This is a genomic window from Thiomicrorhabdus sp. ZW0627 (assembly GCF_029767005.1).
GTDB lineage: Bacteria > Pseudomonadota > Gammaproteobacteria > Thiomicrospirales > Thiomicrospiraceae > Thiomicrorhabdus.
Map to the genome: position 1 here is coordinate 1 of NZ_JARUQR010000003.1, position 115,343 is coordinate 115,343.

The window sequence follows — 115,343 nt, forward strand, 5'->3', positions numbered from 1 at the left end:
GCCTTCGACTACTGTCGCGTCTCCGCTGATCGAGACCAGTGCATTCACGGGCGGGGTTGCTGTGACCGTAGTTTCTGCCAACGGCGTTAGTGGATCAAAACCTCTCGCTGGGATAGTCGGGTTAATACCTGTGCTGTCAAAACCACTGGTAACGTCACCTGTTGCACCTAATCGTTCTACAAGGTTCTCACCACCGGCATTGGCACTTGAACCAGCACCCGCTTCACCGGCTGCCGTTTCTTCCAAATTATCCAGATCAACATTGCCGTCTAGAATCGCCTGCTGAAGTGCTGCAACATCTACTGAATTTTCAGTTGATGCATCTGACGTCATTCCAACAACATCATCATCCAACAACATTTCAGTATCGCGACCTAAGGTCAGCAGTTCACCATTATTTAAATCAATCGTAATGCCACCTGAAACTGAAGTTAAAATGACTTCACCGGTAAAAATTTGATCTCCTGATGCAAGCAAACGGATTTCACCCGTATTCGGATTGATGGCTTGAACAACTCCCGTTACAGCACTAACCTTCCCAGCAACAACTGACATACGATTTCTCCAATCAAATATGGTAAATAATCAAAACTCACCCGATGGGGTGAATTAATTACATTGCAACCCATATTATTAGTGTGGGAAACGGATATCTATTGTCCTTACGTACAGTATTGTTATTTTTTTTAAAAAAAACCTAAAAACTAAGTAAAAATTCATATAAACAAGGGGTTATATAAATAAAAAAGGCGCTTAACCAAGCGCCTTTTAACTTTTATACCTAAGATATTTTGATTAAGAATCTTGTTGATAATCGATTTTCATATCGTCGATATCCGTTTCATCCAACGTTTCATCTTGGATATAAACGGTCGTAATGGTTCCGCCAGCATCCGATTCACCATTGGAATCAATTAGGATTTGGGTATCATCCACCTGACCATCGTTATCACTGTCAACAGCTGTAAATTCAAGATATTCACTCAAGGTGTTCGCAGCTACCTGTTCCGCTGTATCTTCAATTACATCGCTAACCTCCAGCGTATCGTTGGCAATGTCGTAGTTCTCGATCGTTGCCGTACTGCCAGGCTCTCCCATGTCAAAGACATCATGACTGTTATCGTCACCAACATAAGCAAAACTGGTTCCGTCTTCACCGCCATAGAGATTGACCGTAAAGATTCCGCTGTCGTAATCTCCATCCACATCCTCTACGGTATAACCTATCGGCATGGAAACATCTTCATCAACTGAAACCGTGGTAATGGCATCAAAGTCTAATTGATAAGAACCCTCGCTTGAACCAAATACAACTTTATCGATATAAACTGCATCCGGAATATCGGAAGAAAGTATCTCGAATGTAACCGCACCCGAGTCACTGCCATCGATAGTCAAGCCTTCCAGCTGAACATCATTGCCATCGGCATCTTTACCATAAATACTATAGGTTGCCGTTTCATCCGTATCAAATGCACTTAAGGTAACCAACATGCCTTGCACACCGGAAGCCACAAAGTCATAGGTGATTTCGTTGGAACCTGTACCTTCGGTGAAGGTACCGCTATCTTGTGAGAAATCGATAGTTAAAGTTTCTCCAGAATCGATAAAGGTATTACCAACCCCCATGGTGCTATTATTGGTGTTGACAGTATTCTTGCTACCAATACCGGTTGCTTCGGCAGTCGCAACTAAATTGCCATCCAGATCAAGCAATGCAAAGCCATAACTACCTCCGACAGAGGTATTACCTGCACTGACATTACCAAAATCGATGTTTTCAATCGTTTCACCAGCAATAAGATCCTGGAACTGCTTGAATACGAATTGAGGAGCGTCTTCTGTCCCTTCATTCAAGTCTACGGACAGCTCAAACACACGAGTAATATCCTCTCCCGAACCTATTTCACCGACAACCATTCCGTCAATCACGTAGACTGAAACCAATTCTCCACCCGAATACAGGTCAGGAACGTTGGTTAAATCCCAAGATAATGTGTTTGGACCTTCTTCGGACAATGTCACCGGCATCGCTGCCACAATCCAGTCATCTATCAGGTTATCGGTATGCAACGTAACGTTTTCCACATCAGGGATATCATTCACTGGTGTGACATTGATATTGACCGTCGCGGTTTCCGTTACTCCACCTGAGGTAACCGTGTAAGTGAAGCTGTCACTTCCGTAGTAGTCCGCATCAGGCGTATACGTGACCGTACCATTCGGGTTCAGTACCACAGTACCGTGCGTAGCATCCGTTGTTGAAGTCACTTCCGCTGCCACGTTCTCAAAGCTGTCGTTATTCAACACGTTAATGATTATTGGGGTGTCTTCGTCCACCTCAACGCTGTCACCAACAATATCCACAACTGGTGTCACGGTGAAGTTCACGTCTTGGCTGACGCTCAAGCCACCTTCGTCCGTCGCGGTGAAGGTAAGCACCTCACTACCATTCCAGTCGGCCACGGCCTGACTGATGGTGGCAATACCGTTAATAATCGAGACACCGATGTTGCTGTTGCCCGATACACTGTAGGTAAGGTTGCTGTCAGACGTCTCGATGTCGGCGAAGGCCGTATTCAGGTCAATCTGGTAGCTGACGAAGTCTTCCGGCAATACCTGATCCGCAATCTCTGACTCAATCGTTGGTGGATCGTTCACTGGGGTAACATCAATGTTAACCGTCGCGGTTTCCGTTACTCCACCTGAGGTAACCGTGTAAGTGAAGCTGTCACTTCCGTAGTAGTCCGCATCAGGCGTATACGTGACCGTACCATTCGGGTTCAGTACCACAGTACCGTGTGTAGCATCCGTTGTTGAAGTCACTTCCGCTGCCACGTTCTCAAAGCTGTCGTTGTTCAACATGTTGATGATGGTTGGGGTGTCTTCAACCACATCAACGCTGTCGCCGACAATGTCGACCACCGGTGATACAGTGAAGTTCACGTCTTGACTGACGCTCAAGCCACCTTCGTCCGTCGCGGTGAAGGTCAACGTCTCACTACCATTCCAGTCGGCCACAGCCTGACTGATCGTGGCAATGCCGTTCACAATCGATACGCCGATGTTGCTGTTGCCTACAACACTGTAGCTGAGGTTGCTGTCAGACGTCTCGATGTCGGCGAAGGCCGCATTCAAGTCGATCTGGTAGCTGACGAAGTCTTCTGGCAATACCTGATCTTCAATCTCTGATTCAATCGTTGGTGGATCGTTCACTGGCGTGACGTCGATATTGACCGTCGCGGTCTCGGTTACACCGCCTGAAGTCACGGTGTAGGTGAAGCTGTCACTTCCGTTGTAATTCGGATCTGGATCATAGGTGATCGTGCCGTTTTGATTGATGGTTATCGAACCGTGCGTTGGATCGGTTGTTGAGGTGATAACCGGCGTACCTTCAAAAGTATCGTTATCAAGTACATTGATAATGGTCGTGGTATCTTCAGCGACTTCGACACTATCATCGGCAATATCGACGATCGGCGCGACAGTTACACTCACTGTCGTGGTATCGGTACCACCATTGCCGTCCACCATCGTATAACTGAAGCTGTCATGACCGTTATAATCCGCAATCGGTGTATAGGTCACCGTTCCGTCCGGATTAATCACAACCACACCATTTTCAGGCTGAGTGACGCTTTGAACGCTCAAAGTATCGCCGTCTAAATCCGTATCGTTGGCAAGCACATCAATCACCTGGCTGGAATCTTCGTCCAACGTAGCGATATCGGCAACTGCGACCGGTTCATCGTTTTGCGGATTGATGGTCAAAGTTACCAATGCCGTATCGGTACCGCCATTACCGTCTTCCACCACATAGGTGAAGCTGTCGGTACCATTGTAGTTAGCGATAGGCGTATAAGTAACCGTGCCATCGGGATTGATCACAACCGAACCATTTTCCGGCTGGGTAACACTCTGAACACTCAAGGTATCACCATCCAAATCGGTGTCGTTGGAAAGTACATCGATGACTTTACTTGAATCCTCGTCCAAACTAGCCACGTCATCGACAGCAACCGGAGGATCGTTTTGAGGATTGACGGTGACGCTAACCAAGGCGGTGTCCGTTCCGCCGTTACCGTCTTCAATTGTGTAAGTGAAGCTATCCGAACCGTTATAGTCCTGGAACGGAGTGTAGGTCACCGTGCCATCCGGATTGATTACAACCGAACCATTTTCCGGCTGTGTCACAGCGACAACGGTTAAAGTATCGCCATCCAAATCCGTATCGTTGGCCAACACATCAATCACCTGACTGGCATCTTCGTTCAAGGCTGCGATATCGTCTGCGGCAACCGGTGGCTCATTGACTGCAACACCTTCAACAAAAGTTCTATCGGCCGTCGAAGTACTGATACCTGTGGTATCAAATCCGCTGGTTACCTCTCCAACTGAACCCAATCTTTCTACAAGGTTCTCACCCCCTGCATTGGCGCTTGAACTCGCGGCAATATCACCTGCTGCCGGTTCTTCCAGGTTTTCTAGGTCAACATTCCCTGCCAGAATCGCTTCTCGCAACGCTTCGGCATCCGCGACATCCGCCGGCGCGATGGAAGAACCTAATACGTCTTCATCCAGAACCATGTCCGTATCACGGCCAAGTGTTAACACTTCTCCGTTATTCAGATCAATCGTGGCTTGTCCATCCAATGAGGTTTGAATCACTTCATCCGCAAAAACCTCATCTCCTAATAGTAATATGCGGATCTCTCCTGTCTGTGGATTGATCGCTTGAACCGTTCCGCTTACCGCGGCGACTTTTCCTGCTTGAATAGACATGATACTTCTCCTTCCTTGCAAAAGACGTACCCAGAAAATTGAATACCCTTACAGTTATAGTACTCTTTTTGAGCGCATATACCATTACCCCGACGTACAACATAAAAAAATTCTATAAAACAAGAAGATAGTGCACTATAATAAAGCTAACCAATTCCCTTAAAAGAAACCAAGGTATTTAATTATGAGTACGTTAAATCCCGTTTTATCCTCGACATCTTTAAGCGCTCAAACGCAAGTCAGTTCTTCGGTTACCCAGGAGAACATGAAGATGAACGATCAGACAAAAGCGAGTGCAAGTGCCTCAGGAAACACAACGGTAACGCTTTCGGAACAAGCACTTAAAATGAGTCGGGAAGATCAAAAACTTTCGGCAACCCAAACAGTAAGGGAATCGGAGTCGACTGAGAACGAAACAATGGAAACCAAGCAAACGGATGCCGGCCTGACCTATGCCAACAGCCAGAACAGCCAAAGCAATCGCTCAACGGACTCTGATGAAGCGATGGAAGCCCCTTCAAGCCAGTCATAAAATGAATTTGTGAAACCGGATAAAATAAGTGGTTAAAAGGAAAAAACTGAACAGGCCTGTTCAAATCCCAAAACTCACCGGTTTCACAGGGTAAAAACCTTCCCATCAATAACGCTTAGCGCTTAATTATTAATTTTTTTTATTGCGCCATTAATAATTCATTATTCCTCAATATTTCTTCAATTATTACCGATTGATTCCCAAGCTTCGCAACGTTAAACTAATCTCAACTTAAATAAATTGTTTTATTCAAGTTGGACTTAAATCCCTTTTAAGTCATATTCGGGTTGTTCATTGTCAAATAACCCGAATAGCTCCTCAGACATTCAGCACGGTACGGCCAATACCGTGCTTTTTTTTTGTCTAAAAAAAGTATTAGAATAATTCCACCTTCACTTTGTCCGGTCTGAACTCACTACCCTTGGAGACAGCATGTCAGAACAAAAACAACGCACATACAAACACGGCCATGGCAGCGATGCTCAGCATAAGCAGGATCAAGCTCTATTCAGTGAACTTCTGGAAAAACACACCCAACTTAAACGCCACACCGTCAAATTGGAAAACGGTATTCGCAGTACCACAACCGCTTCCAATGCAGAACTGGGAAAAGTCATACAACAACACGTCGAAGGGATGGAAAAACGTTTCGGAATGGGTCGTGCAATCCGATCATGGGATCCACTGTTTGCAGCGCTGTTTGAGTACAAGGACCAGATCAAAATGGAATACCGTAACGTCGAAAACGGTGTTGAAGCGACCCTAACAAGTGACGATCCCAAGCTGGTCGAATTGATCCATGCGCACGATGAGACCCTTCACGGTTTCGTAGACCGAGGCTTCGAAGCCGGCGGTGAAGAGAGTCCTAAACCAAGTTGGCTGGATTGAACTCCCAGCTTGAATAAAATTGGGCCAATCCCCATACAAATGCTCAGAATTCATTCAAATACAGGAAATGACTATGATTATTATGTGCCCTAGCTGCGGCGGCCTTAACCGGGTAGCGGATGAAAAACTCAACAGCCAACCAACTTGCGGAAAATGTAAGAATCCACTGTTTTTGAATAAACCGATCGAAATGAACGGCCAACAATTCATGCGCGCCTACCAAAAAACAGATCAGCCACTGGTTGTCGATTTCTGGGCTCCCTGGTGCGGCCCGTGCAAAAGCTTTGCGCCTACTTTCAGTCAAGCAGCCGCCAATTTCGAGCCTAGAGCCCGTTTCGTGAAGATCAATACGGAAGCGGAACAACAGATCGGTGCCCAATTCGGCATCCGCTCGATTCCGACACTGGCAATCTTCAAAGGTGGTCAGGAAATTACACGCGTTTCCGGTGCGATGGATCTTGGCAACTTCAGTCGCTGGCTTGAACAATACCTCTAAACCGAACCTCAAGGAATTCAAATGGAACTGGGATCACAAGAACACAAACAAACGCTGGTCAACGGCATTCTGAAGGTCGCACTTAAAACGACTCTACTTGGCTTGATCATCGGGGTTCTGTTAATGGTGCCCAGTTTTATCCGACACAACCTGTTTTCAACAGGCCTGGCCTATGCGGGCAGCGCAGTGATTTTCGGGTCGTTGATTTGGTCCCTCTGGGTGGCCTGGCGCAAATACCAGAAAATCATCAAACCGTTTGACGAAACCTTCAACCAGCGCAGCTAATCAAACCGGTTAACCAACCGGTTTGCAGCTGGAACAATAAGATTTTAAGCCGCTTTTAATAGGGCGGTTACCTGATTAAGGGATATCTTTGGAAATAAAGGCAGCTGCTTGCTCCAATTTGTTACCGACTGCTGCAAGTCCTCCCATTCAGTTTCAGAACGGGAATGAACCCCGTCATAAAGCCAAACATTCAACTTACCGATCAGTAAATTCAACTCCTCACTGTCTCCAAACCGATTACGATACCAATCCGTAAACTGAGCCAATGACTGCACTGCCGTATTCATGCTTTCTCTAGTCTTAGAAGGACCTAGATACCAGGCCTGTTGAGATTGCCATTGCCACATGGCTTCACAAACCTGGCGGGCGTTTTCAGCCTTACCGAAGGCTCGACGCAGACGCCAGTTCAACCTCAATTGTTTGCCGAACCAAAGTAAAGTGAAAAAGATCAGTAGTAGCAATAGAAGACCCAACCACTGGACCGCCCATACGATCCAGGTAGGCACCGCCAAACCGGATTGCGGTTCAATCGTCTTGGTATGCAGCTTATGGTCATTCGGGTCGAAATAGCGTACCTGCAATTCCGGCAGGCTGAACAGTCCGGAAGCCAGAATCCGGTAGGGCACACTAACCGTCACTTCGCTGACCAGTCCCTTGTCCGTTAATTTCTGTGAGCCTTGTCGGCTTTCGGTCAGCCACTCAATCTTTGGATCGTGGCCGATTTGTGAAATCAATTGATAAGCGACATTGTTCAAAGTAGGCTGATTCATTCCCAAACCACGTAAATGCCAAACCCAATAGGCCAGGTCACCGGTTTGCTGTCCATATCCGATATTTGAAGCACTGAACTCGACCTTGCCTACCGCCTGAGTAATCGGTAAAAAACTTGGAAGCGGTGTCACTTCAAGATTGAAGGGTCGATCAAAGAAGAACCAACGTCGATTACTGGTATTCTTTACGACTACTGCCGGTGAATACATCTGCCAGCCGTCTTTCTTAGCGCTCGTAAATCCACCCTGAGAAGAATCCAGATAATAATTCGAGGCCAGCAGCACCGATTTACTCTCTTCACCTGCAACCGTTTCACGTAGAGGCTTATCCGTCACTTCAGATTGCCATCCGTCCGTTTTTCGTGCCTCAAAACTCACCAGATTGGCAGGATTATCCACCATCACTTTCGCACTCCAATTCACCTGCTGAGTCGGATACGCCTTTTCTCGCGGAGTCTTCCATTCAACCATAACGTGAGGATTCGGCTTCACCTCAATCTCGGTTTCAGGGATGTGAATCACACCCAATTTCTGGGCTTTGATTTTGAATTTTCCGGCGGTCAAAGGATACAAACGCAAGCGAATCAAACCGGATTCACCACTGATATCATAAATCGCAAAATCCTGCCTCAACGCAGCCATGTCCAATTTATGAAAATCCCTTTCAACCGTGGGGCCGGACATAGACAAGGTCACTCTTTCGCCCAGCATCAAACTGCTCGGATAGATGCGCACTTCAGGTTTTTCAGGCTGGGCAGAAACCGTGGTTGCAGCCATCATCAAACCAACGAAAAAGAGAACAGTACTGCGCAAGGTGTTGAGCCAAACCAAACGGATACCTACCATGGCTGAACCCCCGGAATTGGATGCGATTCTTCCTGAGCGGCCTGAAAACCTTCTTCACGTTCAAACAACTGTTTCAACAAAACCCCCTGCTCATCGTCGATCTGCTGCAATTGATTTTCAAAAACCTGAGCACGTTGCAAACGCTGCTGTTGCGCCAAGATCGCAGACCCGGTCGCCGTCTGGGCACGCTGGTCGGCATTCAGTTTCGCCGTGCCCGACTGGGCATCAAAACGGTAATCCGTCATCTCACCGCTCTGCGGCAAAATCACCTTGTCTTCTCCACTGGAACCCTCGATATCCTGAGCACCGAAACCGGCATTTTCGGACGACATACTCGGTTTCTGTCCCCCGTAAAACGCTCCTTCGGAATCTCTGCCCTTGCCACCGCCGTCACCTTCATCCGGCTCTCCGGTTTTACCCGCATCCTCGAACTTCTTGCGCTGTAGAGCCAAAGCCAAATTCTGCTGCGCCTTGGTGTAATCCGGACGATACAAGATCGCCTGACGATAAGCTTCGATGGTTTGCGGAAGCAGATTCGCAAGATAATAGCTGTTGCCAAGATTAAACAATGCTTTCGCTCTTGACGCATCATCCGGCGCACTCAAAGCCGCTTGTCTGAAATAAATCACCGCCGATTCCAGGTCACCCTCTTTATAGGCCGACGCACCGGCACCAAAGTAACCATCGTAACTTGTAATCCGATCATAAAGGGAAGTTGCCAATTCATACTGTTGCGCCTGAAACGCCTCATAAGCGCGTTGTTCGATGCTCTTTTGCGACGACTCCGCAGCCTGCGCTTGAGGAATTGAGGCAATCGTTGAAAAGATAACTGCCAAACCGACCATAAATACAGGCACGATACTCTTCACCACGGCCTTATTTTCATTTTCGATTGTGCCTCGCGCCAATGTCAAAGGATAGAACGCCAGCAATAATGCCAACACACCCAACACCATAAACGGCTGGGCAAAATCCTGCCAAACCTGCTCACTGCTTGGCAGACTACGGCTCTGTGCCGGCAAGGTCACTTCTTCCAACAAGCGGGACATAAACGCCTGATCAGACGAACCGTGCAAATAGACGCCGTTCAGGGTTTGTGCCCATTTTTTCAAAACCGCTTCTTCCAGACGGCTCTGCACCAACAGGCCATTCACATGCAAACGACCGCTCTTGTTCGTTTCATCCGGCAAACTACTCGGTGTCGGCTTACCGATTCCCACCCAAATGGTCTTAATATCGGTTTTACCGTTCTTGACGGACTGTGCCGCCGGCAAGTTCTGTATCGCTTCCGGTAACGTCTGCGGCTTCCAGAATGCCGGAGCGCCATTGCTCAGAACCACCATCACTTTGGCCTCACCGGCCGTCTGTTGAAGGTGGTTCAAGCCGAAAATTGTCGCCAACTCCAGCCAACTACCGCGTGTAGGCAACATGTCGGGCTCCAACAGATTCAACGAATGCTGGAACAGATCGCGATCAAAACTTAACGGACTGACCAGATGCGGCTGTCCGGCAAAACCCATCAGTGCCACACGGTCGTTGGGCTGTAGGCTTCTGACCAATGTTTCCACCAACGATTTCGCTTGCAGGAAGCGGTTAGGATAGACATCCTCAGCAGTCATAGAATGCGAAAGATCCATCATCACCAAAACATCCACACCGGCACGGCTGGTTTGATCGGGGCTTGGCTGTAGGCTTCTAGGGCCCGCCAATGCAATAATCAGGCACAACCATCCAATAGTTAGCAGTCTGCTCGGGGAAACCAGGCCTTTCAACTTACGATAACCGCCAATCAACCCCTTAATAACCGAATTAAAGCCAACAGGCCTGTTCAGATCAGATTGCATCGTCGCAGTATTTTTAACCGTCGGTTTCGCCTCCACCCACGGCCAAAGATGGGCGTCCGCATAACTTTGCTTTTGGGCTTTTACCCACCACCGTTTGAACAACCATAGAAGCAACGGCAACAATAGCGCCCACAACCATAAAGGTTCCCGCCATTGCAGACTGCCACTGAAAAGCGCCGACCAGAATGCCAACATCGTTTCCATCATCGACCTCCCCCGGTTGCCGTTTCAGTTACCGGTCTCGTCATCTGAGGAGAGAACACGATACTCAACAGCAGATAAACCAACAGGCTGGCAACACCGACAAGCAATGGCCATTGATACAAAGGAATTTTGCGGGGCGGACTCGGAGGCGCTAAAAAAGGTACGCCTTCGGTCTGATCAATCGTGTGAAGCACCTTCTGCAGATCGTCACCACTGCCGATCTGATAATACTGGCCGTTGGTTTCTGCGGCAATCCGTTTCAATGACTCCGATTCCAACGGCTGATAGATCAGTCCGGAATAAACACGCTGATCGGCTTCCTCGCCACTCGCACCCACACCGACGGTATAAATCGGCACATTCATCATTTGAGCGTAATTGATCGCTTCGTCGACGTCGATCCGGCTCCGATGAGCTTGGCCATCACTGATCAACACCACAACACGCTTCAAAGTATCTTCATCCCCTTTCTGCATGCCCTTTTCTGTCTGCTTCAACGCCAAACCCAATGCTTCACCCAAAGCCTCGTCGGTACGTCCGGCCAAATAAGGCTTCAAGCGTTTAAGATTCAATCTTGCGGCAGTTTGATCGGAACTCAGCGGCATCAACGTATAGGCCTGCTGGGCATAGATGGTCAAACCGAAACGGTTTCCGGCCAAGCCGCCAATAAACTGGTCAAGCACCGACTTCACCACATTCATACGGGTATCCGAATGGCCGTTTACCTGATAATCCGGCAGCAGGAAGGACGCCGAACTTTCGATTACGAACACAATATCACGCACCGTCTTTTCTTGAGGTAAAGGGTCGGAAGGCTGCATTTTCTGGGGCTGGGCCAATGCCACGGCCAGACTGACAATCACCAAACCGCGCAACAGTTGTAGAGCCAGCTTCAACCACGAAAACGCTGGTTTCGCTTTTGGCGAGATCTGACGGATACGGTTCTGTAAATGGATCAACGGGTGCCTGAAAACAAATTGGCGCTGCGCCTGCAACTGTTTCAAATCGTCTTCCGCCGACTGAATCGGTCCCAACGATACGAGTTGAAACAACCACAATAGCGGCCACAACAAAATCAGCCACAACCAAACCGGTGTGACAAAATTATCGACGTCCAGATAAAGCGAACCAAGCAACGAAATGATCAAAGATTCCATGCTAACGGCCCTCTTCCTGCATTTCGGACTGAGCAGGCCTGTTCAGTTTCAAAACCGAACGGTTTCGCAACAGGGTTTGCGCCTGCTGAACAAGCTCCTGGTAAGTTTCACGTGAAACATCCTGTTGCGAAAAGCCCAAATGGTTCAAGCGTTCCATAAACGCCGTCATTTCGTCAGCTTCGGCCTTAGATCGCGGCACCCGCTCCTGCAAACGTCTGGACCATCCATATAGCTGCCAAATCCGATCCTTAGCAACAGTTGATTCGCTGCCCATCAGTGTCGTCTTTTGCAGTTTCTGCAACTGCAATGACAGCTGAACCGGCGCATAAAAGCGTCGCCCCAACAGCAGCAACGCAACAATCAGCGCCAAAGCCAGCAGACTCCAGCCAAGCACGGAAATCCAGAACGCCCAATCTACACCCGGAGGCGTCGGCAGCTCAATATCCTGCAACGACAGGCCGTCAACAATCGTGTCGGACGTATTCACGCTTGATTCAGCCATTAACGCCCTCCATCTGCTCTGCCAGTTTGCTCAAAGGTTCATGTGCCAACAACGTCGTCACCACCGTACCGGATTGTTTCAATCGATTTTCCAGTGTCTGAAAATAACTTTCCGCCCAAACCCGATATTCTTCGGCCTGCTGGCGTCCCTGCAAACTGAACACTTCTGCTGTGGAAACCGACTGCAAACGCAGCCCTTCCCTACTTGGCAACTCTCGTTCCGCTACGTCTTCTATGAACACGGCTTTAACTCTCGCAAGTGCTTGCAATGCCGTCAGAATGGTCATGGTTTTCGAATCCACATCGTGAAAATCACTGATAATAATCACCCGCGAACCAGGCTGGATACGCTGAGTGACTTCCAATAGAACATCGTTAAGATTTGGTTCCTGCCTTTTCTGAGATTGAGGCGGGCAAGGCTGGGAAAAGATTTCCATTAAATGCTCGAAGGTACCACGGCCTTCGAAAGTCGGGGTCGCCTGCAAGTCTTCAGCGAGACGGGCACCCTCGACCGGAATTCCCGACTGCTGAGCCATCCAAAGATAATATCCGGCTGCACGCAAAGCCTGCTCGGCCTTGAGACGGGTTTTGGTGCCAAAACGCATACTTTGGCGCTGATCGACCAGAATGAACCAGTTCTCCTGACGCTCTTCCTGAAACAGTTTGGTGTAGGCCTGACCGGTACGCGCCATCAGGCGCCAGTTGATACGACGGATTTCATCGCCTAACTGATAAGGACGGCTCTCTTCATACTCCAGACCCGCACCCATAAAACGGCTGGTTTGCTCACCTTGCCGTAATGCCTCGCTCTGACGCGGGTTTCTGGACAGGCGAACCGCCATATGCGAAACCTCTTCCGCCAAGGCGTGAATCTGGTCGGCGGACAGCAACGGCTGCTGCACCCGCTTGCCGGCGTCGACAGACGACTCCAACTGCTTGAACAGACCCTGTAAGCCCACTTTGACTAAACGTATTACTGACATGTTTCCACGTAATCCAATCGTCAATCCGCCGCGATCAAGCGTCGGCTTCGGTTAAAGGCACTGGAACCAAATCGATGATTTTCTCGATGATCGAATCCGCCGTCCACTGCTGGGCACGCCCACTGAAGCTCACAATCAAACGGTGGCGTAATACATCCGGCAGTAACTTGATAACATCGTCCGGGGTAACGAATTCGCGATCCTGTAGCCAGGCGTAAGCACTGGCGGCATGCAACAAGGCGATCGATGCACGTGGCGACGCCCCCACATCCAACACGCCCGCCAATTCCGGATCCAATTCGCCCAGTTTTCGAGTGGCGTTGATCAACGCTACCATATACTTTTCGACCGGTTCGGACACAAATTGTTCCGCAATGGCGCGACGTGCATGTAAGACGTTTTCCGGAGTAAGGAAGGCACCCGGCTGTTCCTGGTCTTCACCAAAGTGATGAGCACGGTCACGTCGAAGGATTTCCAACTCTTCGGTTTCGTCCGGATAGTCCAACACGACATGCAGCATAAAACGGTCAAGCTGTGCTTCCGGCAACGGATAGGTACCGCTCTGTTCCAACGGGTTCTGGGTCGCCATGACCAAAAACATCTCCGGCAAAGGGCGCGTATGTCCTCCGGCGGTCACCTGCTTCTCGGCCATCGCTTCCAACAGAGCCGACTGTACTTTCGGCGGTGCGCGGTTGATTTCGTCAGCCAATACGATTTCATTGAAAATCGGTCCTTTGACGAAACTCAACTGCCCGGTGTTAACGTCCAAAACCTCGGAACCCATTACATCGCCCGGCATCAGATCCGGTGTGAACTGGATACGCTGAAAGCTAGCGTGAACGCCTTTTGACAATGCCTTAACGGCCGTGGTTTTCGCCAACCCCGGAGGTCCTTCCAACAGAATATGCCCGCCCGTCAACAAGCCTATGATCATCTTATCCAACAAGGCTTCCTGACCGACAATCACCTTTTGCAAATGTTGTTTCAGTGCGTGAAATTCTGTTTGTGTCGACATATTCAATTCCTATGCAATCCCTATCATTAGGTAATTTTTCTTAGTGCCGTATTATGGCATATTTCTTTTTAATTGTTTTCGCCCTAAATGGGGAAAAATTGCGTCAGAAGGCTTTTGCCCCACTCCGCCACTTAGCTCGTTGCCGTGCCTTGTACCACTCATGATTCAACACCAGCAGAATCGGGAAAGGCAACAGTAGCCACAAATTCTCAAGAGGCACCGTCGCGGTATTGAAGACCGTCTGCACCGCCGGCACATAAAGTACCGCCAAAATGAACAGCGCTTCCGCCGCCACCCCGAACCAAATCATCTTATTGATCGTCGTGACCTGCCAAATTCCGCCCTCCCAAGAGCGCAAAGTGAAAACGTTAGCCATCTGACAAGTAATCGCTCCCAACAGGGTCATTGTCATCGCCTGACGGTGGAATTCCGGATCGATCGATAAATCACCATAGTTCCAACCGTTGAGGAACAGGAATCCCAAAAAGGCGAACATCGCCGCCATTCCTTCAAACACGCCGTTCATGAAATAACCGCGTTTGAAAACCTCCCAGTCGAGAATCTTCTCCTTCCGGCTCATTGGCGGTCGTTGCATGATGTGCTTTTCGGGCTTCTCCGACCCCAACCCCAGACCCGGCAACTGATCCGAACCCAAATCAATCAAGAGAATCTGAATCACCGAAAGCGGCATCGGTATCTTCAAGAAAAACTGCAATACATAAGGCACGATTTCCGGCACGTTCGAACTGAGGATGTAGGTAGTCAGCTTCTTGATGTTGAAGTACACCGTACGCCCTTCCTCAACCGCCGCCACGATCGACTTAAAGTTATCGTCCAGCAGAATCATGTCGGCCGCCTCTTTGGCCACATCGGTTCCCGACCCCATCGCAATCCCGATATCCGCCTGCTTCAACGCCGGAGAGTCGTTAACACCATCTCCGGTCATCGCCACCACTTCACCATTGGCCTGCAACAGTCTGGCGATGCGCAGTTTCTGAGCTGACGCCATCCGTGCAAACAACAGGTGTTTATGCTTCAGCTTAGTTTTCAAAGCCGTATTCGACAGACTGTCCAGTTCCTGCCCGGTGATCGCTTCATCCACCCGCAAACCGATGTTTTCAGCAATCGCCTTGGCGGTCACCGGATTGTCCCCGGTGATCATCGTCACCTTGATGTGCGCCGAATAACATTCGGAAATCGCCTGCTTAATATCTTTTCTCGGCGGATCGATCATGCCGACCAAACCCAGAAAAGTCAGATCTTCTTCGCCGTCACCCGATTTCACCGCTACCGCCAGAACCCGGTACGCCTTTTCCGCCAGCATCCTGTTCCGGTTTTCGATGTCCTCCCTACGTTCATCGGTCAGCGTTTCAATGGATTCGGCCTGTATCTGGGAACACAAGGGCAACACACTTTCTAACGCCCCCTTGACGAATAGGAGGGATTCATCCCCCTGCTTCACCAGGGTCGACATCATCTTGCGCTCGGTGGAAAAGGCGTATTCCTTGACCTTTTCAAACCCGTCAAGATCGGTAATCTCTGCAACTTTTCGCGCGGCCACAAGCAAAGCCGCTTCGGTCGGATCCCCAGTCACCTTTCTTTCAACCGGATCGACCGAAGCGTGGGTGTTCACCGCCGCCACCGTCAAAAACTGCTGCAACCGTTGAGTGCTTTGCTCCGAGGCGCGTCTTTCGAAACGGCATTCGCCAGAACCGAAATAACCGCTACCAGTGATTCCGATTTCACTGCCGTCGGCCAAGTGAATCAGCTTGGCGGTGATCTCATTCTGGGTCAGGGTTCCGGTCTTATCGGTACAGATCACCGTTGCCGACCCCAATGTCTGAACCGAATTCAAATTCTTGATCAGTGCCTGGCGTTTCGCCATGCGCTGAGAGGCCAGCGACAACGATAAGGTGATTGTTGGCAACAAACCTTCCGGCACGTTCGCTACTATCAGCGACAAGGCAAAAATTGCTGAAATCAGCAGGCCTCGGTCCGAAAACCATCCGAGAAAAAAGAACACCAATCCCGCCGCCAGCGCCAACAGGGTCAGCACCGTGGTCATATGACGGATCTCTTTTTCGATCGGTGTCTGGATCGTGACCACTTCCGCCGTCATTCGGGCAATCTTACCGAATTCGGTCGCATCTCCCGTGGTCACCACCACCGCATAACCATTACCGTTGGTAATCGACGAGCCGGCGAACACCATGTTTTTTGCATCCAGCTCACGCTTGGCGTCCCCGGAATCCATCCGGCGTGCGGACGGCGTGGATTCACCGTTTAATACCGAAAGGTTCAAATAGACATCGTTGGCACTGAGAAGAATCGCGTCCGCAGCGACCTTATCCCCTTCTTCCAGCAACAGTATGTCTCCGGGAACGATCTCGCTGGCGTCCACCGTATGCACCTGACCTTCACGGATAACCTTGGCTTCGGACTTCACCAGTTTCAGCAAAGCTTCCATCGCTTTGTCGGCCTTGAACTTTTGCCAGAAGGTAAAGGTAGCGTTCAAGAAAACCGCACAGAATATTGCATAGGCCAAAATATCGTTGCCTTCACCGGGCTGAAAATGATCTGCGATCAGCGCCAGTACCGCCGCAACTTCCAACAGAATCGGGAAGAAGGAAATGTATTCCTTCAGATACTCGATCCGGTAATCCTTCTTAGCCTTCTGTTTGATCCGGTTCGGCCCAAAGGCTTCCAAACGCCGCATCACTTCCGCATGTGACAGCCCGGTCTCACTGGTTTTCAGTGATTTTAATACCGCTTCGGGCGTCTGTTGGAACAACACGACTATGCCTTCCAGGGGTAGAAGATGATGCTGTTGATCGACGATTCATCGGTCAAATGATTCAACATCCTCTGCGTATAGGCATTAGCGTCGTAGATTGCCAAATCCAGATCGTTAGCAATCAAATAATTGTTCATCTCCTCCGGGTCGACCGGTTGCAGGGTGTTAACCACTTCAACGTTCTGATTCAACATCTTGGCGATCTGAACAAACGGAGCGGCTTCGTACTTCAATCCCGATTTGGTCGAAGCCTTGAAGGCCGAACGGCTATTCTGAAGATAAAGTTTTCCGAGCGAATCGCCGTCGTTCAGCAATCCCAGCCACAAAAGGTAGGCATGAGGATTGATCGCCTTGCCGGCCGCCAACATCACCCGGTGATAAGAACGAACCTGAGGGACATTCTTCACTTTCACCACCGCAAGCGCCGTTTCCAATCCCGCCCCCACGATCTTCTCACTGAAAGAGTGGCTTTTGGAGAGCTTCCGCGTTGCGCAAAACAGAGTATCGATCGCATACAGCTGTACGAAATGTTTCAACTGCGTCAGCATGTCGCCTTGCAGGATCACGGTTTCGACCGTCACATCTACCGCATCCGCCAACTCCTTTAAGGAAGCGACCGACAAATGCAACTTTTCCACCGACTCCTCACCGTTGTCGATAAACAATAACGTCAAGGGCAACTTCACCGAGCGGGCGTAATCGATGGCATACAAACTGGCTGCTTCGGAAAGCAGGGAACCATTCACTAAAGAGACGACGCGCATAAACTTCACCCTTTCAGAAATAAGGTTAGAAGGTTTATCTTACTGCAAAAATTTCAACATCAACAGTGACATAACCATGACGAATGAAAATCCCTTCGCAACCGCCTTTTCTATACGCCTAAGACACCTTTCGTTTTTTCGGTATGACCCAATGCACCCACAAACCGGATAGCAACATCGCAATCCCCACCAGCCAGAACGCAACCTGCATGTTTCCCGACCATTGCGCCAGCACCCCCATCAATAAAGCACCGACCGCATAGCCCATATCACGCCAGAAACGATAAATTCCGATCAAACTCGCACGGTGTCTAACCACACTGAAATCCGCTACCGACGCGCCCAAATTAGGATATAACATCGCCATACCGATCCCGATGATCGCCGCCTCCAAAGTCCAAACCAGACTGCCTTGCGTCAACGGAATCGCCAACACGCCCAGACCGCACAGCCACATTCCCCAAACAATCAGACCCTTTCTTCCGATCTTGTCTGATAAAGGGCCGGTCACCAATTGAGAGGATCCCCAAACAACGGCATAGACCATAATGATGACGCTGCCTTCAACCAAAGTCAGATTCTGAGAAAGGAAATAAACCGGAAGAAAAATCCAGACTAGCGCATCGGTAAACTTTTCCACCAGGCCTGCCTGGTTCAACGCCAACAAATTTCGATCCTGCCAACTGGCCGTCTTGAACAACTGCCCAAGCGATTGATGCTCAGACGGTTCCGCGTCCTGTTGATGCAAATCTGCCCATCTCATCGTATCCTTGACGAGAAACATCGCCGACAACCAGCCTGCAAGGATGACGAAGCTACTGAATACGAAAAGGCCTTCTCGTGCGCCGTAAAGATTCACGAAATAAGCCGTAACCACCCCGGCAATCCCCACGGCAGCATAGCCTGAGAACTCGTTAAGTCCGTTGACCAGACCCTTTTGTGTAGGCCGAGCCAGATCCAACTTGCTATTCAATGCCATCGACCAGGCCAATCCCTGATTTATGCCCAGCAGAAACGTCGCCGCGATCACCCAGTTCCAATTCGGCGCATACAAAAGCATGAAAGGAATCGGAAGCGCAACCAGCCATCCTGAAATCAATACAAACTTTCGCCCATAGACTTCAGAAAACTTTCCGGCCAGCAAATTCATCACCGCCTTGACCACGCCAAACACGATCACAAACGAAGTCAGCAGAAAAAACTGCTCCCCTGCCAATCCGAATTCGGTTTCCGCCAACCCCGGTATTACCGTCCGGGTCATACCAATAGTCAGGCCGACCAGAAAGACCTGCAGCAATTGCATAAGAAACTGACTTTGATTGACGAGGATTCCATGTTGCAGCTTGGCACTGGTTGTCATTTTCGACTCTTTTTGTATGTTATTCATGCTTAAATAAACGCAACGGGAATGCCCGCTCTTTAAAAGGTGCATTCTAAAGAACTGAACAAATCTATTCAATCAATTAATTGAATAGTTGAACTACTTTCATTTATACAGGTTTTTGTCGTTATGTCTTCGGTTAAGAAACAGTTGTTTGAACAACTTGCGCAAATCGCGCAAGCGATCGCCTCACCACAAAGATTGGAATTGCTGGATTATCTGGCGCAAGCGGAGCGCAGTGTGGAGGAACTAAGCAACCTAAGCGGCTTGAGTGTCGCCAATACTTCCCGTCATCTACAGATACTGAAACAGAATGCGTTGGTCGAGGTTCGCAAAGACGGAAACAAGCGCCTATATCTATTAGCCGGAGATGACGTCGTCACCTTGGTCGCCAGCTTAAGAAACACAGCCGAGACCCATCTGGCCCAGGTGGAAAATCTAGTAGACAGCTACCTGACAAAAAAAGACCAGCTTGATCCCGTCAGTGCCGACGAACTCATGGAAATGAGCCGAAACGGCGAAATCATCGTGCTCGACGTACGCCCTGAAAAAGAGTATCAGCAAGGGCACATTCCAAGCGCCATCAATATCCCGCCCGAAGATTTAAGCAAACGCCTGGTCGAACTCGACGACAGCAAGACCATTGTCGCCTACTGCCGAGGGCCTTACTGCCTGTACTCTTTTGACGCCGTGGAAGCCTTGCAGAAAAAAGGCATCCACGCCCGCCGACTGGTTGACGGATTCCCTGAATGGAAAGCCTCGGGACGACCCGTTACCTCTGAAAACTAAGATTAAACGAACCGAATCGAACCCCCATCAACCTCCTTTATAAGCAGAGCTAAAAATACTGTTAATGAAATTGATTTGGCTCTGCTAATATAGCGGTTCGACTCGGTTAACAGTCACCTATATCCAAATTGAGGAAAGATAAAATGAAAACAAAATTCTCGATGTTCGCCCTATTCTGGCTTCTGACCGCCACCGCATTCAGCGCCTCGGCGAAAGAAGTAAAGGAAACCTACAAAAACCTGACCGTTAACGCCAATCTGGTCATGGCAGAAGGTAAGACATTAGCAGACGGCGACGTAGTACTGCTAACCCACGGAACCACGACTCATAACGGCCGTGAAACCTACCGCAGCATCCAAAAATTGCTGGCTGAACAAGGCATCAGCTCTTTAGCGCCAAACCTAAGTCTGAACGTCAACGACCGTCATGGCGAAGTCGACTGTGCGATTCCTCAAACCCACAAACACGAAGACGCGCTGGGTGAAATCGGTTTCTGGCTGGATTGGCTGAAATCGAAAGGCGCCAAATCCGTCACTTTGATGGGACACTCGCGCGGTGGGAACCAGACCGCTTGGTTCAGCGTAGAACATGATGATCCGATCATCAAGAAAGTCATCCTGATCGCACCACAGACCTGGACGAAAGAAGCCGAGTACAAAGATTACGCCAAGAAATACGATACGCCTCTGGAGCCGATTCTGAAAAAAGCGGAAAAACTGGTCAAAGAAGGCAAAGGCGACACCATGCTTGAAGACATCAACTTCATCTACTGTAAGCATACCTCTGCGTCGGCAGCGGCTTTCGTGAGCTACTACCAAGACGAACCACGCATGGACACCCCTTCTTTGTTGAAAAAAGCAGTCAAACCAACTCTGGTCATCATGGGATCAGCCGATACCGTCGTGCCTAACCTGCCTACAGAAATGGAATCGGTCAATAACGATCTGGTCCAGACTTACACTGTTGAAGACTCCGACCACTTCTTCCTGGATCTATTCAGTGAAGAGCTGGTGGAAACGGCCGTTGGATTCATCAAAGAATAAACAACTTTAAAGCATTTTCCGACACGAGTCGGCAAGTACGAAACAAAAGCCCGTAAATACGGGCTTTTTTATTGCCCAAACCTGACCCAAAATAATTCTGAACAGGCCTGTTGATTTTATCTTCCCTTTTTCTCGCCTAAATATTCATACCTAACGCCTTTATTTGAAAGCCTTTTCCCTCAAAACCCGACTTTTTCTAGACAATACGCAACTTTATCGTTAATTTAGTCTAAACAGCCAGTTTAAAAGGAATTTTCATGGAATCCATCAATCAAATCCTCTCCACCGCCAGTAGCTGGGCTTGGGGTCCGGCCATGTTGGTCCTGTTATTGGGTACGGGGGTCTACCTCACCATCCGTCTTCGTTTCCTGCCGTTGCGCAATCTGTTCTACGCATTCAGCCTTTTATGGAAAGAGCGCCACTCCAAGCAGGAAGGGGACATAAGCCCGTTCAGCGCCTTGATGACCGCCATGGCCGCCACCGTCGGAACCGGGAACATCGCCGGCGTGGCCGCAGCGATTTTCATCGGTGGGCCGGGCGCGATTTTCTGGATGTGGATTACGGCTTTGGTCGGAATGGCAACCAAATACAGTGAAGCCGTTCTGGCGGTCAAATACCGCGAAGTGGATGACGAAGGCCGACACGTCGGCGGACCGATGTATTACATCAAAAACGGCATGGGCGAAAAATGGAAACCGCTGGCATTTGCATTCGCACTGTTCGGCACTATCGCCGCCTTCGGTATCGGCAACATGGTGCAAGCCAACGCTGTCGCCGGAGCCATGGAAACCGCCTTCGGCTTCAATAACCAATACACCGGCATCGTGCTGATGATCCTTGTCGGCCTGGTGCTGTTCGGCGGCATCCAGCGCATCGCCAAAACCGCCACCGCACTGGTTCCTTTGATGGCGGTACTCTATATCGCCTTTTCACTGTTTATTCTCGGAACCCATGTCGATCAACTGCCTAGCGCGTTAGCGACCATCGTAGAAAGCGCCTTTACCGGCAGTGCCGCTGCGGGTGGTTTCGCGGGCGCAACCATCATTCTGGCGATTCAATTCGGTGTAGCACGCGGTGTATTCTCGAACGAAGCCGGTTTGGGAACCGCTCCAATCGCCCACGCGGCCGCCAAGACCAACGACCCGATCCATCAAGGTCACATCGCCATGTTGGGAACCTTCATCGACACCATCATCCTGTGTACCATGACCGCCTTGGTGATCATGGTCACCGGCGTCTGGCAGAGCGGCGAAACCGGATCGCCGTTGACCGCTCTAGCGTTCAGCACCGGACTGGATTCCGATTTCGGTTCGGTCGTGGTCGCCGTCGGTTTGGCAATCTTCGCCTTCACCACCTTGATCGGCTGGAGTTATTACGGTGAACGTTGCGCCGAATACCTGGCCGGCACCAAAATCATCACACCTTACCGCATGCTGTGGGTCGTGGCGGTGTTTGCCGGAGCGGCGTTGTCCAACTACTTCAACACCGTATTGATTCTGGCCGACGTACTCAACGCCCTAATGGCGATTCCAAACCTGATCGCCCTGCTGGTGCTTTCACCGATCATCATCAAGCTGAGTCAGGGTAAATAATTCGTTTAACGAATTAACGCCTGATAATAAAAAAGCCCGTGAAAACGGGCTTTTTTGTGCCTGAACCATTTTTAAAATGAACAGGCCTGTCGGGAAATCCAACTGTGTCAGATTGGATTACAGCTCAACGTCGTAATAGACTTTCTGAACGTCGTCCAAGTCTTCCAGGCTGTCCAGGAACTTCTCGAACATTTCCAAATCTTCACCTTCAAGCTGTTTGAACATTTGCGGGATGAACTGAATTTCGTCTACTTCAAACTCAACCCCAGGGAAAGCTTCGGTCAGAGCCTGTCTGGTTTTCGCGTACTCGGTGTTCGGAGCGAATATGCTGATTTTGCCGTCTTCGCATTCGATATCGGTCACATCCACGTCCGCCATCATCAACGCTTCCAATACCGCTTCTTCATCTTCACCCGGGAATACGAAAATCGCGCTGTGATCGAACATATGAGTCACACTTCCCTGCGTACCGATCTTGCATTTAGCCTTGGTAAAGCAGTGGCGTACGTCACCGAAAGTACGGTTCGGGTTATCGGTCAGACAGTCTATGATGACCATTGAGTTACCCGGTCCGTAACCTTCATAACGTGCCAGTGCAAAGTCTTCGCCGCCGCCGCCTTTGGCTTTTTCAATCGCTTTATCGATAACGTGAGCAGGCACCTGATCTTTTTTAGCGCGTTCAATCAAACCTGCCAAAGCCAAGTTGCTTTCGGTTTCAACACCGCCGTTTTTGGCGCACACATAAATTTCACGGCTGTATTTACTGTAAACTTTCGCCTTCTGATCAGACGTTTTAGCCATCGACTCTTTGCGGTTTTGATAGGCTCTACCCATTTCGCACTGCTCCGTTGAAAAATAATAAAACGTGAATTTTACACCATAACCCTCATTCTTGTGGAGTAGGAATCTGGTTTTAAACGAAAAACCAAACTGAACAGGCCTGTCGGAATTTATTTTTCAAACCAAGCGCTTACCGGATTCAAAGCCAATTTATAAACACGAAATCGCTAGGCAAAGCTGGGGTTAGAACTTAAAATTAAACGAATTGATTTTCATTTAGAGAACGGTCGAACACATGCTGAAATCCTTAACCCTGCTCATGATTCCCTTTTTTGCGCTGACTCATTCAATCACCGCCCACGCCAAACCGCCGGTTGAAGTCATCGCCTACCAGGTCATGCAGACCTCTCAACCGCAGGTAATCAAAGCACTCGGAAGCCTTCAGGCCAAACAGTCGATCGACATTTCAGCAAACGTCACCGAAACCATCCAAGCCATCCACTTCAAAGAGGGCCAGACGGTTCGCAAAAGTCAGTTGCTTCTGGAACTCAACAGCAATGAAGAGCTGGCTCTATTGGAAGAGGCCAAAGCTTTGGCGGAAGAAGCCAAACGTCAATACCGACGCGTTAAAGATGTGGAAGGCCGAGGCTCGGTCACCCGTTCCCTGATCGATGAAAAATATCGCGAATGGCAAACCGCCGTGGCGAAGCGCAAAGTGATCGAAGCGCAGGTGGCCGACCGCCGTATCTACGCCCCCTTTGCCGGACAACTCGGTTTCAGCCATTATGCCGTCGGCGCGCTGGTCACGCCGGGCAGTCAGATCGTTACTCTGGACGACACCAGTGAAATGAAAATCGACCTGTACATTCCGGTGAAATTTCTGAGCTACCTCAAACCGGGACAAGCCCTCACCCTGAATAGTCAGGCTTTTCCAGACCAAACCTTTACAGGCCATATCAGCGCGATTTCACCGCGTCTGGAGCAGGACGTTCGCATGGTACAGGTTCGCGCCCTGATCGATAACCCGGACAACCTCCTCAAAACCAATATGATGGTGGAGGCTCAAATCGACCTACCACCTAAAACCCTTTTGCAGGCGCCCAATACTGCGATTCTGATGCTTGGCGACAACGAATTCGCCTATCGTCTCAAGCCTGCTAAAGACGGGCTGTACAAAGCTGAAAAAGTGGCGATTGAAACCGGCGAGATCGGCGATGCCCTGACGGAAATCCTTTCCGGATTGAACGCAAACGATCTGGTCGTCAGCCAAGGCGTGATGCGCGTCAACACTAAGGTTCCGGTCAAAATCAAAGCCATGCAAAACGGCACCGACCAAGAGAAGCTGTTACAGTCTGACACGACTTCCACGAAGCAAGGGCAATAAATATGTGGCTTTCTGATACCTCGGTCAAACGCCCGATACTGGCAACGGTCGCCTCACTGTTACTGCTCGCTTTCGGCCTGATGGCCTTTGACCGCATGAGCCTGCGCGAATACCCGAATGTGGACGCGCCGATTGTCACCATCGACACCCAATACTTGGGGGCTTCGGCGCAGGTGGTCGAAAACCGCATCACCAAACTGATCGAAAACCGCATCTCCGGTGTATCGGGCATCCGCTTCATCGAATCCACCTCCAGCGACGGTCGTTCGCGGATCAAAGTCGAATTCTCCATCGACCGCGACATTGACGCCGCCGCCAACGACATCCGAGACCGCGTCGCCCGCATCGCCGACAACCTCCCGGAACAGGCACGTGCGCCTGAAGTCGAGAAGGTGGACGGCGATGAAAGCGTCATCATGTGGTTCAACCTCAACAGTGACCAGATGACGGTTCCGCAACTGACCGATTACGCCGAACGCTATCTGGTTGACCGCTTTGCCGTATTGGACGGCGTCGCTCGCGTACGCGTCGGTGGCGGGCAATCCTACGCGCTGCGCATCTGGCTGAACCCTCAACAGATGGCGCTGTACGGCATCAGCGCGCAGGACGTCGAAAACCAATTGCGTGCCTCCAACATCGAACTGCCGGTCGGATCGGTACAAGGTGAACACATCCTCTTCACCCTTCAAGCGGACAAGCCGCTGTCTACCATCGACGACTTTAAAAATCTGGTCATCAAACAAAACCAACAGGTTGGGCAGGTGACTCTGGGCGAAATCGCCGAAGTCAAACTCGGCGCCATCGAACGCCGTCGCCTGTTCAAAGGTAACGGCGAACCGATGGTTGGAATCGGGATCATCAAGCAATCCAACGCCAACACCCTGACCGTGGCCGAACTGGCGCGCGAACGCCGCAAGCTTGTTAACCAGACCCTGCCGGAAGGCCTGCACCTTGCAAGCAGTTTCGACTCTTCAGTATTCGTCCAGCAAGCGGTCAACGAAGTATACAAGACCCTGTTCATCGCCTTGGGACTTGTCTCATTGGTGATGCTCGCTTTCCTGAAAAACTGGCGTGCCGCACTGGTGCCGATGGTCACTCTTCCGGTTTCTTTAATCGCTACCTTCGGCGTTTTGTGGATGCTCGGTTTCTCCATCAACCTGCTTACCCTGCTGGCCTTGGTGCTGGCAATCGGACTGGTGGTGGACGATGCGATCGTGGTATTGGAAAACACCCAGCGCCACCTTGATATGGGCCATGCCCCGATTTCAGCCGCCTATCTGGGAACGCGACAAGTCGGGTTTGCAGTCATCGCAACCACCCTGACATTGATTGCGGTGTTCCTGCCAATTGCCTTCATGGAAGGTCAAATAGGTCGACTGTTCTCCGAATTTGCGGTGACCCTGGCGGTGGCCGTCATCTTCTCAAGCTGGGTAGCGCTGACGCTTTCCCCAGCGCTGGCCTCCAAACTGTTAAAGCCGACTAAAAAACAGACTAAAGACGCATCGGAAGACGGCTCGAAACCATCCGGAAAACACCGCTCTCACCGTTTTAAGAAGCTTCTGGTCAAAAACCTCAGACACCCATGGATCAGTGTTCTCATATTTGTCGGAGTGGTCGTGGCGACTGCTTTTTTCGCCCAGAAAGTACCACAGGAATATGTACCGAAAGAAGATCGCGGCGTGTTTTACGTGATGGTTAAAGGGCCGGAAGGCGCCACCTTTGAATACATGCAAAGTTACATGAACGAAATCGAAGAACGCATGATGCCGTTGGTCGAAAACGGTGAAGCCAAACGCCTGCTGATTCGTGCACCGAGATCCTTCAGCAGCACCGAAATCTTCAATACCGGTTTCGTCATCGTCGTACTTGAAGACTGGTCAAAACGCCGCTCCGCTTACGACATCATGGAAGAAACCCGTAAAAAACTCGCCGACCTGACCGGCGTCAAGGCCGTGCCGGTGATGCGTTCTCCAATCGGTGGACGTGTTCAAAAACCGGTGCAGTTCGTTATCGGCGGTTCCAGCTATCAAGAACTGGAACAGTGGAAAAACCTCATGGATCAAGCCATCCACGACACCAACCCTGGCCTGACCGGATTGGATTGGGATTACGAAGCCAGCAAACCGCAACTGCGTTTGACAGTCGATTACGCCAAAGCCAAAGCGTTGGGCGTTTCCCATCAGGACTTGACCGAGACCTTGCAGATTCTGCTCGGTAGCAAACGTATCACCACCTTCCAGTATCAGGGCGAAGAGTATGACATTCTGGTCAAAGCGGATCACAAATGGTTCCAATCCCCGCAGGATCTGGAACAGATCTACCTGCGTTCCTCCAGCACCGATGGGATGATTCCGCTGTCCGCCATCACCCACCTTGAAACCTCCGGGGTGGCGTCCAGCCTCAACCGTTATAACCGGGTACGCTCTATGACGCTGTCGGCCAAACTGGACGACAACCTGTCTTTGGGGCAGGCGTTGGATTACCTCAACAAACTCACCCGCGCCACCTTGCCGCCGGAGGCAATCATCGACTACAAAGGGCAGTCGCGCGACTTCCAGACGTCTTCCAGCTCGTTCTATTTCGTGTTCCTGCTGGGCATAGTGGTGATTTTCCTGGTGCTGGCGGCGCAGTTCGAAAGCTTCATCCACCCGTTTGTGATTCTGCTGACGGTGCCGTTGGCCTTAGCGGGAGGGTTGTTCGCTCTGCTCTCTTACCAAATGAGCCTGAACATCTATAGCCAGATCGCACTGGTACTGCTGCTCGGACTCGCGACCAAGAACGGGATTCTGATCGTCGAATTCACCAACCAACTGCGTGACCGAGGCCTGCCGGTTTACCGAGCGCTGGTATCCGCCACACAATTGCGTTTACGGCCGATTTTAATGACCGCGATTACCACCATCGCTGGAACGGTGCCTCTGATCCTATCAAGCGGTGCCGGCGCGGAAACCCGATACATTTTGGGTGTCGTGCTGTTCTGGGGTGTGGCCTTCTCGACTTTATTGAGTTTGTTTATTATTCCAACAGCTTATGCACTGATCGCCAAACACAGCGGTTCGCCGCTGGCTTCCACCCACGAATTGGAAAAAGCCCTCGAAAAAGGACCGGAGTAAGATTTGAGTGGATAAGGTAAACTAAAACAAAATTAACCAGGAGTCATTCATGGCTTGCGAATGTCATATCGAGGTCACCGACGCCTCGCAAAAAAAACTTTTGATCACTCTACTGGCGATCAACGCGGCCTTGTTCGTCATTGAATTTTTCGTCGGTTGGTACGCTCAATCGACCGGCCTGACGGCCGACGCCTTGGATATGCTGGCCGACGCCATCGTCTACGGAATCGGGCTTTACGCCATTGGCCGCGCAGCTCAGACCAAAGCCAAGGCAGCACTGGTCAGCGGTTACTTCCAGATGATGCTGGCGGCGCTGATCGGCATCGACATCGCTCGCCGTGCCCTCTACGGCAGCGAACCGATTTCGGAATGGATGATGATCATGGGGATCATCGCGTTGATCGGAAACACCTACTGCTTGAAACTGATTCACGCACACCGTAACGGTGAGGTTCACATGCGAGCCAGCTGGATTTTCTCGGCCAACGACGTATTGGCCAATCTGGGCGTCATCATCAGTGGTCTGCTGGTCTGGTGGCTAGGCAGCCGCCTACCCGATTTAATCATCGGTTCGGCAATCACTCTGCTTGTATTCTGGGGCGCCATGCGCATTCTCAAGGATGCCAAATCGGAACTTCAATCCGCCAACGCCAACACTTGCGATTCGGAAAAGGAAGAGACGTGTTGTTCAGGCAGTAGTTGCTGTGAGCCTTCTGAAACTGAAGAGAAGAGCCCACAAGAAGATTCGGAAAAATCTAAAAGTAAACCTAAGAAAGAACCCAAAGAAAGCGACACCCAAACCCAGTTCAGTGACTGAGCGGGGCACACCCCTATGAGTTAAAGGCTGGCGAATCGTAGTTTTCAGGTTCGTCGCTGTAAACGCAGACATTCCAGTCCGCCGCCAAACCGTCTTCAGCCAGACAGTAATTCTGGAAAAAATCGACAATTTCCTTACGCTGACAATGCGCTTCGAATGCAGCCATATCGGCCCAAATTTCATTGAATACGATCGGAAAACTTGTGCCCTCGGCAAACGGGCTAGCGATCTGACGGGTTACCCGGTACTGCAAACAGCCGTCTTCCCTAAGCGTATTCGGTTCCAAGCTCTGCAAGACTTTGAACAATTCGGCTTCTTTGCCGGGTTTAGGCTGAAATTGCGCCAGACAGTAAACTTTCGATGACATGGGTTCTCCAATCGATTCGATCAATAAGGTTTGAATAAACGCGCCTAAGATACTCAAACCAAAGCGTTTAAACAAACATTATTACAAATGTTTTTACAGATGCTTCGCCAACCGACAAAAATTCAACGCCTTTTTGCGCATCTGGCTAAAATAAACCAATGAAAAAAACATCCCCAAAAAAGGCCGACCGCAACTTCGACAAACTGGTCGACAAGTTCGAGGCAAAAATCTATAACACGGTCAAAGGTGAGTGGCGTTTGAAGCTTCTCAAAGAAGACTTGGCGAACCTGCATTCGCCCGAAAAAAACTCAACAGGCCTGTCGGAAACCACGGCACCACTCACAGTCTGGGATGCCGGTTGCGGTTTTGCCCAAATCAGCCAATGGTTTGCCGAAGCCGGCCATCAAACAACGCTGTGCGACCTTTCGCACCAGATGCTGATCCGCGCGCAGAGAAATTTTGAAGAAGCCGAACTGGAAGCGACCTTCATCAACGGCCCCGCTCAGGAAGTCGCCGAAACCCTGCCGGAATTCGATCTGGTGCTGTTCCATGCCGTACTCGAATGGTTGGGCGAACCCAAAGAGACTTTGAAAGCGGTTGTCGACAAGGTCAAACCGGGCGGCCATCTCTCCCTGCTGTTCTATAACCGTAATTCGGTTGTCATCCGTAACACTCTTCGTGGCGGGTGGCGTTTGCCTTACATCCTTAATGACGAATATCTCGGAAAAGGCAAAAAACTCACGCCCCCAAACCCGCAAATTCCTGAAGAAGTACTTCAATGGTTGGAAAAATGGGGATTCGAAATCGAGGTGCATACCGGCATCCGTGTGTTCCACGACTACATGACGCATGAAGTGCTCGAACAAAGCGATTTAGACGATTTACTGGCTTTGGAATACCGTTTCTGCCGTGAACCCACCTACCGAAACATGGCACGTTACATCCATATTCTGGCTAGAAAGGTTGAGTCATAACAAACAAGAAGTATTTTATGAAGAGAAGGTAGTCTCTAAAACGAGAGACTACCAGGTTTTATGAAATTTGAGGTCATAGTTTACTTCGCACATACGGCTATTGATGTACCGGAATAATTCCAATAATAATTATTAGTAGAAGAAGAGTACGTGTAGTTGTAACGGACTTTCACGTCCCACGCCTGACCATCATTTGAGGGTTTGGTCGAATATAAACTTGTCGCTAGACCACCACCCAGAGAGATGTAATGTAAAGCTTCGTGTCCACCCGAGACGGCATGGTAACCTGTCGGACAGGTCGCTCTGATCGTGTGATACGGGTAATCACTTGGAAGATTCGACGCGTTTAAATAATAGTAATTGCCAAATAACGACTCTCTATTATAAACGGTGACAATATCACCAACGCCTGTCCCACCTGCACTGCCGGCACAAACAATACTGCCATCCGGATTAATGGAAATCGCGGCTTCACCACTTGGACAAATACCGTTAATGATATTTTGTTTGGTCGCAATTTCAGCATTGGCGGCTGTAATATCCGCTTGAAGCTCTTGAATCAGTACCGTGTTATTCGCAATCAACGATTCCAGATTATACTGGTTGTCCGCCATCGCAACTTCAAGGTCCACAATTAAAGAAGAATTTGCATCGATCTGGCTTTGCAATCCGGTATATCCTGCCTCAACCTGAGCTTTCAAACTTGCGTTCTCCGCTTGGAGTTTGGCGATTTCCTCTTCTAAGGTAGATGCGCCCGAAGATAAATTATTTGAAATGGCCTCAAGGGTATCGATTCTGGCGGAAAGATAACCAATCAGTGATTCGTTTGCAGACACTCTTTCTTCAAGCGTATCTATAATCCCTTCTACACCATCAACTCTTAACTTTAAAGCGTCGACTTCTTTATAAAGGTTGAAAATCTGTGCTTGTACAGATTGTTCCAACTCGCTAACTCTTGTATTAACCGCAGCCACTGCTTGTTGCACTTCAATGATCTGCTGTTGCATATCAGTAAATGGCTGTCCGCTTGGCGCTGCCAGCGCTTGCGCGGAAGGTAATGCTGTAAGCAAAAGTAGTGATAAAGTCTTCCTTTTCATAAGCTTAGTCCTCCTGACCTTTTTAATCTCGGAACCAAGAATCCCCTATGAGGCAATTTTCGTCAAGAGTAAAAATTTTCGACAAAATGAGAAATTTTCAGGCGTAATTATCCTTTTTTATCTTAGAGTTAGGTCCGATACCGGTACCTGCAAAAACGGTCAAAAGACTTACCATGCTGCCTTTCATTCATCATGAAGCCTTTTCTGGTACCCCCTTAAGAAACCACCATAATTAATGCCATTAATTCCGAAAAGAAAAACTAATACCCTTATTGATTTAATGGTAAATTGAGTACTGATTTATCATGTTAGAATCAGGTTTTTTACACATTATTGCGTCGGAGACTCACTTTAATGCCATCAGAAAGCCTTCAAAAATTCTGCAAAGATCTTGTCGAATCCTTGGAAAGCGATTTGATCCAGCAATCTTCCATGACGCATGTGGTGCACTCACTGCATGAAATGCAATGCCTCTTTCTTCAAGAAGAGAAATGGCTTAAGAAACTGCTTCTGGATGAACTGACGCCGGAAGATTGCCAAGCCCTGGAAGAGGTTGGGCAAACCTTGCAGAAGACCTACCAGCTTTCGCTACACGATGTGTTCGGACTCATCGATATGGCACAGGAAACCACACTGACTGGTTTAGAGCACATAGAGATAGACAAATCTCCCGAAGCCATAATACACTCGATCAAACTGGCTAAAAGCCATCTGGCTCACGGTTATTTTCTATCGTCGGTCAAGGAGTTCGTCTCCCACTTCAAAAACAGCGATTTTCTATGCCACAATCAGACCATGACCCTGCACAAGGATTGGCTGATCAAACTGGAGCACTTCTTCTCCCATATCGAGGAAGGTTTGACCCCTCCGCAACTGGATCACACCCTTTGCGACTTTGCACATTGGCTGACCACTTTGGAAGCCAAATTGATTCTGCACGCAACCGGCGACAAGGCGTTTGACCTACAGGGAAACATCCTGCTTATACATCGTTCAGTGCATCAGGAAGCCAACTATGTTTACGTTTACCTGATGCAGAAGGAATACCTGAAAGCACTGTCCCATTTTGAAAACCTGAGTCAGGATTTCCTACTGCTCGACAAATACATCAACGAAGCCCATTTCAATTATCTGGCCGACCCGTACCATAACTTCATCGACTTTGTTATGGCCGAGAGCAAACGCCAGAAGAATTTGAGTTATTACTTTGTCATCCATTACGGGATCGTTGAGGCTTCGGACATCCAGTACAAACAGAAAAAGGAACTGCTGAACGCCTTCACCCATGAATGCATGGCGTGCATGCATCAAAAAGGCATCGACTTCATTAATCTGGAGCGCGACGAAAGTCTGCATATCGTACTCAAAGAGAATGTGACGCCACTTTCAAGCCTGCTTGAAGACGTACTGGCCGCACTCCAGCAAAAATTTGGCAAAAGCCACAGTGAACAGCTCTACATCAACCTGTTCAACCTATCCGACCTTCCGGTTTACGAGACCCAGCATTTCGTCTCCATGCTCAATAAAATTCTAAAAGACAAATGCCATGAGCACATCTGTCATATCGAACGCACCGAACTGGTGGAATACCAGCAGAAAGTCGAACAGGATCTGGCCCTTCTGGAAATCATACAGGCTCACCTCAAAAACAAAGAGTTCTGTTTGTTCTACCAGCCGATTGTGGAAGAAGACGGTCGCATAAAAACCCTGGAAGCGCTGATTCGACTACCTCTGGAAGACAAAGTGGTTGCCGCAAAAGATTTCCTGAATCTGGTTGAAAGCTACAATCTGACCGCTCAGGTCGACGAACTGGTTTTTGAATTGTTGCAAGCCGATGTTCCTTCTCTTAAAGGGCTGACCGAAATGGTCAACGTCAACATCTATCCGCAATCGCTCGCCAGTCCTCAGATTATCAAGAAACTGATTGACCTGAATGCCACTTGCAAACAGCATGAAATTCAACTGCTGGTGGAGATCACCGAACACGATATCCTCATGCACGACGAAGTATTGCGGGAGCTGAATCAAAGCTATCAGATCATCTTTGCGATCGACGACTTCGGCACAGGCTACTCCAATCTTTCCGGACTGGTCGATCTGGCGAGCAGTCACACCATTCAAGTTGCCAAGCTGGACGGCAAACTGATCCAGAACATTGAAAACGACCAAGGCAAATACCGAATGGTGGAATTCATCACCAACATGGCGGCCAGTCTGGGTCTTCAACCCGTCATTGTCGAATTTGTAGATACCGCCGAAAAACTTGAAACCCTGCGCAAACTGCCTAGCCACTTGCTCTATCAAGGTTATTACTTCAACAAGGCTATTCCACTGGAAACCCTAATTGAAGAGTATTCCTGAACAGGCTTCGCAAAACGGCGTTTTCCTCCTATAATTCCGTATCCTTTTTCATGTCTGGATTACGCTTATGACAACCCGCCAAGTTTTACGCCTGTTAAATCCGTTTTTTCGGTTAATCGTCCGTAAACCGCAATACCTGATCGCCGTCATACTGGCCGGCGGACTCTGGTACGGCTATGAAGTGACTGTGGCACGCCCGGCCATGAGTTACATGGGTGTACCTCAGGAAGTCTCGGCCCCCGCAAATGGAAGCTGGACACACACCCTGCGTAATGAAGGCTTCATGCTTGGCTATTCTGAAAAACTAGCCAACCCTCTTTGGGTCACCTATCAGGTCAAAGAAAAACATTTCAACAGCGGTAAACGTCCAAGCGGTTTCTCGCGTGACTGGCGCAGCCTATCCGGCATCACCCATCAGGATTACACCGGCTCCGGTTTCGATCGCGGACATATGGCACCCAACTACGTCATTGCCAGCCGTTACGGACGTTCGGCACAACTTGAAACCTTCTTGATGACCAACATCACGCCCCAGAAACCCAACTTGAACCAAAAAAGCTGGCAACGTCTGGAAGAATTGGTGGCCGACAGTTTCTCCGATTGGTTCGGTGATTTCTGGGTCGTGACCGGCCCGATTTTCGACGCAAACCCAAAAACCATCAAAGGAACCCGCGTGGCGATCCCCAAGGCGTTCTATAAAATTCTGATCAAGCCAGGGAACCAGGATTCTCCGGCCAAGGCGCTGGCGTTTATCTTCCCTCAGAATGCCAAACCCAATGCCAGTTTGATGAAGTTCGTGACCACGATAGACGAAATCGAAAAACAAACCGGGCTGGACTTCTTCCATAAATTGGACGACGCTTTCGAAGACAAACTGGAAAGCAGTACCACGCCGGAAGCGTGGCGTTTATCCGAAGTCGCCAACCGACCGTCGCGTTATTAGAAATTGTCGCAAATTCGGGTTTATTGGTTTTAACGGACAATTTATTTAAAATACCAACTTGTTAACCCAATAACCCTCATTGTCAGGCTTGCACAGGCTCAAAACTATGAAAGATACCATTTACGCCCAAGCCCACGAAGCAGTCGGGGCTTTCCAGTTCGACGAATCGGTTGTCGCCGTATTCCCGGATATGATCCAAAGATCCGTACCCGGCTACCAGACGATTCTCACCGGTATCGGCGAACTGACTGAGACCTATGCACAAGCCGACAGCAACCTCTATGACTTGGGCTGTTCATTGGGGGCGGCCACCCTGACCATGCGACGCAAGCTGACGCAACCCAACTGCAAGATCATTGCCGTCGACAACTCGGAAGCCATGGTAAAACGCGCTGGTGAATACCTGCACGCCTACCACTCGGAAGTCGAAGTGGATCTGCAATGCGCCGACATCACCAAAATTGAAATTGAAAACGCTTCAGTAGTTGTCATCAACTTCACCTTGCAGTTCATCGATCCGGATCAGCGACAGACCTTATTAGATAAAATCTATCAAGGCCTCAAGCCGGGCGGCATTCTGATTCTTTCCGAAAAAATCCATTTCGAAGACAATGCCTTACAAAATGCCATTGAACACCTCCATCTACAGTTCAAACGTGCCAATGGCTATTCCGAGTTGGAAATCAGCCAGAAGCGCAGCTCGCTTGAAAACGTCCTGATCAGCGATACTGCCGATTTTCACATCGCCCGTTTAAAGAAAACCGGTTTCGATTCCGCAGGCATCTGGTTCCAGGCGTACAATTTCGCCTCTTTTATCGCCATCAAATCCGCTGAATAGACGTTTTAACAACGATTTAGAATCCGAACAGGCCTGTTCATTCGGCAAATTGACGTTAATATTCATTTTCGTAAGGGTGAAATGTATAATTACGCCCTCTCTCTTTTGCTAATAACAGGAACAGGTTTCACGTGAAACAGCATTACGATACATTTTGGGAAAAACTCGGCGACTCACGCTTTGACGAGTGGAATAAGGAACTTCCCGACATGATCGATCATGCCCTGCATCCTGAAGGCAACGGCAACCTGCCACGCTGGCTAGCCGCGCTGGAAATCATCCACGACTATCCACGCGATCAAATCAGCCACCTGAACCAATCCGTTGTGACGGTTGGCGAAGACGATTTGGACGACGGCCACAAGCATCAACTGGAGAGTGCTTTACGGGTTCTGATGCCTTGGCGAAAAGGGCCGTTCAGCATCCACGGCATTCATATCGAAACCGAATGGCATTCCGATTGGAAGTGGGATCGCGTGCGCCCGCACCTAGCCGCTCTCGAAGGTAAACGCGTACTGGATATCGGTTGCGGCAGCGGTTACCACCTGTGGCGTATGGCGGCGGAAAACACAAAACTGGCGGTGGGCGTCGACCCTAGTTTATTGTTCATGAGCCAGTTTCTGACGCTCAAACACTTCATCGGTGAATCCGTTCCCGCCTATTTCTTACCGCTCACTCTGGAAGCGTTGCCAGTATCGCCAAAAGGCGGTGCTTTTGATACGGTTTTCTCCATGGGCGTGCTTTACCACCGCCGTTCACCAATCGACCATATTTATGAATTGAAAAATCAGCTGGTCGCTGGCGGAGAACTGGTTCTTGAAACTTTGGTGGTTCCCGAAGAATTCGGCCAGCTTCTGGTTCCTGAAGACCGTTATGCCCAGATGCGAAACGTCTGGTTCCTGCCGTCGGTTTCGGAACTGCAACGCTGGATGGAGCGTTGTGGTTTCATCAATGTTCGCTGTGTGGACATAGACCAGACCTCAATTGAAGAGCAACGCTCTACGGATTGGATGCAGTGGAACTCCCTCAAAGACTTTCTGGATCCCGACGACCTGAACAAAACCGTCGAAGGTTATCCAGCGCCATTGAGAGCGGTCATGGTCGCCAACAAACCTAAGTGATTGAATGGATAACAATTACCGAGCAATCGGAAATAGCCCAACACATTATTGGGTTATTACTCATAAGTAATTGATAGTATTAAATTAACACACTCTAATTCATTGAAAATACGTATCGCCGACCGTCGAGACACCCATTATAATATCTATCTAACTTTCAGTATAAAGCCTGTATAAATTTTGAATCATACAAAGGTGTATTCATGTTCAAATCCCAGGGACTACAATCCAAAATTCTGACGACCATCATCCTTGTTTCCTCTATCGTCCTTATTGGACTCGGATTATTTGAATATTTCAAATACCAGAACGAATACAAACAAACCGCAGCGGACGTCGCTAAAGAACTTCGTGGTGACATGGATCGTAGCCTCAACACCAAACTCGAGATTGGCATCAGTAACGCCGTGAGTTTCTCCAGCAACGCCCAAATCATCGATGCTGTAGCCAACAATGACCGTGCTGCGGCACTTGACGCCCTCAAAAACGTCAATAAGGCCTTTGCCGACAACACCAGTTTCAAGAACATTAAAATCCACATCCACACACCGGATAACCACTCATTCTTGAGAGCCTGGAAACCGAACAAAAACGGTGATGACCTTTCCGCTTTCCGATTCGGTGTCGACAAGGTCATCAAGGATAAAAAAGCGATTTCAGTGCTGGAATTAGGGCGTGCGGGGCTCGCCGTTCGTGGCATCACACCACTATTCAAAGACGGCCGCTATATTGGTTCACTGGAATTCATCCAAGGCATGGGGAGCGTCGCCAGAGATTACACCGCCCGTAATATGCAGTACGCCCTGCTTTTGAACGACTATGCCCTGACAATTAGTACCAAAGCCAAAGATAACACCAAAATCGGCGACTATGTTCTGGGCAGTGAAACCGCCTTCAGCAAACAGGCGGTTGAGATGACTCAGAACATCAACTGGGATCAACTGAACAAAAACGGTTGGCTATTGCAGGATGGCTTGTTGATTACCCAATCCATCGTCAAGGATATGCAAGGTAAAGAAGTGGGAGTACAGATTTTGGGGGCACCTCCGATCGAACTCGAAAACCGCATGTCAGTCATCAAACAAGCCGTCATCAAGGAATTGGTGATGCTCGTAGGTATCGTCATCCTGATGGGTATCGCGATCATGCTGGTAATCCGTAAAGTGGTTCTGCTTCCTGTGACCGATTTACAGAAAACGATTCAAGCTGTGACCCATGAAGGGAACTTTTCGGCCCGTGCAAAGTCTTCGGATCATAACGACGAAATTGCCTCTATGGCGAAAGACTTCAACCACCTATTGGAAAATACCCATCAAGTACTGAAAGAGACCTGCGACACCATGCAGGCGATTGGTAACGGCGAGCTGAAAAAGCGCATCCAGATTTCGACCGTGGGCGATCTGGACAAACTGAAAAACCAGATCAACCTAAGTGCCGATACGCTTGAAGTCACAATGGACACCTTAGGCAAAACCCTCACTGCACTTGGGCAGGCCGATTTCGGCGCCAAGATCGAAAACAACGCGGATGCCAAAGGCGCCTTCAAAGAAGCACTGGATAATGCACAGTCAACTTTAAGATCCTTGGACGGTGCTGTTTCCGAAATCAACCAAGTGGTTGCCGACATGGCCGACTCCAATTTCTCAAATCCAATTGAGATGCCACTGAGCGGGGATCTGGATAAACTGAAACAAAACATCAACCAGGCGCTTAACAACCTTCAAACCGGATTTGAAAGTTTCACCGGCAGCCTGACCAACCTGATCGACGGCGACCTGACCACCCACGTAACAGGCGATTACAAAGGGGAGCTCGCCAGATTGCAAGAAACCATCAACAATGCAATCAACAACATCGCGACGATATTCATAGACATCAAACAAACATCAGAATCCGCTTTGTTGAATATCCAACAATTATCGGACGGCAACAATGACCTGAACGACCGCACCCAAAATCAGGCTGCGTCGCTTGAAGAGACAGCTGCGGCAATGGAAGAGATCGCTTCCACCGTCCAGAACTCAGTTTCCAGTGCCAGAGAAGCGAACGATTTCACTACGCAAGCCAAGGTGGATGCGAATGAGGGTGAAAGAGTCATGCAGGAAGCTCAAGCGGCCATGCAGAGTATTCACGAATCCAGCACCAAGGTGTTTGAAATCACCACCCTAATCGACAGCATCGCATTCCAGACCAATCTGCTTGCTCTGAACGCGGCCGTGGAAGCAGCCCGTGCCGGAGAGCACGGTCGTGGTTTCGCGGTGGTCGCGGGTGAAGTCCGAGTTCTGGCACAGCGTACCGCGGATGCTGCCAAAGAGATCGGTGGCTTGGTTACCGAGACCACCAACCAAATCAACCACGGTACCGAACTGGCGACAAAATCGGCTGAAATGCTCCAGAAGATCAACAGCCAGGTGACTTCGATTTCAGAAATGGTCGCGGAAATCAGCCGCGCTTCCGAAGAACAGGCTGTGGGTGTAACTCAAGTCAATCAAGCCATCAGCGATATGGATTCCAACACGCAGAAAAACGCGATTCTGGTAGACAACGTCGCTCAAGATACTTTGAGAATGAATGGAGAGATGTCCCGTCTTGTGGATCTGATCGGTTCTTTCAAAATCGATACCAACAAATTATTGCCTAAAAAATAATCCAATCACTTCATTCTAAGCAGGCCTGTTCAGTTTCAAACAGGCCAATAATACGTAAATCATCTTACATATGTCCTAAAACCCCTCCAGTTTCAAAACTTCCTCCATAGTTATGCGTTTGTAACACCTACGTATCTCAGTATAATGAAAATCCTTTTACAATTAGCTAACCGCAAAGTTCAACGATTATGATGTCACCGACCGATTCGATCCTAGCCGCGCGTTTTCAGACCTTACAGGCACACATCAACCAACAGATCATTGGACAGCCCCATTTGACGCAACGGATGCTGATCGCTCTGCTTTCAGACGGTCATCTTCTCGTGGAAGGGCCTCCGGGACTGGCAAAAACCAAAGCCATTAAAGTCTTGGCCGAACTCATCGAAGGAAGCTTCCATCGTATCCAGTTCACCCCCGACTTACTGCCGTCGGACATTACCGGAACCGAAGTCTACCGCCCGGAAACCGGCGTATTCGAATTCCAGTCCGGCCCGATTTTCCACAACTTGATTCTGGCCGATGAAATCAACCGCGCACCGGCTAAGGTGCAGTCCGCTTTGCTTGAGGCTATGGCGGAAGGTCAGATCAGCGTCGGAAAACACTCTCTACAGCTCGACAAACTATTCATGGTCATGGCGACCCAGAACCCGCTGGAACAGGAAGGAACCTACCCTCTTCCGGAAGCTCAACTGGACCGTTTTATGATGCATGTCAAAATCGACTATCCATCGGCGGAGAGCGAATACCAGATTCTGGAATTGGTTGAGAACGAAGAACGCAACATCCAGCCAGCCACACCCGAACACCTCACCCAAGACGACTTGTTCAAGGCTCGTGATGAAATCCTCGGCCTTCACATGGCCGATGCCGTCAAAACCTATATTGTCGAACTGGTCGTGGCCACGCGAAATCCGGCCGCCTACAGTGCCGATCTTGCAACCAAAATCAACTACGGCGTCAGCCCGCGAGCCACTTTGGCTCTGTCACGTTGCGCCCGAGCACACGCTTGGCTGCAAGGCAAAGATTTCGTCAGTCCCGACGACGTTCAGGCCGTGATTCACGATGTCTTCCGTCACCGCCTGCTGCTAAGCTTCGAAGCGGAAGCGGAAGGACTGAGCGCCGACGACCTTATAGACCAAGTGCTGAGTTACGTACCTGTCGTTTAACCACAAGGGATACAGTAAGCCATGACGTCCTTAGCCCATGCCGAAAATTCGACCCTGAGTGACGCCGAATCGTCCACAGACGATCTATATAGCACCCTTGACGAGCTGGTGGCGTTTCGGTTTCACGTGAAACATCGTACACTCAGCAGCCAGCAAAAAGTCATGGAACAGCTTAGCGGCGGTCATCACAGCCTACGCAAAGGCAGCGGTATGATCTTCAGCGAAGTCCGTCAATATCAAGCCGGAGACGATATTCGTCATATTGATTGGCGTGTCAGCGCACGTACCCAGAAAGTGCATACAAAAGTCTTTACGGAAGAACATGAAAAACCGGTAGTGATCGTCTCCGAACAAACCCCTGCCCTGTTTTTCGGCAGTCAAGTCAGACTCAAGGCGGTACAAGGACTTAATCTCGCTGCCATTATCGGTTGGACAGCATTGCAACAAGGCGACCTGATCGGCGGCCTGAGCTTTAACCAGAATCATCAGTCCTGGGTTAACCCAAAACGCCAGAAACAGACCCTGCTTAGTTGGCTGCAACAAACCATCGTATTGCAACACAGCCTTAAACAGCCGGGGACGTCTCAACCACACCTCTGGCAACAAGCGACGCAACAGCTCTTGAAAACGGTAAAACCGGGAAGTAAATTATTTCTGATCGGCGATATGCTCAATCTCAATGAAGCCAGCCTTCAGCACCTGCAAAGTTTGCGAAAACATAGCGAAATCACGGCCATACACCTTTTCGATCCGCTGGAAAAAGAGTTGCCAAAACTGGGGTGGCTGAACCTGAGCGCCAACTGGTTAAATAAGGGATTGTTGCCGCTGAACAGCCTGAGAGGCGAAACCCGTAGACAGTATCGTCAAACCTATGAAAACGCTTGGCAGACGGCTGAAAAGAATTTACGTAACATGCAAATTCCGTTGATTGAAGTTTCCACTGTGGATAGCCCGATGGAAGCGTTACTCAAATACAAAATCATCCAATAGAGACCCCGAGAAATGAATCCGACGAATCTAGTGGATAACAACAACCCACTCAGCCAACTCAAGGACATCCACCTGCCCGATCCGATTGGTTGGTGGCCTTTGGCGTTCAGTTGGTGGGTACTGATATTCAGCTTGAGCGCCATCGTTTTCGCTCTGGTCTGGTTCCTGTTGGATCGCCACAAACGCAACGCCTACCGTCGTGAAGCGCTTAAACAGATGAACGCCATCCAGGCAGACGACAATAGTGAGGTTTCTGAACGCATTCTGCAAATCAACGCTCTGCTGAAACAAGTAGCGATTACCGTCTACGGTCGCCAGGAAGTAGCTAAACTCAACCAACAAGCCTGGCTGGATTTTCTGCATGAAACCGCTAATTTTGTTCGACAACCGACCAATGCCATCGAGATTCTCGAATTGTCTTATCAGGGCAAAGGCCACAAAACCGATGCTGAATTGAATGAATTACTGCTCGCCTGGCAAAATTACGCTCAGCAATGGATCAAGGGGCACCACCTATAATGCAATGGTTCAATGTTTGGCAAAACTTCGAATTCCTTTGGCCGTGGATGCTCGCCTTCCTGCCGCTGCCCTGGATAGTGCGCCTACTGGTAAAACCCGTGCAACACCAGCAGACCGCCCTGTTGGCTCCACAGATTGTTCAGCGGGTTTCCAGAGGGCTTACTGAAGAATCTCTAATTCAACCGGAAGTCCGTTCACGCCGGATTCCTATGCCGTTCGCACTTCTTTGGCTACTCTTCATTCTGGCGGCCATGCGTCCGATCTGGTATCTGACACCGACGCCTTTTACAGCGAGCGGTAAGGATATGATCCTAGCCGTGGACCTCTCAGGTTCGATGCAAAAAGCCGACATGTATCTGAACGGCAAAGATGTCGACCGATTGACTGCTGTAAAATCGGTGGTTGCGGAATTCATCGAACAGCGTAAAGGGGATCGTATGGGATTGATTGTCTTTGGTTCCCAAGCCTTCTTACAAAGCCCGTTGACCTATGACCTAAACACAGTCAAAACCTTGCTTAATGAAACGGAAATCGGCATGGCCGGCAACAACACCGCCATCGGAGACGCCATCGGCCTGACACTGAAACACCGGATGAAAAACCATCAGAACCAATCGGTTTTGGTACTGCTGACCGACGGTTCCAACACCGCCGGCGAAGTTGATCCAATAAAGGCCGCAAAAAAGGCGGCGGAACTGGGATTAAAAATCTATACCATCGGCGTTGGTCAGGTGAAACACAGAACCGGCTTGGACGCGTTCTTCAACGGTGGAAAAACCGATATGGACATCGACAGTTTGAAGAAGATCGCCGAATTGACCCACGGACAATTCTTCCTTGCCAACGATACCCAACAGCTGCAGCAGATCTACCAGTCGATCAACCGCCTAGAATCGGTGGAGCACGAAGTCCACAGCTACCGTCTTCGCAGCGAACTCTATGTCTGGCCACTGGGTCTGGCGTTTTTGATCAGCCTGCTGATAGGGTGGCTAAAACTTAGACAGGCGGGAGGCTGAAATGGAACTGCATTTTCTACGTCCTTGGTGGTTTTTAGCCTTGATCCCGGTCGTTTGGCTGCTCTGGAAAGCTTGGCATATTAAACTCAAGCAAGGCGCCTGGCAGACGGTCATCGCGCCCAAATTCCAGAAACTGCTGCTCGATTCCAAGACTCAAAACCAAGGCCTTACTGCAACAAGACTCGCCATCGTCGGTCTGGCATGCTTATGGGTCATGGCCATCGTTGCTCTGGCCGGTCCCAGCTTGAAATCGGTCAAACTTCCGGCGGAAAAAACCCATCAGGGAACGGTTGTCTTACTCGACCTGTCACTTTCAATGTTAGCCGAAGACATCAAACCCAGCCGCATCAGCCGTGCACGTTTCAAATTGATCGACCTGCTCAAAAAGCACCCCGACACCGCTTTTGGCCTGATCGCCTATTCCGGCAGCGCCCACACCATCGCACCCGTTTCGGAAGACAACCAAACCCTGTTATCCCTGATTCCGACCTTGAGTCCGCTTATCATGCCCAAATACGGTTCCGATCCTCTATTGGCGATGAAGCAGGCCGACCGCCTATTCAAGGGCGCCAACATCACACAGGGGCACATCGTCTGGATCACCGACGACATCGAGAGCGAACAGCGCGAAGCCATTGCCGACTGGATTCGTAAAAACGGTTACAGCTTGAGCATTCTCGCCGTAGGCACCCAGAGCGGCGGTGCGGTCAACATACCCAATTACGGCCTGCTCAAGGACGACAAAGGCGCAATCGTTCTGCCCAAATTGCCTTATGCGGAACTGGAAAACTTGAGCCGTGAAACCGGTGCCGCACTGACTCCTCTAACCATCGACGAAACCGATCTGGATCGGCTTATGCCGAGCCGCCTGGCGGCACTTGCCAAACAGCAGGCCTCGAAAGAACAGGAAAAAGAAGTCCTGCATCAGTTGGACGATGGAACCGCTGTTATTCTGGCCATGCTACCCCTGCTCGCTTTGGCGTACCGGCGCGGTTGGCTTTTCAGTCTGGCACTGTTGATGGTGTTGCCGATCGGTGGACTCTATTCTCCACCGAGTTATGCAGATGCGGAAACCAAACTTTCCGACTTTACAGATGTCTTCCAGACCCCAGACCAACAAGCGTATAAGGCTTGGAAGAAACAGGACTACCAGGCTGCCGAAGCGCTGTTCGAATCGCCGCAGTGGAAAGGCAGCACCCTCTACCGGAACGGCAAGTACAAAGAGGCCGCCGAACAGTTCAGAAAAGATCCTAGCGCTACCGGCCTGTATAATCTGGGCAATGCGCTCGCCAAACAGGGAAAACTCAAAGAAGCAAAACAAGCTTACGAACAGGCCTTGCAAAAACAGCCGGAATTACAAGACGCTGAAGCCAACCTGAAACTGATGGATAAGCTCCTCGACCAACAACAAAAGTCGGCTAACCAATCCATGCAATCGCCTCAAAACGGCCAGTCCAAGAGCGATCAAAACCAGCAGGAGTCCACCCCGCCCAAGTCGTCTGATAAACAGGACACACAGAAATCCAAGGATTCCGGCGACCAATCACCACAAGGGAAAAACGGCTCCAGTGATGGCCAACAAGGCTCAAAAGAACAACAGGCTGAGGAAAATTCAAAAACTCAAAATCAAAATGATGCGGCTCAAGATGATCAGCCCCAACAACAAGCGCAAAAGAAATCCGGTAAGGATACAAATAAACAATCTTCCGAAACCGATAGCACACCGGCAGATCAAACCGGAAAAGAAGAGCAGAAAGACGCTTCCGGACAGCTCGACCGATCTTCCGACGACAAAGAAGACGACAAGCAGGCCGGATCGTTACAACAGACCGAACAGCAACAGGCCACTGAAAACTGGCTACAGCAGATTCCCGATCAACCCGGACTGTTTTTGAAACGTAAATTCGAATACCAATACCAGAACCAAACGAACCAAGGTTCGGAAAAACCCGATGAACAGGCAGCAAAAAAGATATGGTAACCATGACTAGTCAAAGATTCTTTACCGAAGGATACCTGAAAAGAGTCGTCATAACGCTCATATTTAGCCTTCTAAGCGTTTTCTCTACCTCATCATGGTCTGACAGCCTTACGGTGGAAACGGATCGCCAGACGGTTGAATTTGGCGACATCGTCAGCCTCTACGTCACGGCCGATTTTCAAAGTACGCTCGGTCAGCTGGATCTCGAACCGCTTAAAGACCAATTTGAAGTGCTTGGTTCCCAGCGCAGCAATAACATCCAAATGGTCAACGGCGACTTCCAATCGAGTACACGCTGGCTGATACAGCTCCTTCCCAAACAGGCCGGGGAACTGATCATCCCGCCGTTCAAAGTCGGTGATGCCACTAGCCAGCCCTATAAACTCACAGTTATGCCGATGCAGAAATCACTGACAAAAGGGAGTTTAAAACCCTACTTTTTGGAAGCCAAGGTCAGCACCGATTCACCTTACGTACAAGGTCAGGTCATTTACAGCCTGCGTTTCTACTACCGTGGGCGCCTGATTTCCGGCAACATCCGTCCGCCCGAGTTCGGTAACGCCCTAGTGGAATCCCTGAAAAAAGAATCGGTGTTCAGCAAACAGATTCAAGGGCAGGCCTATACCGTCTACGAATGGATTTACGCGCTCTATCCGCAAAGCAGCGGTGAGCTGAAAGTGACCACACCGGTGTTCACCGGACGCATTCAGATCGACAATCACCTGAAACAGATTCAGGCCGTCGCCAATGAACTTACCCTAAAAGTAAAACCGGAACCGGAAACCTTTAAGGAGCAGTCAACCAACCCTTGGTTACCGGCAAAGCGCGTCAAAATCGACCAGAAATGGAACCTGCCGAAAGATGAAATTCGTGTCGGCGATACCCTGACGCAAACTCTGACTCTGAATGTGGATGGATTGATGGCCAACCAGCTCCCGACCCTGACGCTTGACGCGCAAGACGGCTTTAAGGTGTACCCTGATCAACCGACTACCCAGGAAGAGAAACAGCAAAACGGGATCCTAAGCACCAAGGTGATTAAACGCGCCATTATCCCGACTCAGGCGGGCACTCTAACACTCCCTGAACAGAGTCTCTACTGGTGGAACACGGAAACCGACACACTGGAAACAACCCACATTCCGGGCAAGACGCTGAAAATTCTGGAGTCAGCCGATAAAACAGCTTCACAATCAGGTTCGGGAACGGAAATGCTTGCCCATGACCTCAACGCGATTACACCAACAGCAGCAACCGGTAAAGCCTCGTCAAATGACCTGTTCTGGAAAATATCGACCACCGTTTTTGCCATTCTCTGGTTGCTGACTATGGGGCTGTGGCTGATGGAAAAGCGTAGAGGCAAAAACATTCAGGAAAATAATCGGGAAAACCTCGAAACCGATTCGCGCCAAACCGAACAGGCCTGGTCGGAACTTGACGGCTTGTGCAAACTGTCGCCCCCTGAGCTTTATCCGGCCATCAAGAACTGGCTGAGATCCCAACACGGCATTAAAAGTTTTTCGGAATTGAACGACCCGGCATTGAAGGCTCAACTTCTTCAACTCGAAGCCAGCCTGTTCAATGACAAAACGTTTGATGAGACCGCCCGTTCAACCCTGTGTGAAGCGCTCGAGAAACTGGATCGAAAGCACACTTCGACACTGGCCGAGTCTCAATTGAAAGACCTGTACGCCCACTAAGGCTTGTATCCGGTCGTAGAGGCACTTAAAGGCTGGAAATCAAACGCCGAAATGGTGTTCGGCAATCTTCTGAACTTCCAGATAATTGGTTTTCCCGGTTCCGGAAACCGGAATCTTCTCAACCAGAATAATGGTTTTCGGAATCATGATGTCTGCTACCTGCTGCTCTTTAGCAGCATCGGTAATAGTACTGCGGCTCAGTTCACAGTCGTCGGTCACCAGCACTAATTTCTCACCTTTACGCGAATCCGGCACCGACACCACCACATGATGTCCAGTCGGACTGGCCTGGTTGATATAACTCTCGACCGCCGTCAGCGACACCATCTCACCGCCAATCTTGGCGAAGCGTTTAGCGCGCCCTTTAATCCAGACATAACCGTCTTCATCGACATGCACAATATCACCGGTATCATGCCAGCCATCCACCGGCGGTTGAAGCACACCCGGCTCATCCGGCATCAGATAACCCAACATGATATTCGGCCCCTTAACCTGAAGAAGTCCGCCTTCGGCAATTCCGGGAACTTCCGCAATACGGTACTCCACCGCCGGCACCAATTGACCGACCGAACCATTCTTGAACGCCACCGGTGTATTGACTGCCAATACCGGCGTGGTCTCAGTGACGCCATACCCTTCATAAATCGGGGTATGGAATTTTTCGGCGTACAGTTGGCGGGTTTCAGGACGCAAACGCTCAGCGCCCGCCACCATGGCGCGGACACTGTAGAAGTCATATGGGTTCGCCTTACGCGCGTAACCATTGAAAAACGTATCCGTTCCGAACATTAAACGGGCATTGGTCTGGTAGACCATCTCAGGCACCACGGCATAATGCAACGGAGACGGATAAAGAAAGACTCTGGCGCCCTTTAGAATCGGCCAGATCAACCCGGCCGTCAAACCGAAACTGTGGAAAGTCGGCAAGGCATTAAACAGTCTCTCACCCGGCAACAGCGTCAGCATCGCGCTGATCTGTTCGATATTGCTGATCAGATTGGTATGCGAAAGCACCACACCTTTTGGCATCCCCTCTGAGCCCGAAGTGAACAGCACCACCGCTTCCGAATTCGGATCCTTTTTATAACCCGGTAATGACTTGGTACGACTCAACAGGCCTGTCAGTTTGCCAATGACTCCAATGTCAGCGCGCACCTCTTCAAGATAAACAAAACGCACACCTTCCATCTCATCAATCAATGGTTGCAGCCCGAAAGCATCGACAAACTTACGCGAAGTGACGATAGTCCTCAACTCAGCCGTTTCACAGGCGGATTTCATCGCCTTCAAGCCGGCGGTGAAATTCATCATCGAAGGAATATAACCGTAAGCCTGCAAAGCAAAGAAAGTCGCCGGCATACCTGTCACGTTAGGCAGCATCAAGCCGACCCGTTTCTCATCCCCCAAAACCCGGTGCAATTGTCTGCCCAGAACCTTTGATGCCATAACCAGTTTCTTCAGACTCAAAGACTGGTCGTTAATGTCTTCGACGCAGATCTCCTTAGCGTGATAAACCTGCTTTGCTTTCACCAACGCCTTGAACAGACTTTTCTCTTCGACCGAACCGTAATAAGCAAGGTCACGCATCAACGTATAGATATTCTCTTTCAGAGAGTGGTGTCTGCTGTGTCCTTTGAGGCGAGCCGGCGGATTGATGTTCTTAGCGGGTAAGATGGTCAGAGTGATCTTAGGGAACCAGAACTGCTGGATAAAACCATAGAAACGCCCGTTCAAATAGGAAAGTTTGCTCAGTTCTGCACCACGGATGTGAACCGGTAGGATGGCGGCATGGGTTTTGTCGGCCACCATCGCCGTGCCTTCGTAGACCTTCATGAGGCTACCGGTGGTGCTGATGCGCCCCTCCGGGAAGATCATGCACTGCTTGCCCTTTTTGAGCTCAGCGATCATATGTTTGGCCGCATAAGGACTGTGTAAATCGACCGTGAAGAATTTACCGAAATAGAGCACGAATTTGCCGTACCATTTCTTGGCGTGGTTCATTCCGACCATAAAGGTTGTTTCACCCGGAACGAACAGGTCAATCAGTGGTCCATCCAATAAGGAAACGTGATTGGCAACGATCAGAAGTGGCTGTTTGGACTGGTCAACGGCATGGTAATTTTCCAAACCTTTGACTTCCACCCGGTAGAAAACCCGAAACAACAACCTGACAAAAGATTTAACCAACCACTTCATCGTGAAACCTCAATTTTTAAACAACTTCTTCTGCTACGCGTCTTATTTTTTATTCGGAAACCGATTCCGATTCGTTATACAAAGCGCGCTTCAAGTAAAACAATACGGCGATCAATACGTTGAACACCGCCAAAATCAACAGCATGGCAGGTAGCGTCAGATCGAACATATACCCCACCATAATCAAAACCGACGACAACACCATCAAAAACGCATTGACGATATTATTGACGGCAATCATTCTAGCACGAGTGCCCTGCGGGGTCTTTATCTGTAGATAGGTATACAGAGGCACAATATAAGCGCCGCCCACCACGGCCAAAACGAACATAAACACTAAAGAAAGGCTTTCCGGCCAAAGCGTCAGGAACTCGCCCAATCCCATCAAAACACCGGAATCCCGAACCGCAGACTGTCCCATAATCGAATCCGCCACCAGCACGCTGAAAACCAGCAACAAGGACATCATCAGCAATAGAGCCGGATGATAGGTTAAATTCACTTTCTTTTTGGAAAGCTTGGAAACCAGGCCGGAGCCGACTGCGATACCGACTGAAAACATAGTCAAAAAAGCCACTACCACATCTTCATTGGCTTGCAGAGTGTATTTAACAAAGGTCGGAATCTGACTGAGAAGCACGGCGCCGATAAACCAGAACCAGGAAATCGCCATCACCGAAAAAAACGACTGGGAATAGCCACGGCAAGAATGAATGATCTGCCAGGTACTGCGGAAAATGTTCTTATCGATCTTCACCGACGCGGTTTGCTGGCTGGTCTCGGGAACCATTAGGCTGGCAATGTATCCCACAATCGCAACGGCCATCACTGCCATGGATACCCATACGGTACCATTTTCCAAAACAACGCCACTGCCACCGGCGATTGTACCCAGCAAAATGGCGATGAACGTCGAACCGCTGAACCAACCGTTACCCCGTAACAACTGGTCTTCTTTCAGCACTTCCGGCAAAATCGAATATTTGATCGGTCCAAAGAAGGCCGACTGCGTTCCCATCAAAAACAGTGATACAAACAGCCATTCCAGTTGCAGACTCATCAAACCCAACACACCGGTCGCCATAATCAGAATTTCGGCTAATTTGATCTTTCGAATCAATACCGATTTAGGGAAATGGTCGGCGATTTGGCCGGCAAAGGCGGAAAATAAAAAAAACGGTAAGATAAAGATTCCGGCTGCCAAAGTGATATACAGTCCGGTCTGCTCGTCGGATTGACTGAGCTGGAAAGCGATGAGCATGATCATCGCATTTTTGTAGAGATTGTCGTTGAACGCTCCTAAAAACTGCACCCAAAACAGCGGAAAGAAACGTCTTGAAAGAAAAAAGGAAGAAGTTGACCGTGTCGGGGAATTTGGCATAAAAGGCTTCTAATTCAATTAAACAACATGCGCTAGTATACCCCGATTCAACCAATTCTTAAAAACAACAGGCCTGTCCGAATTACGGATCAAATCTTGATGTATTTCCAGCCTTCGTTCAAACGCTCAACCACCGCATCAATCGCCGGCTTATCGTGACGAACCTGAGGAATGACGTTGACTTTTTCACCTCTTTGCATCGCTCTTTCCAAAGCTCTTTTACAAGCATAGAGCGTCAAATTGTCATATTGGCCCAACAGCTTTTCAAGCTGGTCGTGATTCGGGTTATTAACATCGAACATCTTGATCCCTTTATAGTTCGATATAAAATCGACCTTCACATTAGGACCACCATCCTTCAAAAGCGTTTCGATTTCGTCCAGAGCTTCCGCCTGCTTTTTCAGGTCGTCGGAATCCAAATGAACAATATACTTTTGCTGATCCGCCTGTGCCATAGCCAACGGCTGTTGGGATACCCCGCCATTCTGGCCACTGAACAAGCTCAACATTCCGGCTCCCATAACAACTCCCAAAAACAACGAAGCTGCGGCGGTTTTAGGGATCGACCAGACGCGTTTCGAAACCGGCTTCCTATCTCTTTCCGGAACCGGAATGTCCGCATAGGCTGACTTCACCTGTGATTTCAGAGCCCTAAGGTGACAAATTTCATCCTGCAGTTCCGAATCGAACTGCATCGCTTCTTCAATCTCGAAACACTCATCCCGGGAGAGCTGGCCGTCAATATAGGCATGTATCTGATAGGTTTGAACTGACTTACCCATTTATTTCAATTTCTCCGTAGTGGAACCACTTTATCTCTTTGGACATCACTATGCTGCAACAATGAACGCAATTTTTCACGCCCCCTTGAAATCCGGCTCATCACAGTACCGATCGGAGTCGAAGTGATATCCGAAATCTCCTGATAACTGAAGCCCTGCAAATCCGCCAGCACAATCACTTCACGCTGGTCAAAAGGCAGCTTCGCCATCGCCTGGTAAAAGGCATCCTGACTCTGTTTTTTTATCATCTCGGATTCACTGCAATCAACCGAAAAATGCTGGTCGATTTCGGACTCTTCCGCCCACTCCCAGCGACGGTTGAAACGCATATTGTCCAAAAATTGGTTTCGCATGATCTTACTTAACCATGCATCCAAATGTTCCAAATTGCTTAGATCTTTACGTTTTTCCAATGCTTTAAGCATCGTTTCCTGTACAAGGTCCTGTGCCATAGCAGGATGATGGCTCCAAGCATAGGCCAGTCGATACAGGCGATCATACTTGTTTTCCAACGCTGCATTGAATCGCCGTCTTTCCTGGGATTCACAAAACAGATCGGCTACCTTGCTCGAAAATTTCATTTACACATCACTTGTTTGAATTAACACCTTTTTTCGATACTAATTCAAATCTCGTTTTCAATGCAACAAATATTTTTTCTAAACATATTAACAACTTACGAAATAAATAAAACTATTAACCTAATAAGAATTACTGGTTTAAAAAATTGGAATAAATTCATGGTCCAATTCGTTTAAGGGTTAAGCGCGCTGAATTTTGATTATTTTGAGGATACAACAACATGCTAATAAAACAGGCTCATAAACTTTTAGGATTGGTATTGGCCGCCTTGGTCACCATCCCGGCGTTTGCAGCGCAGAAAGAGGCACCTTTGCCGGATACCTTCGCAGAACACAAGATTGTCTTACAAATCAGTGACCGCGATCCTTTCAAACAAACTTTAGTGCTTAATGTCGCTAACAACCTTCAACGTTACTATTCGTCTGAGAACGTCGACATTGAAGTAGTCGCATTCGGTCCTGGCGTTCGCCTTATGTTGGACAAGAACGTCAACACACCACGTATTAAATCCCTAATGGCCAGCGGTATCCGCTTCAGTGCTTGCGCCAACACTTTGAAAAATTTCGCAGGCAAGCTAGGACACGAACCTAAAGTAATGGAAGGCGTAAACATCGTTCCAGCCGGAGCAGGCAGAATCCTTCAATTAAACGCTGCCGGTTGGCAGATCCTTAAGCCTTAACATTCACTGAGGACATTCATCATGCAATCGATAAAACCTTACCTAATCGCCATCTTCATGTTGCTGGCATCGATTCTGACACTGAACAGCGCCAACGCCAGTGACCGTTACGGACATCAGAAAGTGGTCTACCACATCAATTATGACGACATCAAAAAGCAGTCGTCTACGTTACGTAACATTCAAAACCACATCAATGCAGTTGGTGCAGACAATCTGGATCTACGTGTTGTACTTCACGGCAACGGCTTATCACTTTTGTTGAAACCCGAGGCACTGAAAAACGTGCCTAAATTCAAAGCGGCCAATGCCACACTGGAAATGGCTCAGAAAATCGACCAACTTAAAATGCAGGGCGTAACTTTCAATGTCTGCGCCAACACCGTTAAAGGCCGTAAAGTAGATGTTGACCGAGATCTTTACGATGCCAAAAAATCTGACATCGTTCCAAGTGGCGTTGCGGAATTGGCTTATCTTCAAAGCCAGGGATTCCTATACCTAAGACCCTAATCCATATCTAACTAACAGACCAAAAAGATAACGTCTCTGAATAAGAGAAGAGGATACTTATGCTAAATAAAACCTACAAATTCAAAAAAACCGCCCTGCTGTTCGCCCTTGCCGGCGCACTAGGAGCTCAGTCGGCACAAGCTGCCAACTGGTTGATGCTTCAGGGAACCGAAAAGGATCACCAGGGACCAAGAGCGAAAGTCTGGGGGTTCGTACAAGCTGATTATATGCAGACCGACGACACCAAACTGAAAGCGGGTCCTTATGTCGGAAAATCGGCTGCATTCAACCAGCTGGGGCCGCAACTTACCTCCTCACAAGGTTTCAATATCCGACGTGCTAGGATCGCGGTCAGAGGGAATAACTTCCCACTGGATGAGAAGGTCAACTATTTCTTAATGGCCGAATTCGGTAATAACGGGATTACCACAGGTGGAAAAGCATCACAGGGGCAACTGACCGATGCCAGTGTCACCCTGAATCACATCCCGGGCGCACGAATCCGTGCCGGTCTATTCAAAACCCCCGGAGCGGAAGAGGGATTACAAGGTATTGGTGTTTTCAACTATGTGAACTTCACCAATGTTACCGATCGATTAGTGCTGGAACGTTTCTATGACAATGCCGCCAACAATACAGGCAGAAATGGTCCGGTCAGTGCCTTCCGCGACACCGGTGTTCAAGTATTTGATTCATTCCGTCAGGGAGACTGGGAACACAGTTACGCAGTCATGCTGGGTAACGGCAATGGCTTAGCGCTTCAGGACAATGACAAACATCAAGACCTATATCTATATGCCTCGACCGAAAAGATCTTCGGTGATTCAAAAGGTCCGAGAAGACACGGTATGAAATTCTTCGCCTGGATGCAGGACGGTAAACGTACCTTAGATGACGTTGGAACAGTCGACCGTAAACGCTCTGGTTTGGGTACGACCTATTGGGATGGTAAATATCGTCTGGCCGCCGAATACATTACCGCTGACGGCATGATCTATGGTGGAACCAAAGGGGCCGGAACGCCTGCTGACGGAGCCACATTCAGTGTTTTTCCGGATGAAAAAGCAACCGGATACTATGTCGACCTGGGTTACCGAGTCTTACCGAACCTGGAACTGAACGCGCGTTATGACATGCTGGATGCTGCGACCGAAACCGCCGCTCTTCACCGTGAACTACAAACCACGACCTTAGGTGCCCAGTATTTCTTCAACAAGAAAACGTCACTCAAGGTGAACTATGAGATTCGCAATATCGACGCGCCTGATCTACCTGCGGCCTCACCGGTGCACGATATTCTGGACAGCCTGGATAACCGAGTTTCAGCTCAACTTACCGTAGTCTATTAAACTACATACTTTTTTTGCGTTGTTTGGTTGGTACTCCGAAACTCAACCACCTTTGCCCTCGCCACTTGGCGGGGGTTTTTTTATCCCGGTAACAGATTAAGCCGCTATGCCACTGTGACGCAATAAAGCGTCTATTTCCGGTTCACGACCCCTAAATGTTTTGAATAGAACCATCGGATCAATCGAACCACCCGCCGCTAAAATCGTGTTTTTGAATCTGGCACCGGTTTCGGAGTTCAAAATCCCTGTCTCTTCAAACAGACTGAATGCATCTGCAGACAAAACTTCCGCCCATTTATAACTGAAGTAACCCGCCGCATAACCGCCTGCGAAAATATGGCTAAAGCTGTGAAGCATACGGGTATATTCCGGCGGCTGCACCACAGCAACCTCCTCACGAATTCGTTTCGCCAGATCCAGAATGTTCTCAACCTCTTCCGGATTGTAGAAGCTATGTAATTCAAAATCCATTAATGCAAATTCAATCTGGCGCACCATCATCATCGCAGACTGGAATCCTCGGCTTGTCTTCAAGGATTCAAACAAATCATCCGGAAGTGGTTCTCCAGTTTCAATATGGGAAGACATCAAATCCAACCCTTCACGCTCCCAACAGAAATTTTCCATAAACTGGGAAGGAAGCTCTACCGCATCCCATGGAACACCACTAATCCCTGAAACATCCAAGTGTTCCATTTCCGTCAACAGATGATGAATACCGTGTCCGAATTCGTGGAACAGGGTTGTCACTTCATCATGCGTTAAACAAGCTGGTTTATCCCCTACAGGAGGCGTGAAATTACAGACAAGGTAAGCCACCGGTTTCTGCAATTCACCGTCTGAATGTTTCCAACGGGTAATCGCTGAATCCATCCAGGCACCACCACGCTTGTTTTCGCGTGCATACAGATCCAGATAAAATTGGCCAATCACCTTATCCGCCTCATCCACAAGTTCAAAAAAGCGCACATCTTCATGCCAAACAGACACTCCAGTCTTCTCTTTAACACGCACGCCAAAAAGTGTTTCTGTGATTGTGAACAGGCCTGTCAGAACCGATTTGACAGGGAAATAAGGTCGCAAAACCTCTTGAGATAACGATAGGCTTGACGCTTTAAGTTTTTCAGAAGCGTATGAAACATCCCACGGCTGAAAATCTTCAATGCCCAGTTCTTGTTTCGAAAACGACTTCAACGCCGCCAATTCTTTTTCTGCCTGAGGCTTCGATTTAGCTGATAAATCACGTAAAAAGCCCAATACTTGATCGGTATTTTGTGCCATTTTTGTTGCCAACGAGTATTCAGAGTATTGGTCGAAACCAAGAAGATTGGCCAACTCATGTCGTAATTTACGAATCTTTTCGATGTTTTCCGAGTTATCAAATTCAACATTCTGCGCCTGATCCGAAGCACGGGTTCCAAACGCACGGTAAACTTCAGCACGCAATTCCCTTGAGTCCGCATGCATCATCACAGAGATATAAGACGGAAAATCCAAAGTAACCAACCAACCTTTTAACCCCTTCTGTTCGGCCAACTGTTTCAACAGTCCCATAGCACTCTCAGGCAGTCCAGCCAATTCATTTTCATCTAAAATGTTTTTTGACCAGGCCTGTGTCGATTTCAAAACGTTATTTCCAAACTGGCTACTTAGCTGGGAAAGTTGTTGAGAAATAGTTTGGTATTCAGCTTGTTTTTCTGGTGATAAATCGATCCCGGACAATCGGAAATTACGCAATGCATTTTCGATTACCTTCTTCTGGGCCAGAGAATAATCGTTGAATTCTTCGCTATCAGCAATCGTAGAGAACTTTTTAAACAGGCCTTTGTTCTGACCCATTTCAGTATGATATGCCGTCACCTTTTCTAGACATGCCGTATAAGCGGAATGCCATTCATCACTGTTTTTCACAGAATCCAAATGACCGATTGGGCCCCAAACACGTTCAAACCGATTATCAATTTTCTCCAATGGTTCAATAAAATTATCCCAAGTAGGTGCTTCTTCCATATTAACCAAACGTTCCACTTCAGCACGATTGTCCGCCAGCAACTGATCGACAGCCGGCTCCACATGTTCCACGTGAAACATATCGAATTTCGGTAAATCTGTGATATTTAAAAGCGGATTTTGATTGGTATTTTGGGACATAATTCAGAGTCTTTTTATTGATTTCAAGTGAATGCATTATAGCCCAAACCAGCCTGTCTCTAAATGGCTATCACTTACGATGATTAATTCACCCTTACAAAAACAAATCCAAAACTGTTGAATCTAAATAAACAAATAGCGATTGCAGACAATGAATTTCATATGAATTTGCTACACTTAAAACGAATCTTTACATCTACTGAAAAAATAAATCATGAAAACATTCCAAACCGAAATCACAATAACCAGTCCTCAAAGAGGTACTTACAATATCACTAAAGAAATCGACAAATCCGTTACCGAATCAGGCATTAAAACGGGCTTATGCCATGTATTCATTCAACACACATCGGCCTCTTTAATCATTACGGAAAACGCCGATCCGACCGTACGTGAAGATATCGAATATTGGATGCAGAAAACCGTGAAAGATGGCGATCCAAGCTACCGCCATAACTATGAAGGGGACGATGACATGAGTGCTCACATACGCTGTATGATTACTGATATGAGCCAAACCATACCGATCAGCCACGGTCGTTTAAATCTGGGGACTTGGCAAGGCCTGTTTCTCTACGAACATCGAACCGGAAGATTCAACCGTAAAGTGGTGATTACCATTCAGGGCGAATGACTGAATTTACAACATTGTTATTCAGGTTGGTAACCCAACCTGCGCATACATTCTTCATACGGAATCAGTCGTTCACCCTCGGTATTGGTCAGACTTTGTTGGCCCGAAGCCAATCCCTGACAATAGGCTTTATCCTGAATGTACTGCTGTTCCGTCTGACCTGTTTTGTTTACAAAATGATGGGAAGTGCACCCGGTCATCAAATAACCCACTAACATCAACGATGAAGAAACCAACACCCTTTTCATTTTTCTTCCCCTTTTGAAATTATCCTGATCACTGCGCAAACGGAAACATCACATTAATTTCAAACTACCTATTTTAAGAATAGCATAACCCAATTATGCATCTTCATGATTAGAACGTTTAAACAATCCAAATTTTAAAAAACTTAATATTTCAAATCGTCGGAAAACAAAAAACAGAATCCCTTTAATAACCATATTATTTGTATGTTTACTTTATTGGAATTGCCTCATATTAAGATTACAAAACATAAAAGGACAAAAAATATTCAAATAAAAGCGATTTGAAGGATTTTTTCTGTTTTTCCTGGCAAGTGCATTACCAGAGTTTAAAAAACTTCAACAGGGCCCATTTACGGCTGCCTATTTTTTAATCAAATAGGCCGATTGAAAATAAAATTCACTATCTTGAATAAGACTAGAGATTCATTTTCAATTAACTCAAAACCTTGTTCGAAGAATTTGTTTCGATTGGCTTATCATCTTCCAACTGCAAACGTGAAATTCGTTTGGACAATGTATGCAATTGCTTAAAACCATCCACTAACTGCATTTCGTATCGAAAAACCGTTAGGCGTTCTTGATTGGGTTGAAAACGACGAACTTGATGCGCCAACGCTTCTTGTATCAAATGGTCGATGGTCGGCTTGATTGCGATAACTTCCAACGCCGATTCAGAATCTTCCTTATAGATGGATTGCATAGCATTCTCGATGGATTTACCGACTTCCGAAGTTAATTGTCCGACTAAGTTAAGCATGGTTTCACTCGGCTTGATATCGTCTTCGACCATTTCATGCAAAATATTCATCATGTTGGACTGGAGCGCCTCCAACATGGATTCCATAATGTTCAATACATTCATCAACTTCATATACTGTTTCTGCTCGTCGGCAGACATGGAACTCTGGCCGGCCCGACCCAAATAACTCAAGATAAGGCTTTGATAGGCACGGAGACGCCGGATTGTAAGGTCTTCGCGCGCCAACTTATCGATATTAGGTGATGCAATCATGCTTACTACTCGTTTATAAAACAAGCCTTGTTGTTTTTGGTAGTGTTCCAACTCCATTAAAACCGCTTTCATCGCCAGAGACGGCGTCATAATTAATGCTTCATCCAAAAATTCAGGTTTGTATTCCGCCATGGTTTTCTCTTCCGAAATCACCGGTACCAAACGATTTACAATCCATAAAAAAATCGGAATCAACGGTAAAAAAATCAAGAGACTGATCAAATTGAAAATCGTATTGGCATTGGCAATTTCCCTTGGCGTATTTTCAGCAAGCAGTAACAAGAGTTCATTATCACCAAATTCATGTGCCGAAATAATTGTTGCCAAATGCGCCAACTCCGGAATAAAAGGTAACCAAATCAATACACCTAACACATTAAACTGAACATGGATCAGTGCCGTTCGTAACGCTTCTCTGGATTTACCAATCGTTGCCAACATTGCAGTTACCGTAGTACCGATATTGGCACCCATCGCTAAAGCAATACCTGCCGGGAGAGTCAAAAAGCCGTTACTGGCCATGACTATGACAATCGCAATTGTCGCAGAAGAAGACTGCACTAAAGCAGTGAAAACCAATCCCACCAGAATTCCGTAAAATGGATTTTGCATCTGTTGAACCAATTGCAAAAATGGCTCATAACTACGTAATGGCGCCATACCTGTACTCATGAGGTTCATTCCCAAAAACAACAAACCCAACCCCATTATGAACTCACCAAAAGCCACCTTATTTCTAAGTTTGGCAAGAAACTGGATCAAAAAACCCACAGAAACCATTAAAAGAGCAAAGTTTTCAACTTTAAACGCCACAATCTGTGCTGTGACTGTAGTACCCAAATTTGCCCCCATCACCACGCTTGCCGCTTGTCCGGCCGTCATTAAACCCGCTGAAACGAATCCAACTGTGAGTACACTGGTAACAGATGAAGACTGAATCACCGCTGTCACACCTGCTCCCGTGATAGCACCCATAACTCGGTTGGTGGTCAGCTTTGCCAGCATATTCTTCATTTGATCGCCGGCAATAACCAACAGCCCTTTTATCATCTTCTCCATGCCGTAAAGGAATAATGCCAAGCCACCAAACAGTCCCATGAACATAGGAAACCAGTCCAAGCCTGGTATAGAGCCTTCCTCTTGGGCAAACGATCCTGTCGAATACAGTCCAACAAGTAACGATAAAATCAGCAAACCAGTGATTCGTTGAAACAGGGAAAAATGGGTGTGACGTAATAGGATCCAAGACATAGCGGACACTCTTGAATGAATGAATACACTCATGATAAACCATTAACACCTATTGGATATAGAGTTAAAACTGCAAACATTAATCAAGATGTTCAAGAATAAGAATGACTTAACTAAAGAATGTAATTATTTTTTGAATCGCTTAACAAAAAAGCCCCGCAATAAGCGAGGCTCTTTTACTCTTCTAACTTAAACAAAAATTAGAAAATAAATGCTGCTTTTTCCTTATCCATTTTATATGTCCAAGGCAGACCGGCATTTTTCCAGCCGTTAACAACGCGCTTGCCTTTGCCTTCTCCTGACTTGGCTTTATCACCTTCAAAACCTTGCCAAGCACTCCATACATTGGTGTAACCATTTTTAGCCATCAAATCTGTCGCTTTCGCTGAACGATCTCCTGAACGACACATCAAGATAATTTTGGTGTCCTTACCGTAATTGATACCGGTCTTTTTCATCAGATCTTCAACTTGGCCTACAAAGCCAGAATTGAATTGTCGCTTATACGTTTTTTTCTTGGCATCCCAATCTGAATAATCGAAAGTGATGTAAGGAACATTTCCATCGATCATTTCAGTATGCCCGACAAATTGAAGTTCGTAAGGAGTACGAATATCAACAAATAAAACCTTATTCCCTTCTGCTTTTTTAATGTCATACACTTCTTTAGGGCTTAGATAATGGTGAAGAATATCACGCTTCTTTTCAGGTAATTTTGCTTCAATTTCTGAGGTAGCAGAACCTGTTTTTACATCAACAGCGGCATATACTGATGAGCTGAATAAGCCCGCAGTAATAAATAAAGCCAGTAATCGTTTACATTTCATTCTTAGTACTCCTACATTGGATTAAAAAAATATAAAGCGATCCGATTATATTAAGGAATACTTATTTTTTCTTATTAAAAAATTTATGGATATAAAAGTATTATGAATTATATGGATATTACAAAGATCCCCACAAAACGGATATGAAATTAATAAAGGGATAAAACGAGAAGAGAAAATAGTCACCCGAAAAACGATTAGAAAAATATCAGTTCTTCCAAAGACTTATATAATTGATTCGAAAAGTGTATTATGTCAAAAATCGATTTACGGTTTTGATTCAGAACAAAGCTTTTTCAACCGCTCTTTACCTGGCTTAGAGCGGTTTTTTTGTTTCACGTGAAACATAACTATCGGTTTTATAACTGGTTCTTTCTATTCAGAGTCCAACACCGGACGAACCAAAGCAAACTGTTCTTGTATCTTTGAATAGTCGTTTCCACCCAACTTGCCTACGGCGTCCAATTTTTTTGAATTAATCATACCGTCCGAATAAACATCATCATTGACATAAAAACCAACCACATCCAACAGCATCATTTTACCGCCAGCCGGCTGATCCGTAATACTGATCACCTCCCGCAAACGGCATTCATAACGTACTTTCGCTTGTTTAACGCTCAAAGGTGATACTTGATGACTCTTATCCGTCTCTATACCAACTGCTTCAAACTCACTGATCTGGGAAGGATAATCAGCGCAACTGGCATTCATAACTTCAGCGAGATCCGAACTGACAACATTCACCACACACTCGCCGTTTTGCAAAAGATTAGACAAAGTGTCCTTATCAGCACGATCGCCCGGATTGACCTGAGTGACGCTAAGAACCGGAGGGTTGCAGCTTGCTACTGTAAAGAAAGAATAAGGTGCAAGATTATCAATACCATCATCACTTCGGGTGCTAACCCAGGCAATTGGCCTTGGAACGATGCCACCGACCAGAAGAGGATAAATTTCCGGAGTACTTAATTTTGCACTTTCAACAAACATAAAACACCTTTGAAAAATTGAATTCTGAAAGGCTGTTATTTGAGTACAAGTAGAAAAGGAATGCAAATAATTAGGCCTACCTGATTCGCATAAAGACAGGCCTGTTTGGATTAATTTGAACTAATTTTAAGAACCTGAATGAAGACCTTTCAATAGCGCCAATAACATTGCCGTTACCGAATCTTCAGCAATAGCCACACCGACTGTCTTAGTTTGGTTTTGCTGCAGATAGACATAGGCCATCGCTCGAGCATTTTTACCAGCCGAAACATCATCAATCAAATGCAACGCATGTTCGGCATAATCAATGACATCCACCGCCTGACCGGTACGTTTCTGCCAAGCATCGCACAAAGCGCTGATTGTACCGTTGCCGATTCCTTCCCATTTTTCGCCGTCGATTTCAATGCATAGTTTTTCCTGGTCCCCTACACGATCCAATTTGTAATGGTCCAATTGAATATCGGATTGCTGAAGACCGTAGTGAGTTTCAAATGCAGCGTACAGTTCCTTATGGCTAATAACACCACCATGTTCTTCGGCCAATGCCTGAGCCACAGGAGCAAAATCCAATTGCATCCATTTAGGCAGGTTCAAACCATATTCTTGAGCCAATACAAACGCAGACCCGGCTTTACCTGACTGACTGTTGACGCGAATAATCGCTTCGTAATCACGTCCGACATCTTTTGGATCGATTGGCAGATAGGCCACATTCCACGGTGCATCCGGTTGCTGTTTTAGTAAGCATTTACGGATGGCGTCCTGATGACTTCCGGAATAGGCAGTATAAACCACTTCCCCAACCCAAGGATGGCGTGGATGGGTTTTGATCTGAGTGACTTCCTCAACTACCGGAATCCAATTGTTCGGATGCGAAAGATCCAATTGTGGATCGATTCCTTCACTGAACAGATTCATCGCTAAAGTGACGATATCCATATTCCCGGTACGTTCGCCGTTACCCAGCAAAGTTCCTTCAATGCGGTCAGCACCGGCCAATAAGGCCAATTCCGCCGCCGCTACCGCACAACCTCGGTCGTTGTGGGTATGAATCGAAATGATCGCCGATTCACGGTTTGGCAGATGCGTGATGAAATATTCAACCTGGTCGGCAAAACGGTTAGGCGAAGTGCTTTCCACCGTAGCCGGAAGATTCAAAATACATTTGTTTTCCGGTGTCGGTTGCCAAACATTCATGACCGCTTCACAAACTTCCACTGCGTAATCGGTTTCGGTCTGGGAAAAACTTTCCGGTGAATATTGGAATACCCACTTGGATTCAGGATTGGTTTCGGACGCTTTGGCAGCATATTCCTGCACCCATATCGCGCCCTGCACCGCCATTGCCTTAATCTCTTCCTTACTCTTTTCGAAAACGTTTTCGCGCTGTACTATCGAAGTGGTGTTATAAACGTGCACAACCGCTTGTTTAACCCCTTTCAAGGCTTCATAAGTTCGGGCGATCAAATGTTCTCGAGCCTGTACCAGCACCTGAATGGTGACATCGTCTGGAATCAAATTCTCTTCAATCAAACGACGGGTGAAATCGAATTCCACCTGACTTGCCGATGGAAAACCGACTTCAATGGTTTTGAATCCCATCGAGACCAACTGTTTCCAAAGAGCCAGTTTCTGATCGACCGTCATTGGATTAGCCAACGCCTGGTTACCGTCACGCAGGTCGACACTGACCCAAATTGGCGCCTTGGTCAGAAAATTATTCGGCCACTGTCTGTTTGGTAATTCCGGTGTAGGTGTACGGCGATATTTGATGGCATTCATTGTCGATTTCATTGGACTAAACTCTTGTGTGCAACGTTGCGGGTTTTTGATTGAAGATTATTGTACAAATTGAGCTGCCGAATTTTATTGCAAACTATTCTATATATTTATTAAATATTGCAACTTTATGCTTAAATATATAAAAAACTAACAATTAAAAACCAACTAGGTACGATATGCCATCAAATAATTCGAATTCTCTGGATCAATACGACAAAGCCATACTCAACGCCCTGCAAAATAACGGCCGTCTGTCCAACCAGGAAATCGCTGACCAGATCGGACTGTCTCCTTCCGCCTGTCTAAGACGTTTCAAGTCACTGGAAGAGTCCGGAATCATTCTTGGTTACCGTACCCTACTCGACGCCAAAAAACTCGGGTTAGACCTAATGGCTTTGATTCATATCTCAATGGACAAACACACCAAGGAACGATTTCAGGAATTTGAAAATAAAGTCCAGGCGTTACCTAACGTATTGGAATGTTTGCTATTAACCGGGCAGACAGCCGATTATCAGTTGAAAGTGGTGGTAAAGGATCTGGAAGCGTATCAGGATCTGCTATTGAACCATGTCACCCAGATTGAAGGGGTAAGCGGCGTACACACCAGTTTCGTATTGCGCAAGGTCATCGATAAAACCGCCATTCCAATCTGATTTAGAAACCTGACAGGCCTGTTCGATTTTTTTGCTGTTTTACCAGTTGAGAATTTTTCTATATGATTGAATAAACCATAAATCATTGAAAAATCATCATGATAACTTCCAAAAACAGCGCCAAAGCCATTATTCTGCAAGATCGTAAAATCCTGCTGATCAAGAAACAGTATGAGGACGGCCGGGTACATTACACCCTGCCGGGCGGCACACAGGAACCGGGAGAAACGCTTGAAGAAGCCTTGGTACGGGAGGTTTTTGAGGAAATCGGTGCAGAAATCATGACCAAAACAATGACGAAGGTTTACGAACACAGCCGCCCTTCCAGAAAACAACCCGACATTACGAAACATAAAATCGAGTTCGCTTTTCTATGCGAACTTAAAACGCCCTATACGCCACGAAATGGATTACATCCAGACTCGCATCAAGTTTCCGTAGAATGGATCGATATAGACAACCTGAAGACGCTGACATTAGATCCTGAACAATTAGCTGAGGTGTTACAACAGCTAACCATTCCGGATAATCCATTTTATTTGGGTCGTATTCAATAAAAACATTCCCGACAGGCCTGTCGAAATCGAATTTAAGCAAATATAAAAAAAGCGGCATTCAAAGCCGCTTTTTTTGTCGAAATGGTTGTTTTAGAACAATTCCGCATTAAGCATCATATGCACCCAGATACTGGCGAAATACCCCAATGCGATGACCGGCGTCCACTTCAAATGATTGAAGAAAGTGTACTGGCCTTTGGATTGCCCCATTAACGCCACACCGGCAGCAGAACCAATCGAAAGAAGCGATCCCCCTACCCCTGCGGTCAAGGTCACCAACAGCCATTGACCGTCGGCCATGGTTGGGTTCATCGTCAGTACAGCGAACATCACAGGAATGTTATCGACAATCGCTGACAGGAATCCGACCGCAACGTTAGCGTAAGTCGCACCCCAGTTGTGGTACATAACGTCCGAAGCCACAGCAAGGTAACCCAAAGTACCCAAACCGCCAACGGCCAAAATAACCCCAAAGAAGAACAACAGAGTATCCCACTCCGCACGGGCGATTTTGTTGAAAATATCAAAAGTAACCGGTCTGGAATTACCATGAATTGTCCCTTCCCCTTCGTTGCCGATCTCATAGGAGATCTCACCGGTTTTCTTCAGGTAATAAGCAAAGAACTGCAGATAAGCAAGTCCCATCATCATTCCCAATACCGGCGGCATATGCAGGAAGTTATGCATTGAAACTGCAGTAACAATCGTCATGAAAAACAGGAAGATAATACGTCTGGCACCACGACGCATATTGATGCTTTCTTCCAATGGTTCTGGTTTCTCTTTCGGAATAAAGAACATCATGAACAAAGCCGGAACCGTAAAGTTGACCAAAGCAGGCAAGAACAGATCAAAGAACTCATGGAACTGTAGGAGGCCTTTTTGCCAAACCATCAATGTTGTAATATCACCGAATGGACTAAATGCGCCGCCAGCATTGGCCGCAATTACCACGTTAATGAAACTCAGACTGACGAATTTCGGCGAATTGGAACCCACCGCCAAAATGACCGCTCCCATCAACAAAGCCGTGGTCAGGTTGTCCGCCACCGGCGAAATGAAGAATGCCAGAAAACCGGTGATCCAAAACAGCTGTACGTAAGAAAAACCTTTGGAAACCAACCAACCACGCAAAGCACCAAAGACCTGACGCTCCTCCATCGCGTTGATGTAAGTCATCGCTGCTAACAGGAACAGGAACAGTTCGGCAAATTCAAGGATGTTGTGTCTAACCGCCTCTTCAGCCGCATTCGGCATACCGTGTTGCGCCATCACATAGGCTATAATCGCCCAGATCAGACCTGCGGCCAAGATGACCGGCTTAGATTTACGCAAATGAGTGAACTCTTCCGTCATGACCAGGAAATAAGCCACGATGAAAATTCCAAGACTGACAAAACCGGCCCAATGGGTGGTGAGGTCGATCGAATTTGCCGTTTCGCTTGAAAAGGCCAATCCGGGTAATACCAATAACAGGCCTGCCACGACCGTTTTGAATACATTAAACATTACTTATCCTTAGACTAAAATCTGTACAATACAAATCAATTATTCTTTATTCTATATAAATTATTCTTAATTTAATAATCAAAAAGCGATAGATTACCGTCTAAATCGATGAGGAAACACAATGAAAGTTAAACTACTGAAAAAAGAGTATGAATTTTTCGCTCCATGGGAGAAAACCTTCAATAAAGTAGCGACCCCTTTCGAGGAATTCCTGCACAATCAAACTACCACCGGTCTGGTTTTAATGATCATGACGGTCATTGCACTGATTCTGGCTAACAGCCCTTTGGCAGAAGCTTATTCTCACCTATTCCATACTCACTTTACCGTTGCATTAGGCGAATTCGCCATCGACCATACACTTCACCATTGGATCAATGATGGCTTAATGGCTATCTTCTTCTTTCTGGTCGGTCTGGAAATCAAACGTGAAGTTATGGTCGGTGAACTTTCCGATCCAAAAAACGCGGTTTTGCCAATCGTGGCAGCTTTGGGTGGTATGGTTTTCCCGGCTCTTATTTTCTATTACATCACCCAAGGCACCCCTGCCGAAAACGGTTGGGGAATCCCAATGGCCACCGATATCGCTTTTGCAATCAGTGCCTTGGTTCTACTCGGTAAACGCGTACCGGCAGCCTTGGTGACTTTCCTAGTCGGTCTTGCAATTGTTGATGACTTAGGCGCGGTCACGGTCATTGCCCTGTTCTATACCGAACAGATCAATATGCCTTACCTGTTAGCTGCGTTTGTGTTCTTCGCGGTGCTGATCAGCTTCAACCGTTTTGGAATCCATAAACCGTTACCTTATTTCATCGTCGGCGGTTTCATGTGGGCGTCCATGCTAGAATCCGGTGTCCACGCGACCATTGCCGGTATTCTGACCGCCCTGGCGATTCCGGCCAAACCAAAATTCAATCCATCGTTCTTCCATGAACATATGAACACCTTAGTCAACGCCTATCAGAAAGAGGAAAGAAACGATCCCAACCATCAACTGTCCGACAACCAGAAATCGCTCGTAAGACAAATGGAAAAAGGGGTTCATCGTGTACAGACGCCATTAAACCGATTGGAACACGACTTGCACCTTCCGGTCGGACTGATCATCATTCCGTTGTTTGCATTAGCCAATGCCGGGATTGCTTTGAACTTCTCGGAAATGGGTGGGTTATTGACTGAACCGGTTACCTTAGGCGTCATGTTTGGTCTGGTGTTCGGGAAAGTAATCGGTATTGCTGGGGTTTCTTGGGTAGTGATTAAACTTGGACTGGCCAGACTGCCGACCGGTTCGACCATGAGTCAACTTTTCGGGGTTTCTTTCCTGGGGGGAATTGGTTTCACCATGTCGATCTTTATTGCCGAACTGGCTTGGGATACGCCGAATGATATGTTGTTGGGGGCAAAAACCGGGATTCTGGTCGCTTCCTTGGTAGCAGGCCTGTTCGGTTTCCTATGGCTGCGATTCATCGCCAAATCGGCAACGTCAAACTAATCAATTAGGTTAAAAACCAACAAATAAAAAACCAGGCATTGCCTGGTTTTTTTGTTTTAAAAATACAATGATTTTATTCAAAATCGAAATCATCTAATTTCGGTTGTGGAGGATGACCGTCATAAATCAGATTGGTTCGATATTGAAGGTAACTTTCACGCATGAAAATATAAGGATCCGGTTGGGTCTTTAATTGATCAATCAATGGTGTCGCTTTGGTATAACTGACAAAAGCATCTCCCAAGAAAATTGCATTACGGTTAATATCTTCATGAAGGAGTTTATAAGTCGGATCGTAACTGTTATCACCGATTTTTCCAAATAGGCTTCGAGTCGTGTAAGGCCCTAAAAACGGCAACATGATAAAGGAAGCTTCATCCCAAACGCCCCAAACATAAAGCGTTTGTCCCAAATCTTCTTTCTTCAATTCCAATCCAGCCGGTGTTGCGATATCCAATAGCCCTAAAAGACCAAATGTACTGTTTATGGTGAAACGCATTACACCTGCCAGACCTTCTTGAATCTTACCTTGTAGAAAGCTGTTGGTGAAATTCAAAGGCATAGTCAAATTACTGAAAAAGTTGCTGATGCCTGTTTGTGCCGGTTGAGGTACATAATTTAAATACGCTTTAGCGACCGGTTCGCCGATTAGGTCATGGAATCCCATATTGAATGCAAATATTTTTCGGTTGAAGGATTCATAAGGATCCCTGGCATTCATGGTTGGGGCATTGCCTGTTTGTTTTGTTTCAGGTTTGTAAACCAGATCCTCTTCCCAACCGGCCTGTACGTTTGAATAACCGAAAATTGTCAGAAAACTCAAACAAAGAATCATTAGATGTTTTTTCATATATTTCATTTTGATATTAATTTGAAGATGAACGAATTGTACAAGGAATTCGAATTTCTAACAGGGATTGTTTAAAACGTTCCAGTATTTCCTTTCTTGGAAAGCTCTTACGCCATGCTAGAGCGATTTTTCTCTTAGGAACGGGGTCAGGTAATGATTTGATCGTAAAAAGAGCCTCATCGCGTTCTGAGAGAGAACTACAAGGAAAAATAGAGATCCCTGCACCTGAAGCAACCATATAACGAATGGTTTCCAATGAACTGCCTTCGAATGTTTTCTGAAGACGGTCACTTTGATAATTCAGATGCATCAGGTTTGGAAATGCTTCGATTACTTGATCACGAAAACAGTGTCCGGCTCCCAATAATAAAACTGTTTCATCTTTGATTTTTTGTAAAACAATTTTTTCTTTAGAATCGTTTAAAGGATGTTCTTTCGGAACGACTAATTTGAACGGTTCTTCATAAAGCGGGAAGGTTTCAATATTGGGCTCTTCAAATGGCAATGAAAGAATCACCATGTCCAGTTCACCGCTTTGCAGTTTTTTAGCTAGCACGTGGGTGAAGTTTTCTTCAATGATCAATGGAACGTGTGGTGCGTGTTTATGAAATACGGGGATCAGTTTTGGTAACAGATAAGGGGCAATGGTATGGATTGCTCCAATCTTTAATTCGGATGAAAAATCGCCTTGCGCTTCTTTGGCGAGTTGTTTGATGTCTTTACTATGCTCAATGATTTCTTCTGCAATAGCAATGATTTTTTTTCCAATAGGAGTAACCAGTACATCTTGTTTGCGTCTCTCGAATAAGATGACTCCTAATTCTTCTTCAAGTTTTTTGATGGCGACACTCAAAGTAGGTTGACTGACAAAGCAAGTTTCAGATGCTTTGCGAAAGTGTTTTTCTTTTGCTACCGCTATGATGTATTTCAATTCATTCAGTGTCATATTGAAGCTTCTTAGTGGATGATGTTTACTTATTAAATATATATATTCTTTTTTATTTAATTCTTCTTTTTATTCTTCTTATGTTAATGGATACTGTTGATAAAAACGAATTTTTGAAACAAATCAATTCATTAGCTTGTTAATAGGCTGTGCGAATGCTTTTAAATAAGTGGGGTGGATAAGTGTGTGTGTTTTGTGGATAAAAATCAGGATTGGTAAAAAAAGCAGAGTTATCCACAAAATCTAACAAGTTATACACTTGGTTGTTGGCTTGTGGAATGGACGGTGATTATTCATAATGAAACCGTCTTTATATGACGCTATTTTACTATGATTTAGGATCAAAGAAACAAATGCATGACCCTTTACCTCAAATTGATTTGTTAGAGTTGTTTCAATCAAGACGCACCTGTTATCGGTTTGCTTCGTCAAAAGATTTTCCTGTGGCATTTCATACATTGGAAAACTGTTTGGAAGCCGCCAGATGGGCGCCTAATCATAAGTTGACCCAACCATGGCGATTCTGGCATTTAGGGACGAAGAGTCGGACAGTTTTAGCGGATATTTATGCTGAAAACCGGGCTAGTAAAAAATCGCTCGATGATTCTGAAAGTTATGACTGTTTCTATCAAAAAGCATTGGAGAAATTCTCGGCGATTCCTGAAATTATTTTGGTCGGTCAGGTACTATCGGAAAATCCTGTGGTTCAGAAAGAGGATTATGCCGCTTGTGCCTGCGCCATTCAGAATTTTCAATTGATGGCTTGGAATCAGAGTCTGGGTGTACAGTGGAGTACCGGCCCGATTTTGAAGGATCCGAGAACGTATCGATTATTGGGTATAGACAGTGACCGGATTGAATTGATCGGAGCCTTGTACATCGGTCATCGTGATCCCGACTGTAGCCAACCTAACGCCAAAAGAAAACCCATTGAAGAGATTCTGACTCGATTGGATTAATCGATTAGAAATTAAGCGGTTCTTCTTCTTCGATTAACAGGTCTTTATCTTCTTGCAGCGAGCTACGGATACTCTTTTTGAACAGTAATTTATTTTGTACGGCGCTTGGTAAGTCCGTAAAGCGAATTAAGTCTTTGTCGATTAATACGTCGATCAAATCCTCAATGACACGCACCATATTCAAATCTAAATTATCGAGGACGGTTTTGATTAGTTCCTCGCTGTGAGGAGAGTTTTGTAGGAAATTCTTTAGTTCAGGGTCAAACAGGCTGATTTCTTCCAGATTTGGGGCTGGAGCGAAATCGATCTCAATGATATTACCTTCGTCATTTCGTCTAATGAAAATCATAGCACTCTCTTCCTTAAGTTGTACCGATTGAACAAATGGTTTGATCGGGTGCGTTTAATCAATTATGGATTAATCCTCGATTTCAGACAATACGTTGCCTAAAAGTTCGGTTAAACGGTCATTTTGCGAGTAATCAACCGGACAGTCGATGACTGTGACCGTATTGGCTTTCAAAGCCGCTTGTAAGGTTGGTAACAATTGATCCGAAGATTCGATACGTACTCCTTCAGCACCGAAGGATTTCGCGTAATCGACAAAATTCGGGTTTTTAAAATCGATATAGGCGGAGCGTCCGAAACGGCGTTGTTGCTTCCATTCAATCAAGCCGTATTGACTGTCATTCCAGATCAAAATCACGATTGGTGTATTACAGCGCAGAGCAGTTTCGATCTCTTGTGAATTCATCATAAAACCGGCATCACCGGTAACCGCAACAACGGCTTTATCCGGATTGGCCAATTTAGCGGAAATAGCCCCTGGTACGGCAATTCCCATTCCTGCAAAGCCGTTGGAAATGATGCAGGTGTTTGGTAAATCACAACGGAACATACGCGCCATCCACATTTTATGAGCTCCTACATCGCAAATTGCGATATCAGCTTTTTTCATAGCGGTACGTAGGTCCCAGATGATTTTTTGTGGCAGCATCGGCCAATCTTCGCTCGTTGAACAACGATTCATTTCCTTAATCATGGCATCCCTGAGAGGAAAGTCGATCAAGGTATTATGTTGAGGTTCCGGAATTAGTTCTCCCAAAGCCGCCAGGTTACGACCGATATTTCCGATCAACTCGACTTCCGGAATGTAACTTTGATCAACTTCGGATTTTTTCGTGTCAATGTGGATGATTCGATGATTTCGTTTCGGATTCCATAGGTGAGGGTGGTACTCAACCATATCGAATCCAACGCAGATAACGACGTCTGCTCTGGCGAATCCGCCGTTTTCATAATCGCCTTTCTGTAAACCTGCAGAACCCATTGCCATGCCGTTTTTGAAGAAAGGGATGACGCCTTTGGCCATAAAAGTATTGACCACAGGAATGGAATGCTTTTCGACGAACTCCTGTAGATCCTTGCCTGCACGTGCTCTAACGGCTCCGTTACCGACAAGGATTAATGGGTATTTCGCACTTTTGATCAGTTCAGCAGCGGTTTCTAGCAGTTCTTTATCTGCCAGAGTCAAACGGTTGGCACTTCTCGGTAATGGCGTTTCATTGGTTTCCATTTCGGTGATGTTTTCCGGTAGGTCAATGAATGTCGCTCCCGGTTTTTCGGCTTCGGCTAACTTGAAAGCTTTGCGGACCACTTCCGGAATGGTTTCCGGCTCCAAGACTTGAGCCGCGTATTTGGTGATGGGTTTGAACATGCTAACCAGATCCACCACTTGATGAGATTCTTTGTGCATTCGAGTTGTAGCGGCTTGTCCGGCGATTGCGACCAATGGTGCATTGTCCATATTGGCGTCTGCTACGCCGGTTACAAGGTTAGTGGCACCAGGCCCTAATGTAGATAAGCAAACCCCGGCACGACCCGTTAAACGGCCGTATACGTCAGCCATGAAAGCCGCACCTTGTTCATGTCGGGTAGTGATGAATTCAATTTTGGAATCCAGTAGGGCATCCATGATGTCCAGGTTTTCTTCACCGGGAATTCCAAAAATGTATTCAACGCCTTCGTTTTCCAGACATTGAACAAATAACTTAGCCGCTTTCATGCTGTCACTCGCTTTGTAATATTGAATTGTTTTTTATTTTAGGGGTAAAAATAACAGGCCTGTTGGAAATATGGAATCGTTTCTTACCAACTTTATCTGTTCAGGGCATGATATTTTATTAAATCGTTTATGTATACGATGAAATACTTAAAAATATTACGAATTGAAATATTTTTGAGTTATATAAAAAACCCCGAATGGATTGTTCGGGGTTTTGATAGGTAATGGGAATAATCGAATAAACTATTTATTCGTTAGATAATCGACCACGTTCCACATTCTTTTCTGGCTATGTGTCATCGGAACGTCGGTAATGTATTTGCCGTTCACAATGACCGCCGGTACACCGTCGATTCCGTAGGATTTAGTGACTTTTATGGCGTTTCGGACCAGTTGATCCACCTTAAAGCTATTGAATGTAGATTCAAAATCCTTTTCTTTTACTCCGAATTGAGTGAAGAATTTCGCGATCGCCTTGACTGTAAACAGAGGTTTTTTGTCCCTATGCAAAGCGTCAAAGAATGGGGTATGAGATTGCTTCAATACGCCCAGTTCTTTGGCTGTGTAGTACACCTTAGCCATGAAAATCCAGTTAGGATTGTTCAATACGGCCGGAACCTGTTCAAAATAAACATCTTCCGGTTTGGTTTTTAGCCATCCATGGATACTCGGTTCAAGATGGTAACAATGCGGGCATCCGTAATAAAACACCTCGGTGACTTGTTTATTGTGCGGTGCAATGGAAACCGGCTGGGGGATTTTTTTATATTCCACACCTTCTTCAAACCCAAAATCCTCTTGTTGCGCAATGGCGGCGTTTGAGAATAGGGCGATGAAAGCACCGGCAGCCAGTGTTTTTAACCAAGTTCTACGTAACATGCAAACCTCTAAATTAAGTTGAATCGATTCCAAACAGGCCTGTTACAGCTCACCATAAGAGTGTAGTCCGGATAGGAACATATTAACACCAAGGAAAGCAAAAGTAGTGACCAGCAAACCGATCAGAGCCCACCAAGCCATCGGTGTTCCGCGCCAACCTTTACTCATTCGGATATGTAACCAAGCCGCATAATTCAACCAAACGATCAATGCCCAAGTTTCTTTAGGATCCCATGACCAGTAACCCCCCCAGGCTTCAGCTGCCCACATCGCACCCAGAACGGTGGCGATTGTGAAGAAAGCGAACCCTAGAGAGATGGATTTATACATAAGGTCATCCATCAGTTCTAAAGAAGGCATTCGTTTTACAAAGCCGTTTTCAGGGTTCTTTTGAGCCAGTTTGGAAGAGATCAAATAAGCAAGACCAACCATTGCAGCGATTGAGAAACTACCGTATCCGATGAAGTTGGCCGGGACGTGAATCTTCATCCACCAACTCTTCAATGCAGGTACCAGAGGTTGGATTACATTGGCGCCCTTATCGAAGGTATACCAAAGGATAAACCCAACGGCAGCACTGACAACCAACATGACGAAACCACCCAGAGTACGGGTTTTGTATTTCTGTTCGTAGTACAGATAAATCAAAGCGGTGATTACTACGAATAGAATGAATACTTCATACAGGCTACTGACCGGAATGTGGCCATAATCCGTGTTGATGATGTAAGATTCGCGCCAGCGTACCATCATGCCGACCAGACCGAAAACCGCTGCAGTCCAAACCATGGAAGTAGCCACTTTACCAGTGAAGTCCGACTTTTGATAAAGTGCGAAGAAATAAGTGATGGTTGCTAAAACGAATAGGGCGTTCATCCACATGATCGCCGATTGGCTGGAAACCAGGTATTTGAGAAAAAACGCCTGTTCGTTAGCCGTGATGTGGTCTCCGTGCATCTGGTAGGTATAGATCGCTAAAAGACTCAATAGAGCGACGGCAATGGCGGCCGGCTGGAAGCTGCGCCATTTCATACCAAGCCAGATCAAACCGATGGTAGCACCGGCCAGAATGGTGTCTTCATAGTAGTCCATCAGGCTACCGTATTGATTCCAGGCGATTAAACTACTGGCAATGACAAAAATTGCCCAAGCAATGTTCCTTAAATCAAAGTACTTTTTTTCTGATGAATTGAATTCATTCGTCACGCTGTTAGTGTGCATGGTCAGTTACCTTTAATCAGTTTGTTTAACGGGCTGTTGAATTTGATCAACGAGCGCATTAAATTCAATTTCAGTTTCTGGCAGATGTTTTTTATCTCTGCCGGCTACAGTAATTTCGGTTGATTGGTTGTCGGTTGAATCACCGGATTGTTTGTTTTGGATATGCACCCAAATGCGTTTCTGGCGCATATAGAACAAAAAGAATACCCCGATTATAAGCATTGCACTCCCAAAATAAACCACATCTTTTCCAGGTGATTTTGTGATTTGCAATCCGGTCGATTGGATCTGTTTGAACGATTTCAGTTCGAAATACATTGGCGGTCCGAATCGAGACAGGCCGTTGAAGGCGTTCAGGGCATCTTCAAACCAACGTTTGTTGAAATCGGAAATATCCTGGTCATGTCCGATCTGTCTTCCTTCTTTTTTAAGAACTGAAAGGTAGAGGCTTTGTAATGCAAAACTGGTTTGACTGAAATAGTAGTCGGAAACCTTTTCTTGTTCTTCTTTAGGAACGTTTTTACTGACGAACTCTGAAATTCCATCAAATCCTTTCGAACGGAACAGACTTAACAACTGTCGCATCAAACGAATCTGAAGTTCGTAGGTTTTATCGGTGATCTGGTCAGTTTTAGGAAAAGATTCTGTCAGAATTTTATTGGTTTCGACCGGATTGTTGATCAAAGCCAGGAACTTGAAGAAACGGGTTTTTTCCTTATTAGCATCTGCTGGAATGAACAGGTAACGGAACGGTTCGCTGTTCATGGTACGGACACCTGTCATGAAGAACCAGCGGCCTTCCTGAAGGTTCGGCATCATGTAATTGTCGTATTCCCAAGCTTTTCCTTGTTCGTTACGGACTTTGAAGATGATCGACGGGCCGTTATTGTGGAACTTTTTACCGGTTTCAGCTTTTTCAGCTTCGGTTGCCGGCACCATGTTGAAGAGACGGAAGTCGTTGATTTCAACATTGAAGCGGCCAATTGGTGTTTTCAAAGGTTCGGTCTTATTAACGGCAGTTTTCAGATCGATTGCGTTTTCAACCGGTGATAGCAACGGATGCACCTTCAGGTTCAGAATGGAACCGCCGTCTCCGAATGAAGATTGGTAAATCGCATAGTTCTTATAGTAGAGCGGGTGATTGACGGCGATAGTCTTTTCGATAGGCTTGTCCAGGTCCGGCGCTGTCAGAATCAGATCACTTTCAAAGGATTTAGGCATTCCGGTATCGTAATATTCAATGCGGAAGTCTTTCACTTCAACCGTGAAAGGCAGTTTTTGAACCAGATAACCATTTTCATAAGGCAGGAACAACACATCGGTTTTTTGCCCTTCAGGTACATTCACCGTACCGCGGAAAGAGAGATTTTCAGGCCCCATCCAGGCTGTTTGCGGTACTTTGTCCAAAGAGACTGTACGGGTTTCAGGGACGAGTTTGCCGGTTAATTCACGGTATTTAAGTAAAAGGTTGCTGTCCAGTAGGGCGCCGATACAGATGACGATGATCGAAATATGGGTGAAAAAGTAACCCAAACGGTTCCATCTTCCTTTTAGGCCTGCAACGGTAACGCTGCCATCGTCGCGCTGGTGAATCTTGGTTTTATAACCGTTGTGCTTTAACAGGTTTTGGGCTCTTTGGACTTCACTTTCAAGGTTGCTTTCACTGTCGAATGTTGCATGGTTAGGCTGATGCTTTAGGGCGTTCAACGAAAGTTTTTCGTTGTATTGTTTCATGTCTTTGATGAATGTTGGCGTGTTGCGGGTAACGCAGACACTGGTCGAAAGCAGCAGGAACAGTAGAACCAGAACGAACCATGCGGCGCCATATACATGGAAAAGGCCTAAAGAATTGAAGACCTCGGACCAGAAAGGACCGAATTTGATGACGTAGTCCTGGGTGGTTTGGTCTTGTTTTAATACCGTACCGACTACCGAGGCGATGGATAACATCACCAACAAGGTAACAGCGAGGTTCATCGAGCCCAAAAAGTCGACAAGTACCTTGTTTTTCTTATGGTTGGAAGTAGGGTTTTTTGAAATATCTGCTTGAGTCATAAGTTTAAATTCTGGTTCAAGGCGACAAGACGGGCCTTCTTTGGCGCCAATAAATGATTTGAAAAAATAGTGTAGAGTATATACTTATGCAAACTATTGATAAAGTATTAAAGATTATTCTATGCAACACCCTCTATATCAAAAAGCGACTTACCTGAAAAGTGTCCCGACTTTGGCGTTATGTCCTGAAGACATTGGCTATGAAGTCGCTTTTGCCGGCCGTTCGAATGCCGGTAAATCAAGTGCCTTGAACGTGATTACTTCGCAGAAGGCATTGGCGCGTACCAGTAAGACACCCGGTCGCACACAATTAATTAACTTTTTTGAATGCGATCCGGAACGACGACTGGTGGATCTGCCGGGTTACGGATTTGCGAAGGTTAACATTAAGATCAAACGTGCTTGGGAAGCAGGTTTGTCGGAATACATCGAAAAACGTCAATGTCTGAAAGGATTGATTTTGTTGATGGATTCACGTATGCCGCCGACCGATATCGATTTGGTGATGTTGGATTGGACGTTGGACTTAAATCTGCCGGTGCACGTTCTTCTGACTAAGTCGGACAAGCTTAAAAAAGGGCCGGCTAAGGCCAATTTAATGAAGTTGCAGAAACTCCTGAAAGAAAATTATCCGCACGCAACTGCCCAATTGTTCTCTTCTTTGAAGCGTGATGGGTTGATTCAGGTCTGGAACAAATTGGACGAATGGATGGCTTATGAAAGGCCGGTAAAGGAAAATAAAGACGATAAAAAAGTGGCGGAATAAAAGTTCCGAAACAAAAAAGGCCTCATAACGAGGCCTTTTTTATAGATGAAAACCAATACTTAAAAGCGATAACCCGCTTTAATCGAATAGGTTCCGTAATCACCAATCTGGTTGTAACCGATCATGACATCCATAACTAGCAAGTTGATATTCAATCCGGCGGAAACTTTCATTAGGGAAACGTCTTCGGTTTTTAGGTTGACACTGCTGTTGGCGTTGGCGACTTTTGGATCGACACTGGCAAGTACCCAACCGATTCCCGCGTAAGGGGTCAAATTAGCAAAGCCTTTGGAGATGCCGAAATCAACACCATAGCTGTTGAAGTTCAGAGCATCAATACCGGACGCCTGAGTGTAATTCCCGCTTACGGAAACGGCCGGTTGGGTTGTACCGCCTTCAAGTATGGCGTAACGCAGCTCAGCGCTCCAGCTTGAAGCGTCACTGTCTCCAAGGACGTTGTAATGAAGCCCGATATCGAAACCTCCCGGTAGACCTTTCAGAGCGTGAAGGCTGTATACCGGTAACAGGTCCTTATTGCGTTTGGTTTGGTTAGAGAGCTTATAACCCGTTTCCACCAGGTTGACAGAGGCACCGACATCAAATCCGGTCACGCCCATGTATTCAGCCGGAAACATAGTTTTATGACTGAATACATTGGTTACGCTTTCGGCGAACTGTTCAAAATCGTTCTGGGAAGCGAAATTCAGGGTATTGATGTTGTTGTCTGCCATAGCGTTGAACGACAGGCCGAAAAGAGCCGATGCCAACATGGATTTATTCAGTTTGGAAATTCGGGTGTTCAAGATAAACTCCTAAGTAAAAATAATTATCGGCTTAAATATACCGTATCTTCAACAGGCCGGGGCGGTTTTTTCAGAACCTTATCAGGCCTTTTGGAAATTAATGGGCTTCGTCCCAGTTCTTGCCTTGGCCGATATCGACAGTTAAAGGCACCTTGAGTTCCAAAGCCGACTCCATCAACTCCCTGATGTTCGGTTTGACTGTTTCAATCTGGTCTTCTGCAACTTCAAATACCAATTCATCGTGTACCTGCATGATCATTTTGATGTCGAACGGACAAGTCTTTAGCCATTCTTCGATGCGGATCATAGCGGTTTTGATGATATCGGCGGCAGTGCCTTGCATCGGTGCGTTGATCGCCGTACGTTCCGCATATTGTCGGAGCTGACCGTTGCGGGCGTTGATGTCAGGCAAGTAGAGGCGGCGACCCATTAAGGTTTCGACGTAACCGTTGGCTTTGGCGTTTTCCTTGGTGGTGTCCATGTAGGTCAAGACACCGGGATAACGGGCGAAATAGAGATTGATGTATTCCTGAGCCAAACCTCGACTGACATTCAGCTGTTTTGCCAGACCGAATGCGGACATGCCGTAAATCAAGCCGAAATTCACCGCCTTGGCGCTTCGACGCTGTTCGGTTGTGACTGAATCTAAAGGCACGCCGAAAATTTCCGAGGCGGTCGCTTTATGGATGTCTTTTCCTTGTGCGAAGGCATTTAAGAGACCGTCGTCGTCTGAGAGGTGAGCCATGATACGTAATTCAATTTGAGAGTAGTCGGCTGCGATCAGCTTGTATCCCGGTTCCGCTATAAAAGCTTGGCGGATGCGGCGGCCTTCGGTCGAACGAACAGGAATGTTTTGCAGGTTCGGTTCGGTTGAGGACAGGCGTCCGGTTGATGCGACGGCCTGCTGATAGGAAGTATGGATGCGTCCGGTTCTCGGGCAGATCTGTTTCGGCAGGGAATCGGTGTAAGTCGACTTAAGTTTCGCCAGGCTTCGGTATTCCAAAATCAGGTTAGGCATTTCATGGCCTTGTTCGGCCAGTTCTGCCAACACCGGCTCGGCCGTCGAAGGTTGGCCTTTGGGTGTCTTTTTGATAACCGGAAGATCCAGGTTTTCGAACAGAATGACCTGCAACTGTTTGGAGGAGTTCAGGTTAAAGACTTCGCCAGCAATAAGATGGGCTTTCTGTTCCAGTTCCGCTAGTTTTTCGGTGATCTCAATGCTTTGGGCAGCCAGCATGTCGGTGTCGATCAGGACGCCGTTGCGTTCCATGTGAGCGAGAACCGGAAGAAGCGGCATTTCGATATCGGCGAATACAGTTTTCAATCCGGCTTCGGTTTCAAGCTGTGGCCAAAGGGTTTCGTGCAACTGTAAAGTAATATCTGCATCTTCAGCGGCATATGGTGCGGCTGTTTCGATGTCGATTTGGTTGAAGGTCAGCTGTTTCTTGCCCTTACCGGCGATTTCCTCAAAATGGATGGTACGGTGGTTCAGGTATTTCAGCGCCAGATCATCCATGTTGTGACGGGTGGCGGTACTGTTTAAGGTATAAGATTCGAGCATAGTGTCGAAACGGATTCCCTGAAGTTCGATGCCGTGGTTCTGTAGCACGTGCCAGTCGTATTTGAGGTTCTGGCCACATTTGGCAACATTCGGATCTTCCAGAATCGGTTTAATTTTTTCAAGCACCATGGTTTGGTCAAGTTGTTCGGGCGCGCCTTCGTAATCGTGCGCCAGTGGAATATAGCAGGCCTGTCGGGTTTCGTTTTCGGCGACTGCGAAACACAAACCGACAATCTGGGCTTCCATGGTGTTGAGCGAGGTGGTTTCAGTGTCCACAGAAATCAACTCGGCTTTTTGCAAGCGTTCAAGCCATTGGTCAAACTGTTCCAGAGTGAACACCGTCTCGTACGGTTGTGACGCTTTCATGGAAGAGGATGTAGGCTCTGACGACTGAGAAGCGGATTGAGTTGGACTCTTTCTGGTTAGCGTTTGGCTGTGCGCTTTGGCTCCGTTGGATTTTGAAAAAGGCGCTTCGCCTTGCATAACCTGGTTTAACCAGGTTTTGAATTCGTATTCAGCAAACAGTTCCTGCAACTTTTCCAAATCCGGTGGTTGGCGGTTGATGTCTTCCAGATGTACCGGCAAGTCACAATCGGTTTTGATGGTGGTCAATTCGCGGGAAAGCGCGAGTTGATCCAAATTGTTGCGCAGGTTTTCACCGATTTTGCCGCCGATACTGTCGGCATTTTCGACCAAGCGGTCAATGGTTCCGTGCGCGTTTAGCCATTTTACGGCGGTTTTAGGACCGCATTTTGGAATTCCCGGGATGTTGTCTGCGGTATCACCTACCAGCGCCAGATAGTCGATGATCTGGTCGGCGCGTACGCCGAACTTCTCGACGACGCTTTCTGGCGTGGAAAGGCTGTCGTTCATGGTATTGATCAGGGTTACGTGTTCGTTGACCAGCTGTGCCATATCCTTATCCCCGGTGGAGATCAGGGTATCGTGTTTGGCTTCGGTCGCTTGTTGGGCGAGGGTGCCGATGACGTCATCCGCCTCGACGCCTTCGATCACCAGAATAGGCAAGCCCAGAGCCTTGACGATTTCGTGTAGTGGTGCAATCTGCGAACTAAGCTCTTCCGGCATTGGTGGACGATGCGCCTTGTACTCGGTGTACATATCGTGACGGAAGGTTTTACCTTTGGCGTCGAACACGACAGCCATCTTTTCCGGCTGGTATTGGGATAGCAGTTTTCCTAGCATATTGATGACGCCGAAAATGGCCCCAGTGGCCTGGCCTTTTGAGTTGGTCAGTGGTGGCATAGCATGGAAAGCACGGAATAAATAGGAAGAACCATCCACCAAAATAAAAGGGCTGTCGGGATTGGTGATTAGTTGCACATTGGAAGAGGTCATTTGTTTGCCTGTTATGGTAAAATTATCGAATCATTTTACCTAATAACGAGACTTTACTCTATGTCTGTCTATACAGTCGTTGAAGAACCCCAGCTTATCGAATTTTTACAGGATTATGAGGTCGGAACCCTGGAATCCTTTGAAGGCATCAGTGCCGGTATCGAGAACACCAACTATTTCGTCAATACCAGCCTGAACGGGGAAACAAAACGATTTGTACTCACCATTTTCGAACATCACACATTTGAAGAGTTACCGTATTTTCTGGACATCATGGCGTTTATGGCCGAGCACCAGATTCCAACGGCGCATCCGGTTGCAACACTTTCCAATGGTTATCTGAAAGAGCTTTATGGTAAGCCGGCCGCGTTGGTCGAACGTTTAACCGGTGGCGGAGTGGAAGATCCTTCTGTGGTGCAATGCGGTGTGATGGGTGAGCAGCTTGCCCGTTTCCATCAGGCAGGAGCCGGTTTTGAGTCGAAACGCGCCAATGACCGCGGACTGGACTGGATGCAAACCACTTACCGTCAGATTGAAAGTTACCTGCCGGAGGACGAAAAACAGATGATTTCCGAAGAGCTTGATTACCAGTCTGAAATTGACTGGTTTGAGTTGCCTCAAGGTGTGATTCATGCCGATCTCTTCTGTGATAACGCCCTGTTCGATGGCGATAAGCTATCTGGAATCATTGATCTGTATTACGCCTGCAATTCGGTATTGCTTTATGATTTGGCAGTCATGGTCAACGATTGGTGCCGATTACATACGGAAGATCCGCTGGAGATTCATTTTGATGAAGAGCGTGTTGAGGCGATGGTTTCTGCTTATCAAAAGCAGCGCCCATTAAGCGATGTTGAGCAGAAAAACTGGCCGGCTGCTTTGCGTCTTGCGGCACTGCGTTTCTTCCTTTCACGCCTGAAAGACAAGCACATTCCTCGTGAAGGGGAAATGACCCAGATTAAGGATCCCAAGGTCTTCAAGCGTGTTCTTAAAATCCATCAACAGTCTGCTTGATTAAATCGGCAGGCCTGTTTAGAACCCCAATAACCCAAGAAGCCTATTCGTGAAAGACACAGATTTAATGAAAGCGGTTGATTTACTGAAAGCCGGAGAAGTGGTCGCTTACCCGACCGAAGCGGTTTTTGGTTTGGGGTGTGATCCTTTTGACCGCAATGCGGTTGAGAAACTGTTTCACGTGAAACAGAGACCTATGGAAAAAGGGGTGATTCTGGTAGCGGCTTCTGTGGATCAAATTCAGCCCTATGTGCAGTTAAGCGGCACGCCTTGGGAAGCTTCCGTTTTGGGTACCTGGCCGGGCCCTGTGACCTGGGTACTGCCCTTGAAAAAGGCGATGCCCGATTGGATTACCGGAGGCCGGGATACGGTGGCGATTCGGGTTTCGGATCATCCGGTTGTTCAACAGCTTTGTAATGCTTTCGGCCAGCCGATTGTTTCAACAAGTGCCAATCTGACGACTCAGCCACCTGCTAGATCGTGCAAAGAAGTGGTTGAGGCGTTTGGAGACAGTCTGTTTTGCCTGAAGGGTGAGCTGGGTGGTTTGGATAAACCCACCCAGATTCGAGACGCCCGAAGTGGGCAAATTCTTAGATAATCCGGTTTTTCCGACAGGCCTGTCAGGTTTTCAAATAGAAACCTTTAGTTTCTTTTCGCGCTTAGGTAAAGCGGTTCGACCCGTTTGGCGTATTTGTTCAGGTCTTTAATGCGGGTGTCGTGCGCCGGGTGTGTGCTTAGGATTTCAGGCGTTCCGTTGCCATTCATCTTACTCATTTTTTGCCAGACATTGACGGCAGCATAAGGGTTATAACCGGCGCGAGCAGCCAATTCCACGCCCATTCGATCTGCTTCGGTTTCGTGGGTTCGGCTGTTTGGAAGGGTCAGTGTCACATTAATCGCCATGGCTGCGAGATCCATGCTTGGTCCTTGGAATCCGGTAAATGCCTGCAATGCAGCCAATCCGACTTGAGTCAGTTGCGCCTGTGACGCGCGTTCTCGGCCGTGTTCCCTTAAGGCATGCGCCATTTCATGTCCCATGATGGCGGCGATTTCATCATCGGTCAGATTGAGTTTCTGGATGATTCCGGTATAGAAAGCAATTTTCCCACCTGGCATGCACCAGGCATTGAGTTGGTCAGACTTGATAAGGTTGACCTCCCAATTCCAGCTTGGCGCATCACTTCTGTAGATGCGAGTCTGTGGAATCAGGCGTTGAGCGACCGTGCGGATACGTTTTACCATGACCGGATCGGTATTCAGGGTCTTCTTTTCACGCGCTTCTTTAAGGATGCCGCTGTAAGCCTGAATCGCGCCGGTATTGATTTCCTGCTCGGAAACCATCATCAGTTGTTGGCGTTCGACGCCTACCGCACCTTGTTTGGTGGTTTGGGTTCCAAGAACACAGGCTGAAAGCGTTAGAAACGCAAGCCCCATTACAATTGATTTAAGGAATTTCATAGTCATTTCTATTAGTTTGATCCAAATACTTTCTTAAGCAGTTCTGTGGTCTGCTTGATTGGTTCTTTGCGAATACTCTCTTCTTCTTTAGCCAAGTAGAAGAACATGCCGTCCATGCCTTTTTCGGTGACATGGTCAAGCAGATTCGCTTTTACATCCGGTACAAAGGGCATGCTTTTATACTCGGTAATGACTTTGTCATAAGCGGCGACCGCACCGACACTGTTAAGTGTTTGTTCGATGATCGGACGCATTTTCTGTTTAAGGTCTTCGCTGGTTTTTGATTTCAGATATTGGGTTGCAGAATCCTGAGGCCCATTATAGATGACCTGTACATCCGAAAATGTCATGTTCTGGATAGCATTCAAAAACAGTGCTTTGGCTTCCGGTGTCGCAGCTTCAGCCGCACGGTTGAGTTTGAGTTCCAGGTCGTCCATTAAACTGCCCATTCCAACTTGTCCCAGTAGTGATTGTACCTTTTGTAGGCTTTGAGGCAATGGTATATGAATCGCTTTGTCGGCATTGAAACCGTCTTTCAGGCTTAATTGTTTGACGACCGCTTCCGATCCCTGGCTCAAAGCTTGTTTGAACGCTTTGCTGATCTCTTCGCTGGAAAGGCTGGTGGAAGAAGCGGCTGTGGATTCTGTCTTAGTATCGGTTTGGCTGTTTTTCAAGAGTTCTAGCCCGTCTTCCCACCAGCTACTTTGGGCCATGGAGCCGTAACTAATCAGGAAAGCCGTTAAGGCGATTTTAGAATATTTTGTTAGTGTCATTGCAATTCCTTAAGTTTGAACGGACTATTAAAAATTTTGTCCCGATAAGTGCTAATAATAATTTTTACTTAGGTTAAATACAAGGAAAGGGATGGATGGCGGATTTCATGGCAGGGTTAATTCCTTACGAAAAGAACCTTCTTCGGGTTAAAATAAGTTCAATATAAACGAATCAACGATGGAACGGATATGGCAGGCACACAAGTGAATATCGAAGAGGTTAAGCGCTATCTTTTGAGTCTACAGGACGATATTTGTCAGCAATTGGCGGAAGAGGACGGCTCTGCCGAGTTTATCGTCGACGAATGGGAGCGTGAAGAAGATCAAGGTGCGATGGGTCTGACCGGAGGTGGTCGTTCCCGAGTTCTGGAAGGCGGAGAAATCATCGAAAAGGGCGGAGTTAACTTTTCTCATGTCCGCGGAAAAATGTTGCCAGCATCGGCAACGGCGCACCGTCCGGAATTGGCAGGCCGTTCTTTTCAGGCTTTGGGTGTGTCATTGGTGATTCATCCACGCAATCCTTATGTGCCGACATCTCACGCTAATGTTCGCTTGTTCATTGCCGAAAAAGAGGGTGAAGAACCGGTTTGGTGGTTCGGTGGTGGATTCGATCTGACTCCTTACTATCCATTTAAGGAAGATGTGGTTTACTGGCATACACAGGCTAAGGAAGCGTGCGATCCTTTTGGTGAGGAGATTTATCCTAAGTTCAAGAAATGGTGTGATGAATATTTCTATTTGAAACACCGTAATGAAACCCGTGGAGTTGGCGGACTGTTCTTCGACGATCTGAATTCGGACACGTTCGGTTGGGATTTTGATAAGTGCTTCGCTTTCATGCAGTCGGTCGGGGACCATTTCATCAAGGCTTACCGTCCAATTGTCGGACGTCGCAAGTCGGTGGAATACGGCGAACGTCAACGTGATTTCCAACTTTATCGACGCGGCCGTTATGCCGAGTTCAATTTGGCATTCGACCGCGGTACCATTTTTGGTTTGCAGACCGGAGGGCGTACTGAATCGATTTTGATGTCGATGCCACCGATGGCGACTTGGAAATATAACTACCAGCCTGAACCGGGTACGGAAGAAGCGGAATTGTATGATTATCTATCACCTAAGGACTGGCTGGCTTAACGGTTTGTCGTATGGATAAGTTACGGGTAGACAAATGGTTGTGGGCGGCACGCTTCTTCAAGACAAGAGGTGTGGCGCTTGACGCGATTAAGGGCGGAAAGATCGAATTGAACGGTCACAAGCCGAAGCCGAGTAAGACATTGTCTGTCGGCGATAAACTCAAGATCACTCAGGCGCATCGTCAGGTTGAGGTAACGGTTCTGATTGTCAGTGATAAGCGGGGTTCTGCTGAGCAAGCGCAAACGCTTTATCAGTTAGATAACGAGGTTCTGAACCAGCGCAAACCGAGTATCGATATGGCGTTGGTGGGATACCGTGAAAAAGGCGCTGGCCGGCCGACCAAGCGTGACCGACGCAAGATCGACTCTATGGAATTCTAAAAAAGTACATTTTTGGTACAAATGCCTATTCATATTTTATGGATATTTTTACATAATGGATCTTCTATATTTTCAAACAAACGGAATGATGAGATGAAAAAAGTAGTTCGTGTTTCTTTGTTGGCGGCATCTTCATTGATGCTGTCAGCTAATGCACAGGCATCCAGCGTGGACGGATTGGGTGTTGGTGTAAATTACGGTTTGTTCGCAGGCCCGACTTTTGAGTTGAATTATGCAATCAATGATCAGTTGCAAGTACGCGGCGCTTTGTCATCCGGAATGACATTGAGTGAAACCACCAGTGATACCGATATCAAATACGATGTTGAAGCCGATGGCGGGATTAACCGTTTGGCTTTGGACTATCATCCGTTTGGAAATTCTTTCTTCCTTTCAGCGGGTTACGCTGTTAACAATTTCAAGTTGTCGGCTTTAGGGACAACTTCAGCAGGTCAGACAGTTACTATCGGTGATACCACCTATAATGTTGATGCCAATGTTGCTTTGAACGGTCAACTTAATTGGGACAATGGTGCGACCTTGAGTTTCGGTTGGGGTAATTCTCCTGCAAAAGGTTGGGGGGCATTGATTGAAGTGGGTGCTATTTTTACCGGCAGTCCAAAGGTTACGTTGACCGGTACCGGTACCGTTGACGCAAATGATGGTAATGGTCCTCAGGACGTTTCGTCCAGCCAGTTGGTGCAGGATGCTCTGAATGCTGAAGCAAACAAGATCCAGAGTGATGTAGGGGATTACACCTTCTTGCCGATTCTACAAGCGGGTGTAACCTATCGTTTTTAAGCTTTTCCGGCTTTTGATTTAAAAGAAACCCTCTGTTGAAAGACAGGGGGTTTTTTTATTCCTATGTTTCAACATGCTTGGTAGTTGTGCGTAAAAGTGTGTAAACTGGATTCCATTCAAAATATAAGACCTGCAAAGGAGTGGCGGTGGTTAGCTACACAGTGTTCTATGATTCCGGAAAAACGGAAGTTTTTGATCAGGAAATCAGGCCTCTTTTGGCGGAAATCGATTGCGATTTCGTAGCATTCGACACTCAATCCCTTCCTGAATTAGCCGAACAAACCCGGGTGATGGTTTGGTTAGGTGACAACGACCTGTATAGTTTCATTCCAGTCGCTTCAGAACGTTTGTGGTGGGTTGGTTTTTTACCGCATCCGGATATGAATCGAGCTTATCGTTCCTATAATATTCCTCAAAAACTGGCCGATGCCATTGCTGACATCGTGGCTGCAGAAGCGCCTGTCTGTTCCGACCTGATGTATTGCAATGGGCAGTTGGTGCTCAGTTCTGTCATGCTTGGCAATCCGGTGACGATGATTCCTGCGGCGCGGGTGGACGAAAGCATTTGGAGTAAATTAACTCAATTGGTCGTGTTGACGTTCAATTTGAGTAAAACCTGTCTGCTTCCTTATAAAATCGAAACCGCAAAAGAGAGTGTTGTCAGTACCGCCGCGCTTGGCATTGCGGCTGTCTATCGTCCCAGTAACAGCAGTTTCACAAAACGTGTAGTAGGTGAAACCACGGAAGACGAAGCCAGTTTGAATGCAGTGATTTTGGCACCGAGAAGTATCTCGGAAGTTGTGCATTTTATCTTGACACGGGTGTTGCCAAAAACGGTACGCAATGCTTCTCTTTCCGACTACTTGGGTCATATTAAAACGACATCAATGACGATCACTAGCCAGGGAAATATCGATTACAGCGTGGATGGAAAAGTATCAATTGCAGACCGAATTGATATTTCGGTACAAAGCGATGCGTTACAGGTACTAAGCAGTTGTTTGCCAACAAAACTGGATATCAGCGAACATAAGGAATCAATTCGAGTTACGGGTCTTCCGAAAGGGCAGGCAGTAAATGAAGTGATCAACCGTCCGCTTCATTGGATTCACCATACGGATCAGGAAGAAGTCAAAGAGACGTTTGTTACGCTCAAGGAAAATGCCCGTATTTCGGAATCCTATCTGGTATTGATGATATTGGCGACCTTGTTGGCGACATTCGGTTTGTTTGCCAATTCCGCACCGGTGATCATTGGCGCGATGATTTTAGCACCTTTGATGTCGCCGATTATTTCACTTTCCATGGGTGTATTGCGGCAAAATGGTGATTTAATTTCGGTCAGTGCTAAAACGTTGTTCACCGGCGTGCTACTGGCTCTTTTTTGCGGAACCATTTTGACCTTATTAACGCCATTGAACACGATTAATCATGAAATCGGTGCGCGCCTTAGTCCTACTATTCTCGATCTGGGAATCGCTATTATTTCCGGAATAGCCGGCGCCTATGCCAGTGCACGATCAGAAGTGGCAAAAAGCTTGGCCGGTGTCGCGATTGCGGTGGCTTTGGTTCCACCGTTGGCGGTTTCCGGTATCGGGATTGGTTGGATGGATTTAGACGTTTTTTGGGGCGCGTTTTTGTTGTTCATGACTAACTTGGTCGGCATTATCCTGGCCGCGTCTGCCACTTTTCTGTTTATGGGGTTCAGTCCTTTCCATTTGGCTAAAAAGGGAATTTTGTTGTCTTTGGCGTTTGTCGTTTTGGTCAGTATGCCGTTGGTACTGGCGTTCGACAAAATGGTTGAGGAGCAAGGAGTCGTTTATGCGCTTGAGGGTTGGGAAACGGAAGGTGTTGAGGTGAAAGATGTTAAGATCCGTACCGGTGATCCAATGTATGTGTCGGTAAAACTGCTTTCTGATACGCCTTTAAAAGGTGAGCAGATCAGTGAGGTCAAACAGCGAATCGAAACCCGATTGGGTCAGAAGATACGTCTGGAAGCAACGGTTGCCGTAGTCAGGTGATTGGTATGGAGGAAGCAATAAAAAACCCGCATAAAGCGGGTTTTTTTTAGGCTTAATGTAATTCAACGATTAAGCTTGACCAAGCGCTGCCATAGCTGCACGCTTCTTGGCGATTAGGTTCTGAATGATCGGAGTCATCATTAGATCCATAGCCTGAACCATGTGAGAACCGTTACAGACCAAAGTGTCAGGTCTCTGTAGGAAAGCACCAGGAATCTGTTCTTTGACGGCTTCAAGATCAACATCTTGGTGACGTACGTGACAGATGATCAATGAATCTTCCGGAGCTGGACCCATAGGTGCATCAGGCGACATGGTCGAGAACGGATCGGATGTATCGATCAAAGGTACACGGTGGAAGTTGATGTGTGTACGGTGGAACTGAGGAACGATGGTCTCGATGTAGTCTGGCATACGCTCAAGGATAACGTCGCGAACCTGCTGAACGGAATATGGACGCTCAGAAGTGTCACGGTAGATTTTCTGCATCCATTCGATGTTGATGGAAGGCGCAACACCGATACCCAAGTCCACATACTGAGCAACGTTGTGCATGCCTTCTTCAGGTCCGTGATCCATACGCTTAACCATACCGTGAAGACCTTCGTAGAATAGTACGTCAGTTCCTTCAGGAATCGGTTCCCAAGGCGTGAATTCACCGGATGAGAAGTTGGTGCCTAGACGAGCGTTATGTTCTGCAGCTTCTTCGTCGCTGTGGATGTAGTAACGACGCTTACCTGTACCGTTTTCTTTATATTCTTTGAAAAGCGCTTCAAGTTCGCCAAATTCGTTTGCGTATTCTGAGAAGTGAGTCAGAACCGGACCGCCATTTGCTTTGGATTCGGCTACTTTCTCTTTCATTTCCGCACGGTTGTACTTATGGTAGCTGTCACCTTCGATAATCGCGACGTTTAGCTTTTCACGATCGAAGATTTTTTCTACGGCACGTTTTACGAAAGACGTACCAGCACCGGATGAACCTGTAACGGTTACAATTGGATGTTCTACTGACATAACACAGTCTCCTAATTTAACGAAAATGACCGGGCCTGGTCATTTAAAAGTATTAATATTTTTATAGCTTTAGACTAATAGCAGGGTATTAGAAACTAAAAGCTGTTGTTTTTCAAAATTAAATTTTTGCTACGAAGTTATTTTTTTTAGCCGATAAGTCTCTCTTTTAACCCGAAAACAGGTGTTTTCGGGTCAGGTAAAGACAGAGTTTTTGGGGTTGGTATCGGCGGTTAAACGTCGAGGTTTTCAACCTGCAAGGCGTTTGCCTCGATGAAGTCGCGTCGAGGTTCGACTTCGTCACCCATCAGGGTCGTGAATACCTGATCTGCCTGGATGGCATCATTGATGGTGACTTGTAGCAGGCGACGCGCTTCGGCATTCATGGTGGTTTCCCAAAGCTGTTCCGGGTTCATTTCACCCAAACCTTTGTATCGCTGAATGTTTTGTCCGCGTTTCGCTTCGTTGAACAGCCAGTCGATCGCTTCCTTGAAGCTTTGTACTTCTTCGGTCTTTTCACCGCGTTGGATGTAAGCTGTATCGGTCAGCAGGCCTTGTAAGGCATTACCCAGTTCGACGATCTGCAGGTATTCTTTGGAGATAAAGAATTCCGCATCGTAAACCTGAGAACTCAAGGTACCGTGTTCGCGTTGTTGCAAGCGAATCTGGAATTTGGCTCCGCTGTCCATATCGCTGGCAGGTTCGACGCTGATCTGATATTCGATCTTGTCTTTTTCACCGACCGCTTTAAGACGAGGCAGGATTTCGTTAGCCCATTTGCTCGCTTGATCAAAGTCGTTCAACAGGTCCGCATTCACGGTAGGTGATTCGATCATCAGCTCCAGGAAGTTGCGGTTGTAACGGCGTGCCAGACGGTTGATGGTGTGAACGGTCTTGAAATAGAGCTTAGACATGCTTTCCAGCGCGACGCCACTGATGCTCGGGCCTTCTTTGGAAACCCAAAGCGCCGCGTTGTCGATGGCAGTCTGCAAAAGATAGCTTTCAAGTTCGGCATCGTCCTTCAGGTACGCTTCCTGTTTCCCTTTCTTGACCTTGTAAAGAGGTGGTTGGGCGATATAGATATATCCTTTTTCAACCAATTCAGGGTACTGGCGGTAGAAGAAGGTCAGTAATAGAGTACGGATGTGTGAACCATCCACGTCGGCATCCGTCATGATGATGATGCGGTGGTAACGCAGTTTTTCGATGTTGTAATCTTCCGCACCGATCCCGCAGCCCAGCGCCGTGATCAAGGTACCGACTTCTGCGGATGCTAGCATTTTGTCGAAACGGGCTTTTTCGACGTTCAGGATTTTACCTTTCAAAGGTAGAATCGCTTGGGTACGTCGGTCACGGCCCTGTTTGGCCGAACCACCGGCGGAGTCACCCTCCACCAGGTACAATTCAGAAAGTGCCGGATCTTTTTCCTGACAGTCAGCCAGTTTGCCTGGTAGACCTGCGATGTCCAGAGCACCTTTACGACGTGTCATTTCACGTGCTTTACGGGCCGCTTCACGGGCACGGGCCGCATCGACGATTTTTGCGAAAACCGCTTGAGCGTCTTTCGGGTTTTCCAACAAGAATTCGGCCAGTTTTTCGTTCATCGCGGTTTCCACCGCACTTTTCACTTCCGAAGAAACCAGTTTGTCTTTTGTCTGAGACGAGAATTTAGGATCCGGAACCTTGACCGAGATGACCGCCGCCAAACCTTCACGAGCGTCGTCACCGGAGATGTTCATCTTGTATTTTTTGTTCAGGCCTTCCGATTCGGCATAACTGTTCAAGGTACGAGTCAATGCTGCACGGAAACCGGAAAGGTGGGTACCACCGTCACGCTGAGGAATGTTGTTGGTAAAGCAGAAGATCGATTCCTGATAAGCTTCGGACCACTGCATTGCGACTTCAACGGTGATGTCGTCCTTCACGGTGGTGAAGTAGAAAGCCTTCTCATGAATCACCGGTTTGTTGGTGTTGATGTAATCAACAAACGCTTTGATACCACCTTCGAATTCGAATACTTCGTGACGACCGTCGCGCTTGTCGAGTAATTCGATGTGCACGCCTGAGTTCAAGAAGGAAAGTTCACGCAAACGTTTTAGCAGATAATCGAAACTGAATTCGGTGACGTTGGTGAATGTTTCTTTACTTGGCAGGAAGCGGATTTCGGTTCCAGTCTCGTCGGTATCGCCGGCAATAGAAAGCGGCGCATCCGGCACACCGTGGGTGTAGCTCTGTTTCCAGATATGACCTTCGCGCTTGATGGTCAGGGTCAAGGTTTCGGACAGGGCGTTTACAACCGAAACACCGACACCGTGCAAACCACCGGAAACCTTATAGGAGTTGTCATCGAACTTACCACCTGCGTGGAGAACGGTCATAATGACTTCTGCCGCAGAAACGCCTTCCTCTTCATGGATGCCGACCGGGATTCCTCGACCGTTATCCGAAATCGATACAGAACCGTCTGTATGGATGGTTACGATCACCTTGTCACAGTGGCCTGCCAAGGCTTCATCGATCCCGTTGTCGACCACTTCGAAAACCATGTGGTGTAAACCACTCCCATCGTCGGTGTCACCGATGTACATCCCGGGACGTTTACGAACGGCATCTAGCCCTTTTAAAACCTTGATGGAGGAGGAGTCGTATTGCGTTTCTTCAGTCATAGAATTTTGTTCTTTATAGAGTTATTTTAAATACAAAAATATCCGGGAAATTATAGCACAGATCGCGGGCAAAAGTACGACCTTAAAACCTTCATTATTTTCCTTTTAAATCAACTGGTTATGGGTATATAAAAACCGTTTATTGGTTTGGCTGTCGGTGGCATGAGACTAGGGTCTGTTTTGAGCGGTTCGAATGGGGGTCTAAAGACCGAGGTTTTTATAAGTTTAATCTATATAAATCATTAATTTATAAGTTGTTTCTATTTGATTTGGATTTTGTGGCGCGTTTGAATAACGGTTCTGGATACTTAGAAAGTATTTTGAGGATGTTCTTTACAATCATGCCTTAAATGGAGGGTGAAAGCATGAGTATGTTATTAAGAAATTTGGATCCTTTTAAAGAATTTAGAGAGATGGAGCAGCGTTTTCAGAGCCTGTTTCCAAGTACCGAGAAAGCGCAAACCAACGTAGCCGGATTTTCTCCGTCGGTTAATACACGTGAAGGTGATTACGCCTATCACATAGAAGTTGATCTTCCTGGTGTGAAAAAAGAAGACATCAAGGTTGAAGTGAAAGACAATCGGGTAACGATCTCCGGCGAACGAAAGACCAAGGAAGAGGTCAAGGAAGAAGAGTATTACCGGGTGGAAAGCAGTTATGGCAAGTTTGAGCGCAGTTTTACCCTGCCGGAAAATGTGGATTCGGAAAATGTGACGGCCTCTTCTAATGACGGTGTCTTGGAAGTGGTCTTGCCGAAGAAAGAGCGTAACGGTTCTGCCAAACAGGTGGAAGTTAAGTAACCGCCATTGCCGTTTTAAGGAAAATAGGGTCGAATTTTTCGACCTTTTTTTATTTCTGGTCGTTGCTTCCGATTTTGCAAACTGAACAGGCCTGTTCAGTTTTTAAAAAGCCGGTTTTGGCCCAACCATTTTGTTTTAGTGGCTTATTTAGCACTCTTTTGGGTAAAGCTGTCCCGATTTCAAATACCAGATCTTTGTGGTTTCGGGATTGAGCACCGGAATCAAGGATTCGGCCGTACTGGTTATGATGTGCTGGATATTGAGAATCTGTAGCAGTTCCAGTAGTTTGAGGCGGTGGGTCTCATCGAGTTCGGCGGGCAGGTCGTCGATCAACATGATTACCGGCTCATTGACCACCTTTTCGTGCAGGCTGGCCTGTGCCAGTAACAGGGCGCAAACAAACAGCTTTTGTTGTCCTCTGGAAAGCGTATTGATCGCTTCCAACGAACCGAATCGGAAACGGATATCGGCACGGTGCGCACCGTACTGGGTGTGACCTTGTTGCAAATCCTTGTCAAAATTCTGTTCAAGCAGTTCGAACAGATCCGGTGTATTTTTCGGCCATCCGGCACGGTATTGGCACACAACTTCCTGTTGCACTTCGGGCATCAAAGCCTCGCAGAAGGTCGTCAGGTAAGGGGTGAGCGCTTCCAGATAATCTTGTCGAATTGCATCAATTTTGAGAGCGGTATCCACCAGTTGATAATCCCACAATTGAACCTGAGCTTTAGGCAAACGCTTTTTAAGGGCGTGGTTGCGCTGTTTGAGGATTCTCTGATGGTGTCTCCAAAGCTGGATGAATTCCTGGCTTTGGTGGAAGCAGCCCCAATCCATGAATTGACGGCGGGCTTTAGGGCCTTCTTCCAACAAACGGTGGCTTTCCGGTGTGAGCAGCTGTACCGGCAATAAGCTGGCAACTTGAATTTGTCCTTTTACGTTTTCTCCGTCAATGCGCAGAAGTGTGTTGGTCGCACTTTTCTGGACGCCGAGCCGGTGGGTTTTGTGGGCATCATGACTGGACGCCACTTCGGTGAACAGAGTACTGGATTCATGGCCGTGTTCGATCAAGTGTTGAGTTTTGCTGGTTCGAAACGAGCGTCCCGTCGCCAATAGCCAGATGGCTTCGATTAAAGAAGTTTTACCTGCCGCATTATCACCGACGAACAGGTTTAACCCGGTGCTTAACCGGCACTGGGCGTCTTGGCAGTTGCGGAAATGCTGGATGTGCAGCTGATTGATTTGAGTCATGCAGAAACGTTTACTCTTCGCCCCAGGTGTGGTGCTGGGGATCGTTTTTTAAACTCACCGGTTCCTGATGAATGATCACGTCAAGATTTTCGAATTCGTCTGTTAGCGCTTTGGTCACCTGCTCGGCAATCCGGTGGCTCTCTCTAAGGGTAAGTTCGTCATCCAACTCCAAGTCCAACTGTACGAAAAAGTTGGGTCCGGACTGGTAGGTACGAAGGTCGTTGAATCCTCTGACCTTCGGAATGCCAAGAATGATCTGTTGGATTTGCTGACGCATCTCTTCCGGTAGTTCACGGTCAAGCAACTGGTTGCCGGCGTCTTTAGCGATGGCGATTGCACTTCGCAGAATCCAGACGGCGATACCAAGGGCCAAAAGTGGGTCAAGCCATTGGATGTGACTGAGCCACAAGCTGACAATGACCAGGATATTCGCCAACACATCGGTCATATAGTGGAGTGAATCCGCCTTGATGGCCGTGGAATGGGTTTTGTGTATGACGTAACGTTGAAAAGCGATTAACCCTAACGTCATGATCAGGGAGATTAGCATGATAACCAGACCGGTCTCGGACGCTTTCAGGGCCGATCCGCCAAAGAGACGATCAAGAGAGTAGAGAATCAGGTAACCTGCCGATCCGGCGATAAAAACGCTTTGCGCAAGTGATGCGAGGGGTTCCGCTTTGCCGTGGCCGAAACGGTGCTCTTTATCGGGCGGGGTTTGCGCGATATGGACGGCAACGGCAATCATGACGGATGCTGCGATGTCCAATGCTGAGTCCAGCAGTGAGGCTAGAATACTGACCGAACCGGTTTGCCACCAGGCGTAAATTTTAAGCATAACCAGGCTGACGGCGACGGCGACCGAGACGTAGGTGGCAATGCGGACAAGTCTGGATTTAATCATAAGCGCTTAGTTTGATGGCCGATCAATCGAGTTTCAATCTATTCTAAGCCAAAACGGCTGAGTAGGTAAGGATCGAGAGATTGTCTTTTTCGGTACGGTAATGAACCGGGCTGGTGTGAAAGGTGATGAATATCGCACCTTCGGCTCGCATTTATGCAGCGAACCGAAGGCTTGATACAGAAAGTATCGACTACAGACGCATCGGCATGATGACATGCTGACAGTGGCAGACATCCGAAGTCGATTCGACCAGACAACTGCTGTTTGAGTCCTTAAGCTGGATGGTCACGCAGTCTTCCTGCATGGAGTTCAGGACATCCAGAATGTAGCTGACGTTGAAACCGATTTCCATATCCGGACCGGTGTAATCGATCGCCATATCTTCGTGTGATTCGTCCTGTTCGCTGTTTGATGCGTTGACCGCCAGCAGGTTGTTGTTCAGAATGAAACGGATTCCTTTGAACTTGTCGTTCGAAAGAATCGAAGCACGTTGTAACAGGCTACGCAGCAGTTCTCGGTCCGTCTGTACAACCTGGTCGTTATGCTGCGGAATGACGCGGCGGTAATCCGGGAAACGGCCGTCGACCAATTTACAGGTGAAAACGGTTTCTTCAAATTGAACGGTCAAATAGTTCTTTGCCAGAGAGAACTGGATTAATGAGTCGTCGTCGCCGATCAGTTTCGACAGTTCCATCACGCCTTTACGCGGCAGGATCGCCTGGGTCGGGGTCAAGCCGTCGATCGCCAATTCGGTCGAACAGGTGGATAGACGGTGTCCGTCGGTCGCGACCACACGCAACGACTGGTTGTTGATGTCGAAAAGCATGCCGTTCAGGTAAAAACGCACGTCCTGGCTGGCCATGGCAAAGCTCGAGTGCTGGATAAGCTGTTTCAACTGGTGCTGGGACATCGCAAACGACATTTCCGCCTGAGTCAGGTCAATGGTTGGGAAGTCATCTGAAGGCAAAGTCGAAAGCTTGAAACGGGAACGTCCCGCCGAAAGTGTGCAGCGTGACTCTTCGAAATCTAAAATGATGGTCAGGCCGTCCGGTAACGAGCGTACGATGTTAATCAGCTTGATCGCCGGAAGCGTGATGGAGAACTGTTCGACTTCACAACTTTCTAATTCAGTCTGAGCTCGTGTCTCGATTTCCAAGTCGGAAGCCGTGACCGTCAGGGTGTTTTGGTAGATATCAAATAACACATTGCCAAGAATCGGCATGGTTTGGCGCTTTTCGACCACACCGCCAACAGTTTGTAATACTTTCAGAAGGTTTTCACGAGAAAGACTGATTTTCATCTTAAGCACTCTTTACGTTAATTTTAAATTAGTTTGTGATGATTCGAATTAAGCTGTTGAAATCTTCATCCATGCGATGATCGGTTTCACGTAGTTCCTTGATCTTGCGAACGGCATGTAAAACCGTCGTGTGGTCACGGCCGCCAAAAGCGTCGCCGATCTCAGGCAAGCTGTGATTGGTCAACTCTTTTGCGATCGCCATCGACATCTGTCGAGGACGGGCGATGTTTCGCGAACGTCGCTTTGACAGAATATCCGCTACACGGATTTTATAATAGTCCGCAACGGTCTTTTGGATATTTTCCAGAGTGACCATTTTCTGTTGCAGAGCCAATAAATCTTTTAGGGCTTCCTTGACCAGATCGACGGTTAGCGTCTGTTGCGTGAACTGTGCAAACGCGCCCACACGTTTCAAGGCTCCCTCCAAGTCTCGTACGTTACCACGTAGACGTTTGGCAATAAAAAACGCCACTTCATCCGGCAAAATAAAACCGAATTCGGAAGCTTTCTTTAGAAGGATTGCAACGCGCATTTCGAATTCAGGCGGCTCGACGGCAATGGTCAAGCCCCAGCCGAAACGGGATTTTAAGCGGTCTTCAAGTCCATCTACTTCTTTCGGGAAGCGGTCACTAGTAAGAATGACCTGTTTGTTGCCTTCCAACAACGTATTGAAGGTGTGGAAGAACTCTTCCTGAGACTGTTCTTTGTTGGCGAAGAACTGGATGTCATCGATCAGCAGTGCGTCGAGTGAACGGTAGAAGCGTTTGAATTCGTCGATTTTATTGTGGCGGAGGGCGTTAACCATATCGGCAACGAATCGTTCCGAGTGTAGGTAGACAACACGTGCTTTGGGGTTGTCTTTGATCATTTGGTTACCGATGGCGTGCATCAAGTGGGTTTTACCGAGGCCGACGCCGCCGTAGATGAAAAACGGGTTATAAGCGCCACCCGGATTTTCAGAAACCTGACGGGCCGCTGCCGCTGCAAGCTGGTTCGCCTTACCTTCAACAAACGTATCGAAGGTGAAATTTGAGTTCAAACCGTGTTTGATGGTACTTTTGCCGCTTGCCGGACTAGAGGCGGCGCTGGATTCGGCTTTGCTCTTAGCTGTTTTCTTAGGCGTTTCTTCTTTAGTCTGTAAGGGTTGCGGTACGGTCTGTTCCGGCGATTCGATGGTTTCAATCGCATAATCACCGATTTCGAGTTTGACTTCCGGCGTATTGACGGGCGCGGCGATGGCAACGGCTTGGCGAATATTGTCCATCAGCTTTTTGTTTACCCAATCAAGGATAAACGATGAGGGTGCCAACAAACGGATTACCGAGTCTTCTTCAATTGCTTGAAGGGGACGAATCCAAGTATGGAACTGCTGATCGTTCAAATCGTTTTCTAAGTGCTTAAGACTTTGAGCCCACAGTGATGCCAAGAGAGTATCCTTTATTATATTTTTCGCACAAAACATCCCCTCACAAACATTGTGCTAAGCCGTTTTTGGAGAGGGGGGAATTTTGTTTTTTAAACCGTTTTGGTGTGGTCTAAAAATGTAAGCACAAGTATAACTGTGAATAACTTTAATTCATAGTCTATTTTTGTGGATAACTTTGTGGACGACCTGGGTGGATAACTCTGTGTTTTTGTATATAACTAGTTGGTTTTATTGGTTTTTTTACAGTTATTCAAAAATTATGAAAAAAACAGCATTTTGGCTGCAAGTAGTAGCAGGAAGACGCCAAAACCTCTTTTCAGAAGATTAACCGGAAGTTTGTGTGCCAGCTTGGCTCCGAGTGGCGCGGTGAACACACTTGCCAGAACAATACCAATGAATGCAGGCCAATAAATATAGCCAGTGGCATAGGGAGGCAGGTCTTGTGCATTCAGTCCGCCAAGCAGATAACCAAAGGTTCCGGCAAAGGCGACTGGTAAACTCACCGCTGCCGAAGTGGCAATAGCCTGATGCATTGTAATGTTATTCCAGACCAAATAAGGTGTGGTCAGAGTTCCGCCACCGATACCGACCAGTGAAGAGAGTCCGCCAATCCCGATGCCCGCTACGGTATTACCGGCAAATCCCGGTATTTCACGGTGAGCGCTTGGCTTCATCGCCAATAGCATGTTCAAGGCGATTAGAACCTCCATGGTTGCGAAGATGTATCCGAGAATATTTGAGGCGACGAATTGAGAACTCCAGCCACCCACAAAAGCGCCGACGAGAACGCCTAAAACCAGCTGTTTGGCCAGATCCCAGCGCACGGCTTCATGGCCGTGGTGCGCTTTGACCGAAGACAGTGATGTGATCAATATGGTTGCCAGAGAGGTTCCGATGGCCAGGTGGATGATCTGTTCCGTGTTCAGGAAATAGGCAAACACGCTGGTCAATACCGGAACGATGATCAGGCCGCCGCCGATTCCGAGCAGGCCTGCTGCAAAACCGACAAAGGCGCCGGTGATCATATAGATGCTGAATTCAAGAAAGAAAGTTTCTGGCATAAGCGGAATTATCTGGTTTTGGCTTGATAAAAGGGGTGTGGCTTTTCTATGGGTTTTTATTATATTGGCACAGATTATACCGAGTCTGAATATATAATTAAGACTTCTTGATTGCGGTTGTTTTGCCCTAAAAAATCATTTTTGAAGAAAATCGTCCGATGGCGCATAATTAAATGTTCTTATCTTAAGAGTAAGCACTTCATTTTGTTAAAGGATTTATCCTGAAATGAATTTGCCGATTTTGCTAAAAATATTTGTTTTCTTATTGATAACTCTATATAATTCCCGTTTTTTCCGCTTTGGGAATTAGAAATTTAAGGACAACTGACATGAAACGTACATTCCAACCTAGCGTTATCAAGCGTGCGCGTACTCACGGTTTCCGTGCTCGTATGGCGACTAAAAACGGTCGTAAAGTTATTGCAGCTCGTCGTGCAAAAGGACGTAAGCGCTTAACTGTGTAATCCTGGGTGTGCTGCGATGGTACACACAGAAGCAAAGTCTGGTGGGTTTATGAATTCGAATAATGAGTTTGAAACTCACCGGGACTTACCTCCTCTCTCCAAAGAACCGAAATTCGGTTTTTCCAAATCTTCAAGATTACTCTCCCCTAAAGATTTTCAGCATGTTTTCAGCAATGCCGAAAAGTTCGCGAATCGTCACTGGACTTTGATTGTTCGTCCAAATCAAAAAAGCTATCCGAGACTGGGTTTGGCGATCAGTAAAAAGCAATTACAACGCGCGGTTTGGCGTAATCGAATAAAAAGAATGGCAAGAGAGGCATTTAGGTTACATAAGCAGGACCTAAATGGGTATGATATTGTGGTTTTGGGTCGCAAGGGGACTCAGGATATCGATAATAAGACCCTGCATAACAGCTTCTTGCATTTGGTACGTAAAATTCGTAAAAGTGACTTAAAAGACCGAATTAAAGAAGTAAAAGAGAAGAATTAAAGGTTTAAATCATGAATATGAGATCGTTCTGGTGGTTAGCTTTAGCCTTTACGCTAACTTGGATTTGGCTTCAGTGGATGCAGTTTACTGCACCGTCGACTGAACAAAATGCAGCATCTGCTCAGGTAGAGAGCTCAACTGACGCTTCGGTTGCAGCGCCTTCGGATGTTCCAGGAGTCAATGCGACAGCCGCGCATAAAGACGCAGTTCCAACTGCGCAAACTAAGATGCAGCAAGGTCAGCGAATTCATGTTACGACCGATACGCTTGATTTGATCATCGACACTGCCGGGGGTGATATCCGTGATGCGAAGTTGATGGATTACGGCGCTTCCCATGATCCTAGCCAGCCTTTCCATATCATGAGTGATACAGGGTCGTTGTTGTATGTCGCCCAGAACGGGATTGCGACGCAGCCAAAAGCACAACTGCCTGCACCTAACCATAAGGCGGTTTATCAGGTAAGCCAGGACCGTTTCGAAATGACTGGTGATACGTTGGCGGTGCCGATGGTTTGGGAGAAGGATGGTGTTAAAGTCACCAAGACTTATACCTTCAAAAAAGGCAGTCATGTCGTCGGGTTGAACTATAAAGTTGAAAACACTACTCAGTCCGTATGGTCGGGTAGCCTGTATTCGCAACTGGTGCGTAATAGCTTTAACCCTGAAAGTAATTTCATGATGCATACCTATACAGGTCCAGTTCTGTATGACGGTAATGCAGAAGAGAAATATGTCAAACACTCGTTTGATGATTTGAATACCCAGGCGGTCACCGGTAAAGCGGTCACCGGCGGATGGGGAGCGATGATCCAGCAGTACTTCCTGACTGCGATCATTCCAAACCAGGATGCACAGAACTCTTTCTATGCAAAAGCATTGGGTGATGACCGTTATGCAGTGGGTGTGGTTGAACCTCTGGTTACGATCGAACCGGGTGCAACAGGTGAATTGAGCTCAAAAATCTATATCGGGCCTGAAAAACAAGATGTGTTAGCCAATATCGCACCGGGTCTGGAGTTGACCATCGATTACGGTATCCTGACCTTCTTGGCCGAGCCGATTTTCTGGTTGCTGAACCATATCCATAGCCTGGTCGGTAACTGGGGTGTGGCCATCATTCTATTGACGCTGTTGATCAAATTAGTGTTCTACAAGTTGTCTGAAACTTCTTACCGTTCAATGGCGCGTTTGAAGAAGTTCCAGCCTAAGCTTCAGCAGCTTAAAGAGAACTACGGTGACGATAAGGCAATCTTCCAGCAGAAAATGATGAAGCTGTATAAGGAAGAGAAGATTAACCCGCTAGGTGGTTGTTTGCCGATTTTTATTCAGATGCCGGTATTCATCGCACTTTATTGGGTACTGTTGTATTCGGTGGAAATGCGTCAAGCGCCGTTCATGTTGTGGATTGAAGACTTATCGGTTCAGGATCCGTATTACATCCTGCCGGTCATCATGGGTATCACTATGTATGTACAGCAGAAGTTGAATCCTTCGGCGATGATGGACGAGATGCAGCAGAAAGTCATGAAAGCGTTGCCGTTCATCTTCACGTTCTTCTTCTTGTGGTTCCCGGCCGGTCTGGTTCTATACTGGGTTGTGAACAATATCCTTTCGGTGAGTCAGCAGTGGTATATCACCAAAAAAATCGAAGCCGGTGAAGAGAAATAAGCGCGATAGCGCATCTAGATAGAAAAGGGATAGAGAATGCAATTATCTTATCAGAAACCGGGTACCGACCATCCGATGTACGGCAAGGTGGAATACATCGTTGCCGATGGTATGCAACCGATTTGCTATAAAACCAAAGACGGTTATATGCCTTTGGAAAACGGGTCGGCTCCTGTTGTTGAAGCCGCCTCTTCGGCTCAGCCTGACGTAGAGACCAAACCGTTATACGTTTTGTCTTTCAAGATTAACGGTGAAGAGGAAGAGATGACTTTTAAGTCCAAGAAGAAGTTGGATAAAACGATGGAAGAGTTCTCTCAGAAAGGCTATGTGACGGATTTGAAAACCACGGTTTATCAAACGGTCGCCTAAGAGTCGGTTTTGACCGAACCCTGTTATCAAAGCGCCCGTAAGGGCGTTTTTTGTTTGTATCATTTGTTGGAAGCCAACTATTATGGATTTTGAAAACCATGACACGATTGCCGCGATTGCCACTGCACCGGGAAGAGGCGGTGTGGGGATTGTCCGTGTTTCGGGCAAACATGCCTTGCAGATTGCGGAGACGGTTCTAAAGCGTACTCCTAAGCCGCGCTACGCCCATTACGGTCCGTTTTACGGCAGTCAGGATGAGGTTTTGGATCAGGGAATTGCACTCTATTTTCCCGGTCCGAATTCTTTTACCGGAGAAGACGTTTTGGAATTGCAGGCGCATGGCGGGCCGGTTGTGTTGGAGTGGATCCTGACACGAGTGGTTGAGTCGGGTGCGCGTTTGGCGGAACCGGGTGAGTTTTCCAGACAGGCTTTCATGAACGATAAGCTGGATTTGGCTCAGGCCGAAGCGATTGCCGACTTGATCGAAGCGTCTTCCGACCAGGCGGCGCGTTCTGCGCTGCGTTCTTTGCAGGGGGATTTCTCCGCTCAAATCGACCAGTTGGTCGAAGAGCTGACGCAACTGAGAATTTATGTTGAAGCGGCGATCGACTTTCCGGAAGAAGAGATCGACTTTCTCTCTGACGGGAAAGTTGCCGGGCAGCTTCGCCATATTCTGGACCGTCTTCATGCCGTATTTGCGTCCGCACAGCAGGGTGTTTTGTTGCGTGAAGGGATGTCGGTGGTCATTCTTGGCCGCCCAAATGCCGGTAAGTCGAGTTTGCTGAATGCGCTTTCTGGTCGAGAAAGTGCGATTGTTACCGATATCGCCGGTACCACTCGTGACATCGTTAAGGAAGAGATCAATATCGACGGTATGCCGCTGCATATACTCGATACCGCCGGAGTTCGGGAAGCAACCGACCAGGTCGAGCAGATTGGAATCGAGCGAGCTTGGCGGGCGTTGGACGATGCGGATCGAGTACTGGTGATGTTGCAGGCCGGAGAGAAGATTCATCCGGAAGATCAGCTCATTCTAGATAAGTTGCCAAGCCATATCCCGGTCACATTAATCCGTAACAAGATCGATTTGATCGGCCACGAACCCATGGTGGAGGAAGAGGGCGAACGAACAGTCATTTGGTTGTCGGCTAAACAGAAATTGGGACTGAACCTCCTAACGGATCACCTGAAAACCGTCATGGGTTATCAGCAGACCGGTGAAGGGGTTTTCATGGCCCGTAAACGCCATTTGGACGCTTTGCAAACCGCTTTGCAGTGGACCGAGAACGGTATGCATCAGTTGGAGGCGTTTGCCGCAGGAGAGTTATTGGCGGAAGATCTTCGTCTGGCTCAGGAAGCGCTTTCGGAAATCACCGGGCGTTTCAGTTCCGATGATTTGTTGGGACGAATCTTCACGTCGTTCTGTATCGGGAAATAATCGGACAAGCTTGTTTTGAACAGGCCTGTTCAGTTTAAAAATCGAATGTCTAGAGAGTCCTATGTCCTATCCGATTCCTGCCCAGCAGGCCGTCGCTGAAATAGAGATCAAAAAGAGCCGCTTCATCGCTTACGCCAGGCATGTTGTTTCACGTGAAACAGGTATGGAATGGCTGGAAGAGATCAAGGCGGAATATCCGGATGCCCGTCACCACTGCTGGGCGTATCAGCTTGGCAATCCCAATTGCGCCACCAATGCAGGGATGGGGGACGATGGTGAACCATCGGGAACAGCCGGTAAACCGATTCTGAATGTGTTGCAACATAAGGGCATCGGTGATGTCATGATCATCGTGGTACGCTATTTCGGTGGTATTAAATTGGGCGCGGGCGGTTTGACTCGAGCCTATGGCCAAGCCGCACAAGCGGTCATGGAGATATTGCCGACCCAGGAGCGGATTCCGATGACCGGGATGGAAGTGGTTTGCGACTTTGCCCTGGAGCAGAACGTAAGACATTGGTTGGGCCAGGTAAACGGTGAATTGCTCTCCGTCGATTATCAACATCAGGTGACCATCAGAGCGGAAGTTCCTGATGAGGAGGTGGATGGTCTTAGCGCCACTCTGCGTGCCAACCGCTGTACATATTCTTTCGAATAATTCTTTGTAGCGTCATTAAATTGTCAAAATTTGAAGTTAATATCAAAGTTGGCAGTATCGAAATGTTCAGGCAAGGAGTGGGCCATGGAAACCCTGACAACGGACCAGTGGATAGAGCAGCATATCAAAGAATTCAATTCTGTGGGCTTGGCGCCGTTGATTCAGAAAAATGTGGTTGATCTGATCGATCAGGCTTTGGTTCTGAGTCAATCGGATCAACGCAACCTCAAGGAATCGATCCATGACCTTCGTGTTACTTTCAAGCGTCTTCGGGCTTATTGGCGACTGGTTCGCGATTCGGTTGACAAACCAGTCTTTGAAGCTGCCGACCGACGTATCAAATACACGGCAAAACTGCTGGGAGGACAGCGCGATCAATATGTGCTGTTTGATTCACTGTCCTTAATTCTTGATCGGCTCGAAGGTTCTGAAAGAATGGTTGCCGAATCCTTGTTGCGGCAGTTGAACCATTCCTTGAATACGAACTTTAAGACCTTATCCATCCGCTGGTCGACAGTGATTTCATCGCTACAGCTTGAACGGTCGGTTTGGTCGGGACTGGATTTTGAATCCATTAAGAACCGATCCATTCAAAAAGCTTTGCATAAAAGTGTGACGCGCAGCTTGAGGCTGTCCGAACAAGCTGTTCATAAGAAAGCGGATACGGAAAAGCGGCACCGATGGCGAAAATGGGTCAAATACGTGTTTTACCAACTTAAATTGTTGAAAGGACTTGGTGTCAAAAGTAAGAAACAAAGCGTACGTAAGTTGGATGAACTCGGAAATCTGCTCGGTATCGAGCATGATATGGATCTCTTGAAAGACTTTTTGCAACAAGGTTTTGATTCAACGGAAAGTCGTGAGACGCTTGCTCGAATAGTCGAAGCATGTGAGCAATATCAAAAACAACTACGCAAGCAGGTCAAGCATTTGGCTGAAGGTCTCTATGCATCCCCATAATGCAAGGCGTTTAGCTCGACTTGGGCCTTTAAAAACCATTATATTAATGGAATTTATTTTGCACGAATTTCCATAGAAAAAATTCATTACTTTTACCGAAGAATTGAGCATACACTTAGCGGCGTCTTTTCCGAAAACGGAAGGATTTTTCAATCAATACCTAATGAAATGAGGTGAAGTTATGTCGAGATTTACATACGCTAAATCTTTGTGTTTAGTTGCGCTGTTTGCTTTGCCAATGTCGTCGTCTATGGCGGCGGATGAGCCGGTTTACGGTAGTCAGTTAATGACTCAGGAAGAACGGCATGAATATCAGATGAGAATGCGTGAAGCGGAATCCGCTGAAGAGCGTCAGCAAATCCGTGAAGAGCATCATGAAGAGATGAAGATTCGAGCCCAAGAGAAAGGCGTGGAATTGCCGGATGAGCCTCCAATGGAGAGAGGCCACGTGAATCAAAAAGATCGCCCAGGAATGGGATACGGCCGCGATTAATCGGTTAAAAATATAAAGTCGATTACATTGCCATCATTGCGATGGTGGCAGTGATTCCTACGAAATAGATCAAAAGCGTAAGTTGCAACATGCGTTTGTTGGCATTGCGGCTATTCAGCGATTGTTTGAATCTTGGTTGCTTTTGAAGCAGTTTGAATCCTCCCCACAAAATCCCAAGGGCCAGTGCAGTTAGAATCATTCCTGTAATCAGTATGGTTAGCATTGTGTTCCTGCCTTAAAAAGTTCGTTTTCGAATTATAGCAACCGATCTTTCTGTTTTGAGTTTTTTCCTTTTCCTTCCGTTTTGAGTCGAGGGTAAGTACTAATAAATTGACCAATTTAAAGGTTTGTATGGCCAAGCAGTCCTGCTAAAAACTTGTTGCATCGTGCTTGAGATGGTAAATTTACTAATCATAATTTAATGTTCAAGCGTTCCTTAATGGCCGTAAAAACGAAGAGGTTTTGTAATTCATGAAGTTAGAACGTTTGGTACAACCCGCCATTCTCAAACCCATTCCACACCAAGCATGTTATCTGAGTTTTTCCTTAAAACCGGGCGCCGATTACCGAGCGGCTCTGAAGAACCTTGCCCCGCAAGTGGACGGAAGTTCCATTGTACTTGGCATCGGTCTGTCATTGGTCAACGCATTGGGTAATCAGATAGAAGGTCTACGGCTTTTTCCCGCCATGGTGAATCAGGGGATTGAGATACCTTCTACTCCGGAAGCTTTATGGTTGTGGTTCCGAGGGCGTGACCGGGGCCAAATTGTGCTGAATGCCAATCGACTGATTGGTGAGTTGTCGCCGGCTTTTAGATTGGAAAAGCGTATTGAATCTTTTAAATACGGCAATGCTCAGGATTTGACCGGTTATGAAGATGGAACCGAGAATCCAGTGGGCGATGAAGCTGTTCAAGCGGCCGTAGTGACCGAAGGCGAGTTGACCGGTTCGAGTTTCGTCGCTGTGCAACAGTGGGTGCACGATCTGGCACAGTTTCAATCCAAGTCGCCACAACAAAGAGACAATACTTTTGGCCGCCGGATTTCCGATAATGAGGAAATCGACGAGGCTCCCGAATCTGCACATGTTAAGCGTACGGCTCAGGAATCTTTCAATCCCGAAGCATTTATGGTCAGACGTTCGATGCCTTGGTCGGAAGGCGATAAATTGGGATTGGTGTTCACGGCATTCGGTCACTCTTTCGACGCTTATGAGGCCGTGTTGAAACGGATGGTGGGTAAAGAGGATGGCGTGACGGACGCTTTGTTTACTTTTACCCATCCAATCAGCGGCAGTTATTACTGGTGTCCTCCAATGAAAGGTCATCATGTCGATCTGAGCGCTTTAGGCATCGATTAGGAGAGAGTAATGGCTAAATGGATCTGGGTATTGTTGTTTTCTTTGTTAACGGTTTCTGTTCAGGCGGGTGATTGGCGGCTGACGGAGGTTCAGGACTTTTCGGCCGTGGCCAAGCAGGCTAAGGCGAAAAACGTGCCATTGGTGATTTATTTCACTCGTGAGCGGTGCCCGCCGTGTTTGCGTTTTGAGGAGAACGCTCTGCTGCCGATGGTCGAAAATGGTTTGGTGGCAGATTATATCGAGATTGTCGAACTTCAGGCTGACGCGGACGACAAGGTAATCGACTTTGACGGTTATGAAGTAAGAAGAAGTGAAATCGCCGAACTTTATAATGTCACTACCTTTCCAAGACTGGTGTTTGTAAATTCCCAAGGCGAAGAGCTGGGAATTCGCATGGAAAATTCAGGTGCGTACGACTATTTTCCTTACTATTTCAAGCAGCGTATTAATCAGGCTTTGGAAAAGTTGGGTAATGACAAGCGGATTCCGGAGTAAGAGGAATCCGTTTTTTCCGGTCATCAAATGACTGGGTATTTTTAAAAAGAAGGAAATAATCATGGGTTCAAATGTTACTGTTTCATCTTCCAGCACGTTATCCACGCTAGGGAAAATCCCTTGGATGCTGTTCATTGTATTGTTTCTGATTGCCACGGAATACTTTCAGATCTCCCTGGAAGGGACGGTCGGTTACGTGTTTATTTCGGTGGCGGTTTTGATTCTGTTCATTGAGATGTTCAAGTCCGGCGACGTCAGTGCCGTGTCGTTTTTGGTCGATCAGTTCTGGGCGGTATTGACGGTGATTCTGGCAACAGGCCTGCTCAGTTATCTTTGGTTCGTCGAAGGCCAGCAGCCTAATTTCTTCCACTGGATTGGTTATGCGATTATCATTGCAGACGCTTTGTTAAACCCGTTCAACTCGTTTAGAACTGCTCTGAGAAATTTCGATGTGGCCGGTTAAGGCGTGAACTCCGGTTTATTTTAAACGGTTATAATGAAGTTTCATTTGCCTGAAACCGGGAGAGTTAAGTTTGAAACCGACATCCACTGCCAACCAGAGCCTATTAGGAAAGGCGACGCCTTACTGCAAGAGCTATGATCCGTCTTTGCTGTTTCCGATTCCGCGCCAGGAAAAACGTGACGAGCTTGGATTTGATTTAGATAGCCTGCCTTTCCAGGGACTGGATATTTGGAGTGCGTTCGAGGTATCGTGGCTGAACGCCAAAGGTAAGCCGATTGCAGTGATTGCTGAGTTCGCATTCCCGGCGGATTCTCCGAATCTGATTGAGTCTAAGTCCTTCAAGCTCTATTTGAACTCGTTCAACGGCACCCGTTTCGACTCCCGCCAACAGGTGATCAATCATTGGGTTGAGGATCTGTCGGCGGCTTGCGGTGCCGAGGTGGCGGTGGATGTCCGCGATCTGGATATGGAAGAAACCTTGATCGGACGGTTGCCGGGAAAAAACCTGGATGGATTGGATATTGAGGTCGACGATTATCAGGTTAACCCGGAATTGTTGACACTTAATGACGAGACTGATGAGGTTGAAGAAACTCTGAACAGCCATCTACTTAAGTCGAATTGTCTGGTCACCGGCCAGCCGGATTGGGGTTCCATCGTGATCCGTTATCGCGGACGCCAGATCAATCATGAAAACCTGCTTAAATACCTAATTTCATTCCGTGAACACAACGAATTTCACGAACAATGTGTCGAACGGGTGTTTACCGACATTATGCAGCGCTGTCGGCCGAGTGCGTTGACGGTCTATGCTCGTTATGTGCGCCGCGGGGGGCTGGACATCAACCCTTATCGTTCGAATTTCGAAGACGAGTTTGATATCTCCCGCACATTGAGACAATAAGATCGGAGGATTGGACAGTGCGATTCTTAAATTGGCTGTTTGGATTGTTTGGTTATGAATGGGTCATAGATCCCCGGCCTGTTGAAGATGACGTGGAGCAAATGTACGGAAATATTCATTCCGAGGATTGGGAAGAGATGTATGAAGATTCCCCTCGTTATGTCTTGCGAAAAAAATCGATTTCGCGAAACTGAGCAGGCCTGTTGATTTTGGTAAGGAGTAAGTATGGCCGAACATGAGGTGGTGAGTATCAAAAATACCCTCAAGTCCCGCCAGTTGCTGGAGTGTTTCGATCAAAACCTGAAACGCTTACAAACGCATGGCGCGGATGAAAATGAGAACGAGGGCGCGACGATCGATATGCTTTCGGAATGTCTGGAAGAAGCAATCGAAAACGGCATGGAGGTTGAGGAGTTGCAGGCGCGTGCAAGCCAGTTGGCGCAGTTCGCTTTTGACCGTGGTTATTCCCAGCATGAAGTCGAAGAGTTGTTGACGATGCGGCCGAATCCCAACGGCAAGCGCCCGACTTAACGGCCACTGAATACGGAGTCAAATATGGTCGAAAATGGACAGGATGTAACTTATGGCATGGGTGATGCCACTTATCGGGCTGTTGGCGGTCATGAAGGTCTAGTGAAGTTGGTAGATGACTTTTACGATGCGATGGACAGTCTGCCTGAAGCCAAAAAGATTCGAGCGATGCATCGAGAGGATTTGACCGAATCAAGGGATAAGTTGGTTCATTTTCTATCGGGTTGGATGAACGGTCCGCAAATCTATGCCGAAAAATACGGTTCGATCAATATTCCGATGGCGCATGCCCATATCCGCGTGGATGAATCGGACCGGGATGCTTGGTTGCTGTGTATGCAGCATGCGTTGGCAAAACAAGATTATCCGCAGGCTTTGCAAGATTATTTGATGCAGCAACTGTTCCGTCCGGCGGAACGCATACGTCAAGTCAGCGAAGCGCATCATGCCCCGTAAGGGAGACCTTTTCCGGTTAGATTCAGGCCTTTTTAAGTTGCTGACTGGTCGTGAAATCGCTGACAAGCTGTTTTAAATGTTCGGCATCTTGTTTGAGCTCTACGGAATGATTGGCGGAACTTTCAACCATGTCGGCATTCTGTTGGGCGATTGATTCCATGTTGTTCATGGCCTGGTTGACCTCTTGAATTCCTCTGGCTTGTTCTTCGCTGGAAATGGAAATTTCTTCGACGATTTCGACGACCTTATTAATCGATTCTGTAATGGTTCCAAAAGCTTGGCCTGACTGTTCCGCCAATTCCGATCCTCTTCCTACTTTTTGGGTCACTTCTTCAATCAGCATCTTGATGTCCTGAGCGGCATCGGAAGATTTGCTTGCGAGTGAACGGACTTCTCCGGCGACAACGGCAAATCCACGCCCCTGTTCTCCGGCACGAGCAGCCTCTACAGCGGCATTCAACGCCAGCAGGTTTGTTTGAAAAGCGATGCTGTCGATCAGGGTAACGATCTCCTCGATTTTATTGCTTGAATCTTGAATCTCATGCATTGAAAGAATGGTTGACTGCATGACCTGTTCGCCTTTTTGGGCCTCCTCTTTGGTGGCGTTGCTCAGTTTGTTGGCTTGATGAGCGTTTTCCGATGCCTGAGTAACGCTGGAAGTCATTTCTTCAATTGCCGCTGCAGTTTGTTCCAGGGAAGAAGCTTCTTGTTGGGTGCGTTTTGATAGATTTAGGTTGGTTTCGGAAATCCAATTGGCACCATTTTCGACGTCGATTGCGGTTTCATTGACTTTGGCAATAGTGTTTGAAAGGTTTTTCAGGGCGTTGTTCAAATCATTTTGAACTTTGCTGACGGTTCCTTTGAAGTCACCTTTGATTGTGTGGGTGAGGTCGTTTGAGGCGATAGCGTCTGCGTATTCGCTGATTTGACTGAATGCTTTATCCACTTCGTTAACGGAGTGGTTGATGGCGTTTTTCAGGACTTCCAGATCGCCGGGCAGTTCACTCTGGATTCGCTTGTCGAAAAGGCCTTGTGAAACATGGTTCATGACCGTACGGATCTCCTCGTGTGCGGATTCCAGGAAGTGCATCGAATGGTCTACTTTGGCCTTCAGAGCACCTTTGACGTTTGGATTCATTCGGATGTCGAAACGACCGTTCTCTAAAGAGACCATGATCTCTTCCAACGCATCCATGGTATTGTCAACGCTGTCGACGGCTTGGTTCAGGTTAATCCTGAGTTTTTCAAAATCTCCCGTGTATTGTTGGTTGATGCGTTGTTTGAATTCACCTTGCGCAATGGATGTAATGATCTGATTTATGTGGTTCATTTCATTGGATATTTTGTCGAGCAGACCGTTATAGGTATTGGCGATCTCCCCAAATTCGTCTTTGAGTTTGTGTTGTATCGGTTGGTTGAAGTCACCGGTATCATGAGTCTGTTGCATGCCTTTGGTTAAAACAGACACCCCTTTTAGAACCTTGAGTGTGGTTTGAACCAGTACGAAAATCATGATCAATATTGCGAGAATGGCAATGCTCCATAAGGTGCTAATGATATTTTCATGCTGTTCAGTTAGGAAATTATCAACCTGGCTTTGTAGAGAGGTCAGCGGGGCTTCAGTGGCGTGGATGGCTGACCGCATTTGACCCCTTAGTCCCGATTTTTCATCCAATCCTTTTTTTTGTTCGGCTTGGTACAGCGCTAGAAAGTCGGTTTTGTATTTTTGCATGGCCGTAGAGACGGATGTCTGTTCATTTTGGTTCATGTCGCTGACGGCCAGATTCTGTTCGAACTTTGCAAAGTTTTTGAGGAACTTTCCTTGGTATTTTTCTGCGAATCGCAGCATGAAGTCTTTTTCGTTTCGGCGTAACATCAGCATATCCGCTGTCAGTTGTATCTGATTACTATTTTTGAGAAGCCCTTCCGCTTTATGCACGGAATCGCGAAGGCTGCCGTATAGACCGTCTTTTGGATTAAGCCCAATGGTTTTTTGTAATTTGGCAAGAGCGATAAAACGGTCCTGATATTGGGTGATGGACTGGGAAAGGGTTTCGACCAAAGAGGTTGGTTGTTCTATGGCGGTTAACTCGGTCGAAAGTCGATGGATAATATCCTGAGTCCGGGTGTAAGTGATATTGAACTGATCGATGTATTTGGTCTCCTTCCGGATGAGGAAGTCTTTTTCTTGCTTACGTAATTCGAGGAGTTGGGTGTGGAGTTGATGGGAGAGGCTTGAAGTGGTTTCTAGTTGTTGAATTTTATGCAATGCCGTATTGACGGCAATCATGAGTCCGCCCAGGCTCAGCACAACAATGCTCAGTACCAGGGTAAAGCGGGATTTAAGCGAATGCATATTCTCTCCTCGTAAAAAGCCTAATTTTTATATAGAAATCAGTCTATTACATTTCGGTGAGAATATGAAGTAATTCTATCTATGTTATGGATAGAATTACTTATATAATTTAATACTTATTTGCTTAAGGGTGGATTGATCCGACATTCCCTAGGATTCGGTTGATGTCATTTCGATCGGGACGATAGCTTCTAGGGGCGTCTTTTGGATCCCCGTTGCTCAAAGCTCCGGAACAGGTTAATCGATACACATTCGGTTGAGTGTCCGATTTGAGGTATAAGTGCACTAAGTCCATTGTTTCCGGACGTTGGTAGTCATCCCTGGCCAAAAGCATCAGGTTTGGAGCGACGTCGGATTGAACGGTAGTGTATTGATTGGCCGCAAACATTATTCTGTCTTGATTGCGGGCGATTTCTTCTTCATCGAGTTGGACTCGACTAATCTTAAAGTTTTGGGGTTGAACCATATAAGCCTTTTTAGGCATTTCGTACAGTTCGATACGGCAATGTTGTTCGCTTTGGTTGAAGCCGCCACCGGTCAATTCACCGAATTGTATGTATTGTCTGACATTTTCAGCCCGGAAAGTGACGGGTTGTTTGAGTGTAAAAGTTTCTCCAGCCTGGATGTCCATCAAGCTTTTCGGAGGGGTGATAGAGCAACCGGAAAGAAGGGTAAGTCCTACGATACAGCTACCCGTTATCCACTTGTTTTTAGAGAAAAAAGCGCGCATATTCACCTCCATGATAGGGATTGCGTTGGATGCCTAGTTGAATAGGATTGGCTTATGGTAAAATACACTGCTATTTTACGAAAGTTTTATTTGATTGCCTACAGTGTCTAAGCAAAATTGACACTCTCCACGAAAGGACAGCAACATGGATGCGCAAATTTCAAATTATGATGTCATCGTCGTCGGTGGCGGTCATGCGGGCACGGAAGCGGCTTTAGCGTCTGCGCGTATGGGATTGAAAACCTTGTTGCTGACTCACAATATCGACACTCTGGGACAAATGTCATGCAACCCAGCCATTGGCGGGATCGGTAAGGGTCATCTGGTTAAGGAGGTCGATGCACTTGGGGGCGCGATGGCGTTGGCGATCGATGAGGCCGGAATCCAGTTCCGCATCCTCAATGCCTCCAAAGGTCCTGCTGTTCGGGCGACCCGAGCCCAGGCCGACCGAGTTCTGTACCGTCAGGCAATCAGAACGCGCCTTGAAAATCAGGTCAATCTCTCGATTTTCCAGCAACCGGTTGAAGACCTTATTCTTGAAGGCGACCATGTACGCGGCGTTGAAACCAAAATGGGCCTTAAGTTCTATGCGAATCAAGTGGTGTTGACGGTCGGAACTTTCTTGGCAGGGCGAATCCATATCGGCTTGAAGAATTACGAGGGCGGACGTGCCGGTGATGAACCTGCGAACTGTTTGGCCGCCCGCATGCGTGAGCTGGATCTTCCGGTTGGACGCTTGAAGACAGGTACCCCTCCGCGTATTGATGCACGCACCGTGAATTTCGATGCGATGCAGATTCAGCACGGAGACGACCCAGCACCAGTGTTTTCCTACATGGGAAAACACTCCATGCACCCTCAACAGATTCCTTGTTACATCACTTATACCAATGCACAGACGCATGAAGCCATTATGGCGTCTTTGGATCAGTCTCCGATGTATTCGGATCAAGGCGAGATCGACAGTGTCGGACCGCGTTATTGTCCGTCGATTGAAGACAAGGTCATGCGTTTCGCCGATAAGGATCGTCATCAAGTATTTATCGAGCCGGAAGGGTTGACCAGTATCGAACTCTATCCGAACGGGATTTCTACCAGTTTACCGTTTGAGACCCAGATGCAGATCGTGCGTTCGATGGAAGGTTTAGAGAACGCGCGTATCATGCGACCTGGTTATGCAATTGAGTACGATTATTTCGATCCGCGTGGTCTAAAACCAACGCTTGAAAGCCAGCATATTCACGGCCTATTCTTTGCCGGACAGATCAACGGTACCACCGGCTATGAAGAGGCGGCTGCGCAAGGGATTTTGGCAGGTATGAACGCTGCCCGTCGTGCGCAGGAGAAAGAACAATGGTATCCACGTCGTGATGAAGCTTATTTGGGTGTTCTAGTGGATGACCTGATTACACTAGGTACCAGCGAGCCTTATCGAATGTTCACCTCGCGAGCGGAATACCGTTTGATGTTGCGTGAAGATAATGCCGACCAGCGTCTGACACCGATTGCGCGTGAGTTCGGCCTGATTGACGATGTCCGCTGGATGGCGTTTGAAAGTAAGATGGAAGCGTTGGAAAAAGAGTTGGATCGTTTGAAGCAGACTTGGATTTATCCGGCACATGCTGAAGCGAAGAAGGCTGAAGAGTTGATGGCGCTGCCTTTGAGTAAAGAACAGAGTCTGTTCGATCTGCTGAAGCGTCCGAACGTTGCTTACAATGCGTTGGCGGAGCTGGAAGTTTTTGGTGATGGCGTCGAATCCGAAGAGGTGGTGGATCAAATCGAAATCGAAGCCAAATATTCCGGTTATATCGAGCGACAGAAGCAGGAGATCGATAAACTCAAACGTTCGGAAGCGGTTAAGATTCCCGAAGATTTGGACCTGGACAAGATTTCCGGTTTGTCAAACGAGGTTAAGCAGAAGTTGCGTGACCATAAGCCTGCGACTTTGGGCATGGCCAGCCGAATTTCCGGTATTACGCCGGCTGCGATTTCGATTCTGTTGATTGCCATTAAGAAGTACCGTTCCGGTAATAAGGTAGCCTGACGTCATTATGGATTATGAGCAGTTGAAAACCCAGTTGCAACAAGGGATTGAAGAGATTGGTATCGATCTTCCCGAGTCTGCAATCGATAAGTTGATGGCGTATTTGACCTTATTAGAAAAGTGGAATAAGGTTTACAATCTGACGGCGATTCGAGACCCTCAGGAAATGTTGGTTAAACATCTGTTGGACAGTTTGAGCATTGTTCCCCATATCTGCGGTCAAAGATTGATCGATGTCGGAACAGGTGGTGGCCTGCCCGGAATTCCACTGGCAATTTGCTTTCCCGATAAACAGGTTGATTTGCTTGACAGCAATAGCAAAAAAACACGTTTTCTGATTCAGGCTAAAGCTGAACTCGGTTTGCAGAACACTGTTGTGTTCCATCAGCGGGTCGAGACTTACCAACCTGAAGAGCTGTACGATGGTGTCGTTTCCCGCGCGTTTGCCTCATTGGAAGATATGTTGCACTGGACCTCACATCTATTAAAATCGGATGGTTACTGGTGGGCGATGAAAGCGCAGAAAGATTTTGAAGATTATTCGAATTTACCTGGCCTGGTGAAAATTGAGGCCATGATCGATTTACACGTACCCGGATTAGAGGCGCAACGAATGTTGATTAAAGCCTGCAAGTCGGAGTAATTGTAATAAACTAACAACTCAAGATTAAATATTAAAAGGCTAGGTGACAGTTCGTGGGCAGAGTGATTGCATTGGCAAATCAGAAAGGGGGTGTGGGTAAAACCACAACCAGTGTCAATTTAGCGGCCGCTTTGGCCCGATTGGGAAAAAAGGTTCTGTTGATCGATTTGGATCCACAGGGGAACAGTACCGTTGCCATCGGTGTCGACAAAGACAATCTTGAAAATTCAATTTTTGAAGTATTGGTCGGCGAATCCAAGGCCCGTTCAGCGATACAGCAT

Annotated in this window: 102 protein-coding genes (1 of these 102 running past the window's edge); 56 read left to right on the forward strand and 46 right to left on the reverse strand. The window is 47.4% G+C overall.

All coding sequences use genetic code 11. From position 1 onward, the window contains the following. Both QCB45_RS07510 and QCB45_RS07515 read right to left on the reverse strand, forming a co-directional pair. Positions 1 to 555: retention module-containing protein (locus QCB45_RS07510; protein WP_279420277.1), on the reverse strand; the 555-nt coding region annotated here is incomplete at its 3' end. Between the two features lie 240 nt (positions 556 to 795). Beyond that, positions 796 to 4,782 carry a retention module-containing protein gene (locus QCB45_RS07515; protein WP_279420278.1) on the reverse strand — a complete coding sequence of 1,329 codons (3,987 nt, stop codon included), beginning with the start codon at positions 4,780 to 4,782 and terminating at the stop codon, positions 796 to 798. A gap of 184 nt (positions 4,783 to 4,966) precedes the next feature. On the opposite strand from QCB45_RS07515, the gene QCB45_RS07520 reads away from it, so the two are divergent. The 4 genes from QCB45_RS07520 to QCB45_RS07535 all read left to right on the forward strand — a co-directional run bounded on the left by QCB45_RS07520 (position 4,967) and on the right by QCB45_RS07535 (position 6,983). Continuing rightward, positions 4,967 to 5,314: a hypothetical protein gene (locus tag QCB45_RS07520; protein ID WP_279420279.1), complete on the forward strand. Its 348-nt coding sequence runs from the start codon at positions 4,967 to 4,969 to the stop codon at positions 5,312 to 5,314. A 432-nt stretch (positions 5,315 to 5,746) separates the two neighbouring features. Continuing rightward, positions 5,747 to 6,202, forward strand: a complete 456-nt coding sequence (locus QCB45_RS07525; protein ID WP_279420280.1) for a hypothetical protein — start codon at positions 5,747 to 5,749, stop codon at positions 6,200 to 6,202. A 73-nt stretch (positions 6,203 to 6,275) separates the two neighbouring features. Beyond that, positions 6,276 to 6,698, forward strand: a complete 423-nt coding sequence (gene trxC, locus QCB45_RS07530; protein WP_279420281.1) for a thioredoxin TrxC — start codon at positions 6,276 to 6,278, stop codon at positions 6,696 to 6,698. 21 nt (positions 6,699 to 6,719) lie between these two features. After that, positions 6,720 to 6,983, forward strand: coding sequence for a hypothetical protein (locus tag QCB45_RS07535; protein WP_279420282.1), 264 nt, complete (start codon positions 6,720 to 6,722; stop codon positions 6,981 to 6,983). Between the two features lie 44 nt (positions 6,984 to 7,027). On the opposite strand, the gene QCB45_RS07540 is transcribed toward QCB45_RS07535, so the two are convergent. The 9 genes from QCB45_RS07540 to QCB45_RS07580 all read right to left on the reverse strand — a co-directional run bounded on the left by QCB45_RS07540 (position 7,028) and on the right by QCB45_RS07580 (position 19,221). Then, complete coding sequence (locus QCB45_RS07540; RefSeq protein WP_279420283.1) at positions 7,028 to 8,599, reverse strand: hypothetical protein; 1,572 nt, start codon at positions 8,597 to 8,599, stop codon at positions 7,028 to 7,030. After that, a complete protein-coding gene (locus tag QCB45_RS07545; RefSeq protein WP_279420284.1) occupies positions 8,593 to 10,650 on the reverse strand; it encodes a VWA domain-containing protein in 2,058 nt (685 codons plus the stop codon). Before QCB45_RS07545 ends, QCB45_RS07540 begins: the two co-directional genes overlap by 7 nt. Beyond that, positions 10,647 to 11,804: a VWA domain-containing protein gene (locus QCB45_RS07550; protein WP_279420285.1), complete on the reverse strand. Its 1,158-nt coding sequence runs from the start codon at positions 11,802 to 11,804 to the stop codon at positions 10,647 to 10,649. Before QCB45_RS07550 ends, QCB45_RS07545 begins: the two co-directional genes overlap by 4 nt. 1 nt (position 11,805) lies before the next feature. Further along, entirely contained in the window at positions 11,806 to 12,306 is a 501-nt protein-coding gene (locus QCB45_RS07555; RefSeq protein ID WP_279420286.1) for a hypothetical protein, read from the reverse strand. After that, positions 12,299 to 13,288: a DUF58 domain-containing protein gene (locus QCB45_RS07560; RefSeq protein ID WP_279420287.1), complete on the reverse strand. Its 990-nt coding sequence runs from the start codon at positions 13,286 to 13,288 to the stop codon at positions 12,299 to 12,301. The genes QCB45_RS07555 and QCB45_RS07560 overlap by 8 nt, the downstream gene beginning before the upstream one ends. A 34-nt stretch (positions 13,289 to 13,322) precedes the next feature. Beyond that, a complete protein-coding gene (locus tag QCB45_RS07565; protein ID WP_279420288.1) occupies positions 13,323 to 14,303 on the reverse strand; it encodes a MoxR family ATPase in 981 nt (326 codons plus the stop codon). A 103-nt stretch (positions 14,304 to 14,406) separates the two neighbouring features. Then, positions 14,407 to 17,097: a cation-transporting P-type ATPase gene (locus QCB45_RS07570; RefSeq protein WP_279420289.1), complete on the reverse strand. Its 2,691-nt coding sequence runs from the start codon at positions 17,095 to 17,097 to the stop codon at positions 14,407 to 14,409. Between the two features lie 2 nt (positions 17,098 to 17,099). Further along, positions 17,100 to 17,861, reverse strand: coding sequence for a universal stress protein (locus QCB45_RS07575; protein WP_279420292.1), 762 nt, complete (start codon positions 17,859 to 17,861; stop codon positions 17,100 to 17,102). A gap of 118 nt (positions 17,862 to 17,979) precedes the next feature. After that, complete coding sequence (locus QCB45_RS07580; RefSeq protein WP_279420293.1) at positions 17,980 to 19,221, reverse strand: MFS transporter; 1,242 nt, start codon at positions 19,219 to 19,221, stop codon at positions 17,980 to 17,982. Between the two features lie 150 nt (positions 19,222 to 19,371). Between QCB45_RS07580 and QCB45_RS07585 the strand changes: the two genes are divergently transcribed. From QCB45_RS07585 to QCB45_RS07595, 3 genes are all read left to right on the forward strand, one after another. Continuing rightward, a complete protein-coding gene (locus QCB45_RS07585; protein WP_279420294.1) occupies positions 19,372 to 20,031 on the forward strand; it encodes a metalloregulator ArsR/SmtB family transcription factor in 660 nt (219 codons plus the stop codon). 143 nt (positions 20,032 to 20,174) lie between these two features. After that, entirely contained in the window at positions 20,175 to 21,074 is a 900-nt protein-coding gene (locus tag QCB45_RS07590; RefSeq protein ID WP_279420295.1) for an alpha/beta hydrolase, read from the forward strand. Between the two features lie 257 nt (positions 21,075 to 21,331). Further along, the gene (locus tag QCB45_RS07595) at positions 21,332 to 22,666 is read left to right on the forward strand and encodes a sodium:alanine symporter family protein (RefSeq protein WP_279420297.1); all 1,335 of its coding nucleotides are present in this window, start codon (positions 21,332 to 21,334) and stop codon (positions 22,664 to 22,666) included. A gap of 117 nt (positions 22,667 to 22,783) precedes the next feature. On the opposite strand, the gene QCB45_RS07600 is transcribed toward QCB45_RS07595, so the two are convergent. Then, positions 22,784 to 23,500: a YebC/PmpR family DNA-binding transcriptional regulator gene (locus QCB45_RS07600; RefSeq protein WP_279420299.1), complete on the reverse strand. Its 717-nt coding sequence runs from the start codon at positions 23,498 to 23,500 to the stop codon at positions 22,784 to 22,786. Between the two features lie 241 nt (positions 23,501 to 23,741). Between QCB45_RS07600 and QCB45_RS07605 the strand changes: the two genes are divergently transcribed. From QCB45_RS07605 to QCB45_RS07615, 3 genes are read left to right on the forward strand one after another with little or no spacing between them, the layout of a single operon-like run. Further along, positions 23,742 to 24,830: an efflux RND transporter periplasmic adaptor subunit gene (locus QCB45_RS07605; protein ID WP_279420300.1), complete on the forward strand. Its 1,089-nt coding sequence runs from the start codon at positions 23,742 to 23,744 to the stop codon at positions 24,828 to 24,830. 2 nt (positions 24,831 to 24,832) lie between these two features. Beyond that, positions 24,833 to 27,943: an efflux RND transporter permease subunit gene (locus tag QCB45_RS07610; protein WP_279420302.1), complete on the forward strand. Its 3,111-nt coding sequence runs from the start codon at positions 24,833 to 24,835 to the stop codon at positions 27,941 to 27,943. 49 nt (positions 27,944 to 27,992) lie between these two features. Further along, positions 27,993 to 28,760, forward strand: a complete 768-nt coding sequence (locus QCB45_RS07615) for a cation transporter (protein ID WP_279420303.1) — start codon at positions 27,993 to 27,995, stop codon at positions 28,758 to 28,760. 13 nt (positions 28,761 to 28,773) lie between these two features. Here the strand turns inward: QCB45_RS07615 and QCB45_RS07620 are convergent, their stop codons facing one another. After that, entirely contained in the window at positions 28,774 to 29,127 is a 354-nt protein-coding gene (locus QCB45_RS07620; protein WP_279420304.1) for a putative quinol monooxygenase, read from the reverse strand. 158 nt (positions 29,128 to 29,285) lie between these two features. On the opposite strand from QCB45_RS07620, the gene QCB45_RS07625 reads away from it, so the two are divergent. After that, positions 29,286 to 30,101: a methyltransferase domain-containing protein gene (locus tag QCB45_RS07625; RefSeq protein ID WP_279420305.1), complete on the forward strand. Its 816-nt coding sequence runs from the start codon at positions 29,286 to 29,288 to the stop codon at positions 30,099 to 30,101. An 80-nt stretch (positions 30,102 to 30,181) separates the two neighbouring features. On the opposite strand, the gene QCB45_RS07630 is transcribed toward QCB45_RS07625, so the two are convergent. After that, positions 30,182 to 31,198 (reverse strand): hypothetical protein, encoded by a 1,017-nt coding sequence (locus QCB45_RS07630; protein WP_279420306.1) that lies wholly within the window; start codon positions 31,196 to 31,198, stop codon positions 30,182 to 30,184. Between the two features lie 354 nt (positions 31,199 to 31,552). Here QCB45_RS07630 and QCB45_RS07635 point away from each other — a divergent pair, with 354 nt between their 5' ends. The 11 genes from QCB45_RS07635 to QCB45_RS07685 all read left to right on the forward strand — a co-directional run bounded on the left by QCB45_RS07635 (position 31,553) and on the right by QCB45_RS07685 (position 46,481). After that, positions 31,553 to 33,559, forward strand: a complete 2,007-nt coding sequence (locus tag QCB45_RS07635) for an EAL domain-containing protein (RefSeq protein ID WP_279420307.1) — start codon at positions 31,553 to 31,555, stop codon at positions 33,557 to 33,559. A 67-nt stretch (positions 33,560 to 33,626) separates the two neighbouring features. Then, complete coding sequence (locus QCB45_RS07640; RefSeq protein WP_279420308.1) at positions 33,627 to 34,502, forward strand: DNA/RNA non-specific endonuclease; 876 nt, start codon at positions 33,627 to 33,629, stop codon at positions 34,500 to 34,502. Positions 34,503 to 34,608: 106 nt separating this feature from the next. Further along, positions 34,609 to 35,340, forward strand: a complete 732-nt coding sequence (cmoA, locus tag QCB45_RS07645) for a carboxy-S-adenosyl-L-methionine synthase CmoA (RefSeq protein ID WP_279420309.1) — start codon at positions 34,609 to 34,611, stop codon at positions 35,338 to 35,340. A 131-nt stretch (positions 35,341 to 35,471) separates the two neighbouring features. Beyond that, a complete protein-coding gene (gene cmoB / locus QCB45_RS07650; protein WP_279420310.1) occupies positions 35,472 to 36,461 on the forward strand; it encodes a tRNA 5-methoxyuridine(34)/uridine 5-oxyacetic acid(34) synthase CmoB in 990 nt (329 codons plus the stop codon). 203 nt (positions 36,462 to 36,664) lie between these two features. Continuing rightward, entirely contained in the window at positions 36,665 to 39,109 is a 2,445-nt protein-coding gene (locus tag QCB45_RS07655) for a methyl-accepting chemotaxis protein (protein WP_279420312.1), read from the forward strand. A 191-nt stretch (positions 39,110 to 39,300) separates the two neighbouring features. After that, positions 39,301 to 40,275, forward strand: coding sequence for a MoxR family ATPase (locus tag QCB45_RS07660; protein WP_347710075.1), 975 nt, complete (start codon positions 39,301 to 39,303; stop codon positions 40,273 to 40,275). Positions 40,276 to 40,296: 21 nt separating this feature from the next. Beyond that, positions 40,297 to 41,265, forward strand: coding sequence for a DUF58 domain-containing protein (locus QCB45_RS07665; protein ID WP_279420314.1), 969 nt, complete (start codon positions 40,297 to 40,299; stop codon positions 41,263 to 41,265). Positions 41,266 to 41,277: 12 nt separating this feature from the next. Then, a complete protein-coding gene (locus QCB45_RS07670; protein ID WP_279420315.1) occupies positions 41,278 to 41,784 on the forward strand; it encodes a DUF4381 domain-containing protein in 507 nt (168 codons plus the stop codon). Beyond that, positions 41,784 to 42,800 (forward strand): VWA domain-containing protein, encoded by a 1,017-nt coding sequence (locus QCB45_RS07675; protein ID WP_279420316.1) that lies wholly within the window; start codon positions 41,784 to 41,786, stop codon positions 42,798 to 42,800. The genes QCB45_RS07670 and QCB45_RS07675 overlap by 1 nt, the downstream gene beginning before the upstream one ends. Position 42,801: 1 nt before the next feature. Further along, entirely contained in the window at positions 42,802 to 44,781 is a 1,980-nt protein-coding gene (locus QCB45_RS07680) for a VWA domain-containing protein (RefSeq protein WP_279420317.1), read from the forward strand. Positions 44,782 to 44,783: 2 nt separating this feature from the next. After that, the gene (locus tag QCB45_RS07685) at positions 44,784 to 46,481 is read left to right on the forward strand and encodes a BatD family protein (protein WP_279420318.1); all 1,698 of its coding nucleotides are present in this window, start codon (positions 44,784 to 44,786) and stop codon (positions 46,479 to 46,481) included. A gap of 39 nt (positions 46,482 to 46,520) precedes the next feature. Here QCB45_RS07685 and QCB45_RS07690 read toward each other — a convergent pair whose 3' ends face one another. From QCB45_RS07690 to QCB45_RS07705, 4 genes are all read right to left on the reverse strand, one after another. After that, on the reverse strand, positions 46,521 to 48,680 hold the full coding sequence (locus tag QCB45_RS07690) for an AMP-binding protein (protein WP_279420319.1): 2,160 nt from the start codon (positions 48,678 to 48,680) through the stop codon (positions 46,521 to 46,523). A 49-nt stretch (positions 48,681 to 48,729) separates the two neighbouring features. Beyond that, positions 48,730 to 49,992 (reverse strand): MFS transporter, encoded by a 1,263-nt coding sequence (locus QCB45_RS07695; protein ID WP_279420321.1) that lies wholly within the window; start codon positions 49,990 to 49,992, stop codon positions 48,730 to 48,732. A 158-nt stretch (positions 49,993 to 50,150) separates the two neighbouring features. Continuing rightward, positions 50,151 to 50,843 (reverse strand): hypothetical protein, encoded by a 693-nt coding sequence (locus QCB45_RS07700; protein ID WP_279420322.1) that lies wholly within the window; start codon positions 50,841 to 50,843, stop codon positions 50,151 to 50,153. A 5-nt stretch (positions 50,844 to 50,848) separates the two neighbouring features. Beyond that, entirely contained in the window at positions 50,849 to 51,424 is a 576-nt protein-coding gene (locus QCB45_RS07705; RefSeq protein ID WP_279420323.1) for a sigma-70 family RNA polymerase sigma factor, read from the reverse strand. A gap of 221 nt (positions 51,425 to 51,645) precedes the next feature. On the opposite strand from QCB45_RS07705, the gene QCB45_RS07710 reads away from it, so the two are divergent. Genes QCB45_RS07710 through QCB45_RS07720 form a run of 3 tightly spaced genes read left to right on the forward strand, consistent with a single transcriptional unit; the run spans position 51,646 to position 53,963 of the window. Continuing rightward, the gene (locus QCB45_RS07710; RefSeq protein ID WP_279420324.1) at positions 51,646 to 52,104 is read left to right on the forward strand and encodes a DsrE family protein; all 459 of its coding nucleotides are present in this window, start codon (positions 51,646 to 51,648) and stop codon (positions 52,102 to 52,104) included. A gap of 21 nt (positions 52,105 to 52,125) precedes the next feature. Beyond that, a complete protein-coding gene (locus tag QCB45_RS07715) occupies positions 52,126 to 52,614 on the forward strand; it encodes a DsrE family protein (RefSeq protein WP_279420325.1) in 489 nt (162 codons plus the stop codon). A gap of 59 nt (positions 52,615 to 52,673) precedes the next feature. Further along, positions 52,674 to 53,963 carry a porin gene (locus tag QCB45_RS07720; protein WP_279420326.1) on the forward strand — a complete coding sequence of 430 codons (1,290 nt, stop codon included), beginning with the start codon at positions 52,674 to 52,676 and terminating at the stop codon, positions 53,961 to 53,963. Positions 53,964 to 54,059: 96 nt separating this feature from the next. On the opposite strand, the gene QCB45_RS07725 is transcribed toward QCB45_RS07720, so the two are convergent. Beyond that, the gene (locus QCB45_RS07725) at positions 54,060 to 56,054 is read right to left on the reverse strand and encodes a M3 family metallopeptidase (RefSeq protein ID WP_279420328.1); all 1,995 of its coding nucleotides are present in this window, start codon (positions 56,052 to 56,054) and stop codon (positions 54,060 to 54,062) included. A gap of 274 nt (positions 56,055 to 56,328) precedes the next feature. Here QCB45_RS07725 and QCB45_RS07730 point away from each other — a divergent pair, with 274 nt between their 5' ends. Next, positions 56,329 to 56,748, forward strand: coding sequence for a secondary thiamine-phosphate synthase enzyme YjbQ (locus QCB45_RS07730; protein ID WP_279420329.1), 420 nt, complete (start codon positions 56,329 to 56,331; stop codon positions 56,746 to 56,748). Between the two features lie 17 nt (positions 56,749 to 56,765). Here QCB45_RS07730 and QCB45_RS07735 read toward each other — a convergent pair whose 3' ends face one another. The 5 genes from QCB45_RS07735 to QCB45_RS07755 all read right to left on the reverse strand — a co-directional run bounded on the left by QCB45_RS07735 (position 56,766) and on the right by QCB45_RS07755 (position 62,876). Further along, positions 56,766 to 56,996: a hypothetical protein gene (locus QCB45_RS07735; RefSeq protein ID WP_279420330.1), complete on the reverse strand. Its 231-nt coding sequence runs from the start codon at positions 56,994 to 56,996 to the stop codon at positions 56,766 to 56,768. A gap of 433 nt (positions 56,997 to 57,429) precedes the next feature. Beyond that, entirely contained in the window at positions 57,430 to 59,259 is a 1,830-nt protein-coding gene (locus tag QCB45_RS07740) for a Na/Pi cotransporter family protein (protein ID WP_279420331.1), read from the reverse strand. 200 nt (positions 59,260 to 59,459) lie between these two features. Beyond that, complete coding sequence (locus QCB45_RS07745) at positions 59,460 to 60,086, reverse strand: rhodanese-like domain-containing protein (RefSeq protein WP_279420332.1); 627 nt, start codon at positions 60,084 to 60,086, stop codon at positions 59,460 to 59,462. Positions 60,087 to 60,461: 375 nt separating this feature from the next. Next, entirely contained in the window at positions 60,462 to 61,079 is a 618-nt protein-coding gene (locus QCB45_RS07750) for a flavin reductase family protein (protein WP_279420334.1), read from the reverse strand. 126 nt (positions 61,080 to 61,205) lie between these two features. Further along, positions 61,206 to 62,876 carry a 2-isopropylmalate synthase gene (locus tag QCB45_RS07755; RefSeq protein ID WP_279420336.1) on the reverse strand — a complete coding sequence of 557 codons (1,671 nt, stop codon included), beginning with the start codon at positions 62,874 to 62,876 and terminating at the stop codon, positions 61,206 to 61,208. Between the two features lie 164 nt (positions 62,877 to 63,040). On the opposite strand from QCB45_RS07755, the gene QCB45_RS07760 reads away from it, so the two are divergent. Together QCB45_RS07760 and QCB45_RS07765 are read left to right on the forward strand one after the other, a co-directional pair. Continuing rightward, the gene (locus QCB45_RS07760; RefSeq protein ID WP_279420337.1) at positions 63,041 to 63,520 is read left to right on the forward strand and encodes an Lrp/AsnC family transcriptional regulator; all 480 of its coding nucleotides are present in this window, start codon (positions 63,041 to 63,043) and stop codon (positions 63,518 to 63,520) included. Between the two features lie 98 nt (positions 63,521 to 63,618). Then, on the forward strand, positions 63,619 to 64,077 hold the full coding sequence (locus QCB45_RS07765) for an NUDIX domain-containing protein (protein WP_279420339.1): 459 nt from the start codon (positions 63,619 to 63,621) through the stop codon (positions 64,075 to 64,077). Positions 64,078 to 64,167: 90 nt separating this feature from the next. On the opposite strand, the gene nhaD is transcribed toward QCB45_RS07765, so the two are convergent. Then, complete coding sequence (nhaD, locus tag QCB45_RS07770) at positions 64,168 to 65,586, reverse strand: sodium:proton antiporter NhaD (RefSeq protein ID WP_279420341.1); 1,419 nt, start codon at positions 65,584 to 65,586, stop codon at positions 64,168 to 64,170. Positions 65,587 to 65,707: 121 nt separating this feature from the next. Here nhaD and nhaA point away from each other — a divergent pair, with 121 nt between their 5' ends. Further along, a complete protein-coding gene (gene nhaA, locus QCB45_RS07775) occupies positions 65,708 to 67,078 on the forward strand; it encodes a Na+/H+ antiporter NhaA (RefSeq protein ID WP_279420343.1) in 1,371 nt (456 codons plus the stop codon). A 73-nt stretch (positions 67,079 to 67,151) separates the two neighbouring features. Here the strand turns inward: nhaA and QCB45_RS07780 are convergent, their stop codons facing one another. Both QCB45_RS07780 and QCB45_RS07785 read right to left on the reverse strand, forming a co-directional pair. After that, positions 67,152 to 67,928: a VacJ family lipoprotein gene (locus tag QCB45_RS07780; RefSeq protein ID WP_279420344.1), complete on the reverse strand. Its 777-nt coding sequence runs from the start codon at positions 67,926 to 67,928 to the stop codon at positions 67,152 to 67,154. A 16-nt stretch (positions 67,929 to 67,944) separates the two neighbouring features. Then, positions 67,945 to 68,874 (reverse strand): hydrogen peroxide-inducible genes activator, encoded by a 930-nt coding sequence (locus QCB45_RS07785; RefSeq protein ID WP_279420346.1) that lies wholly within the window; start codon positions 68,872 to 68,874, stop codon positions 67,945 to 67,947. A 353-nt stretch (positions 68,875 to 69,227) separates the two neighbouring features. Between QCB45_RS07785 and QCB45_RS07790 the strand changes: the two genes are divergently transcribed. After that, entirely contained in the window at positions 69,228 to 69,833 is a 606-nt protein-coding gene (locus QCB45_RS07790) for a nitroreductase (RefSeq protein WP_279420348.1), read from the forward strand. 4 nt (positions 69,834 to 69,837) lie between these two features. Here QCB45_RS07790 and QCB45_RS07795 read toward each other — a convergent pair whose 3' ends face one another. The 5 genes from QCB45_RS07795 to QCB45_RS07815 form a co-directional block, all read right to left on the reverse strand. After that, a complete protein-coding gene (locus tag QCB45_RS07795; RefSeq protein ID WP_279420350.1) occupies positions 69,838 to 70,182 on the reverse strand; it encodes a hypothetical protein in 345 nt (114 codons plus the stop codon). A 69-nt stretch (positions 70,183 to 70,251) separates the two neighbouring features. Then, the gene (locus QCB45_RS07800) at positions 70,252 to 71,898 is read right to left on the reverse strand and encodes an acetolactate synthase large subunit (protein ID WP_279420351.1); all 1,647 of its coding nucleotides are present in this window, start codon (positions 71,896 to 71,898) and stop codon (positions 70,252 to 70,254) included. 243 nt (positions 71,899 to 72,141) lie between these two features. Then, positions 72,142 to 72,777, reverse strand: a complete 636-nt coding sequence (locus tag QCB45_RS07805) for a thiol:disulfide interchange protein DsbA/DsbL (protein ID WP_279420353.1) — start codon at positions 72,775 to 72,777, stop codon at positions 72,142 to 72,144. 42 nt (positions 72,778 to 72,819) lie between these two features. Further along, entirely contained in the window at positions 72,820 to 73,998 is a 1,179-nt protein-coding gene (gene ccsB / locus QCB45_RS07810) for a c-type cytochrome biogenesis protein CcsB (protein ID WP_279420354.1), read from the reverse strand. Positions 73,999 to 74,010: 12 nt separating this feature from the next. Further along, positions 74,011 to 76,053 carry a cytochrome c biogenesis protein ResB gene (locus QCB45_RS07815; protein WP_279420355.1) on the reverse strand — a complete coding sequence of 681 codons (2,043 nt, stop codon included), beginning with the start codon at positions 76,051 to 76,053 and terminating at the stop codon, positions 74,011 to 74,013. A 121-nt stretch (positions 76,054 to 76,174) separates the two neighbouring features. Between QCB45_RS07815 and yihA the strand changes: the two genes are divergently transcribed. Beyond that, a complete protein-coding gene (yihA, locus tag QCB45_RS07820) occupies positions 76,175 to 76,819 on the forward strand; it encodes a ribosome biogenesis GTP-binding protein YihA/YsxC (RefSeq protein WP_279420356.1) in 645 nt (214 codons plus the stop codon). A gap of 59 nt (positions 76,820 to 76,878) precedes the next feature. Here yihA and QCB45_RS07825 read toward each other — a convergent pair whose 3' ends face one another. Together QCB45_RS07825 and polA are read right to left on the reverse strand one after the other, a co-directional pair. Continuing rightward, positions 76,879 to 77,622 carry a hypothetical protein gene (locus QCB45_RS07825; RefSeq protein ID WP_279420357.1) on the reverse strand — a complete coding sequence of 248 codons (744 nt, stop codon included), beginning with the start codon at positions 77,620 to 77,622 and terminating at the stop codon, positions 76,879 to 76,881. A gap of 97 nt (positions 77,623 to 77,719) precedes the next feature. Continuing rightward, the gene (gene polA / locus QCB45_RS07830) at positions 77,720 to 80,539 is read right to left on the reverse strand and encodes a DNA polymerase I (RefSeq protein WP_279420358.1); all 2,820 of its coding nucleotides are present in this window, start codon (positions 80,537 to 80,539) and stop codon (positions 77,720 to 77,722) included. A gap of 60 nt (positions 80,540 to 80,599) precedes the next feature. On the opposite strand from polA, the gene QCB45_RS07835 reads away from it, so the two are divergent. Together QCB45_RS07835 and QCB45_RS07840 are read left to right on the forward strand one after the other, a co-directional pair. Further along, positions 80,600 to 81,553, forward strand: coding sequence for a homoserine kinase (locus QCB45_RS07835; RefSeq protein ID WP_279420360.1), 954 nt, complete (start codon positions 80,600 to 80,602; stop codon positions 81,551 to 81,553). A gap of 49 nt (positions 81,554 to 81,602) precedes the next feature. Further along, positions 81,603 to 82,151, forward strand: coding sequence for an L-threonylcarbamoyladenylate synthase (locus QCB45_RS07840; protein ID WP_279420361.1), 549 nt, complete (start codon positions 81,603 to 81,605; stop codon positions 82,149 to 82,151). 44 nt (positions 82,152 to 82,195) lie between these two features. Here the strand turns inward: QCB45_RS07840 and QCB45_RS07845 are convergent, their stop codons facing one another. Beyond that, positions 82,196 to 83,011, reverse strand: a complete 816-nt coding sequence (locus QCB45_RS07845) for a M48 family metallopeptidase (RefSeq protein WP_279420362.1) — start codon at positions 83,009 to 83,011, stop codon at positions 82,196 to 82,198. An 11-nt stretch (positions 83,012 to 83,022) separates the two neighbouring features. Further along, entirely contained in the window at positions 83,023 to 83,784 is a 762-nt protein-coding gene (locus QCB45_RS07850; RefSeq protein WP_279420363.1) for a DUF4197 domain-containing protein, read from the reverse strand. A 189-nt stretch (positions 83,785 to 83,973) separates the two neighbouring features. Between QCB45_RS07850 and hemF the strand changes: the two genes are divergently transcribed. The 4 genes from hemF to QCB45_RS07870 all read left to right on the forward strand — a co-directional run bounded on the left by hemF (position 83,974) and on the right by QCB45_RS07870 (position 88,123). Then, positions 83,974 to 84,921, forward strand: a complete 948-nt coding sequence (gene hemF / locus QCB45_RS07855) for an oxygen-dependent coproporphyrinogen oxidase (RefSeq protein WP_279420364.1) — start codon at positions 83,974 to 83,976, stop codon at positions 84,919 to 84,921. Positions 84,922 to 84,932: 11 nt separating this feature from the next. Continuing rightward, positions 84,933 to 85,301 (forward strand): RNA-binding S4 domain-containing protein, encoded by a 369-nt coding sequence (locus QCB45_RS07860; protein WP_279420365.1) that lies wholly within the window; start codon positions 84,933 to 84,935, stop codon positions 85,299 to 85,301. Between the two features lie 93 nt (positions 85,302 to 85,394). Continuing rightward, complete coding sequence (locus QCB45_RS07865) at positions 85,395 to 86,102, forward strand: hypothetical protein (protein ID WP_279420366.1); 708 nt, start codon at positions 85,395 to 85,397, stop codon at positions 86,100 to 86,102. 146 nt (positions 86,103 to 86,248) lie between these two features. Further along, positions 86,249 to 88,123 (forward strand): TIGR00341 family protein, encoded by a 1,875-nt coding sequence (locus QCB45_RS07870; protein ID WP_279420367.1) that lies wholly within the window; start codon positions 86,249 to 86,251, stop codon positions 88,121 to 88,123. 69 nt (positions 88,124 to 88,192) lie between these two features. Here the strand turns inward: QCB45_RS07870 and QCB45_RS07875 are convergent, their stop codons facing one another. Continuing rightward, on the reverse strand, positions 88,193 to 89,137 hold the full coding sequence (locus QCB45_RS07875; RefSeq protein ID WP_279420368.1) for a phosphoribulokinase: 945 nt from the start codon (positions 89,135 to 89,137) through the stop codon (positions 88,193 to 88,195). Positions 89,138 to 89,367: 230 nt separating this feature from the next. Then, positions 89,368 to 91,800: a DNA topoisomerase (ATP-hydrolyzing) subunit B gene (gene gyrB / locus QCB45_RS07880; protein WP_279420369.1), complete on the reverse strand. Its 2,433-nt coding sequence runs from the start codon at positions 91,798 to 91,800 to the stop codon at positions 89,368 to 89,370. Positions 91,801 to 92,165: 365 nt separating this feature from the next. Between gyrB and QCB45_RS07885 the strand changes: the two genes are divergently transcribed. Further along, positions 92,166 to 92,600, forward strand: coding sequence for an Hsp20/alpha crystallin family protein (locus tag QCB45_RS07885; RefSeq protein ID WP_279420371.1), 435 nt, complete (start codon positions 92,166 to 92,168; stop codon positions 92,598 to 92,600). 147 nt (positions 92,601 to 92,747) lie between these two features. Here QCB45_RS07885 and recF read toward each other — a convergent pair whose 3' ends face one another. From recF to QCB45_RS07910, 5 genes are all read right to left on the reverse strand, one after another. Beyond that, entirely contained in the window at positions 92,748 to 93,848 is a 1,101-nt protein-coding gene (gene recF, locus QCB45_RS07890) for a DNA replication/repair protein RecF (RefSeq protein ID WP_279420372.1), read from the reverse strand. 10 nt (positions 93,849 to 93,858) lie between these two features. Beyond that, positions 93,859 to 94,752, reverse strand: a complete 894-nt coding sequence (locus QCB45_RS07895) for a cation diffusion facilitator family transporter (RefSeq protein ID WP_279420373.1) — start codon at positions 94,750 to 94,752, stop codon at positions 93,859 to 93,861. A 190-nt stretch (positions 94,753 to 94,942) separates the two neighbouring features. Next, positions 94,943 to 96,052, reverse strand: coding sequence for a DNA polymerase III subunit beta (dnaN, locus tag QCB45_RS07900; protein ID WP_279420374.1), 1,110 nt, complete (start codon positions 96,050 to 96,052; stop codon positions 94,943 to 94,945). A gap of 28 nt (positions 96,053 to 96,080) precedes the next feature. Beyond that, a complete protein-coding gene (gene dnaA / locus QCB45_RS07905; RefSeq protein ID WP_279420375.1) occupies positions 96,081 to 97,514 on the reverse strand; it encodes a chromosomal replication initiator protein DnaA in 1,434 nt (477 codons plus the stop codon). A gap of 221 nt (positions 97,515 to 97,735) precedes the next feature. Beyond that, entirely contained in the window at positions 97,736 to 98,539 is an 804-nt protein-coding gene (locus QCB45_RS07910) for a sulfite exporter TauE/SafE family protein (protein ID WP_279420376.1), read from the reverse strand. Positions 98,540 to 98,868: 329 nt separating this feature from the next. Here QCB45_RS07910 and rpmH point away from each other — a divergent pair, with 329 nt between their 5' ends. From rpmH to QCB45_RS07950, 8 genes are all read left to right on the forward strand, one after another. After that, a complete protein-coding gene (gene rpmH, locus QCB45_RS07915; RefSeq protein ID WP_279420377.1) occupies positions 98,869 to 99,003 on the forward strand; it encodes a 50S ribosomal protein L34 in 135 nt (44 codons plus the stop codon). A gap of 16 nt (positions 99,004 to 99,019) precedes the next feature. Next, entirely contained in the window at positions 99,020 to 99,493 is a 474-nt protein-coding gene (rnpA, locus tag QCB45_RS07920; RefSeq protein ID WP_279420378.1) for a ribonuclease P protein component, read from the forward strand. 11 nt (positions 99,494 to 99,504) lie between these two features. Next, positions 99,505 to 101,163, forward strand: a complete 1,659-nt coding sequence (gene yidC, locus QCB45_RS07925) for a membrane protein insertase YidC (protein WP_279420379.1) — start codon at positions 99,505 to 99,507, stop codon at positions 101,161 to 101,163. A 36-nt stretch (positions 101,164 to 101,199) separates the two neighbouring features. Beyond that, entirely contained in the window at positions 101,200 to 101,532 is a 333-nt protein-coding gene (locus tag QCB45_RS07930; protein ID WP_279420380.1) for a hypothetical protein, read from the forward strand. Positions 101,533 to 101,614: 82 nt separating this feature from the next. Further along, entirely contained in the window at positions 101,615 to 102,970 is a 1,356-nt protein-coding gene (gene mnmE / locus QCB45_RS07935; RefSeq protein WP_279420381.1) for a tRNA uridine-5-carboxymethylaminomethyl(34) synthesis GTPase MnmE, read from the forward strand. A gap of 61 nt (positions 102,971 to 103,031) precedes the next feature. After that, the gene (locus QCB45_RS07940; RefSeq protein ID WP_279420382.1) at positions 103,032 to 103,628 is read left to right on the forward strand and encodes a YigZ family protein; all 597 of its coding nucleotides are present in this window, start codon (positions 103,032 to 103,034) and stop codon (positions 103,626 to 103,628) included. A gap of 84 nt (positions 103,629 to 103,712) precedes the next feature. After that, positions 103,713 to 104,588, forward strand: coding sequence for a CHAD domain-containing protein (locus QCB45_RS07945; RefSeq protein ID WP_279420383.1), 876 nt, complete (start codon positions 103,713 to 103,715; stop codon positions 104,586 to 104,588). A gap of 181 nt (positions 104,589 to 104,769) precedes the next feature. Further along, positions 104,770 to 105,081 (forward strand): hypothetical protein, encoded by a 312-nt coding sequence (locus tag QCB45_RS07950; protein WP_279420384.1) that lies wholly within the window; start codon positions 104,770 to 104,772, stop codon positions 105,079 to 105,081. Between the two features lie 22 nt (positions 105,082 to 105,103). Here QCB45_RS07950 and QCB45_RS07955 read toward each other — a convergent pair whose 3' ends face one another. Further along, complete coding sequence (locus QCB45_RS07955) at positions 105,104 to 105,304, reverse strand: hypothetical protein (protein ID WP_279420385.1); 201 nt, start codon at positions 105,302 to 105,304, stop codon at positions 105,104 to 105,106. Positions 105,305 to 105,552: 248 nt separating this feature from the next. Here QCB45_RS07955 and QCB45_RS07960 point away from each other — a divergent pair, with 248 nt between their 5' ends. From QCB45_RS07960 to QCB45_RS07990, 7 genes are all read left to right on the forward strand, one after another. Further along, on the forward strand, positions 105,553 to 106,440 hold the full coding sequence (locus QCB45_RS07960; protein WP_279420386.1) for a Dyp-type peroxidase: 888 nt from the start codon (positions 105,553 to 105,555) through the stop codon (positions 106,438 to 106,440). A gap of 9 nt (positions 106,441 to 106,449) precedes the next feature. Further along, a complete protein-coding gene (locus tag QCB45_RS07965) occupies positions 106,450 to 106,935 on the forward strand; it encodes a thioredoxin fold domain-containing protein (RefSeq protein WP_279420387.1) in 486 nt (161 codons plus the stop codon). A 61-nt stretch (positions 106,936 to 106,996) separates the two neighbouring features. Continuing rightward, a complete protein-coding gene (locus QCB45_RS07970) occupies positions 106,997 to 107,398 on the forward strand; it encodes a hypothetical protein (protein WP_279420388.1) in 402 nt (133 codons plus the stop codon). A 70-nt stretch (positions 107,399 to 107,468) separates the two neighbouring features. Beyond that, positions 107,469 to 108,302, forward strand: coding sequence for an NADPH-dependent 7-cyano-7-deazaguanine reductase QueF (gene queF, locus QCB45_RS07975; protein ID WP_279420389.1), 834 nt, complete (start codon positions 107,469 to 107,471; stop codon positions 108,300 to 108,302). A gap of 17 nt (positions 108,303 to 108,319) precedes the next feature. After that, positions 108,320 to 108,496, forward strand: a complete 177-nt coding sequence (locus QCB45_RS07980) for a hypothetical protein (RefSeq protein WP_279420390.1) — start codon at positions 108,320 to 108,322, stop codon at positions 108,494 to 108,496. A 31-nt stretch (positions 108,497 to 108,527) separates the two neighbouring features. Then, the gene (locus QCB45_RS07985; RefSeq protein WP_279420392.1) at positions 108,528 to 108,833 is read left to right on the forward strand and encodes a hypothetical protein; all 306 of its coding nucleotides are present in this window, start codon (positions 108,528 to 108,530) and stop codon (positions 108,831 to 108,833) included. Between the two features lie 24 nt (positions 108,834 to 108,857). Continuing rightward, positions 108,858 to 109,289: a group II truncated hemoglobin gene (locus QCB45_RS07990; protein ID WP_279420393.1), complete on the forward strand. Its 432-nt coding sequence runs from the start codon at positions 108,858 to 108,860 to the stop codon at positions 109,287 to 109,289. Positions 109,290 to 109,311: 22 nt separating this feature from the next. On the opposite strand, the gene QCB45_RS07995 is transcribed toward QCB45_RS07990, so the two are convergent. Both QCB45_RS07995 and QCB45_RS08000 read right to left on the reverse strand, forming a co-directional pair. Further along, positions 109,312 to 111,645, reverse strand: coding sequence for a methyl-accepting chemotaxis protein (locus QCB45_RS07995; RefSeq protein ID WP_279420394.1), 2,334 nt, complete (start codon positions 111,643 to 111,645; stop codon positions 109,312 to 109,314). A gap of 124 nt (positions 111,646 to 111,769) precedes the next feature. Continuing rightward, a complete protein-coding gene (locus QCB45_RS08000) occupies positions 111,770 to 112,375 on the reverse strand; it encodes a hypothetical protein (protein ID WP_279420395.1) in 606 nt (201 codons plus the stop codon). A gap of 145 nt (positions 112,376 to 112,520) precedes the next feature. Here QCB45_RS08000 and mnmG point away from each other — a divergent pair, with 145 nt between their 5' ends. The 3 genes in view from mnmG to QCB45_RS08015 are tightly spaced (at most 53 nt apart) and all read left to right on the forward strand, a layout consistent with a single transcriptional unit that may run on beyond the window. Continuing rightward, entirely contained in the window at positions 112,521 to 114,419 is a 1,899-nt protein-coding gene (gene mnmG / locus QCB45_RS08005) for a tRNA uridine-5-carboxymethylaminomethyl(34) synthesis enzyme MnmG (RefSeq protein ID WP_279420396.1), read from the forward strand. A 7-nt stretch (positions 114,420 to 114,426) separates the two neighbouring features. Further along, positions 114,427 to 115,062, forward strand: a complete 636-nt coding sequence (gene rsmG / locus QCB45_RS08010) for a 16S rRNA (guanine(527)-N(7))-methyltransferase RsmG (protein WP_279420397.1) — start codon at positions 114,427 to 114,429, stop codon at positions 115,060 to 115,062. Positions 115,063 to 115,115: 53 nt separating this feature from the next. Then, positions 115,116 to 115,343 carry the beginning of an AAA family ATPase gene (locus QCB45_RS08015; RefSeq protein ID WP_279420398.1) on the forward strand. The gene runs 540 nt beyond the window's last position, so 228 of the gene's 768 nt are visible here — the first part of the coding sequence; it begins with the start codon at positions 115,116 to 115,118; the stop codon falls past the right edge of the window.

Bases quoted from the DNA above. Each gene is read 5' to 3' on its own strand.
- QCB45_RS07515 (WP_279420278.1), bottom strand. From the start codon at position 4,782: ATGTCTATTCAAGCAGGAAAAGTCGCCGCGGTAAGCGGAACGGTTCAA.
- QCB45_RS07520 (WP_279420279.1), top strand. From the start codon at position 4,967: ATGAGTACGTTAAATCCCGTTTTATCCTCGACATCTTTAAGCGCTCAA.
- QCB45_RS07525 (WP_279420280.1), top strand. From the start codon at position 5,747: ATGTCAGAACAAAAACAACGCACATACAAACACGGCCATGGCAGCGAT.
- trxC (WP_279420281.1), top strand. From the start codon at position 6,276: ATGATTATTATGTGCCCTAGCTGCGGCGGCCTTAACCGGGTAGCGGAT.
- QCB45_RS07535 (WP_279420282.1), top strand. From the start codon at position 6,720: ATGGAACTGGGATCACAAGAACACAAACAAACGCTGGTCAACGGCATT.
- QCB45_RS07540 (WP_279420283.1), bottom strand. From the start codon at position 8,599: ATGGTAGGTATCCGTTTGGTTTGGCTCAACACCTTGCGCAGTACTGTT.
- QCB45_RS07545 (WP_279420284.1), bottom strand. From the start codon at position 10,650: ATGATGGAAACGATGTTGGCATTCTGGTCGGCGCTTTTCAGTGGCAGT.
- QCB45_RS07550 (WP_279420285.1), bottom strand. From the start codon at position 11,804: ATGGAATCTTTGATCATTTCGTTGCTTGGTTCGCTTTATCTGGACGTC.
- QCB45_RS07555 (WP_279420286.1), bottom strand. From the start codon at position 12,306: ATGGCTGAATCAAGCGTGAATACGTCCGACACGATTGTTGACGGCCTG.
- QCB45_RS07560 (WP_279420287.1), bottom strand. From the start codon at position 13,288: ATGTCAGTAATACGTTTAGTCAAAGTGGGCTTACAGGGTCTGTTCAAG.
- QCB45_RS07565 (WP_279420288.1), bottom strand. From the start codon at position 14,303: ATGTCGACACAAACAGAATTTCACGCACTGAAACAACATTTGCAAAAG.
- QCB45_RS07575 (WP_279420292.1), bottom strand. From the start codon at position 17,861: ATGCGCGTCGTCTCTTTAGTGAATGGTTCCCTGCTTTCCGAAGCAGCC.
- QCB45_RS07580 (WP_279420293.1), bottom strand. From the start codon at position 19,221: ATGACAACCAGTGCCAAGCTGCAACATGGAATCCTCGTCAATCAAAGT.
- QCB45_RS07585 (WP_279420294.1), top strand. From the start codon at position 19,372: ATGTCTTCGGTTAAGAAACAGTTGTTTGAACAACTTGCGCAAATCGCG.
- QCB45_RS07590 (WP_279420295.1), top strand. From the start codon at position 20,175: ATGAAAACAAAATTCTCGATGTTCGCCCTATTCTGGCTTCTGACCGCC.
- QCB45_RS07595 (WP_279420297.1), top strand. From the start codon at position 21,332: ATGGAATCCATCAATCAAATCCTCTCCACCGCCAGTAGCTGGGCTTGG.
- QCB45_RS07600 (WP_279420299.1), bottom strand. From the start codon at position 23,500: ATGGGTAGAGCCTATCAAAACCGCAAAGAGTCGATGGCTAAAACGTCT.
- QCB45_RS07605 (WP_279420300.1), top strand. From the start codon at position 23,742: ATGCTGAAATCCTTAACCCTGCTCATGATTCCCTTTTTTGCGCTGACT.
- QCB45_RS07610 (WP_279420302.1), top strand. From the start codon at position 24,833: ATGTGGCTTTCTGATACCTCGGTCAAACGCCCGATACTGGCAACGGTC.
- QCB45_RS07615 (WP_279420303.1), top strand. From the start codon at position 27,993: ATGGCTTGCGAATGTCATATCGAGGTCACCGACGCCTCGCAAAAAAAA.
- QCB45_RS07620 (WP_279420304.1), bottom strand. From the start codon at position 29,127: ATGTCATCGAAAGTTTACTGTCTGGCGCAATTTCAGCCTAAACCCGGC.
- QCB45_RS07625 (WP_279420305.1), top strand. From the start codon at position 29,286: ATGAAAAAAACATCCCCAAAAAAGGCCGACCGCAACTTCGACAAACTG.
- QCB45_RS07630 (WP_279420306.1), bottom strand. From the start codon at position 31,198: ATGAAAAGGAAGACTTTATCACTACTTTTGCTTACAGCATTACCTTCC.
- QCB45_RS07635 (WP_279420307.1), top strand. From the start codon at position 31,553: ATGCCATCAGAAAGCCTTCAAAAATTCTGCAAAGATCTTGTCGAATCC.
- QCB45_RS07640 (WP_279420308.1), top strand. From the start codon at position 33,627: ATGACAACCCGCCAAGTTTTACGCCTGTTAAATCCGTTTTTTCGGTTA.
- cmoA (WP_279420309.1), top strand. From the start codon at position 34,609: ATGAAAGATACCATTTACGCCCAAGCCCACGAAGCAGTCGGGGCTTTC.
- QCB45_RS07655 (WP_279420312.1), top strand. From the start codon at position 36,665: ATGTTCAAATCCCAGGGACTACAATCCAAAATTCTGACGACCATCATC.
- QCB45_RS07660 (WP_347710075.1), top strand. From the start codon at position 39,301: ATGTCACCGACCGATTCGATCCTAGCCGCGCGTTTTCAGACCTTACAG.
- QCB45_RS07665 (WP_279420314.1), top strand. From the start codon at position 40,297: ATGACGTCCTTAGCCCATGCCGAAAATTCGACCCTGAGTGACGCCGAA.
- QCB45_RS07670 (WP_279420315.1), top strand. From the start codon at position 41,278: ATGAATCCGACGAATCTAGTGGATAACAACAACCCACTCAGCCAACTC.
- QCB45_RS07675 (WP_279420316.1), top strand. From the start codon at position 41,784: ATGCAATGGTTCAATGTTTGGCAAAACTTCGAATTCCTTTGGCCGTGG.
- QCB45_RS07680 (WP_279420317.1), top strand. From the start codon at position 42,802: ATGGAACTGCATTTTCTACGTCCTTGGTGGTTTTTAGCCTTGATCCCG.
- QCB45_RS07685 (WP_279420318.1), top strand. From the start codon at position 44,784: ATGACTAGTCAAAGATTCTTTACCGAAGGATACCTGAAAAGAGTCGTC.
- QCB45_RS07690 (WP_279420319.1), bottom strand. From the start codon at position 48,680: ATGAAGTGGTTGGTTAAATCTTTTGTCAGGTTGTTGTTTCGGGTTTTC.
- QCB45_RS07700 (WP_279420322.1), bottom strand. From the start codon at position 50,843: ATGGGTAAGTCAGTTCAAACCTATCAGATACATGCCTATATTGACGGC.
- QCB45_RS07705 (WP_279420323.1), bottom strand. From the start codon at position 51,424: ATGAAATTTTCGAGCAAGGTAGCCGATCTGTTTTGTGAATCCCAGGAA.
- QCB45_RS07710 (WP_279420324.1), top strand. From the start codon at position 51,646: ATGCTAATAAAACAGGCTCATAAACTTTTAGGATTGGTATTGGCCGCC.
- QCB45_RS07715 (WP_279420325.1), top strand. From the start codon at position 52,126: ATGCAATCGATAAAACCTTACCTAATCGCCATCTTCATGTTGCTGGCA.
- QCB45_RS07720 (WP_279420326.1), top strand. From the start codon at position 52,674: ATGCTAAATAAAACCTACAAATTCAAAAAAACCGCCCTGCTGTTCGCC.
- QCB45_RS07725 (WP_279420328.1), bottom strand. From the start codon at position 56,054: ATGTTTCACGTGGAACATGTGGAGCCGGCTGTCGATCAGTTGCTGGCG.
- QCB45_RS07730 (WP_279420329.1), top strand. From the start codon at position 56,329: ATGAAAACATTCCAAACCGAAATCACAATAACCAGTCCTCAAAGAGGT.
- QCB45_RS07735 (WP_279420330.1), bottom strand. From the start codon at position 56,996: ATGAAAAGGGTGTTGGTTTCTTCATCGTTGATGTTAGTGGGTTATTTG.
- QCB45_RS07740 (WP_279420331.1), bottom strand. From the start codon at position 59,259: ATGTCTTGGATCCTATTACGTCACACCCATTTTTCCCTGTTTCAACGA.
- QCB45_RS07745 (WP_279420332.1), bottom strand. From the start codon at position 60,086: ATGAAATGTAAACGATTACTGGCTTTATTTATTACTGCGGGCTTATTC.
- QCB45_RS07750 (WP_279420334.1), bottom strand. From the start codon at position 61,079: ATGTTTGTTGAAAGTGCAAAATTAAGTACTCCGGAAATTTATCCTCTT.
- QCB45_RS07755 (WP_279420336.1), bottom strand. From the start codon at position 62,876: ATGAAATCGACAATGAATGCCATCAAATATCGCCGTACACCTACACCG.
- QCB45_RS07760 (WP_279420337.1), top strand. From the start codon at position 63,041: ATGCCATCAAATAATTCGAATTCTCTGGATCAATACGACAAAGCCATA.
- QCB45_RS07765 (WP_279420339.1), top strand. From the start codon at position 63,619: ATGATAACTTCCAAAAACAGCGCCAAAGCCATTATTCTGCAAGATCGT.
- nhaD (WP_279420341.1), bottom strand. From the start codon at position 65,586: ATGTTTAATGTATTCAAAACGGTCGTGGCAGGCCTGTTATTGGTATTA.
- nhaA (WP_279420343.1), top strand. From the start codon at position 65,708: ATGAAAGTTAAACTACTGAAAAAAGAGTATGAATTTTTCGCTCCATGG.
- QCB45_RS07780 (WP_279420344.1), bottom strand. From the start codon at position 67,928: ATGAAAAAACATCTAATGATTCTTTGTTTGAGTTTTCTGACAATTTTC.
- QCB45_RS07785 (WP_279420346.1), bottom strand. From the start codon at position 68,874: ATGACACTGAATGAATTGAAATACATCATAGCGGTAGCAAAAGAAAAA.
- QCB45_RS07790 (WP_279420348.1), top strand. From the start codon at position 69,228: ATGCATGACCCTTTACCTCAAATTGATTTGTTAGAGTTGTTTCAATCA.
- QCB45_RS07795 (WP_279420350.1), bottom strand. From the start codon at position 70,182: ATGATTTTCATTAGACGAAATGACGAAGGTAATATCATTGAGATCGAT.
- QCB45_RS07800 (WP_279420351.1), bottom strand. From the start codon at position 71,898: ATGAAAGCGGCTAAGTTATTTGTTCAATGTCTGGAAAACGAAGGCGTT.
- QCB45_RS07805 (WP_279420353.1), bottom strand. From the start codon at position 72,777: ATGTTACGTAGAACTTGGTTAAAAACACTGGCTGCCGGTGCTTTCATC.
- ccsB (WP_279420354.1), bottom strand. From the start codon at position 73,998: ATGCACACTAACAGCGTGACGAATGAATTCAATTCATCAGAAAAAAAG.
- QCB45_RS07815 (WP_279420355.1), bottom strand. From the start codon at position 76,053: ATGACTCAAGCAGATATTTCAAAAAACCCTACTTCCAACCATAAGAAA.
- yihA (WP_279420356.1), top strand. From the start codon at position 76,175: ATGCAACACCCTCTATATCAAAAAGCGACTTACCTGAAAAGTGTCCCG.
- polA (WP_279420358.1), bottom strand. From the start codon at position 80,539: ATGACCTCTTCCAATGTGCAACTAATCACCAATCCCGACAGCCCTTTT.
- QCB45_RS07835 (WP_279420360.1), top strand. From the start codon at position 80,600: ATGTCTGTCTATACAGTCGTTGAAGAACCCCAGCTTATCGAATTTTTA.
- QCB45_RS07845 (WP_279420362.1), bottom strand. From the start codon at position 83,011: ATGAAATTCCTTAAATCAATTGTAATGGGGCTTGCGTTTCTAACGCTT.
- QCB45_RS07850 (WP_279420363.1), bottom strand. From the start codon at position 83,784: ATGACACTAACAAAATATTCTAAAATCGCCTTAACGGCTTTCCTGATT.
- hemF (WP_279420364.1), top strand. From the start codon at position 83,974: ATGGCAGGCACACAAGTGAATATCGAAGAGGTTAAGCGCTATCTTTTG.
- QCB45_RS07860 (WP_279420365.1), top strand. From the start codon at position 84,933: ATGGATAAGTTACGGGTAGACAAATGGTTGTGGGCGGCACGCTTCTTC.
- QCB45_RS07865 (WP_279420366.1), top strand. From the start codon at position 85,395: ATGAAAAAAGTAGTTCGTGTTTCTTTGTTGGCGGCATCTTCATTGATG.
- QCB45_RS07875 (WP_279420368.1), bottom strand. From the start codon at position 89,137: ATGTCAGTAGAACATCCAATTGTAACCGTTACAGGTTCATCCGGTGCT.
- gyrB (WP_279420369.1), bottom strand. From the start codon at position 91,800: ATGACTGAAGAAACGCAATACGACTCCTCCTCCATCAAGGTTTTAAAA.
- QCB45_RS07885 (WP_279420371.1), top strand. From the start codon at position 92,166: ATGAGTATGTTATTAAGAAATTTGGATCCTTTTAAAGAATTTAGAGAG.
- recF (WP_279420372.1), bottom strand. From the start codon at position 93,848: ATGACTCAAATCAATCAGCTGCACATCCAGCATTTCCGCAACTGCCAA.
- QCB45_RS07895 (WP_279420373.1), bottom strand. From the start codon at position 94,752: ATGATTAAATCCAGACTTGTCCGCATTGCCACCTACGTCTCGGTCGCC.
- dnaN (WP_279420374.1), bottom strand. From the start codon at position 96,052: ATGAAAATCAGTCTTTCTCGTGAAAACCTTCTGAAAGTATTACAAACT.
- dnaA (WP_279420375.1), bottom strand. From the start codon at position 97,514: ATGTTTTGTGCGAAAAATATAATAAAGGATACTCTCTTGGCATCACTG.
- QCB45_RS07910 (WP_279420376.1), bottom strand. From the start codon at position 98,539: ATGCCAGAAACTTTCTTTCTTGAATTCAGCATCTATATGATCACCGGC.
- rpmH (WP_279420377.1), top strand. From the start codon at position 98,869: ATGAAACGTACATTCCAACCTAGCGTTATCAAGCGTGCGCGTACTCAC.
- rnpA (WP_279420378.1), top strand. From the start codon at position 99,020: ATGGTACACACAGAAGCAAAGTCTGGTGGGTTTATGAATTCGAATAAT.
- yidC (WP_279420379.1), top strand. From the start codon at position 99,505: ATGAATATGAGATCGTTCTGGTGGTTAGCTTTAGCCTTTACGCTAACT.
- QCB45_RS07930 (WP_279420380.1), top strand. From the start codon at position 101,200: ATGCAATTATCTTATCAGAAACCGGGTACCGACCATCCGATGTACGGC.
- mnmE (WP_279420381.1), top strand. From the start codon at position 101,615: ATGGATTTTGAAAACCATGACACGATTGCCGCGATTGCCACTGCACCG.
- QCB45_RS07940 (WP_279420382.1), top strand. From the start codon at position 103,032: ATGTCCTATCCGATTCCTGCCCAGCAGGCCGTCGCTGAAATAGAGATC.
- QCB45_RS07945 (WP_279420383.1), top strand. From the start codon at position 103,713: ATGGAAACCCTGACAACGGACCAGTGGATAGAGCAGCATATCAAAGAA.
- QCB45_RS07950 (WP_279420384.1), top strand. From the start codon at position 104,770: ATGTCGAGATTTACATACGCTAAATCTTTGTGTTTAGTTGCGCTGTTT.
- QCB45_RS07955 (WP_279420385.1), bottom strand. From the start codon at position 105,304: ATGCTAACCATACTGATTACAGGAATGATTCTAACTGCACTGGCCCTT.
- QCB45_RS07960 (WP_279420386.1), top strand. From the start codon at position 105,553: ATGAAGTTAGAACGTTTGGTACAACCCGCCATTCTCAAACCCATTCCA.
- QCB45_RS07965 (WP_279420387.1), top strand. From the start codon at position 106,450: ATGGCTAAATGGATCTGGGTATTGTTGTTTTCTTTGTTAACGGTTTCT.
- QCB45_RS07970 (WP_279420388.1), top strand. From the start codon at position 106,997: ATGGGTTCAAATGTTACTGTTTCATCTTCCAGCACGTTATCCACGCTA.
- QCB45_RS07985 (WP_279420392.1), top strand. From the start codon at position 108,528: ATGGCCGAACATGAGGTGGTGAGTATCAAAAATACCCTCAAGTCCCGC.
- QCB45_RS07990 (WP_279420393.1), top strand. From the start codon at position 108,858: ATGGTCGAAAATGGACAGGATGTAACTTATGGCATGGGTGATGCCACT.
- QCB45_RS07995 (WP_279420394.1), bottom strand. From the start codon at position 111,645: ATGCATTCGCTTAAATCCCGCTTTACCCTGGTACTGAGCATTGTTGTG.
- QCB45_RS08000 (WP_279420395.1), bottom strand. From the start codon at position 112,375: ATGCGCGCTTTTTTCTCTAAAAACAAGTGGATAACGGGTAGCTGTATC.
- mnmG (WP_279420396.1), top strand. From the start codon at position 112,521: ATGGATGCGCAAATTTCAAATTATGATGTCATCGTCGTCGGTGGCGGT.
- rsmG (WP_279420397.1), top strand. From the start codon at position 114,427: ATGGATTATGAGCAGTTGAAAACCCAGTTGCAACAAGGGATTGAAGAG.